Source organism: Mesorhizobium liriopis (assembly GCF_024053505.1).
Classification (GTDB): Bacteria; Pseudomonadota; Alphaproteobacteria; order Rhizobiales; family Rhizobiaceae; genus Mesorhizobium_B; species Mesorhizobium_B liriopis.
On record NZ_JAMXQS010000001.1, the window covers coordinates 338,172 to 451,422 of the forward strand.

Genomic DNA, 113,251 nt, shown 5'->3' on the forward strand with positions numbered 1-113,251 from the left:
ATCTCGTGATGCACGGCTCGTCCTCCGTGCCGCAGGATTTGCAGGATATCATCAACGAGTTCGGGGGCGAGATGCCTCAGACCTGGGGCGTGCCGGTGGAAGAGATCGTGCGCGGCATCAAGCACGGCGTGCGCAAGATCAACATCGACACCGACAACCGCATGGCGATGACGGGCGCCATCCGGAAGGTGCTCACCGAAAACAAGCAGGAATTCGATCCGCGCAAGTATCTCAAGCCCGCCATGGACGCGATGCGCAAGCTCTGCACCCAGCGCTTCGAGGAGTTCGGCACGGCGGGCCAGGCGTCCAAGATCAAGGTGATCCCGCTCGGCGAGATGGCGAAAGCCTACAAGACCGGCAAGCTCGACCCGAAGATCGACCCGAGCGCCCGCGCAGCATGAGCCGCCCGCTCGTTATTTCGCCATCGGTCCTCTCCTCCGACTTTTCCCGCCTCGGCGACGAGATCGAGGCGGTGGTCGCGGCCGGCGCCGACTGGGTGCATCTCGACGTGATGGATGGGCATTTCGTGCCCAACATCACCTTCGGCCCGCCGGTGGTGAAGGCCGTACGCGACCGCACGAAGGCCGTGTTCGACTGCCACCTGATGATCGCGCCAGCTGATCCCTACATTTCCGCATTCGCTGAAGCGGGTGCGGATATCATCACGATCCACGCCGAAGCCGGCCCGCATCTCGACCGCTCGCTGCAGGCGATCCGCAATGCCGGCTGTAGGGCGGGCGTGGCGCTGAATCCGGCAACGCCGGTCTCGGCCATCGAAAACGTGCTCGACCGGCTCGACATGGTACTGGTCATGACGGTCAATCCCGGCTTCGGCGGGCAGGCCTTCATTGAGGCCATGGTCGACAAGGTCGCCCGCACTAAGGCGCTGATCGCCGGCCGGCCGATCGACATCGAAGTGGATGGCGGCATCACGCCCGAAACCGCTGGGCGCATCGTGAAGGCGGGGGCGAATGCGCTTGTCGCGGGCTCGGCTATTTTCAAAGGCGGGCAGGACGCTTATGCGAGCAATATCACGGCCATCCGCCGTGCTGCTGAAGAAGAGTTGGGACTGAGCGTCTAGTGCCTGAAATTGCGTTTGATGATGTCGAAGCCGTTCTGTTCGATCTGGACGGCACACTGGTCGATTCCGCGCCCGACCTGCGCGCAGCGCTGAATGAGCTTCTGGCCCACGACAATCTCGGCCCGGTCCCGCTCGACGCGGTGAAGACCTTCATCGGACATGGCGTGCGCAAGCTGGTCGAACGCGCCTACGCCTTCTGCGGCCATCCGCTCGACGGGCCGCAGCTCGACGCAGCCCACGAGCGGATGCTGCCGATCTACGGCCAGCATCTGACGAACCTCACCGTCGCCATGCCCGGCGCGCTCGACGCGATGGAGGCGCTGCACAAAGTGGGCAAGAAGCTGGCCGTCGTCACCAACAAGCCTGCGACACATACGGGCGCGGTGCTCGACGCCTATGGCTTCACCCCGCTGCTCGACTTCTGGATCGGCGGCGATGGCGAGGTGGCGAAGAAGCCCGCGCCGGACATGCTGCTCTTCGCGCTGGAAAAGCTTGGCATCGCGCCTGCTCATGCCGTCATGATCGGCGACAGCGGCGCCGATGTCATCTCGGCCCATGCAGGCAACATCCGCGCGATAATCGTCGAAGGGGGCTACACGCCCGATCCGCACAAGCTCGACGCGGACGCTGTGATCCCGACGATGGACGCGCTTCCCGCTCTGCTCGGGCTCGCGCCGGTCTCAGCCTGAACCTCAACAACTCCCCGGCGTTTGCGCGCCATGGGGAGGTTGCCATGGGCGACAGCTTCGCCACGCGCCGTCGGCGGATGGTCGATACCCAGATCGCTTCGCGCGGCGTCAGCGACCCGCGCGTGCTCGAGGCCATGCGTACCGTGCCGCGCGAGCGCTTCTTGGCGAAAGCGGCGGCTGAGCTTGCTTATGAGGACCGGCCGCTGTCCATCGCCGAGGGGCAGACCATCTCGCAGCCTTTTATTGTCGCCTACATGATCGAAGCGGCCAGCCTCAGGCCCGATGCGCGGGTTCTGGAAGTCGGCGCCGGCTCAGGCTATGCGGCTGCCGTGATGAGCCGGCTGGCATCTCACGTCTACGCCATCGAGCGTTATCCGGCACTCGCGGAAGGCGCTCGCAGAAACCTGGCGGCTCTGGGCTATGCCAATGTCGAAATTCGCGCCGGCGATGGCACGCTCGGCTGGCCCGAGGCCGCGCCTTTTGACGCCGTCATCGTCTCGGCGGGCGGGCCGCAAGTGCCTGACCCGCTCAAGCACCAACTCGCCATCGGTGGCGTGCTCATCCTGCCGGTCGGCGGCGAACGCCACAGCCAGCGGCTCACGCGCGTGACGCGAACCGGCGAAGATCGCTTCACGGAAGAAGACCTCTGCAGCGTGGCCTTCGTGCCTCTGATCGGAAAGGAGGGCTGGCGCGAAGACTGAGCCTTATGTCCCGAACCCGGCGGGTGCCGGCAGTTCGTGGATCGTCACGCTCGGGCACACCTCCTGCGCGATCGAGCAAAGGTGGCGGTGATGGGTGAGGTAGATGACCTGTCCCACCTCGGCCATGCCGGCAAACAGCCTGAATGCTTCCTCCGCTCGAAAATCGTCGAAGGTTTCCATGATGTCGTCGGCGATGAACGGCACCGGCGAGCGGGCGCGCGCGAACTCGAAATAGCCAGCCACGCGCAGCGCGAGGTAAAGCTGGAAGCGAGTGCCCTTGGACATGTCCTGGGCGAGCTTCGAGGCGCCATCGGCGGTGATGCCGATCAGGATCTCCGCATCTTTTTCCGGCTGCGTGCCGAGCCGCGCATAAGCGCCCCGGCTGATCGTGCGGAAGGCTTCCGATGCGCGGTCCATCATGCTCGAGCGATGCCGATCGCGATAAGCGCGCAGCGCCTGGTCGGCTGCGGCGATCCCCATCTTGAGCCGCAGATATTGCAACGCGCCATCCTCGATTTCGAGCAGAACCGTGCGCCGCTGTTCCTCGATCTTCGCGACCGCATCGTCGCCACCCACGGCCTCGATCCGGTCGCTTGCCTTGGCATGGGCCGCGTAGAGCTCGCGCACCCGCGCATCCTCGATCTCGAAGCGGGCTTCGGCCTCGGAAAGCTCGGCCTGCAACTGAACCGGATCGGCATCCGCCAGGGCCGCCACGCTGGAAGCCAGGTCGGGAAGTCCGAGCCCCGAAACGACCTCCCGCTCGGTTCGCTGCCGCTCGGCTTCGAGTGAGTTGCGCCGCTCGATCTCGCGCAGGCGCGCATCCACCTCGGCCAGCGAGCCGACGCCGAAGAAGCGCAGCATCTCGCTTGCGCGGCGCTCATGCAGGCTCAGGCGCTCGCTCAAGCTGCGGGTTTCCGCGATGGCCCGCGCCCGCTCGGCTTCCTTGCGCGTCCGTGCCTCGACCGCATTCTCCGCGCCGCGCACCCGCGCGCCGATCATCTCATAGGCCGGCATCGGATCACCGGGCGGTGCTTCGAGTTCGAGCGCCTCCGAGAGGTTCGCGACGCGCCGTCCGAAGACCTCGCGATCCGAGTCCATCTTGGCGATGCGGTCTGCAAGACTTTCCCGCTCACTGAGCAATGGTGCCAGCCGATCCAGCGCGGCGAGGGTTGCCCGCGTTGCGGCCGGCGTCAGCTCGGCATCGAGCCACGTCCCATCGAGCGCCGCGATCCACGCCGCTTGCCAGCGCGCCTGCTCGGCCTCCAACTCGGCCTTCCGGCGATTGCGCGTCTCAGCATCGCGCGCGCGCGCATCGCGATCATTCACCAGCGCCCGTATCTCGGCGCTCTTCTCGAGCAAGCTTTGGGCGCGAAACAACAACGGATCGAGGGCCAATCCGCTGCCATCGAACCCCGCCGCTCCAAGCGCGTCGCGCAGCTGCTTCTCCGCCTCGGCGCTCTCCTTTTCCGCGCTTCGCATTTCGCTCTCGGCCTGCCGCAGCGCGTTCCAAGCTTCGAGCACCCGCTCGCGCCTGCCCAACCAGGCCTCGCGATCACCGAGCGACCACGCGGCAGGCAGAAACGGCATGGCGGCTGCGATCTCTTCAGCCAGCGTCGAAATTTTCTCCGCGGCACGCGCGGATAAGTCCCGAGCCCGCTTCTCGCCTGCTTCCGCCACAGCGAGATTCCGCGCCATGGCCTGCGCGCGAATGACCTCGTTCGCCTGCGCAAGCTTGAGCGCGGTCAGCCGATCGTCCTCTTGCAATGCCGCTTCGAACGCTTTCGCGGAAGCTTCATCCAGCGCCTTGCGGTGCCGAGCCCACGCCGCGTCACGCGCGCGCCGCGCTGCGGCAGCTTCTGCCTCATCGAGTAAGCCGGCTGCCCGGTCGGCATCGCGTTCGGCTTCCAGCCTCAGCCGCTCAGTTTCGAAACGCTCCGTGTCGGCGTTGTGCCGCGCTTCCTCAGCCTCCGCCTGCTTGCCTCGCGCGCGCCACTCTTCCAGTCGGCTGGGCGAGGGCACGGTGAGCCCGGCGACCTCCGCCGCGCTGCCCGACCAAGGCGGCAGAGCCAGCAGCCGCTCCTCGACCACCGCTTGCTGGCTCTCGTGTGCCCGCGTTGCTGCCCGCACCCGCGCCGGATGTTCGCCACGCCGCCATTGATCGAGCGCGGCCCTCAGCCCGGCATGGTCGATCCCGTCGCCCACTGCCACACCGTCAACGGCTTCCAGCACAGCGTTGGCCGCATGGAGACGCTCGTCGGCCAGCTTCGCTTCCTCATTCGCGCTTTTCTGCGATTGCGCCAGCGTCGCCGCATCATCGATCAGCGCGCGCAACCTGTCCTGCGTCGCAGCAGGCAGGATCAGCACTGTCGCATCGGTCTCGCTCGACTGGCCGAGTTCGCTCAGCAGAGCGCCGATCCTGCGCTCCAGCTCCTCCAGCGTATTGCGCCGGTTGGGCAGGTCGTCGCTCGCGGTCACGAAGCGCGAGGCGCCGTTCATCAGCCGCCGAAAATCCTCGGCTCGGTCGAGCGCCGCCTGATCCGGCTCCAGCGCATCGATCTCGTGCGCGAGCCGTGCCAGAAGCGCGCTGCTGGCTTCTTCTTTCACGCGCAGTTCGATCTCTTCGCGCATCAGCGTGGGAAGCTCGGTTCTCCACGCCTGCGGCGGTTCGGGCAGCGTGGATAAGCCCGCCAGTTCCTCGCCGATCTCATCCAGCCGCCGCTTGCGAGGAAGCGCGTCGAGGCGGCGGCGGAGCGTTTCGATCCGTACCCGCAATGCAGCCGCTTCCTCGCGGACGGTCTCATAAGCCGTGCGGCTGGTTTCCTTCTCGGCCACCAATTGAGCGTAGTGGCTGGCAAGGGTGTCGATGGCCTCGCGGGCATCCTTCAGTTCGCCAAGCTTCGCCTTCATGGTCGCGAGCGCGCCCGAACGCGCGCGGAATTTATAGAAATTGTCGGCCTCGGCCTGAAGCGCGGAAAGCGTGTGCCCGAGCTCCGACAGGCCCGCGCTCGCCGAGAAAAGTAGCTGCCCGAGATCGCCCTTGCTTTCGAGAATACCGTCGCCGCCCTTTTCGAGCGTGTCGTCGTCGAGCGAGAACATGGTGCGATAGCCGTCGCGCCCGATGCCGCCGAGTGCCCCCTGCAACCCCGTTTCTGCGACCGGCTGGCCGCTGGGGCCGAGCAGGCTGTTCTGATTGCGCTTCACGCGCGAGAATTCGTGTGCGGCCCCGTCCCATTCGAGCACGCCACCGATCTGCATCGACTTGTACTCGTGCAGAAAGTCATAGCGCGAGCGCGCCTCGATGCCGAACATCAAATCGAGAAAGGCCGAGAAGGCGGTCGTCTTCCCCGCCTCGTTCGGCCCGTAGATGATATGGAAGTCCGGTGCGCCCTCGGGCTTCTGGCCGAAGTCGAGCGCAAAATCCGTGAAGCGCCCGTAGCGGGTGAGGTCGAGGCGGGAAAGGCGCATCAGGCGTCGGTGTTGTCCAGCACGCGTGGACGCCCGTCGAGGCGGGCCAGCACATCCTCCGCGCCCTCGCTGACGAGGGCCGCGATGAGCCGTCGATGCTCCGCTTCGTCCTGCCCCAGGATGTGGCGGCATTCCTGCGGCAGCTGTGCGCGCAACTCGTCGGCGATGAGCAGTGCCTGCCGTTCGAGTTCAGGTGACTGCGCGATCTCTTCGCTCAGCAAACGGCGCAGCTCGATCAGCGGATCGCCCGCTGCTTGCGCGAACGCCTCAGCGACCGCCGGAACCGTGTCGATCTCGACTTTGTCGATCCACCCCTTGCCGACAAGTGCTGCGCGCTGATCCGCTTCCGTGCGCAGGATGTCGGCATCGCGCCGCATGGCCCAGGCGAGCGGCGTCGCACCCTGCAGGCTCAACCGCGCCACCATGTGCTCCGAAGCGGTCCGCTCTCGTGCCTGTTCGAGCGCAGCCGTGATGCGCATCGGGATCTCGGCCCAGTCTGAAACGCCGGAGAGATCGACAGGCACGCGCACGAATTCCGCGACGCTGGTCAGCCGCTCTTCGACCGTCACCGTGCCATCGTCACCGACGGTCACCAGCGAAGCCGTTTTCGGCCCGCTCTCATTGATGTCACGCCCCTGCGGCATGCCGGGCATCACCACCGTGCGCTTGGCTTTGGGCACCGAGCGCTTGTGCACGTGACCGAGAGCCCAATAGTGGAAACCGGATTCCGCAAGATCGTTGAGCGAGCAGGGCGCATAGGCGTCGTGGCCGGGCGAGCCGGCGAGGCTCGTATGCATCAGCCCGAGATTGATCGCACCCGAAACCGGTGGCTTGTAGCGCGGCAAGAGGCTTTCCGGCGCGTGTGCCTGCGCGAAGCTCAGGCCATGCACGGCGATCTCCAGCCCATTGGGCGTGGTGATCGACACGGTTTCAGCGCGCCCGCCGAACACCTTGGCCGATGGCGGCAAAGTCAGCTCGCGCGTGATGCGCGACAGCGCGTCATGGTTGCCGCGCACGATGAAGCATTTGATGCCCGCCTCGTGGAGCCGCCGCATCTCGCCCGCCAGAAATCGCGCGGTCTTCATCGATGTCTGGTCGCCGTCATAGAGATCGCCGGACAAGAGCAGCGCATCGACCTGCTCGGCGAGGCAGAGATCGACCACGGCCGACAGCGCACGGCGCGTGGCATTGCCGATCAGCTCGGCCAGTTCGGGGTTGCGCAGGGCCAGCGTCCGCAGCGGCGAATCGAGATGGATGTCGGCAGTGTGCACGAAACGGAAGGGCATGGCGGCCGATGTCGCTCTTTTGTTCTCCTTCGACTTACGCCCGAGCAGGGCTCGGATGCAATCGCGAGAGTTCGATCGGCGCCCTCAAGCGCCGCCATTACACAGCAAATCCGCGAGCTTGTGGCTTACCGCGTTGCCTTCTCGCGTCCGTAAAGCAGCATGAAGCCGATCAGGATGACCCCGAAAATGATCTGCCGCTGTGCTGGCGCGACGCTGAGAATCGTCAGAAACGAGGTGAGCAGCGTCAGAAAGAACGCGCCCGCCGCCGTGCCGACATAGTTGCCCTTGCCGCCAGCAAGCGATGTGCCGCCCAGCACCACGGCGATCACGCCCGGCAGGATATATTGCTCGCCCGACCCCAGGAAGATGTTGCCCGTATAGCCGAGCAGCACCGCGCCTGCGAGGCCGGCGAATGCCCCACAGGCGACATAAGCCAGAATGCGCGTCCAGCCGACCGAGATGCCGGCCAGCCGCGCCGCGAAGTCGTTCGAGCCGACCGCATAAAGGTTGATGCCGAAGCGCGTGTAGCGCAGCCCCGCCTCGATCAGCACGATGATCAGGAGCCACAGGAAGAGCACGCCGGGAAGGCCGAACAAAAAAGGCCGCGTCACGAAGGCGGCCCAGCTCGGCGCGGTCGAACCGGATGACTGGCCCTGCGTCACCACGATCAAAAGGCCCGTGATGACACCCGCCATGCCGAGCGTCATCACCAGCGGCGGGATGCGCAACACGGTAATGCCGAGCCCATTGAGCAGGCCGACGAACCCGCCCGCTGCGAGTGCCGCGAGCAGGGCAGGGGCGATGCCGCCATCCTGGCCGTTCATGGTGTTGCCAGCCAGAAGGGCTGCCAGCGTCATGGTCGCACCGACGGAAAGGTCGATGCCTTCGCGTCCCGACAGGATCACGATGCCTTGTCCCGCCGCGACGAGCGCCAGGATCGCCGCCACGTTCAGCTGGCCCGCGATCTGACCCAGCGAAGCGAAGCCCGGTGCGATGGACTGGCCCGCGACGAGCAGAACCACACAGCCGAACAGGGTGGCGATGGCCGGCGTGCCGGCGGCGAACGCAAAAGCGCGCTGGAATGCGCCTTCGCGATGATTGCCGGTGACGTCGCTCATTTCTGCCGCCTCGAAGCGAACACGCCGGCGGCAAGGGCTGCGAGAATGATGCCGCCCTGCACAATCGCCTGATAGATGTAGTCGATGCCGGAAAAGAAGATGATGTTGTTGATGAGCGCCAGAATGGCCGCGCCGATGATGGAGCCCGTGACGCTGCCCCAGCCGCCGGCAAGGGCTGTGCCGCCAAGCACCACGGCACTCACCGAACCGAGCGTGAAGGCCTGACCCATCAGCGGGTCGCCGGCGCCTGCGACGCCCAGAATGCAGAGCGCGGCGACCGCCGACATGAAGCCCGCAATGGCATGCGCACCCATCACGATCCGGCGCACCGGCAAGCCCGTCTGAAACGCCGCCTGCCGGTTGCCGCCCGTCGCCAACAGATGCTTCTGATAACGCGTGGTGGCGACGAAGGCAGCCACCAGGATCAGCGCGACCAGCAGGTAGATCGGTAGCGTCAGCCCGAAGAAGCCTTCCGAATAGACGGTGAAATATTCCGTCGGCAGGCTGCCACCCGCCTGTGGCAGCACAACGAGGGCTGCACCGCCATAGATGATCGAGGTGGCGAAGGTCGTCACGATGGCCTGCAGGCGAAAGGCGCTGATCAGAAAGCCGTTGAGCGCGCCGCACAGCGTGCCGAGCAGAAGACCGGCCACCATGCCGAGCACCATCGCGCCGGGCCCGCCGCCGAGTGCTGTGATCAGCACCACGACGACCACATTGACGAGGCTGACGATGGCGCCGAGCGAGAGATCGATCGAGCCGCCGAAGATCACATAGGTCTGCCCCACCGCGATCAGCATCCAGGGCAGCATCGTGGTGATGATGTTGCCGAGCGCATAAGCCGAGAAGAAACGCGGCTGGATCAGGATATTGATGCCGATGAAGACGACCAGAAGCACGGCCGAGAGCAGCCATGGCTTGCGCCAGAAGGAGCGGCTGCGGCGCGTCCGGTTGCGCGAGGGGATGTCGAGAACGGCGTCAGACATGAGCGGGCTGCTGCTCGGCGTGCGCTGGCGCGGTTTTGAGCGAAGCTTCGTTGAGCGCGAACTCACTTAGATCCTCGCGGGAAATCTCGGCCACCACATGCCCGGTATTGAAGACGAGAACCCTGTCGGCGTGGTCGATCAGTTCCATGTCCTCGGACGAGTAAAGGATCACCGCCATGCCGCCCGCGCAAAGCTCGTCGATCAGCGCGAACAGATCCTGCTTGGCGCGCACGTCGATGCCCTTGGTCGGGTCGTCCAGAAGAAGCACGGTCGGACCCGTTGCGAGGCCACGTCCCACCACGACCTTCTGCTGGTTGCCGCCTGACAGTGTTTCGATGGCATCCGACAGCCGCCCGAATTTCAGCTTGAGCTGGTCGATCACGGGCCGGACCTGCGCGCGCAGCTTGCCGCGTTCAGCTATCGGCTTGCTGCTTTTCGACAGGATGCCGACGATCAGGTTCTCGATGATGGGCCGTCCACGCAAGGCGCCCGCGCGGCCACGATCGCCCGAGACATAGACTAGCCCTTGCTTGAGCGCGGCCGCCGGTGTCGAGCCACCGAGCTGCTTTCCGGCGATCACGATCTCGCCGCCGCGCCGCGTGATGCCCCCATAAAGCGCCAGCAGCGTGTCCGACTGGCCCTGGCCGTGAAGTCCGCCGAGCCCGAGAATTTCGCCTTCGCGCAATTCGAGGCTGATGCCTTGGGCCTTGCCGCCAGAAAGGCGTGCCACGGACAGCACCGGTTTTCCCGGCTGGCGATGGCTTTGCCGCGCTTCGATCATCTGCTGGAGCGCCGAGCCCACCATCAGGTTCACCAGCTCGTCGCGGCTGGTCTCGCTCACCGGGCGACGGTCGATGAAGCGCCCGTTGCGCATGATGGTGACAGTGTCGCCGATGGCGAATATCTCCTCCATGCGGTGCGAGATGAAGATCATCGACGTGCCCTGGTGCTTCAACGCGCGCACGAGGGCGAAAAAGTCGGCCACCTGCGCGCGGTCGAGCGAAGAGGTGGACTCGTCGAAGATGATGATCTTCGGCTCGCGCGACAGCGCCTTGATGATTTCCACGATCTGCTGCTGATCGATCGACAGATCGCCGACCAGCGTGTCCGGATCGAGATGCGCGGCAAGCTTCCCGAGCCGTCCGATCAGCATCTCGAAGCGGGCGTAACGCGCCTTGCGGTCGATGCGCCCGCCTGCCTTTCCCGGCTCCTGGCCGAGAAAGATATTGTCGACGACGCTCAGCGTCGGGACCAGGCCGGTTTCCTGATAAACGGTGGCGATGCCCGCTGCCTGCGCTTCGAGCGGCGTCCTGAAGGCGACGGATCGGCCTTCGAGCACCACCGATCCACCATCCGCCGGCACGGCGCCCGCGATGATCTTGCAAAGCGTGCTCTTGCCGCAGCCATTGCTGCCCAGGATCACATGAACTTCGCCGCGCTCGAGCCGGAGTTCCCCCCGTTCGAGCGCGACGACCGCGCCATAGCGCTTGGCCACATCGCTGGCTTCGAGAACAGCTGCCAAGGCGCGGTCCTTACGTTTGAGCAGGATTTACTGGAAGAACAGCGTCTTCAGCTCGTCCGGCGACACCGTGAAGGAAATCACGTCCGTGTCGGGCTTGGGCTCCAGGTCCTTCACCGCCTTTTCCAGATTGGCGTTGCTCACGAGATAGGTGTCGACATAGAGCGAGTTGCCGTTCGGGCCTTTCAGGACGCCGTCCTTCAGCTTGTTGCCTTCGAGCATGAGCACGGCCACGTTGAGCGCCGTCGCCATCACGCCGGGCGGGTTGGCGGACACGGCTGCGTTCCACTTGCCGTCTACCCACTGCTTGACGAAGCTCTTGCGCAGGTCGCCGGTGGTGGGCAGGTTGGTCTTGTTGGCGGCGGAAAGTGCCTTCCACACGCCGTCGGCCTGGCCGTCCTGCGTCCAGATGCCGGCGAGGTTCGGATAGGTGGCCAGCAGCGTCTGCGTCACCTGCTGCGACTTGGCATTGTCCCAGTCGGCATTGGCTTCGTTGACGACCTTGATATCGGGATACTTCTCGACGACGCTCTTGAAGCCCTCGACGCGAGCCTGGTTGGCAGGGTGGCCGGCGATGCCGTTGATGGCCACGATCTCGCCTTTGCCGCCAAGCGTATCGACCAGCCACTGGGTGGAGAGCGACGCGAACTGCTTCTGGTCGATGCCGACGAAGATCGCGTCCTTGGACGTTACCTCACCATCCACCGCGAAGACCGGAATGCCGGCGGCCTTGGCCTGGGCGAAGGTCGGGTTGAAGGCGGTGGGGCTGTTGGGGTTGATGATGATCGCATTGACGCCCTGGCCGATGAAGTTGCGAATGTCGGCGATCTGGCCGTTCACATCCACGTTCTTGCTCTGCACCACCACATTGACGGTGACGCCCTTGTCGGCCCAGGCCTTGGCGGCGGCTTCCGCCTCCTGGATCATCTGCGTGCGCCATTCGGAGCCCACCCAGCCATTGCTGAGCGCGATCGTGTAAGTTTTGTCCTGCGCATGTGCCGCGGTTGCGAGCAACGCACCGGCCAAGGCTGCAAGCCCGGCCTTCATCCAATTCTTCATGGTGTTCCTCCCGGTTGCTGGCCGCACGAGGCTTCGTAGCCCATGCGGCGGGCCGTGCATCGCGAATCGCGGCCTCCTTGCCACGTTTCCCTGCATCTCCCTGGACGGAAGTCTTTGACGGTTAAAACCAGACTCGCAAGTCCTTATGCGAATTTTCCGTCAGTATTTGCCAGTAGCCAAAGCTGATCGTTCCATGGAGCGTCGCCAAGCGCCACGTTGCAAACACGATTCGGGCGCTATGCGCCTTGAGACCGGCAGCAGTGGAGTGAGTGCGATGCGTCAGGAAATGGTGACCCTCGAAGCCAGGGGCATCGCGGTTACAGTCAACCCGCGCCTCGGCATGATCGAGGAGGTCAAGGTTTCGCGTGACGGTCGCACGGTGGCGCCGCTGCACAAGGCGCCCTGGCGCAACGAGGCCAATGCGCTGCCAAAGGATGCCGCGCCGCATCTCGCGCAACTGGCCGGCGACTTCTTCTGCGCGCCCTTCGGCGATGCATCCGCAGACAACGCGCCTGCCCATGGCTGGTCCGCCAACAGCGAATGGGACCTGCTCGGCACCAAGCGCGTGGACGGCAAGACATTTGCCATGTTCAAGCTCGTGCGCCGGGTGAGGGGGGCCGAACTCACCAAGATGATCCGCCTCGAGGACGACCATCCCTTCGTCTATCAGCGCCACGTCTTCGAGGGCGGCGAGGGGACATTGGCGGCTGCCAACCACGCGATGGTTGCGCTTCCCAATGGCGGTCATCTGCGGTTTTCGCCCAAGCGCTGGTGGGAAACGCCGGCAACCGGGCTTGAACCCGATCCCGCACGCGGCCGCTCGCATCTGCGCTATCCGGCGCAGAGCGACGACCCGTCGCGCTTCCCCTTGGCCGATGGCCGCGAGGCCGACCTGACGCGCTATCCCTTCAGCGAGCGGCACGAGGACTTCGCGGTCGGCATCGAGGCGGAAGGCTCGAGGCTCGGCTGGTCTTCCGTCTGGCGCGAGCAGGAGGGTGATCTGTTCCTGAGCCTGCGTAATCCGAGGCAGATCCCGATGACCATGCTCTGGTTCTCGAATGGCGGTCGCGACTACGCCCCCTGGAACAGCCGGCATCACGGTGTGCTCGGCGTGGAAGAAGGCCTCAACCGCGCGCTTCTGGGCAGCTCTGCCCTTTCCGACCCGCACCCGCTCGACACCGCCGGCGTGCCCACCGGCATCGAGCTCGACCCCACCGGCATGGTCGAGATGCGGCATGTGATCGGCGTTCTGCCATGGACATGGCAGGTCGAGGCGATCGAGCCGGGTGAGGGGACGGTGCGAATCCGGACGGCGGATGGAGAAACGAGAACCGTGCCGTGCGATGTGAGTTTTCTGGGGCTGGATGGGTGAGGTTGAGCCTCCAAACTTGATTGCGGGTGACGTCGAGCAACGGGCAGCTCTTTCACAAACACTCGGACCATCAGCCATCCGATGTGGAATCCCACAACTCTCGCCCTATTTCCGCTCGTCCTGCCTCTCACCCCATCAGGTTCCATGCTCCATCGCGGCCTGCCGTCAGCCCTTCCAGACGCCGTCCGAGCCTATATGGCGGCACTGCCTCCCGGCGATCTTGTCGCCTTCCCGCTTTCATCGCTGGACCGCTCCGGCGTCGTCGCCTGGAAAGTCTCGCTCTTCCTCCAAGATCAGTCGATGCCCGGCAACATGCCGTCCGGCTATGGCTATGGTCTCGATGACGACCAGGCCCTGATCGGTGCGTTCGGCGAATTGGCCGAGTCCATTCTCCCCACGATCCGCGCGCTGAAAGAACCGCTCCATTTCGGGTCCTACAACGACCTCAGGCACGAGCGCGGCGCAAAGGGCGTGGCCGATCCTTTGACGCTCTGCCTGCCGGCCGGCAGCCCCGTTTCCCGCGACACGCCGCTCGCCTGGACCACGACCACGCGTCTGCGCACTGGCGAGCCGGTTCTGGTTCCCGTCGATATCGCCGGCAACGATGTGTTCGAACTACCTGACGGGTATCAGACCTTCACCACGCTCATCACCAACGGCTTCGGCGCCGGGCCCGATTTCGATTGGGCGGTGGGCCATGGCATTCTCGAACTGCTCCAGCGCGACGGCAACGGGCTGCTTTTCCGCGCGCTCGATCAGGGCTGCGTGCTCGACTTCGAACCGGACGAGCTCGCCCCCGAAACGCGAAATCTGCTCGACCATCTCGACCGGGTCGGCATCGAAGTCCTGCCGAAATTTGCCACCGACGAGTTCGGTCTCGCGAACCTCTACGTCGTCGGCTACGACCGCGATGGTTTCGGGCCCGCGTCGCCGATCATGCTGTCTGCCTGCGGCGAGGCCTGCGATCCCGACCGGAATGTTGCGCTTCGCAAGGCCCTGCTCGAATTCTGCTCCGCGCGCGTGCGCAAGGCTTACGCGCATGGCGCGAACGGCGAGGCCGAGAAGGTTGCGCCGACCGGGTTCATCGAAGCCTGGCTCAAGGCCGCGATGCCCAGCCTCGAAGGCGGCGAAAACCGCGCGCTTGATGCGATGGTCGCCTGGGCGCAGATGACGCCTGCCGAACTCCGAAGCGAGCTCGAACCGACAGTCTTCTCGCGCCGCGCCACCAAACGGTTCGCCGAGCTTCCCGAGGCCGACTTCTCCAACACGCGCGAGCGTGGCCGCTTCGCCCGCGATCGGCTGGAAGCGGCAGGTTTCGATGTGCTCGCGCTCGATTGTGCGCCGGAGGGTTCCGGCATCGGCGTTGCCCGCGCCATCGTACCGGGGCTCGAGGTGGAAACGATGAGCTATCATCGCATCGGCGAGCGCAACACGCGCAAGCTGATCGAACGCGACAGCCCACTGATCCGGTTCGGCGCCGAAACTGAAACGCTGCGCCCCGTCCGCCTGACCCCTGAAGCGCTCGATCGTCTCGGCGGTCGCCAGCCTCTGCTCGACACCGCCGCCGTGGACCGCGCGGTGGGGGCGCTTTATCCGCTCTATCGCGAGCCCGAGGCGCATCACGTCGCCTATGCGCTGAAGCATGAATAGCTGATCACGGCATTGCGACGAGGAAGCTGCTTGCCAGACGGACAGAACTGAAGCACCTCTTCGCTGAAGCCGCGCGGGTCAGCTTGTCGAGGCACAGAAAAGACATCCTTCTCGCCGAGACGAAGCCACCGTGCCGCACTTCATTTCGCCCGAGCTTCTGCACAACCTGCTCCAGACCTATGGGCTCTGGGTGCTGTTCGGCATCGTCATGCTCGAAAGTGCGGGCCTGCCGCTGCCCGGCGAAACCGCGCTCGTGGCGACTTCGCTCTATGCCAGCTCGACACAGAACATCGCTATCCTTGCCATCATCCTGGTTGCCGCGTCCGCCGCGATCATCGGCGACAATCTCGGCTATCTGGTCGGGCGCACGGCAGGGCTGAGGCTTGTGGAGAAGCACGGCTCCGCCATCGGGCTCACGCCGGAACGCCTGAAGGTCGGACAATATCTGTTCCGCCACCATGGGGGGAAGGTCGTGTTCTTCGGCCGGTTCATCGCACTGTTGCGTGCGCTTGCTGCCGTCCTGGCCGGCATCAACCGCATGCCCTGGCCGCATTTCCTGCTCATGAACGCGCTGGGTGGACTGACATGGGCGACGCTGCTGGGTGGCGGTGCTTATCTGCTGGGCGAGCAGGTCAAGCATTTCGCGGGCTCGGCCGCTCTGGTTCTGCTCGGCGTTGCGATCATCATCCTCGTCGCCGGCTTCATCTTTGCGAAGCATCACGAGCGCGAACTGATCCTGCGCGCCACGGCGGACATGCCCGCCGAATAACTACTGCCCCGTCAGCCCGCCGCCCAGGCTTCGCGCGTAAAGCCGCTGGAGCGACAGGAACAGCACTGCGACCGGCAGGATGGTAAGCAGGATCGCCGCCTGCTGCAGGCTCTGCTCCTGTTCGTTGTCGAACACGCCGCGGATCAGGTGGATGCCGATGGGTGCGGTCTGCAACTCCGGTGATGAGCGTGTGACGGTGAGCGTCCAGACCACCTCGTTCCAGTGATAAACGAAGACGAACACGCCGAGAACGGTCAGTGCGGGCCTGAGCAGCGGCAGCGCTATGGAGCGGAAGATGCGGAACTCGCCGGCCCCATCCATGCGCGCGGCATCGAGCATTTCGTCGGGGATCGAGACCGCGAATTGCCGCATCAGGAAGATGCCGTACCATGAGATCGTGAAGGGCAGCACCAGCGCCCAATAGGTACCGAGAAGCCCGCGCCCGCCTTGACCAAGGAAATCGTTGCCACCCGCCAGCGGCCAGTAGCGCAGGATAAAGAAAAGCGGGATCACGAGCAGGAAGAACGGAAAAAGCTGCGCGCCCACCACGAAGCGCAGCATCAACGCGCGACCCCTGAACTCGTACTTCGCCAGCGCATAGCCCGCCATGGCGCTCGTCGCCAGTTGGGCCGCGGTAATCAGAACCGTCACCACCACGCTGTTGAGGATCCAGCGCGCGAGCGGATAGGCCTCGAACACCGTGACGAAGTTCTGCCATTGCGGGACGGCCGGGAAGTAGACCGGTGGCCGCGCGAGCCGCTCCGTCGGGCTGCGCAGCGCGCCGAGCGTGAGATCGACGAACGGCACCAGCATCACCAGCGCACCGAGCGCCAAGAGCCCATATTTCAGTGCGGATCGGCGGGACTGTTTCAACGCCAAGCGTCCAACCCTCCGCGCCGCATCACGCGAAACTGCACGAGCAGAACCGCCATCACCACCGCCAACAGGAGATAGGCCGCGGCCGATGCCATGCCGAGCCGCAGATTTTCGAAGGCGAGGCGATAGACATGCAAGGCCGCGACATTGGTGCTGTTGGCCGGCCCGCCATCGGTCAGCACCAGCATCAGAGCGAAATAGCCGATGCCCTTCACCAGATTGGTCATCAGGACGAGCAGCATGGTCGGCCGGATCAGCGGCAGCGTGATGTGCCACAAAACCTCCCATCGGTTCGCTCCATCGAGGGATGCCGCTTCCTCGACCTCTTCATCTACCGCGTCGAGTCCGGCCGAGATCAGCATCATGTCCTGGCCGAGATGAAACCAGATGAAGACGAGAATGATCGCCGACATCGCCCAGGCGGGATCGGCCAGCCATGCGGGGCCTGCAATGCCGATGGCCGAAAGCGTTCGGTTCACCAGCCCATAGGGGTCGGCGAGCAGGAACTGCCACACATAGGCGACGGCTACGATATTGGTCACCATCGGCAGCCAGAAGGCCGAGCGCCAAAGCGGTTTCCAGCGGCTGCGCCGAAACGCGACGGCGAGCGCCAAGGCAAGCGGCACGCCGATGATGATCGTGGCACCCACGAAGCGCGCGGTGTTCCAGAGGCTTTCGTAGAACAGCGGATCGCGGGTCAGCAGGTAGCGGTAATTCGCGATGCCCACGAAGCGCGGTGCTTTCAGTGAGTCCCACACGGCGAAACTCAGGGCCAAGGAAACGAGCAGGGGCACCACGAAGAAGACCGTGCCCAAAACGATGGAGGGCGCGAGAAACAGATAAGGCGCCAGCCGGCGCTCTCTCGTCATGCGGTCCAAGCTCGGTGGCGAGCAGAAAAACGGAGCAAGAACCGACCTCGAACTTCCACGGGCAAAAGAATATGGACTGCGACCGGAAAGCGTCCAGTGAGCGCCGCTAACCCCGCACATACAGTGTGACCGTTGGCTCACATGCAGCATAAAAGATGAGGTGGCTACGAGGGTTAGGCCAGCAAGTCTTGCTCCCAACATTTGTTGGTTGTAGTCAAAGCCGATACTTGCACCCTGATGCAGGTGGAAGGGGCCGAGAGCGTCCTTGATGCAGCCAGGTGACAATCCGAAGCCGGCTAAGGCGGAGAAATCGATTTGGCCAAGCTTCCGCGCCTGAAAACGGCGTCAATCGCACGCGCGGGCATTCTCGCCTATGACGTTGCGATATCCGTCGCGGCGTTCCTTGCTGCCTTTACCCTTGCCTATGGCTATCCGTGGCGCGTGCCGGCAGTCGATCAGAAGGCGACAGCCTTCGGTCTGATCTGTGTGGTCTGCTTCTATTCCTTCGCCGTGCCGCGCGGCTCGTGGCGCCACGTGTCGATCCCCGAACTGAAGACCTTGATCAAGGCCTCGCTGCTTTCGGTGCTGATTTATACGGTGGGCGCATTTTTGGTTTCGCGCGGCGACAATATCCCGCGCAGCGTGCCGCCGCTCACCATCATCTTCATGCTATCCGGCATGGCGGCCGCCCGGCTCACTTACCGCATGATGACGGATGGCAGCTCCGTGCGGGGGCTCTGGCGCTTCCGCCGCCCGCTGCAGTCCGACCGTTCGGTGATCATCTGCGGCATGACGGATGCGGCGGAAGCCTTCATCCGCTCCTCGCAGCGCGTCAGCCGCGCGCCGGTCCGCGTGGTGGGTATCCTCGACGACGGCGACAGCCACCGTGCCAGCACCATCCAGGGCGTGCGCGTGCTCGGCCGCGTCAGCGAGCTTGAAACCATTCTCGCCCAGCTGCGCTTTCGCGGCACCGATGTGAAGGAACTGGTGATCGCCGACCAGTCCTCGGGCCGCCAATGGCTGCGCGACACGTTCGAGGCCGGCACGCGCGCAGGGCTGAAGGTCTCGCGCATCCCACTGATCGCCGAAACCTCGTCGGTGACCAGCGCGACCCTTCTCGAGCCGCGCCCCATCGAGATCGGCGATCTGCTCGGCCGTGCGGAAGTAAAGACCGACATGGACAGCGTCGCTGCCCTCATCCAGGGACGCGTGGTGCTTGTCACGGGCGCAGGCGGTTCGATCGGTTCGGAACTCTGCCGGCAGATCGTCGCCATCGACCCGGCCGAACTGATCGTCATCGACAACTCCGAATACAACATCTATCGGCTCGACAACGAACTGCGCCAGTTCGCGCCCAAGCTGAAGCTCAACACGCAGGTCGCCGATGTGCGCGACCGCAACCGCATCAACGCGCTGATGGCGAGCGTGAAGCCGGAGATCGTCTTCCACGCGGCGGCCCTCAAGCATGTGCCCTTGATGGAGGCCAACCCGCTCGAAGGCCTGAAAACCAACGTGCTTGGCACCCGCAACGTGGCCGACGCCGCGCTCGAACACGGTGTGGCGACCTTCGTGATGATCTCGACCGACAAGGCGGTGAACCCGGCGAACATCATGGGCGCGACCAAGCGCGCGGCCGAAGCCTATTGCCAGGCGCTGGACGTCACCTCCACCAGCACCCGCTTCAAGACCGTGCGCTTCGGCAACGTCCTGAGCTCCGCCGGCTCCGTGGTGCCGCGCTTCCAGGAACAGATCGCGGCCGGCGGCCCGGTGACGGTGACGCACCCGAAGATCGTGCGTTTCTTCATGACCATCCCCGAAGCCGTCCGCCTGGTGCTCCACGCCTCGGCGCAAGGGCTTAAGAACCCGGAAACACGGGGGCGCATCATGGTGCTCGACATGGGTAAGCCGGTGTCGATCGTCGATCTGGCCGAACGCATGATCGAGCTGGCCGGCTTTCGGCCACGGGTCGATATCGACATCGTCTTCACCGGCTTGCGTCCCGGCGAAAAGCTCTATGAGGAGCTGTTCGACCCCACGGAAATCCAGTCCGGCCGCACGCAGGAAGGCTTCGTCATCGCCGCGCCGCGCGTGATCGACAAGGCTCTTCTCCACCGCACCTTGAACGAGATGGAGGCGACCGTCGCCCGCGAGGATGCGGCGCGCGGCATCGAACTTCTGTCGCATATCGTGCCGGAATACGAAGCAAAGCCTTCGTCGGTGGTGGAAGACGACGAGGATGCGCTGTCGTCCGACACGATCAACTGATCGGCGCCGATTTTCCCCGCGGCACGGAAGCGACGATCACTACCGTGGTAAAGATGAAGAAGGCATCCAGAATGTCGTGCTTGAACATGATCTGGGTCAGTCCGCAAAGCACGTAGGTTCCGACAAGCACCAGGGCGGCGAACAGCCGCTTGCGATAGCCGAAATCGCGAGGACCGCGCGTCACCGCGATGATCGGCGATGCGAGCATGGCGACAAGCGCGGTCAGCCCGAGCACACCGCCATCGATAGCCGCCGAGAAGAAGCCGTTATGAAGGTGGGAATAAAAGATCACCTTCTCGGAGTTCGGCGGATAGTGCGCGATCACCACGGCCATACGATTCTGGATGCCGTGGCCCCAGATGGGTGAGGTCTGGAATGCGTCGGCTGCGGCCAGATACATGCGCACCCGCTGGCCGGGGCTCGATGTATAGTCGCCATGCTGAAGGTCGGCGAAAGCGGTGACGGTCGATTTGAACAGCGCCAGAACGGCCGGCGTGACGAGTACTGCCGCGGCTGCCAGAACGATCACCAGCGCTGCCAGAGCCGGCAGGCGCCGAAGCGGCGGAACCCAGCGACGCGGCGCATAGATGAGAAGCAAAGCGAGGATCGGCAGCGACGCGAGCCATACCCCGCGCGTCAGCGAGAGCACCACGCAAAGCAGCCCACCAGCAAGCCCCGCCACCGCAAGCCAGCGACGCGGCGCGACAGGCGAGCTGATATTGAGCGCAGCGATGCCACCCATCGCAAGACCCAAAATGGCATAAACGGCCGGGTTTCCCGCCAGCGCCTCGGGCCGTTCGCCGAGCCATGTCTGGTAGAGCCCGACGCCAGCGCCGGCGATGGCACCGAACCCTGCGGCCGCAATGGTGAAATCGAGATAATCGACAGGCTCGCGGCCCGCGCGAAAGCGAGGGAGCTGGGTCCAGACCGCGAGAAACGGCAGCATCTGTCCCGCGATCGGCCACATCTTCGAAGACCTCTCGCCCAGGAGCCCGGTAACGACCATAAGCGTCCAGAACGCCGTGAAGCTCGCCACCACGATCCAGTCCGTCGGTTCGAAGGCGAGCGGAAAACGCTTGAGGCTGAGGCTGACGATGCCCCAGAAGAAGAAGACGGCGAGCAGCGCTGTGATGGCGCTGCCGCCCGCCAGTGGCAGCAGGCCCATCAGCAGCACGCCGATCGCCGTGTTTCGCGCGAAGGGTGAAGCGGGCAGGGCCGGAAAGATGCCGCTATCGCCGAACAGGAAGCTCCGCGTGGCGAAGCGCTCAAACCTTGACATGGTCGCCCTGTCCACGGCCGAGCACCGTCTTGATGATGATGCGGAGATCGCCGAAGAACGTGCGCGTCCGCGCATAGTCCGCATCGGTTTCCGCGAGCCGGAGGGGCGTGCGCATGTCCACCCCGTTGATCTGTGCAAGACCCGTAATGCCAGGGCGCAGGGCCAGAACGCCGCGTCGGCGACGCTCCTCGATCACCTCGTTCTGGCTGGGCAGACAGGGGCGTGGGCCGACGAAGCTCATTTCACCCTTGGCGACGTTCCAGAGCTGCGGCAGCTCGTCGAGCTTGAAACGGCGCAGGCTGGCGCCCAGCCGCGTGACCGTGTCGGCGCTGGTTTCGTGCGTCGGCCGATTGGGTGTCCCCTGCCGCATGGTGCGCAGCTTGAAGCAGGTGAAGGGCCGTCCCTCGCGGCCGATACGCGTTTGGCGGAAAATCCCGGGCCCGTCCGAGTCTCGACGAACCAGCCAAACGAGAACCAACAGAACCGGTGACAGGATGACGAGCGCCACACTCGACACGACCAAATCGAACAGGCGCTTCAAATCGAACGGATCCTTTGGCTGGCCGGTAACACGAGATGTCGGCTTGGCTTTACTGTAGCGGGGAAAGTTAAACCGGAAGTGATCGAAGCCACGGCCTAACGGACTTCAGGAGATGCTTGGCTTATCTGCTTGGCCGTCTCGGTGAGTCCTCTCACGGAATCCGGTTCGGCCTGCCATTCCAATCCCTCGAGTGCGCCGACATCGGCGCTTTGCGCGGCGAAAATGGCCGCGTTGGGGCGAAACGCCGAAACCACGGCCCAAGGGAACGGCAGAAGGTTCGGGCGTCGCCGGTAACCGTTCCGCAAGGCGCTGACGATTGCGGCGAACGATGATGGTGCACGGTCGGCGGCCAGGTAGAGCGGTTCCAGTCTCGGCGCTTCCAGCAGAGCATCGAGCGCACTCGTCACGCCAAAGAGCCCGATCAGCGGCCGGTGCCCGGGCATTCCCCGTAATGGCAGCGGCCAGCGCGAGTCAGCCAGATGCGCGAGCTTAGCCAGCATCCCGCCCATGCCGGGACCATAAACCGAGGGAAGCCGCAGGCTGGTGCCGCGCCCCGTTCCAGCGAAAGCTTTGGTCACGGCCTTCTCTCCGGCGAGCTTTGATTGCCCGTAGAGGCCGGTCGGGGAGGGAGCCATGCCGGTCGTGAACCTGCCGCTCCAGCCGGCGTCGGCCGCCGCACGGAGAGAGGAAAGAAAGACGAAGCGGCAATGGGGAAGATTTGCCGCGGCACGCGCCAGCCGTCCCGTCAGCTCGCCATTGACCTGCATGAAGGTTTCGGGATCGGCGCCCTCGTCATTGTTGAGCGCCGCACAATGAATCACGGCCCGCGCGCCCTCGAATGCGTGGCGGAACTCTGGCTCGCGTGCGTCGAAGCGGGGAAGGGGGCGCCAGTCCATCGCGGCAAGCGCGCCAGTCGGCGGCTTGCGCACCAGGAGCCGCACCGGCTCCCCGCGCGCAACCAGATGGCGCACGATCGCGCCGCCGATGAAACCGTTTGCTCCGGTGACGATCGTGGTCAAACGCTCTTCCCTCGACAGGCGGCACCGCTGCGCCGATAAGGACGCCTGTTCCTCAATCGATCCGTTCCCTTTGCCACAGTTCCCACCCCCGAGGCTCGCTTTCGTCGTCACCGAAGACTGGTTCTTCGTGTCGCATTTCCTGCCCATGATCCGGGCAGCCACCGAGGCGGGATTCGAGCCGCTGGTGATCGCCCGCGTGCGTGAACATCGCGGCGCAATCGAGGCAATGGGCGCACGCGTCGTGCCGCTCGAAGCCGAGCGGCGCAGCCTCGATCCCTTCAAGGCAGCCGCGACCTTCTGGCGCCTCGCGCGCATCCTGCGGCGCGAGCGTGTATCCGCCGTTCACTGCATCGCGCTGCGTGGCATTCTCAACGGCGGCGTGGCAGCCATGCTGGCTGGCGTCTCGCGCCGTGTCTTCGCCGTCACCGGTGGCGGGTTTCTCAGCGCCCATGCCAGCCGGCGCGCAAAGCTCAGCGCGCGTGTCTTGCGCTTCGCTATCCGGCATCTCTTCCGGACACGCACCACGCGCTACCTCTTCGAGAACGAGGACGACCCGCGCAGCTTCGGCCTCGATCAGAGCGAGCCGGATGTCTGGGTCGTCGGCGGCGCGGGCGTCGATCCCGATTATTTTCAGCCCGTTCCGCTTCCGCCCACGCCGCCTTTGCGCGTCGCGGTGGTCGCGCGGATGCTGTGGTCGAAGGGGGTGGACCTCGCAGTGGAAGCCGTTCGGCTGGCGCGAGCAGCAGGCGCTGCGGTCGAGCTGTCACTCTACGGCCTGCCCGATCCGTCCAACCCGCAATCTGTGCCGCGCGCGACCTTGGAAGATTGGTCGAAGCGTGACGGCATCACATGGCATGGGCGGACGAGCGATGTGCGCGAGGTCTGGGCCGTGCATCATATCGCCTGCCTGCCCTCGCGCGGCGGCGAGGGCCTGCCGCGCAGCATTCTCGAGGCCGCCGCCTGCGGCCGCGCCGTTCTCACCACCGACGTGCCCGGCTGCCGCTCGTTCGTCCGCGATGAAGTGGATGGCTTCGTCGTGCCACCCGACAATGCGGAGGCGCTCGCCGAAAAGCTCGTGGCACTGGCACGCGACCCTGTGCGCGTCGCCGCGATGGGGACCAACGCACGCGCTCGCGTGCTCGACGGCTATCGCGAAAAGGATGTGGTGGAGACGGTCGCCGCGCTCTACCGCACACTCGCGTGATGGCGCACCTCGCTTCCGAAATCCGCCATGATTCGAGTGCCTTGGCGAATTCCGCGCGGTTATCAGGTTCAAATCTGCGCCGAAGCGTGCCTTGATGCGATCGACACCGTTTTCCGTTTAGGGATTGCCCGCCTTTGTTCGTATCCTTCTTTCCCCAGCCGAAGCTGTTCTTCTCTTCGGCAGCGGCGTGGAGCCTCGTGCTCGTGCTTCTCTGGTTCTTCGGCGGTGAGCAGGCGGGCGCCCTGATCGGGTTGCCGCCCGCGGATCCCAGTGCGCCGCCGACCATCGGCATCACGGTGTTCTGGTCCAAGCCGTTTCTCTGGTTCTACATCTATTTTTGGCTGGGCGTTTTCTTCTTCTACGCGTTCTGGCGCCTTTATTGTCCGCATCCGTGGCAGGATTGGTCGATCCTCGTTGCCGCGCTCATCCTGTTTCTCATCTACTTCAACGTTCAGGTGAGCGTCGCCGTCAACAACTGGTATGGTCCCTTCTGGGACTACATCCAGGGCGTGATGTCGAAGACGCAGACTTCGACGGTCGAGGAGTTCTACGACCGCGCCAGTTCATTCGCGTGGCTCGCTCTGCTCGGCATGAATGTCGCCGTCATCAACGCCTTCATCGTCAGCCACTGGATCTTCCGCTGGCGCAACGCGATGAACGATTACTACATGAGCCACTGGCCCAAGCTGCGCCACATCGAAGGTGCGTCCCAGCGCGTGCAGGAAGACACGATGCGCTTCTCGCAGATCATGGAAGGTCTGGGCTCAAGCTTCGTCGATTCGATCATGACCCTGATCGCGTTCCTGCCCGTCCTGATCGCGCTTCAGCAGCACATCACCGAACTGCCGATCGTCGGTGCCATCGGCCAGCCACTCGTTGTCGCGGCCCTCTTCTGGTGCGCGCTTGGAACGGTGTCGCTCATTCTCGCCGGCATCAAGCTGCCGGGCCTGCAATTCCGCAACCAGCGGGTGGAAGCCGCCTACCGCAAGGAACTCGTTTATGGCGAGGACCATGCCGACCGCGCCCAGCCCGCCACCGTGCGCGAGCTCTTCGACAATGTCCGGCACAACTACTTCCGGCTCTACTTCCACTACGTCTATTTCAACATCGTCCGCTACACCTACCTCCAGGCGAACGGCATTTTCTCGCTCCTGATCCTCGGCCCCTCCATCGTCGCCGGGCGCATCAGCCTCGGCCTGATGAACCAGGTTTCGATGGCCTTCAGCCAGGTGACGAGCTCGTTCCAGTTCCTCGTGAACTCGTGGTCGACCATCGTGGAGCTGTTGTCGGTCCATAAACGTCTGCGCGCGTTCGAGGCCGCGATCACGGGCGAGGAACTTCCCGAGATCGACCAGCGCTACCTTGCGCGCGAAGACGCTGGCGTTCCGCCACAGGAGCAGCCGGCTTCGTAGAGACGGCATGAGGCGGCAGGCCCAAAAACCCTGCCGCCTCTTCCCCTTGCGGTAAAATTACCGCATAGGCGCGGGCGAGAGATTTCCGAACAGGGATGGGCGCGTGTCGCGCCCAAAGGCATGAGCAACGATACTTTCATTCGCGAAGTGAACGAGGAGATCCGCCAGGAGCGCGCCAAGGCGCTCTGGACGCGTTTTGGCCCCGTGGCCATCGCGCTGGCCGTCCTCGTCGTGCTCGGCACCGCGGCCTGGGTCGCCTATGAGCACTTCGCGAACCAGCGCGCCAATGCGTCCGGCGACCGCTTCTCGCAGGCCCTGACGCTCGCCAACACGAACAAGCCCGACGAGGCGCTGGCGGCCTTCAAGGCGCTCGAGGAAGACGGCTACGGTAATTATCCCGTGCTGGCCCGTTTGCGCTCGGCCACCGTGCTTGCGCAGAAGGCGGATTTCGCGGGTGCCGTGGCGGCTTTCGATGCGGTTGCCGCCGACACCGCCGTGCCGCAGGTGCTTCAGGACGCTGCCCGCCTGCGTGCCGCTCTTCTGCTTGTCGATCACGGCTCTTATGCGGATGTCGCGTCGCGTGCCGAAGCGCTTTCGACGGACGACAATCCCTTTCGCCATTCGGCACGCGAGGCGTTGGGCCTTTCCGCCTGGAAGGAAAACCGTGCGGCCGACGCACTCAAGCTTTTCGATCAGATCAAGGACGACCAGCAGGCCCCGAACGGCGCGCGTCAGCGCGCAACCATGATGGGTGACCTTATCCGCTCGTCCGGCAGCGCTAGCTAAGAGTGATGACTTTTCGCGCTGCCATCGTCGGCCGGCCCAATGTCGGCAAGTCCACGCTTTTCAACCGGCTTGCGGGGCGCAAGCTGGCGCTTGTGGACGACACGCCCGGCGTGACGCGTGACCGCCGCCTGCATGACGCCAAGCTCTACGACATCCATTTCGAGGTGATCGATACGGCAGGCTTCGAGGAGTCCGGCCCCGAAACGCTGGCCGGCCGCATGCGCACGCAGACCGAGATCGCGCTGCGCGAGGCCGATCTCATCTTCTTCGTGATCGATGCCCGCGCCGGTGTTCTGCCGGACGATCGCGCCTTTGCCGATGTGGTGCGCCGCTCGAACAAGCCGGTCGTGCTCATTGCCAACAAGAGCGAATCCCGCGCGGCTGACGCCGGCTATCTTGAAGCGTGGGAACTGGGCCTTGGCGACCCCGTGCCGATTTCCGCCGAGCACGGCCAGGGCATGCCGGACCTGCGCGAGGCCGTGGTCGAGGCACTCGGCGAAGAGCGTGTCTTCGGCGACGAGGATGAGGACGAGACGCCCGCCCTTTCGGCGCCTCTGATCGGCGAGGACATCGCCGACCCGGACGCGGAAGAGCCAGCCTACGACGACACCAAGCCGATGCGCATCGCGATTGTCGGCCGCCCGAATGCCGGCAAGTCCACACTTATCAATGCGCTGATCGGCGAGGATCGTCTGCTGACCGGTCCCGAAGCCGGCATCACGCGAGACTCGATCTCCGTCGACTGGGAATGGCGCGGTCGCCGCATCAAGCTGTGGGACACGGCTGGCATGCGCCGCAAGGCGCGCGTGCAGGAAAAGCTTGAAAAGCTGTCCGTTGCCGACGGCCTGCGCGCCATCCGCTTCGCCGAGGTCGTGGTCGTCGTGCTCGATGCGACCATTCCCTTCGAGAAGCAGGACTTGCAGATCGCCGACCTGATCATCCGCGAGGGCCGCGCGCCGGTCATCGCCTTCAGCAAGTGGGACCTGATCGAAGACCGTCAGGCGACGCTCGCCCATCTACGCGAAGCGACCGACCGGCTTTTGCCGCAGGTGCGCGGCATCCGCGCGGTGCCGATTTCGTCGGAAACGGGCAGGGGGCTCGATGCTCTGATGGAGTCGGTGATCTCGACCCACAAGGTCTGGAACCGCCGCGTGTCCACTGGCCGCCTCAACCGTTGGCTGGAAGGCATCATCGCCCACCATCCGCCACCGGCCGTGGCCGGGCGTCGCCTGAAGATCAAATATGTGACGCAGGCCAAGACCCGGCCGCCGGGCTTCGTCGTGTCCACCTCGCGCCCCGATGCGATGCCGCAGGCTTATCTGCGCTATCTGTCCAACAATCTGCGCGAAGCCTTCGACATGCCCGGCGTGCCGATCCGCATGATGCTGCGCGGCTCGGACAATCCCTTCGCGGGACGTGCGCGCAAGAAGGCTGACTGAATTTCCCAGTCGTCTTCGATATCCAACTCCTGATGGGATGATCTGTCCGTCTGGTTGATTGCCGGACGGCGGGATCATGTGCGCCCGCAGTTTCATCCGACCGCGCGCGATGCTCGCGTCGGCGCCGCGACGGTTCCCTCTCGCCGGTTCAACTTTCCGTCAGAAGCCGCCGCCGGCCCAGTCTGCCGCTTCCCTGCCACTTAGCCGTCAAACTCGTGCCACGACCGGCCCGTTAACGCCCCATCAAGGTTAATGGACCATTGTCAGGAGGCAGACGGGTTGAGTTTGCGTGCAGGAGAGAAACGTTGACGCGACGTTTGATGCCAGGCGCCGTGATCGGCTTTTTTCAGGGACGTTCCCTTGCCCCGCTGGTGGTGGGCCTGGGGTTCTGGGTCGGCTTTCCGACCAACATCGCGTTGCAGGATATGAGCAGCCTGATTTCGGGCACCGACGCCGCATCCGCGCGCTGGTCGAACTTCGTGCAGAAGGCGCAGGCCGGCTCGGTTCACGCTGCCGAGATGCCGTTCACCGACAAGGCTTCCGCGCAACAGCTTTCCGGCGCAGGGCTCGAAGCCCACGGCCTCGGCACCGTCGCCTTCAAGTCGGAGAAGGGCAAGCGCAACCCGATCCCGGATGAAGAGCGCGTTTCGCGCGACACCAAGCAGGGCCGCATCATGAAAGTGGCGCCCGTTGCGCCGCCGAAATCGTTCAACGCCGGTACCATCTTCGAGCGCACCAGCCAGTTGTTGCGTCCGGGCATCGACCCCGAACTCAAGATGGCCTTCGCCAAGCCCGACATTCAGGGCCGCGAAGTCCAGATCGCCTCGAACTTCCAGTTTGGTCGCGACAAGTCGGAGCCCGATCCGGCCGTGCCGACCTTTCTCGCAAGCCTCGTGACGAGCGAGAAGGCCGACGTTCTGGCAACGGCCTACGCCCCGGCCGAACCGAATTATGCCAAGGCCTCGCCCTTCGAGAGCCTGCTTCAGGAGGCCGATCCCAACAATGGCCGCTTCGTGCCGCCGCTGGAGCAGGGTGACCACGCCTGGATGGGCACCGCACTGCCAGCGGAAGTCTTTTCCGAGCCCGAACAGCTCTGCCTCGCCAACGCGGTCTATTTCGAAGCGCGCGGCGAAGACACGCGGGGGCAGGCGGCCGTTGCGCAGGTCGTGCTCAACCGCGTGCGTAACCCGTCCTATCCGAAGACGATCTGCGGCGTGGTCTACCAGAATCAGAACTGGAAGAATCGCTGTCAGTTCTCATTTGCCTGCGACGGCATCAAGGACCGCATCACCAACCAGACCGCCTTCGCCAAGGCCAAGGATGTCGCGCTGGCCGTGACGGCCGGCAAGGTCTTCATCCCCGAAGTCGGCTCATCCACCCACTATTACGCAGAATATGTCAGCCCTGGCTGGGCCCGCTCCATGGAGAAGATGAAGCAGATCGGCCGCCACATCTTCTACCGCACCTATGGCGGCGGCTGGAGCTGAGGAAACATTCCCGGCATTCTTCAGAATTCAGTGTAAGTCACTGTTTTAGAAGCGGGAATTGATCTCTTCGGCGCGCGCCTCTTCTGCTTGACGCGTAAGACACCCCCCTCTATGTTGCCGCCAACTCGACGGGCGGGCGCAAAATTGCCGTTTTTCGCGCGACGCGGGTTGCCAGGGGAGGGTTGCAGTGGTTGCACCATCGCAGCCGGAAGGCCGGAATTCCGCCACGCCACAGCTGAGCGAGGCCGAGCTGGAGCGCCGCAAGCGCGAGCTCGATGCCAAGCTGGCGGCACGGCGGCAGAAAGCCGACGTATCTGGGGAAAAGGCGGTTGGCGGCATGTCCGGAATGGGCTATGCGCTGCGCCTGTCCAGCGAGTTCATCGCGGCCATCGCGGTGGGCGCGGCGATCGGCTGGGTGATCGACTACTATGCGGGCTCCACGCCCTGGGGGTTGATCGTCTTCCTGCTTCTGGGCTTCGCCGCGGCCGTGCTGAACGTGCTTCGTTCCGCGGGCCAGGTGGCGCCCTCCAAGGTGCACGGCCCGGGCGACCGGGTTTGAGGCACCCAGAGACTGCAAAAGCCCAGCCGGCAACGGCTGGAAACTGAGAGCTAACAAGGGTCCGTAATGGCCAACGATCCGATTCATCAGTTTCATATCAACAGGATCGTGCCGATCGAGATCGGCGGGCTCGACTTCTCGTTCACCAATTCCGCGGCCTTCATGGTCGCCACTGCTGCACTCGCCGGCGGTTTCCTTTATCTCGCCACCGCCAAGCGCGCCGTTGTTCCCAGCCGTTCGCAGTCGGTCGCCGAGATGGCCTATGACTTCATCCGCAACATGCTCACCGACGCGGCGGGCAAGGGCGGCATGCGCTTCTTCCCGCTCGTGTTCTCGCTGTTCCTGTTCGTGCTGACCGCCAACCTGATCGGCATGTTCCCTTACTTCTTCACGGTCACCAGCCAGCTGATCGTTACCGTCGCTCTGGCCCTTCTCGTGATCGGTACCGTGGTGGTCTATGGCTTCATGGCTCACGGGCTGGGCTTCCTGAAGCTCTTTGTGCCCTCGGGCGTGCCGGGCCTTCTGGTGCCCCTGATCGTGCTGATCGAGGTCATCTCGTTTCTGTCGCGCCCGATCAGCCTGTCCATTCGTTTGTTCGCCAACATGCTGGCGGGCCACATCACGCTCAAGGTCTTCGCAGGCTTCGTGACCTCCATGAGCGCGCTGGGTGCGGTCGGCGTCGCCGGCGCGCTGCTGCCGCTCCTGATGGTGGTCGCCATCACCGCGCTCGAATTCCTGGTCGCCTTCCTGCAGGCCTATGTCTTCGCGGTTCTGACCTGCATGTATCTCAACGACGCCGTGCACCCCGGCGGCCACTAAAGGCCGTCGCTCAAGGGCGCACCGTTTCCACCCAACCCAACACCACACGTTCCATTCCAAGGAGTTTCACTATGGACGCAGAAGCAGCAAAGTTCCTCGGCGCTGGTCTCGCCTGCCTCGGCATGGCCGGCACGGCTCTGGGCCTCGGCAACATTTTCGGCAGCTATCTCTCGGGCGCGCTGCGTAACCCGTCGGCTGCTGACGGTCAGTTCGGTCGCCTCGTGTTCGGCTTCGCCGTGACCGAAGCTCTGGGCATCTTCTCGCTGCTCGTCGCCCTGCTGCTCCTCTTCGTCGTCTAAGGATAACGGCCGCTAACGCGGTCCCTGCACGAAAAGGCACAAGCGATGTTCATCACACCGGGCTACGCCCAGGAAGCGGAAACTCATCTCGACGCGACACACGCCGAGACGAATGCCGCGCATGAGGGGGCGCCCGCCGTCTTCCCGCCCTTCGACAGCACGTTCTATCCGTCCCAGATTCTCTGGCTCGTGATCACCTTCGGGCTGTTCTATCTCTTCATGAAGCGGGTCATCATGCCCCGCCTGGGAGGGATCATCGAAGATCGCGAGAGGCGGATCGCAAGCGATCTCGAAACGGCCAATCGCATGAGGGCCGAATCGGACGCAGCCGTCGCGGCTTACGAGCGTGATCTGGCGGAAGCGCGTGCCAAGGCGAATGCCATCGGCCAGGAGGCGCGCGACGCCGCCAAGGCCAGTGCGGAAGCCGAGCGCAAGCGCGTGGAAGCAGGCCTCGACGCCCGTCTTTCCGAGGCGCAGTCGCGCATCGACCAGCTCAAGGCTTCGGCCATGGGCGAAGTCGGCTCGATTGCCACCGAAACGGCGGACGCCATCCTGCGCCGCCTTTCGGCCCGCGACATCGACCGCGCCGCCGTGGAAGCGGCGGTTGCAACCTCACGAGGCTGATCCATGGCGCTCGACGCAACATTCTGGGCAACAATCGGCCTCGTCATCTTTCTGGCGATCATCGCCTACCTGAAGGTGCCGGGCATGCTCGCCGCCCAGCTCGACCAGCGCGCCGAACGCGTGCGGGGCGATCTGGACGAGGCACGCCGGCTCCGCGAGGAAGCCGAAGGCCTTCGCACCGAATACGCCAAGCGCAAGGCGCAGGCCGAAAAGGACGCCGCCGATCTGGTCGCCGCTGCCAAGCGCGAGGCCGATCAGCTCGTGGCGGAAGCCCGCGCCAAGTCGGAAGACTATGTCGCCCGGCGCACCGCTCTTGCCGAGCAGAAGATCGGCCAGGCCGAGCGTGACGCGGTGAACGAGGTCCGCGCGGCAGCTGTCGACATCGCGGTGGAAGCGGCCCGCAAGGTTCTCGCCGCCCAGGCCGACGAGCAGACCAATGCGGCTCAGTTCCAGAGCTCGGTCAACGAAGTCCGCGCCAAGCTCAACTGAGCGGAAGCCATCGGCGCTACGAAATCAGGCGGGCCCTCGGGTCCGCCTTTTTCTTTTGGCGGTTTGATGCGCCTGTGAGAGTCCCGCGCCAAGCGCCCTCGTGGTTCGACAGGTTCACCATGAGGGTTGACAGGCGTCGTGATGGCCCATGGGAAATCTGTAGGTTCTGCCCGCTCGCAGCAACGAGGAGTGCCTTAGGCATTCATATGAGGCCAACCCACCCAAAGCGCCCTCATGGCGAGCCTGTCGAACCGCCAGGGCGCTTGGCGCCTAAATGGTCAGTTGGCCCAGGCTGCTTGATGCTCAGCCCTTTACAAGTCTTTCAGTGACCCGAAGCTCATCCGGTGAAGGCGTCCCACAGGGCCATGCTCCGTGATCGCCGTTCGGTGCGCCGCGGTGCCATAGCCGGCATGCCCTTCGAACCCGTAGCGATCGTCATGCCGCCCGCAGCATTCCATCATGCGGTCGCGTGTGACCTTGGCCACGATGGACGCTGCCGCGATCGACTGCGAGCGACGGTCGCCTCCGATAAGTGGCGTTCCCTGGCAGGATAGGCTCTTGGGCACGTCGCGTCCGTCCACGAGTGCCAGAAGCGGCGTGATGCTCAGCCCGTCCAGTGCCCGGCACATCGCTTCGAGACTGGCTTGAAGGATGTTGATCCGGTCAATGCCTTCGGCACCGACCGAGGCAACGGAGACGGAAAGCGCGCTTCCGAGGATTTCGCCGAACAGCGCCTCGCGCCTCTTTGGCGACAAGCGCTTCGAATCATCCAGCCCATCCGGCAAGCAATCCGGATCGAGGATCACCGCCGCTGCGACCACGGGCCCAGCGAGCGGCCCGCGACCGACTTCATCGAGCCCGGCAATCGGCCAGAGCCCACGGGCGAGTGCCGCACGTTCTTCCGAGAAATCAGGCTTGAGAGAAAGAGGGCGCGGAGAACCGGAAAGCAAGCGAGTCATTTTGCGGCGAAGCTCGCACCGCTTCCGGTTCTCCGCAAGACCTTGCCTTCGCCTTGGGGCAGGAGAGGGCAAGGCCACCAACCTCCGGTCGGGGAGGACCGGAACGCTGGTCTGTGCCGGGGTGGAGTACCGGCGCGATGGTCAGAACAGCGAAAGCTGGTTCGCTGAGGATGCGGAAACCTTCTTCTTGGGAACTGTCGGCGCGGCCGGCGTCGCCTTGAACAGGTCGGTGCGCAGCTGGCGGCGTTCGGTGTTGAGCCCCAGCCGACGCGCGGCCATCTCGAAGCGGCGGCCGATCTGCCAGGCATAGGGGCCGACGCCGGTCATGCGCGTGTTCGAGTCCGCATCATAATCCTTGCCGCCGCGCATGGAGCGGATCAGCGACACGACGTGGCGGTACTTGTCGGGATAGTGGCGCAGAAGCCAGTCCTGAAAGAGGGGTGCCACCTCCAGCGGCAGGCGCAACAGCACATAGCCCGCCTCACGCGCGCCGGCGGTGTGAGCCGATTCGAGCAGGCGTTCGATCTCGTTGTCGTTGAGACCGGGAATGACGGGGGCTGCCATCACCGACACCGGAATGCCCGCATCGCTCAGCTCGCGCATCATCGCGAGACGGCGGGCGGGAGCCGCCGCGCGCGGCTCCATCGCGCGCGACAGCGTACGGTCGAGCGTGGTCAAGGAGATGGCGACCTTTGCGAGCCCCTTGGCCGCCATGCGCGAAAGGATGTCGATGTCGCGCGTGACCAGCGAGCCCTTGGTAACGATCGCCAGCGGATGGTCGAACGCTTCCAGCACTTCGAGCAATTCGCGCATGATGCGCTGCTGCTTCTCGATCGGCTGGTATGGGTCGGTGTTGGTGCCGATCGCAATCGAGCGCGCGGTGTAGCCCGGCTTGCTCAATTCCTTTTCGAGCAGCTTCGCCGCACCGTCCTTGGCAAACAGCTTGGTCTCGAAATCGAGACCCGGCGACATGCCGACATAGGCGTGCGTCGGCCGCGCGAAACAGTAGGAACAGCCGTGTTCGCAGCCGCGATAAGGGTTGATCGAGCGGTCAAAGGAAATGTCGGGCGAATCGTTGCGCGTGATGATCGTGCGCGGCGTTTCCGTCTGCACCTCGGTCTTGAAGGCAGGCAGTTCTTCGAGCGACTGCCAGCCATCGTCGAAGGCCTCGCGCTGGAGCATTTCGAAGCGGCCGGAATCGTTCGTGGCAGCCGCGCGGCCACGACGGCGGGCATGGTCGATCAGCAGACCCTTGGCGGCCTCGGCCGTTTCCCCGAAGGCGTCGCGCCTTTCGCGCACGATCTGAACCATCTCCGAACTCCACAAATGCCGGGTTGGCGATTCGCTGTCTGATGATTGGTAGCGGGTGAATGAGAACAAAGCAAGAACTTGTGATTTCGCATTGCAACAGATGGCGCAGTTGTGCGGTTTCCGCTAAGCCGATGGGTGATGATATCGGTGGTGATCCAGGCCAGTGAAGGCGACGAGGAGCGGCTGGCGCGCACGCTGGCGTCGCTCGTGGGCGGGGCCGTGGAGGGCACCGTGCGCGAGGCGGTCGTCGTACTCGGCACCGACGCATCCGGCCCCTTCAAGGTCGCCGACCACGCGGGGTGCCGTATAGCCAAGACGCTGGCCGAGGCCATCGCCGTCGCCAAAGGGGAATGGCTCCTGATGCTCGAACCGGGCGCGCGCCTGCTCGAAGGCTGGAGCGAGAGCGTGATGCTTCATGCCGCCGAGGCCGACCGGCCCGCGCGGCTCTCACGCGATGCCTCGGTGCGGCCGTCGTTCATGGCGCGGCTGCGGGCGAGGCGGCGGCCCTTCGCCCATGGCCTGCTGATCAGGCGGAAAGACGCGTCGGCGCTTTATGGGGCTAACATCGACGCTGTCCGCTTGAGGCCTCGAACTCTCCGGATTGGCGCTCGAATGATCCCGGCTTCCTAAGCCGAACGGCCCTCGCGCCGCAGATGCTCGTCGAGACGCGGCATGATCTCCACGAAGTTGCAGGGCTTGTGCCGGTAGTCGAGCTGCGCCTTGAGAATGCCGTCCCACGCATCGCGGCAGGCGCCGGGCGAACCGGGCAGGACGAAGACGAAAGTGGCGTTCATCACACCGGCCGTCGCCCGGCTCTGGATCGTGGACGTACCGATCTTGTCGAACGAAATCTGGTGGAAGATCGCGGAAAACCCGTCCATGCGCTTCTCGAACAGCGGTTCGAGCGCGTCGGGCGTCACGTCGCGGCCTGTGAAGCCAGTGCCGCCGGTGGTGATGACGACATCGATGGTGGGGTCCTGTGCCCATGCCGAGACCTGGGTTCCGATCGCCTCGCGATCATCCGGCACGATGGTGCGTCCGCCGAGCCTGTGTCCTGCTTCCTCCAACCGTGCCACGAGCGTATCGCCCGACCTGTCGTCGGCGAGCGTTCGCGTATCGGACACGGCGAGAACGGCGATGGAAAGAGGAATGAACTGGCGTTCGATGCTCATCGGGCAAACTCCGTCGTGGTCGCCTGAACGAACCAATCGGGCTCGCGCCGGGCAATCTCGGCTGCTGCGGCTTCGGCTTCATCCAGCGACGAAAAAATGCCGAACGAGGTCGCGCCCGAACCCGACATGCGGACGAATTCCGCGCCCACTGAGCGAAGCGCGTCCTGCGCCACACCGATGGTGGGCGCGAAGGCGAGGGCGGGCGGTTCGAGGTCGTTGCGGGTTTCGCGCAGCCAGCCGATGAGGCCTGCCCGGTCGCGCACCTGAAGCTTCGGCAAAGGCGGGTTCTCGCGGGTCGCGAGCGCCTTGAAGATCGCGGGCGTCGAGACACCGACACCGGGATTGACCAACACGAGCGCCAATACTGGCAGGCCATCGAACCCTTCCAGTTCTTCGCCCACACCGCGCGCAATCGCAGGGTTAGCGCTCAGGCACATCGGCACATCCGCGCCAAGCTTCAAGGCGAGCGAAGGCCAATCGCACTCCGCCGGCGGAAGCCGCCGCAAGGCACGCAGAACGGCCGCCGCATCGCTCGACCCGCCGCCGATGCCTGAAGCCACGGGGAGGTTCTTTTCGAGATGGATGGAAAGGGAGCGCCCGTCACCCGTGGCCTCGCGAAACAGATCTCGCGCGCGAAGCACGAGGTTTCCGCCATCGATGGGCACATTCGCCGCATAGCGGCCTGAAACCCGGAAACTGTCTTTGTCGGAAGGTGAAACCGAAATCCGATCGCCCGCTTGGCAGAACACCACGAGGCTTTCGAGCAGGTGGTAGCCGTCCGCGCGCTGACCGGTCACATGCAGCGCGAGGTTGATCTTGGCGGGAGCATGCTCGGCGAGCGCTTGCGCGCTCAATCGCGGGCGAGCCTGTATTCGCCGGTCTTGGGGTCCTTCACCAGCGTGCCATGCGTGCCGTTGCGCGCCTGGGCTTCGGCCCGGCGAACGCGCGCGGTCACCCGCTCGGCCTCGCGCACGAAGGTGCGGTAGCCCCAATAGGCGACGATACCCACAAGCGCGAAGAAGATCAGTTGCGGCATGAGAGCCATTCCTCGGTTACATCACTAGTCTACGACCGAGTTTCAGGTTTTTCAAAGGCCGAAACGCGCCCAAAGCGCGCGATCTTCCGCCGCGCGCAACAGCCCTGCGCCGACATCGCCAAGACCGTCATCGCCCCGGATGCCGAATACCCCCAACCGGCGCGAAAACAGCGAGCGCGGCGGCGAAACGAGCCGCAGCCTAGTCTTTTTGCCATAGCGCTCACGTAAGGTGCCGCGAATGTCGCCGAGGCGATCCACGAGGCCGAGCTGCAAGCCGCGTTTCCCCGTCCAGAACAGGCCGGTGAAAAGGTCAGGACTGCCGTCGAGCCGATCGCCGCGCCGGTCCTTCACGAGGTCGATGAAGGTCTGGTGCACTTCGAGCTGCAGCGCTTTCAGCCGCTCGACATCCTCTTCCTTCTCGGGCTGGAACGGGTCGAGCACCGCCTTGTTGGCGCCCGCCGTATGGACGCGGCGCTCGACGCCGATCTTTCGCATCATCTCGGTGAAGCCGAAGGACGCCGAAACGACGCCGATCGAGCCCACGATGGAGGAGGGGTCGGCCACGATCTCGTCGCCTGCCAGCGCGATCATGTAGCCACCGGAGGCCGCCACATCCTCCACGAACACGATCACGCGCTTGTTCTTGTCCTCGGCGAGGTCGCGGATGCGCTGATAGATCAACCGCGACTGGACCGGCGAGCCGCCCGGCGAGTTGATGGCAATGGCCACCGCCGGCGCATCCTTAAACGAGAACGCCTTCTCCAGAACGCCTGCGACACTGGCAAGCGAAAGCGACTGCCGCAGCTGTCCTCCGCCCGCCATGATCGTGCCTTGCAGCCTCACCACGGGAATGACCGTACCATCAGATCGCATGGAGGCGGGCAGCAGGCGGCGGAAAAAGCGTTTCAAGCGAGAACTCCTTGGGTCTCGCGGATGTAGGCACTGGAATCCGGTCCGCAATGGACGCGAATCAATCGCCGAAGAGCGAGGCGCGTCCATTGTTGAGCGCATCCGCGCGCGCACCGAATGCGTGGCTTGAATCCTCGTGGAGGAAAAGCGGCGGCTGCAGCGAGAGCGCGGCACGCGACCCGCGCCACGCCCGCACCACGATGCGGATGGCCGCTTGGTCGGGACGCGGATGGATCGGCACGATCGCCGCGCCGCCATAGCGGCCACGCAGAGTTTCGAGGATCACAGGCAGGGAAACCGGCCGCGCAATGATGCCGAGCCCGCCGCGCGGGCGCGTGACGGCTGCGGCACTCCTGATCCAGCGTGCCCACAGATCGGGCTCCATCACATGCGCATCGCGACGCAAAGTATCGGGGCTGGGCCGGTCCTGCGCCTCGTTGAATGGTGGGTTCATCAACACGAAATCGAAACCGTTGTCCGTGAGCCCCGAAGCCCCGCGCGCATGGCCGGCCAGCGCCACATCAGCCACCAAGAGGCCGGCGCGGGCGCGCAGATGGGCGTTGCGCTCGTGTGCCAATGTTCGCTCGGCGAAATCCGCCATTTCAGGGGAGCGCTCGACCAGAAGCACATTGGCACCCTTGCACCGCGAGGCCACCGCCAGCCCGGCCGCACCCGCGCCCGCGCCGAAATCCGCCAGCCGTCCCGCGAAATTCGTCGGCACGGAGGCAGCCAGCATCATCGCATCCGTGCCCGCCCTGTGCCCGCGCAGAGCCGGCTGGACGATCCAGAAATCGCCGCGATGAAACGCGTCGAGCGTGGAATCCTGTTCGATCAAGCCTGGCGCATCTCGTTGCCGATGCCGGCATCCTGCAATAGGCGTCGGGCGGCGGGCTCGTCGTCCTCGGCCACCAGAATGCGCCGCGCGATGATGCCGAGGGAACCCTCCATGATGCTCATATTCTGGTCGGCTAGAAGGCAGTCGATGCCCGCATCGCGTAGAAGAGACTGCGCGAAGGAGAGGACCACCGGATCATTGGTGCGGATAAGCTCGATCATGGCCAGCAAAATCGCAGGTCGGCGCTTCTAAGTAAACGCACCGTGTCAGGGTTGAGCCTTCGTGTCGCCTTGCGGGCGCGGGGCTTAAATGCGAAAGGCGCTCGCAACGGAAGGAAGCCGATTTGGCCGTAAGGTCGGATCACGCGCGTCACAGGAGAGGTCCGTCTTGGGCGTTGTTCTCAATCTCGATCAGCCAAAGCGCGACGGCGCCAACGCGTCCATTGCAGCCCTCGTCGATCTGACGGCGCCCGACATGGAGCGGGTCAATAAGCTGATCCTGTCCAAGGCGGGTTCAGATGTCGAACTGATCCCCGAGATCGCCAACCACCTGATCTCGTCCGGCGGCAAGCGCCTGCGCCCGATGGTGACGCTCGCCGCCGCCAAGATGTTCGGCTACGAGGGCGAGAACCATGTGAAGCTCGCGACATCCGTCGAGTTCATGCACACGGCCACGCTGTTGCATGACGATGTGGTCGATGAAAGCGACCTGCGCCGGGGCCGCAAGACCGCCCGCATGATCTGGGGCAACCAGGCCAGCGTGCTCGTCGGCGATTTCCTGCTCGGCCAAGCCTTCCGCATGATGGTCGATGTCGGCTCGCTCGACGCGCTCGACATTCTCTCGACCGCCGCCAGTGTCATCGCCGAGGGCGAGGTGATGCAGTTGGCCGCCGCCAAAAACCTGGAGACCACCGAGGACGAGCACTTCGCCGTGATCAAGGCGAAGACGGCGGCATTGTTTTCTGCCGCAGCCGAGGTCGGTCCGGTGATCGCCAACGCGTCGCGCAACGACCGAGCGGCCCTGCGTTCCTATGGCATGAATCTCGGTCTCGCCTTCCAGCTCATCGATGATGCGCTCGATTATGGCGGGTCATCCGCAGATCTCGGCAAGAACACCGGTGACGATTTCCGCGAAGGCAAGGTGACGCTGCCGGTGATCCTCGCATTCCGGCGCGGCACGGGCGCCGAGCGCGAGTTCTGGCGCAGCGCCATCGAGGGTGCTGCCACCGACGATGCCGCACTCGAGCGCGCCATGGGGCTGATGAAGAAGCACGGCGCCATCGCGGACACGATCGGTCGCGCCAGGCATTTCGGCGGCATCGCGCGCGACGCGCTGGCACCGCTGGAGGAAACGCCCCACAAGGCTGCCCTTCTCGACGTGATCGATTTCTGCATCAGCCGCGTGGTCTGAAGGTCTGGTCGTGTAGGCTTCGGGCAAGCTTCCGTAAGCCAAACTTGATCATCGGCAACCTTGCCGGCCAACCGCAAAAAGGCCAAGGTTCCGGGCACAAGAGCAATTCCAGCAAAAGTGCAAAGCGGTTTTGCGTTTGGAATTGCGTGAGAAATAGCAAGACAAAGCTCTTTTGGCGCAGGCGGAAAACTGCGCCCGTCCCGAATGAATCGGGACGGTTCGAGGAAGGAACCGGCATGAAGTTGGGCAGGTCCTGGAAGGCCGCATGGGCGGCCGGCACGGTGCTGATGGCGGCTACGCTGCCGCTCAGCGCGCAGGAACAGAACGCGGCGGGAGACGCGAAGGCGACGATCCGCGCAAGCTCCTTTGCCGGGGCGTTTCTGGCCGGCCGCGTGGCCGAGGTCGACAACGACTACGGCAATGCCGTCGCCTACTATCAGCGCGCGCTTCTGCTCAGCCCCGACAACAGCGAGCTGCAGCAGAACCTGATGCTGACGCTGATCGCTGCCGGCCGCTTCGACGAGGCGCTGCCGCTGGCCGAGAAGCTCAAGACGCGGCCCGAGATCGAGCGCTTCTCGCGCCTCGCGCTCGCGGTCGACGCCATCAAGAAGAAGAAGTTCTTCGACGCCGAGAACTTCCTCAAGCTCGCGCTCGAATCCGATCTCGACCGCGTCGTCACCAAGGTGATGACCGCCTGGACGCAGGAAGGGGCCGGCAAAGGCAAGGAAGCGCTGGCGACCATCGATGCCATCAAGGGCCCCGACTGGTTCCGCGTCTTCACCAAGTACCACCGTGCGCTGATCGCGGATGCTTCGGGCCAGAAGAACGAGGCGCAGAAGGCCTATGCCGATCTGATGGAAGACGCGGATGCGGCGGCCACCGCGCCCGACACCTTCCTGCGCGCCGCCGAATCCTATGTCGGTTTCCTGTCGCGGCAGAACCGCAAGACGGACGCACTCGATGTGATCGCGCGCTCGGAGGAGGCCGCGCCCGGCCGCGTCTCCACCGCCTCGCTCAAGAAGAAGGTCGAGGCCGGCGAGAAGATACCCGCGACCGCTTCCAACGCGCAGGAAGGTGCCGCCGAAATCCTGCTCAACATGGCCTCCGCGTTGAACCGCAGCGGCGGCGAGCCCTTCGTGCGTCTTTACCTCAACTACACGCTTGCCCTGCACCCGGGCCTCGACGAGGCGCTGATCCAGCTCGCTTCGGTCGATGAACAGCAGAAGAACGCGGAAGGCGCCATCAAGCTCTATGAGCGCGTGCCCGACGACTCGGCCCTCAAGCGAGCCGCCGAACTCCAGCTCGGCCTTAACCTCGCCGACCTCAAGCGCTATGACGAGGCGATCAAGCACCTGTCGATCCTGCGCGAGTCCGATCCCGACGACATGCGCACTTACCTCGCGCTCGGCGGTGTCTATGCCGCGCGTGAGGATTACCGCTCGGCGGCGAATGTCTACGATCAGGCCGCGGAGCGTTTGAAGAACCCGGAAGCCGGCGACTGGAACGTTTTTTACCAACGCGGCATCGCCTATGAGCGCCTCAAGGAATGGCCGAAGGCCGAGCCGAACTTCTTCAAGGCGCTCGAGCTCAACCCTGACCAGCCGCAGGTTCTGAACTATCTCGGCTATTCGTGGGTCGATATGAACATGAACCTCGATCGCGGTCTCGATATGATCCGCAAGGCGGTCGAGCTGCGGCCGAGCGACGGCTATATCGTGGACAGCCTGGGCTGGGCCTATTACCGCCTGGGCCGCTATCCGGAAGCGGTGACCGAGTTGGAACGCGCTGTCTCGCTCAAGCCCGATGATCCGGTGCTCAACGACCATCTCGGCGACGGCTACTGGCGCGTGGGCCGCAAGCTGGAAGCGACCTTCCAGTGGGCCCATGCGCGCGATCTCAAGCCCGAGCCGGACCTGCTCACCAGCGTGTTGAAGAAGCTCAAGGAGGGGCTGCCCGACGAGCCGAAGCCGGCGACCTCGCAGGCCACGCCGCAGCCTGCGCAACCGGCGCCCCAGCCCGAGCCGGACAAGCGCACGGAAGCCGCGCCTGCCGCACCGGTAGCGACCGAAGCGTCAGCCGAACCCGGCGCAGTGCCGGCCGTCGTGCCCGCGTCCTATACCGTGAAGGCCGGTCAGTCGCTGTGGTCCATCGCCAATGAGGCATTGGGCGACGGCAACCGCTATCGCGAGATCCTCGACCTCAACCCCGCTCTGCGCGGCAACCCCGCGCGCATCCGTGCGGGCCAGGAACTGGTTTTGCCCGCAGGCCAGTAAGTCTGCCGGACAACTTGACCGGCAAAGACCCCTTCTTTAGGGCTCGGGCACTTTTCCCGAGCCCGGAAGCCGCATCTTGTCCCGTCCCGCTCACCTCGACCCGACCCGGTCCTTCCAGGGCCTGATCCTCACGCTGCACGACTTCTGGGCCGCCCAGGGCTGCGCGATCCTGCAGCCTTACGACATGGAAGTGGGCGCCGGCACGTTCCATCCGGCCACGACCCTGCGCGCGCTCGGCCCCAAGCCCTGGCGCGCGGCCTATGTTCAGCCCTCGCGCCGCCCCAAGGATGGCCGTTACGGCGAAAACCCCAACCGGCTTCAGCATTATTACCAGTATCAGGTGATCCTGAAGCCGAACCCATCCAACCTTCAGGAACTCTATCTCGGCTCGCTCGCCGCCATCGGCATCGATCCGCTTCTGCACGATATCCGTTTCGTGGAAGACGATTGGGAAAGCCCGACGCTCGGCGCCTGGGGCCTCGGCTGGGAATGCTGGTGCGACGGCATGGAAGTGTCGCAGTTCACCTATTTCCAGCAGGTCTGCGGCATCGAATGCGCGCCGGTTTCGGGCGAGTTGACCTATGGCCTCGAGCGCCTCGCCATGTATGTGCAGAACGTGGACAACGTCTACGACCTCAACTTCAACGGCGGGGAAGGGGACGAGAAGGTTTCCTATGGCGACGTCTTCCTCCAGGCCGAGCAAGAATATTCGCGGCACAATTTCGAATATGCCGACACCGCGATCCTGTTCCGCCATTTTGAGGACGCCGAAAAGGAATGCCGCGCGCTCTTGGCGTCCGGCACGCGCGGCGAGGGCCAGCGCCATCTCGTGGTGCTGCCGGCCTATGACCAGGCCATCAAGGCCAGCCACGCCTTCAACCTCCTCGACGCGCGCGGCGTGATCTCCGTCACCGAGCGCCAAAGCTACATCCTGCGCGTGCGCAACCTCGCCAAGGCCTGCGGCGAGGCGTTCCTGCTGACGGATGCGGGCGGGTTCGTGGCCCAGGCGGCCTGAACCGGTTTTGTCCGCCTCCTTTCAGAGCCTGACCGAGCGCCTCACGCGCTTGTTGTGGATCGTCTTCGCCATCGATGTCGTCGCGCTCGTCTTCGACCTCTGGGAGCGGATCATCGCGTTTCAGATGCGCAACGGTGCCGTGGGCGACGCCATCACCGCGGCGGCATCCGCCAGCGACAACCGGCAGATGGTCATCGGCTATCTGCAACTCGGCTTCTTCATCACCACGGCCGTGATCGCCGCCGTCTGGATCAGGCGCGCGAACATGAATGCGCGCCTCTTGGGCGCGCGAGAAATGCGTTTCACGCCGAACTGGTCGATCGGCTGGTACTTCGTCCCCATCGCCAATCTTTTCATGCCCTACCAGTCGATGGCCGAAACCTGGCGCGCCAGCAGCGGCCGACCGGATTGGAAAAACGAGCCGGTGCCCGATTTCCTCAAATACTGGTGGGCGCTTTGGCTGGCCGCCAATATCGTCGGCCAGATCGCGGCTCAGCTTTATATGAAGGTTTCCGACCCCGAGAGCCTCATCCTCGGCAACACCGCCTATCTCGTTGCCGATGGCATCAGCGCGGTTCTCGATCTGGTCTTTCTCCAACTCGTCCAGCAACTCAGCGAACGCCAAGCGCAGACGGCTCCACGAAAGCACTCTTGAGCCTGGGGTGACACGGCTAAGGCCGCTTGCTAGACGCGACGCACGCCCGGTTTCCACCGCACGGACATCCTTTATGCCTGACCTTCTTCTCGAACTCCGCAGCGAAGAAATCCCCGCCCGCATGCAGCGCAAGGCGGCAGGCGATTTGCGCAAGCTCGTCACCGACGCGCTGGTGGAAGCGGGTCTCACTTACGAAGGGGCGCAGGAATACTGGACGCCGCGTCGTCTGGCCCTCGACATTCGGGGCGTGTCCGCCCGCTCGCGCGATGTGCGCGAGGAGGTGAAGGGCCCGAGCACCAAGGCGCCCGAGGCTGCGATCCAGGGCTTCCTGCGCAAGGCCGGCTTGTCGTCCGTCGCCGAGGCCCATGTCCATTCCGACCCAAAAAAGGGTGATTTCTTCGTCGCCCACACTGTCAAGCCGGGCAGGGGCGCCGAAGAGATCATCGCGAGCGCCATGCCCGGCATCATCCGCGATTTTCCATGGCCCAAATCCATGCGCTGGGGCGGCGCTTCCGCCAAGCCCGGCTCGCTGCGCTGGGTGCGTCCGCTGCAATCCATCATATGCACCTTCGGCCCTGAAACCGAAGAGCCCGTGGTCGTGGATTTCGAAGTGAGCGGCATCCGCTCGGGCAACAAGACGGTCGGCCACCGCTTCCACGCGCCGGAAGAGATCACGGTCAAGCGCTTCGAGGATTATGCCGCCAAGCTCGAAGCCGCCAAGGTCGTGCTCGATGCCGAGCGCCGCAAGGAAATCATCCGCACGGACGCCGCCAACCTCGCTTTCGCCAACGGCACCGAACTGGTCGCCGACGAAGCGCTGCTCGAGGAAGTCTCGGGCCTCGTCGAATGGCCCGTCGTGCTGCTCGGCGCGTTCGAGGAGGATTTCCTCCAGATCCCGGCCGAGGTCATCCGCTTGACCATCCGCGCCAACCAGAAATGCTTCGTCACCCGGCCGGCGGGCGCCTCGGACACGCTCGCGCCGCGCTTCGTCTTGACGTCGAACATCGAAGCCAAGGATGGCGGCGAAGAGATCGCACGCGGCAACGGCAAGGTCGTCCGCGCCCGCCTGTCCGACGCGCTCTATTTCTGGAAGACCGACCAGGCCGATCTTCCCGATCTCGCCCAGCTCGAAGCTTCCGCAGAGAAGTTCAAGCTCGACCTCCAGAAGCCGCTCGACCAGCGCATGGCCCGGCTCGACCACCTGAATGTCACCTTCCACGCCAAGCTCGGTACGCAAGGTGAGCGCGTTTCCCGCATCATGCGCCTCGCGCGCGAGCTCGCGCCGTTGGTCGGCGCCGACCCCGATCTGACCGAACGCGCGGCTGTGCTCGCCAAGGCTGACCTGCAGACCGAAGTCGTCGGCGAGTTTCCCGAACTCCAGGGCGCCATGGGCCGCAAATACGCCGCGCTGCAGGGCGAGCAGGCATCCGTCGCCCAAGCGGTCGAAGACCACTACAAGCCCCAAGGCCCCAGCGACCGCGTGCCGAGCGATCCGGTTTCGATTGCCGTGGCATTGGCGGACAAGCTCGACACGCTGGTCGGATTCTGGGCGATCGACGAGAAGCCGACGGGGAGTAAGGATCCCTATGCGCTGCGGCGTGCGGCTTTGGGTGTTCTGCGTATCGCGATCGAAAACAACATCGATCTTCCTTTGAATGGCTTGATCGAGGAGCATCTGGAGAAGTTCGGGCTCACTGATATCGCCAATCGCAATTCCGTTGCGAGCAGTCTGAGCCGCTTCCTGGAAGAGCGATTGGAAGTGGTGTTGCGAGATCGTGGTGTCGCCGCCGATCGTTTGGCCGCTGTTCTCGATCTAACGGGGCTGGTCCAGGGCCATCCTGTTCTCCGTGTCGTCAGACGCGTGCAGGCTCTTCATGAGCTGTTGAATGCTGAGGTGGGCACGAACCTGCTCGCCGGCACCAAGCGCGCCGCGAACATTCTCGCCGCCGAAGAAAAGAAGGGCACCGCCATTGCCGAGGCGGTAGATCCGAGCCTTTTCCGAGACGAAACCGAAGGCAAGCTCTTCGAGGCTATGAATCGATCCGAGAGGGAAGCCGCGCAAGCGATTCAGGCGGAAGACTTTTCGCTCGCCATGCGCGCGCTTTCCACTTTGCGCGAACCCGTTGATTCATTCTTCGAACGTGTTCTCGTGAATGATGAAGACGCCGCCGTGCGCGCCAACCGTCTGGCGCTCCTCGCCCGCATCCGCGCCGCAACGGGCGCGGTGGCCGACTTCTCCAAGATCGCCGGATAAGGATGGGCGCGCCCGCGCAAAGCCTCCCCACGCGCATCCTTCCCGTAGAGGATGCGATGGACGAGGCAGTGCGCGTTCTCGCCGGCGGCGAACCCGTCGCGGTGCCGACCGAAACCGTCTACGGCCTCGCCGCCGATGCCACCAATGGCGATGCCCTCGCGCGTATCTTCGAGGCCAAGAACCGCCCGCGCTTCAACCCGCTCATCGCGCATATCTCAAGCATGGCGATGGCCGAAAACGTCGGCGTGTTCGACCTGCTTTCGCGCCAACTCGCAGAAAAGTTCTGGCCCGGCCCACTGACGCTCGTCGTGCCGGTGCGCGAAAACAACCTTCACCCGCTCTGCCTCGCCGGCCTGTCCACTGTCGGCCTGCGCATGCCGCAAGGCTTCGCGCGCGAGCTGATCGAGCGCTTCGGCCGCCCGCTCGCAGCCCCCAGCGCCAACCCCTCCGGCGCTTTAAGCCCCACCACGGCCAAGGTGGCTTACGATGGCCTGCGGGGCCGCATCCCGCTCGTAGTCGATGGCGGTCCCGGCACGGTCGGCGTCGAGTCCACGATCCTGAAAGTCGAGGAGGGCGCCATCCGTCTCCTGCGCCCGGGCGGCCTATCCGTGGAGGAGATCGAAGCCGCAACAGGCGTCTCCGTCCAGCGCGCCGCGCCGAATGCGGCCATCGAAGCCCCCGGCATGATGCTCTCGCACTACGCCCCCAACGCCGCGATGCGCCTCGATGCGACCGAAGCCCGCGCCAACGAAACCCTGCTCGGCTTCGCAGGCACGCCCGGTGCGGCACTCGATCTCTCGCCCGGCGGCAACCTGCGCGAAGCCGCGCGCAACCTCTTTTCCTTTCTCAAGAGGCTCGATGAGGAGGGGGCATCCACCATCGCCGTGGCCCCCATTCCGATGGCGGGCTTGGGCGAAGCCATCAACGACCGTCTTGCCCGCGCAGCGGCCCCAAGGTCCTAATCTAAAGGTTTCGTTTCAGTAGAAGTGACGTGCTCTTAAGCATAGAAGCGATGGAACAAATTTAACCGACTTTCTTAAGCGGGTCGGGAAAGACAGCCTCTAAGGTGCATCCCATAGAGATCGGGAAAACCGGTCCGGAGACGGTGAAAGCCGCTCTCAGGAGCAACAGGAAGGCGATATCCATGAACACCAAGCAGGCTCTCCAGCCCAATGTTCTGGCGCGTACCATGCGCCTCGACCCGTTCTGCCTGCCGCAGGCGATGCACTACACTCAGCGCGACCGCTTCGGCGAGGTGACCTTCACGCTGGACAAGCGCGGCGCCACGATCCGCCGCCAGCTTCAGCTGAGCAATCTGCCGGCCACCGTCGCACTTCCCGCCAACGCGTTCCGCGGCGTGGCAGCAAGCGCGGTCGAAGACGATCTTGGCAATGTCACGGTGACGCTGCAGCTTCTCCACGCCGACCCGATGCTGTCGGTGCCGCTCCTGATCGCCCATGATCTCGACGATGTCGCCGCCGACTGGCGCGGCTGGGCCGATGCCTATCGCCTGCCGATGCTCCTGATCGAAGCCGATGGCGAAGCCCGCACGCTGGAAGAATCGCTGGGCGCCGTCGCCCGCTCCTCCGCGACGCCCCGACGCCAGGGCCGTGCCACTCATGCGCGTCGCCCACGTTTTCTCGCCCGCCGCAAGGTCGGTTCGCTCGGCGTCCGGCTGGTGGTGCAGGGCCAGCCGATCATTTCGGCCGACTAGGGATTGCTCACCAGTCAGCCTGCGCGGTGCTGATTGGCGAACATTCCTAAATCAGCGGCTTCACCCCCGCCCACAGCCCTGCGCCGACGAGGCCGAGAAAGATCAGCCAGCCGACCTGGTTGTTCGAGCGGAACAGGCGCATGCATTGCTCGGGATCGTCGATATCGAGGGCCGCGATCTGCCGGAAGAGATGGATCGCGGCGGCCAGCAGGCCCGCCATCGCCGGCAGCGGCGCGCCGACCATCGCGAAGCTCGATGCGAACAGGATCAGCATCCCGGCATAGAGGCCCGAGAGCCACGACTTCGTGTCGTCGCCGAAGAGCCGCGCCGTGGAACGCACGCCCACCAGCGCATCGTCTTCCTTGTCCTGATGCGCGTAGATCGTGTCATAACCGATCGTCCACATGATGGCGCCGACATAAAGCAGCACGGCGGGCGCCGCGAGCGTCCCATGCAGGGCCGCCCAGCCCATCAGCGCGCCCCATGAAAAGGCAAGCCCGAGAACGAGTTGCGGCCAGTCCGTGATTCGCTTCATGAAGGGGTAGGCCGCGACCACCAGCAGCGAAGAGAGCCCTAAGAGGATCGCAAAGCGGTTGAACTGCACCAGCACCGCGAGCCCCACCAGTGCCTGCAGCACGAGACAGCTCCAAGCCCGCTTGGTCGAAACCTTTCCCGAAGGCAGCGGGCGCGAGCGTGTACGCTCGACCGATGCATCGATCTTGCGATCCACGATGTCGTTATAGGTGCACCCCGCGCCGCGCATCGCGATGGCACCAACCAGAAACAGCACGAGATGCCAAAGGTTGGGCAACAGGTCGAGCACCGGCTCGCCCGGCTTCGGATAAGCGACCGCCGCGAGCGCGGCCGACCACCAGCACGGCCAAAGCAGCAACTGCCACCCGATCGGCCGGTCCCAACGTGCCAACTGCGCGTAGGGCCATGCCGCCCGCGGCAGCAGCCGGTAAACCCAATGCCCGCTCGGCGCATCCGCCACGCGTCCCTGCGCGGCGGTGGACTGGATGGTGTCGCTCATATGCTGGCAGTGGCAGGGCGTGGGAGCAGGGTCAAGCGGAACAGTTGCCTCGTACAGGCTGTACGATTATACGTACGCTTAAGGAGATCGCAAATGAGCAAGCACGTCTCGGCATCCGACCTGCGCACCAATCTCGCGCGCTATCTCGATGAGGTGGAAGCGGATCGCACGGAAATCGTGGTCACCCGCCAGAACCACGAAGACGTGGTGATCATGACCCGCGCCGACTGGGAAAGCCTCAACGAGACGCTTCATCTCCTGAGCACGCCGGCCAATGCGCGAGCGCTTCGTGAATCGATCGCCGAGCTTGATGCCGGCCATGGCTTCGAGCGTGCACTGACTGAGGAATGAGGATCGTCTACTCGTCGCATGCCTGGGACGACTATCTTCACTGGCAGCAGACCGACGGCAAGATGCGGGATCGCATCAACGAGCTCGTCAAGGATGCAATGCGGCATCCCTTCAGCGGCATCGGCAAGCCCGAGCCGCTGAAGAAGGGCCTGAGCGACTGGTGGTCGCGTCGCATCGATCGCGAGCACCGGCTGGTTTACCGCGTGACAGGCAATGGCGCGGATCAGGCTATCGAAATCGCGGCCTGCCGCTTCCATTACGGCGATTGACCAGCGCGCGCCGGTCGCCTACCGCGCAGGGCGCGACAGAAGCGGGAATGCGGCATGAATGTTTTGTTGATCGGCTCGGGTGGGCGCGAGCATGCGCTGGCGTGGAAGCTCGCGCAATCGCCGCGGCTCTCGAAGCTCTTCGCGGCACCTGGCAATCCGGGCATCGCGCAACAGGCCGAATGCGTGGCGCTGGATGTAACCGACCACGCAGCGGTCGCCGCCTTCTGCAAGGAAAACAGCGTCGAACTGGTCGTCGTCGGCCCTGAAGCGCCACTGGTGGCCGGTCTGGCGAACGGCCTGCGCGAGAAGGGCATCGCCGTGTTCGGACCATCCGCCAGTGCTGCCCGTCTCGAAGGCTCCAAGGGCTTCACCAAGGATTTCTGCTCGCGCTTCGATATCCCGACCGCAGCCTATGAACGATTCTCCCAGCTCGATGCCGCGCTGAGCTACCTGCGCGAGCGTGGTGTGCCGATCGTCATCAAGGCGGACGGGTTGGCCGCCGGCAAGGGTGTGACGGTCGCGACGACGGTCGAAGAGGCCCAAGCCGCGCTGCGCGATTGCTTGCGCGAGCCGGGTGCGGAAGTGGTGATCGAGGATTTCCTCGAAGGCGAGGAAGCTAGCCTCTTCTGCCTGTGCGATGGCACGCGCGCGATGCCCTTCGGCACGGCGCAGGACCATAAGCGCGTGGGCGAGGGCGACACCGGCCCCAACACCGGCGGCATGGGGGCCTATTCGCCGGCCCCCGTCATGGATGCCGCGACGCTTGAGCGCGCCATGCGCGAGATCATCGAGCCGACAATGGCCGGCATGAGGGAGATCGGCGCGCCGTTCTCGGGCGTGCTGTTCGCTGGCCTGATGATCACGGCCAAGGGGCCGGAACTGATCGAATACAATGTCCGCTTCGGCGATCCCGAATGCCAGACACTGATGATGCGGCTGGACGACGACCTCCTGCCGCTGCTGCTGGCATCGGCGCGCGGCGATCTTGGAGAAGCCGAGCCGAAGTGGAAGGACGATGCGGCACTGGTGGTCGTGATGGCGGCTGAGGGATATCCGGGCGAGCCGAAGAAGGGCACCGCCATCGACGGTGTCGAAGCGGCCGAGGCAACCGGCGCCACGGTGTTCCACGCCGGCACAGCGTTGCGCGATGGAACGCTGGTCGCAACCGGTGGCCGTGTGCTCGGGGTCACGGCGACGGGGACGAGCGTGACTGAGGCGAAGGCTAACGCCTATGCGGCTGTCGATCGGATCGACTGGCCTGAAGGGTTCTGCCGGCGGGATATCGGATGGCGAGCGGTGGAACGGGAAATGGCTGGCTGACGCATTGAGAAGGCGGTCACGTCTGACGACAACTCCTTTCTTCCCCATTCTTCATTCTCAGGCTTGACCCGGGAACCCGTACCGCGAGGATGCCGTCCCAAGGAACGCCGAACCGGCGCCACCAATCCGGAGGAGCACCCATGTACCGGGCACCCGTCGAGGAAATGGTCTTCACCCTGCGCCACGTCGCCTGCGCCGGCGATGAGGCCCTCGACCCCGACCTTCTCAACGCCGTGCTCGAGGAAGCCGCCCGCTTCGCCTCCAACGAAATGGCCCCGCTCGCCGAATCCGGTGACCGCCAGGGTCTCAAGCTCCAAAGCGGCACGGTCACCATGCCCGATGGCTGGAAGGAGCTTTACGCGCATTGGCGCGAAGGCGGCTGGGCGGGGGTGATGGCGCCCGACCAATGGGGCGGGCAGGGATTGCCCGTCACCGTCGCCATGGCCGTTCACGAAATGTGGAACAGCGCCTCCATGAGCTTCGGCCTTTGCCCGATGCTGACCAGCGGCGCGGTGGAAGCGCTCGCGCACCATGCGTCGCCCGAACTGCAGGACCGCTATCTCCCCAAACTCATTTCCGGTGAGTGGACCGGCACCATGAACCTGACCGAGCCGCAGGCCGGTTCCGATGTGGGTGCCCTGACGACCCGCGCGGTGGATCGAGGTGATGGCACCTATCGCATCTTCGGCCAGAAGATCTTCATCACCTTCGGCGAGCACGACCTGACGGACAACATCATTCACCTCGTCCTCGCCCGCATCGAAGGCGCGCCGGCGGGCACGAAAGGCATCTCGCTTTTCCTGGTGCCCAAGATTCTGGTGAATGAGGACGGCTCACTCGGGAGCCGAAACGATCTCGTTTGTGCCGGCATCGAGCACAAGCTCGGCATCCATGCTTCACCCACCTGCACCATGGTCTATGGCGACAAGGGCGAGGGCGCGGTCGGCTGGCTGGTCGGTGAAGCCAATCGCGGACTGAATGCCATGTTCACGATGATGAACAATGCCCGTTTGGCTGTCGGCATTCAGGGCGTGGCGCTGGCGGAGGCCGCCACGCAGAAGGCGCTGGCCTATGCCGGCGAGCGTCGCCAGGGCCGTTCCGCACGGCACGAGGGCAGCGGCATGGCGCCGATCCTCCACCACCCCGATATCCAGCGCACGCTTCTCACCATGAAGGCGCTGACCGCTGCTTCCCGCGCGATCTGCTACCTCTGTGCGCAGGCCCTCGCGGAAGCCGAAGGCACAGAGAACAAACCTTTCTGGGCAGAGCGCGGCGCACTGCTGACCCCCGTTGCCAAGGCCTTCTCCACCGATATCGGCGTCGAGGTTTCCTCGCTGGGCCTGGGCGTCCATGGCGGCATGGGCTTCATCGAGGAAACGGGTGCCGCGCGCTTTTACCGCGATGCGCGCATCGCGCCGATCTATGAAGGCACCAACGGCATCCAGGCCATCGACCTGGTCGCGCGCAAGCTGCCGCTCGGACAGGGCGAGCACGTGCACGGCTTCATCGCCGATTTGCGCGAAGTCGTGGAGGCCGTCCGCACCTCCAACCGCCCAGGCTTCGGCGCCACGGCGGAGAAGCTCGGTGCCGCGCTGGACGCTTTGACCGAAGCGACGCGCTTTCTGCAATCTGCCGAACCCGACTCGGCACTCGCCGGCGCCACGCCCTATCTTCGTCTGTTCGGCCTCGCCACTGGCGGCGTGCTTCTCGCCAAGGGCGCGCTGGCGGATGAAGGCGAATCCAGAACGGCCCTTTGCCGCTTCTTCGCGGAAAACCTGATCGGCCAAGCCACGGCCTTGAAAGACGAAGTCATCGGCGGCGCGGAAAGCCTCGCCCGCGCGGCCGACCTTCTTCTGGCTTCGTGAGCACGACAATGAGCGAGCACATCGAAATCACCCGCGCGAACGGCATCCAGACGATCCGGATGAACCGCCCCGACAAGAAGAACGCCATCACCCGCGCGATGTATGACGCCATGGCGCAGGCCCTGCGCGACGGCGAGGCGGACGACGCAACGCGCGTTCACGTCTTTTTCGGCGTGCCCGGCGCGTTTTCGGCTGGCAACGATCTCGCGGATTTTCTGGCTGTCGCCACTGGCGGCGAGGTCGGCCGCGAGGTCTGGGCCTTTCTCGAAGCACTGGCCTCGACCGACAAGCCGGTTCTGTCCGGCGTCGACGGCATCGCGGTCGGCATCGGCACCACGCTCAACCTCCATTGCGACCTGACCTTCGCCACCGCGCGCACCGTCTTGCGCACGCCCTTCGTCGATCTGGGCCTCGTGCCTGAAGCCGCATCGAGCCTGCTCGTGCCGAACCTTATCGGCCACCAGCGCGCCTTTGCGCTTTTGTGCATGGGTAAGGGGATGACGGCAGATGAAGCTATGGCTTCGGGTCTGATCGCGAAGGTCGTGGAAGAAGATGCGCTGGAAGCTGCAGTCCTTGACGCCGCCACCCGTCTCGCCGCCAAGCCGCGCGAAGCACTGCGAATCTCGCGCGCGCTGCTGAGACCGTCACGCGATGCGGTGACTGGGCGGATCAAAGAGGAAGGGCGGTTGTTCGCCGAGCGGCTTCGGTCTGATGAGGCGCGGCAGGCCTTTCAGGCGTTCATGGCGCGGAAGGGGTGACCTCTCCACCGGCAAAGCTTCCGCCGCTTCGAGCGAAAGCTCTCACGGATAAAGCCGCTCCGTCGCCCACCGGTCGCCATCCTTCTTGAACACCACCCGGTCATGCAACCGAAACGGCCGGTCGTGCCAGAACTCGATTGTCTCCGGCACCAGCCGAAATCCCGACCAATAGGTTGGCCGCGGCACAGTGTCCTCTCCGAACCGCTCTGTCTGCGCGACCACCGCCTCTTCCAGCTCCTCGCGCGATCCCAACGCCCGCGATTGCTTCGAAGCCCATGCCCCGATCTGGCTGCCGCGCGGCCGTGTCGCGAAATAGGCATCCGCCTCGTCGTCCGATACCACCTCCACATGGCCCCGCACGCGCACCGAGCGGCGCAGCGATTTCCAGTGAAAGCACATCGCAGCCTTCATCGAGGCAAGGATCTCGCGGCCCTTGGCGCTTTCGAAGTTCGTGAAAATCGTGAAGCCGCGCTCGTCGAAGCCGTTCATCAGCACCATGCGCACATCCGGCAGCCCGTCCGCATCGACGCTCGCCAGCGCCACCGCATGCGGGTCGTTGATCTCGCTTGCCTTGGCGTCCTCCAGCCATTCACGAAACAGCGAAAACGGCTCATCACGCTTCGTGAAGTCACTTTCGGTTAAGGTTGCTGCGCTCATAGTTTTACTCGTATATGGGAAAGCCAATGGGACATCGCCGATTGACCGACCTCGCGCAAGCGCCGCTCAGCCGCAACCGGATTGCCACGCCCCGTCTGATGCTTCTTTCGGGGTGCTTCGTGGCCGTTGCCGCCTTAACGGGCTGCGCGTCGAAAGGTGCCGATCTGAAAACGGCGGAAGTCGATCGCACGCTCTACACGAGCGAGGTGAAGCCAGACGCGAAGGCGTCCGAGCCCGAGCGCATTTCCGACGAGGCGACCATCCGCAATGCCGTGTCGGCTGCCGATGTCCAGACGCAGGGCACGCAGGAGCTGGCCTGGGCGAATTCCGAGACCGGCTCGCGCGGGGCCATCACGGCCATGGCCGAGCACCAGAACGGCGACCAACTCTGCCGCCGCTTCACCACGTCGCGCGAAAGCTATGACGGGGTTGCCCTTTATCAGGGCGAAGCCTGCAAGCAGCAGTCGGGCGATTGGCGGCTGCAGAACTTCAAGCCGTTGTAAGAGTTGAGGATTTCGCGAGTCCCCATCTGGAACTCGCCTTTCCGAGGTCGCATATAGAACGGGACCACACCGTTCCGAGGCAAATGAACCCATGAGCGACCCGTACCAGGTGCTGGGCGTCAACAAGGACGCCTCGGCCAAAGACATCAAATCGGCCTTCCGCAAGCTGGCCAAGAAATACCATCCGGACCAGAACCCCGACGATCCCAAGGCCAAGGACCGCTTCTCCGCCGTCAACCAGGCCTATGAGATCCTGGGCGAGGACGACAAGCGCAAGGCCTATGACCGCGGCGAGATCGACGCCGAGGGGAAGCCGCGCTTCCAGGGCTTCAACGGCGCCGATGGCGACCCGTTCGCGGGCTTCCGCCAGCGCGGTGGTGGCGCGGGCGATGGTCCCGGCGGCATGCGCTGGGAGTTCTCTTCGAACCGTCCCGGCGCGGGCGCGGGTGCGGCCGATTTTGACGCGGACATCTTTTCCGACATTTTCGGCCAGGCCTTCGGTGGCGGCCGTCAGGCCGGTGCCGGCATGCGCCGCCCGCCCGCCAAGGGCGCGGACTTGTCCGCCGCACTCGACATCTCGGTCGAAGATGTGGCAACCGCCGCGCGCGTCAACGCGCTGTTCCCGAACGGCAAGCAGTTGGCCGTCAAGCTTCCCGCCTTCGTCGAGGACGGCCAGACCATCCGCCTGAAGGGGCAGGGCGAGGAGGGCCCCGGCGGCGCGGGTGATGCCATGATCCAGCTGCGCATTCGTCCCCATCCGCGCTTCCGCCTCGAAGGCCGCGACGTGCATGTGGATGTGCCGGTGCCGCTCAAGGATGCCGTGTTGGGCGGCAAGGTTTCGGTCGAGACGCCCACCGGTCGTCTCGCCGTTTCGGTGCCCGCATGGTCCAGCTCCGACAAGGTCCTGCGCCTCAAGGGCAAGGGTCTGCCCGTGAAGACGGGCGGCCATGCCGATCTCTACGCGCATCTGCGCATCATGCTGCCCGAAGGCGGTGATGCTGCGCTGGAACAGTTCTTGAGAACCACGGCGTAAGCATCTCCAAAGCTTGAAGCTCTTGGGGGCCTATGCGATAGGGCCGTAAAGAGTATATCAAAGTTTAGGGATGGAAGCGCATGGCAGCGGGCGAAGCGACCGGCACAGGGCTGATGGCAGGCAAGAAGGGCTTGATCCTGGGCGTCGCCAATAATCGCTCGATCGCCTACGGCATCGCCAAGGCCGCGCGCGACCACGGTGCCGAGATCGCGCTGACTTATCAGGGCGAAGCCTTCAAGAAGCGCGTCGAACCGCTCGCCAACGAGCTCGGCGCGCATCTCGCCGGCTATTGCGACGTCACCGATCCGGCAAGCCTCGACGCCGTGTTCGACGGCGTCAAGGAGAAGTGGGGCAAGCTCGACTTCCTCGTCCATGCCATCGCCTTTTCCGACAAGGACGAGCTTGACGGCCGCTACCTCGACACCACGCGCGACAACTTCCTGCGCACGATGGATATCTCGGTCTATTCCTTCACCACCATCGCCAAGCGCGCCGAGCCGCTGATGACCGATGGCGGCTCGCTTTTGACGCTCACTTACTACGGCGCCGAGAAGGTGATGCCGCACTACAATGTCATGGGTGTCGCCAAGGCCGCGCTCGAGGCTTCCGTGCGCTATCTCGCGGTTGATCTCGGCGGCAGCCGCATCCGCGTCAACGCGATCTCGGCAGGCCCCATCAAGACGCTGGCCGCAAGCGGCATCGGCGACTTCCGCTACATCCTCAAGTGGAACGAGTACAATTCGCCGCTCAAGCGCACCGTGACACCGGAAGAGGTCGGCGATTCCGCACTCTATTTCCTGTCCGACCTGTCGCGCGGTGTCACGGGCGAGGTGCACCATGTCGATTCGGGCTACCACGTGGTCGGCATGAAGGCTGTGGACGCGCCCGACATCTCCACCGTCAAGGACTGATCCACACATGTCGCTGAGTGATGCGGAGGCGATCGGACGCCTCCCGCTCATCTATTTCGTGCGCCATGGCGAAACCGCCTGGAATGCCGAAGGCCGCCTTCAGGGTCAGTCTGATATCGACATTTCGCCGGTTGGCCGAAGCCAAGCCGATCGCAACGGCCGTGAGCTCAAATCGCTGATCGGCTCGGCCGAAGGTTTCGATTTCGTCGCAAGCCCCATGCGCCGCACGCGCGAAACCATGGAGCGCCTGCGCGCGGCCATGGACCTCGACCCGCACGCCTACCGCACCGACCAGCGTCTGGTGGAACTTTCCTTCGGCGACTGGCAGGGCTTCAGCTACGAAGACCTCGAAAAGCGTGATCCCGGCATCACGGCCGAACGCGCCGCCGACAAATGGCGCTTCGTGCCGCCGGGCGAGGGGGCCGAAAGCTATGCGCTCCTGCTCGAACGCGTGCGCCCAGCCATCCTCGGTTTCCGCGAACCTACCATCTGCGTCACCCATGGCGGCATCATCCGCACGCTGTTCGTGATGTCCGGCATGCTGACACCGGACGAGGCCTCAGTGGTCGATACCCCGCAGAACAAGATCCTGCGCCTGGAAGGCGGCAAGCTCGCCTGGTTCTGAGAAAATCGTTCCGTGAAGCACCGGCTTGGCGCAACAGCCTTTTGTTGACCCGCTCGCAACAGCCGGTTTAGACGCTCTCAGCCCGCCGCGTCAGAAGTTCTCGCCCGCCCCATGTCCCACAACACGTTCGGCCATTTGTTCCGTGTCACCACCTGGGGTGAGAGCCATGGGCCGGCGCTCGGCTGCGTGGTCGATGGCTGCCCGCCCGGCATCCGCTTCCGCCGCGAGGATATCCAGCACGATCTCGACCGCCGCCGCCCTGGCCAGTCACGCTTCGTGACGCAGCGCCGCGAGCCCGACGAAGTGAAGATCCTGTCCGGTGTGCTGGAAGAAGAGGACGGCACGCTGGTCACCACCGGCACTCCCGTTTCCATGCTGATCGAGAACGTCGATCAGCGCTCCAAGGATTATGGCGAGATCGCCCGCCAATACCGCCCCGGTCATGCCGACTACGCCTATGAAGCCAAGTACGGATTGCGCGACCATCGCGGCGGCGGGCGCTCCTCCGCGCGCGAGACCGCGGCACGCGTGGCCGCCGGTGCCCTGGCCCGCAAAGTCATCCCTGATGTCACGATCCGCGCCGCACTCGTCTCGATGGGCACGAAGCAGATCGACCGCGCGAACTGGGATTGGGATTTCACCGAGCACGCCGATAACCCGTTCTTCACGCCCGACCCGCAATCCGTTCCCCTCTTCGCCGACTATCTCGATGGCATCCGCAAAAACGGCTCTTCCGTGGGTGCCGTGATCGAGGTCGTGGCAGACGGCGTACCAGCCGGCTGGGGCGCCCCGCTTTACGCCAAGCTCGACGCGGAGATCGCCGGCGCGCTCATGTCCATCAACGCCGTGAAAGGCGTCGAGATCGGTTTGGGCTTCGAAGCCGCGCGGATCACCGGCGAAGAGAACGCCGACGAAATGCGCGCCGGCAACGAAGGCACGCCGCGTTTCCTCTCCAACAAGGCCGGCGGCGTGCTCGGCGGCATCTCGACCGGCCAGCCCATCGTCGCGCGCTTCGCGGTGAAGCCGACCTCTTCGATTCTCACACCGCGCCAGTCGGTCGACAAGGACGGCCAGGAGGTCGATGTGATGACCAAGGGCCGCCACGACCCTTGCGTCGGCATCCGCGCCGTGCCCATCGGCGAAGCCATGCTCGCCTGCGTGCTTGCCGACCATTTCCTTCGCCATCGCGGCCAGACCGGCCGCTCGTAAAGCTTACGGAACAGCGCTCATGTCCTTCGATCAGAAACGCGTCGCAGAAGCCATCCGCGCCTTCGAGCGCGGCGAGATCGTGGTGGTGACCGACGATGACGGGCGCGAGAACGAGGGCGACCTGATCGTCGCGGCCGTCCACTGCACGCCCGAAAAGATGGCCTTCATCGTGCGCCACACCAGCGGCATCGTCTGCACGCCCATGCCGCGCGCCGAAGCCAAGCGCCTGAATCTGTCCGCCATGGTCGCCGAAAACGATTCGGCCCACACCACGGCCTTCACCGTTTCCGTCGATTTCAAGCACGGCACCACAACCGGCATCTCGGCCGACGACCGCACGCTGACGGTCCGCAACCTCGCTAATGCCAATGCCGGTGCATCCGATTTCGTGCGCCCCGGCCACATCTTCCCGTTGGTCGCCCGCGAGGGCGGTGTGCTGATGCGCTCGGGCCATACGGAAGCGGCGGTCGATCTCTGCAAGCTCGCCGGCCTGCCGCCCATCGGCGTGATTTGCGAACTGGTCAACGATGACGGCACCGTCACACGTGGGCCGCAGGTGGCCGATTTCGCCCAGAAGCACGGCCTCAAGCAGGTTTCCGTCGCCGACCTCATCGCATGGCGCCAGCGTCAGGAAACGCTGGTCGAGCGCGTTGCCACCTTCGATGTCGAGACGCCCGCCGGCCGTGCCAAGGCGCACGCCTACACGCTGCCCTGGGACCCGATGCAGCATCTCGCGATCGTCTTCGGCGACATTCGAGACGGCGAAGAGGTACCGGTGCGGCTCCATCTCGAAAACGTGGTGCAGGATGTGTTCGGCGCGACATCTTCGCTCGAAGGCGTGCTCGCACGCATGGGCGAGAAGAAGCGCGGCGTGGTCATCTACCTGCGCGAAGGCTCGGTCGGCGTCGGTGCGTCCGACACCGCGCGCAACCGGAGCGAGGCGCATGCCGAGGCGCGCAACCGCGAAAACGAATGGCGCGAGATCGGCCTGGGCGCGCAGATCCTCAAGGATCTCGGCATTTCGTCCATCGAACTCATCGCCACCCGTGAGCGTCATTATGTCGGCCTCGAAGGCTTCGGCATCCGCATCGCCCGCACTGTTGCGTCGTAAGGCGTCCGCCTGATGCTGGTCGCAGCATCCATGCCGTCTATATGAGCCGCTCATGGTGACGCGCCTCTACACGCACTCGTCCTATCGGGACCACGTCAACCCGCCCGGCCACCCCGAGCGGCCCGACCGCGTGCGGGTGGTCGAAGACGCGCTGTCTGACGACGCATTCGACGATCTCGACCGCCACCACGCGCCGGAAGGCACCGTCGAGCAGGTGACGCTCGCGCACCCGCTCCGCTATGTCGAGGCCATCCGCGATGCCGTGCCCACGAGCGGCATTCACCGCATCGATGGCGATACGACGCTCAGCGCCGGCAGCTGGGATGCCGCGATCCTGGGTGTGGGTGCTGCCTGCGCCGGCGTGGACGACGTCTTCGCGTCCCGCGCTCAAAACGTCTTCATCGCCTCGCGCCCGCCCGGCCACCATGCCGAAAAAGAAACGGCGATGGGCTTCTGCCTCTTCAACAACGCCGCCATCGCCGCGCGCCACGCGCAGAAGGTCCACGGCGCCGAGCGCGTCGCCATCATCGACTGGGACGTGCACCACGGCAACGGCACGCAGGACATCTTCTGGGATGATCCGAGTGTCGTTTACTGCTCGACCCATCAGATGCCGCTTTATCCCGGCACCGGCGCGCTCAGCGAAACAGGAGCAGGCAACATCGTCAACGCGCCGCTCGCGCCCGGCGACGGCGGCAGCGCGTTTCGCGACGCCTTCGCCACTCGCATCCTGCCGGCGCTCGAGAACTTCCGGCCCGATCTTGTGATCGTCTCGGCCGGCTTCGACGCGCATTACCGCGACCCGCTCGGCGGGCTCGAATTCGTCGAGGACGATTTCGACTGGGCCACCGGCAAGCTGCTCGACATTGCCGCGCGCCATTCGGGCGACCGGCTCGTCAGCCTGCTTGAAGGCGGCTATGATCTGGAAGGGCTCGCGCGCTCGGCGGCAGCGCATGTGGCCCGTCTCATGAAAGGTTAGTCTGTGGCGGCTGAACAGCAGAATGCGGATGTGAAGACCATGAGCTTCGAGCAGGCGCTCGAGGCTCTGGAGCGCATCGTGGACGATCTCGAGCGTGGCGACGTGCCGCTCGACGAATCCATCCGCATCTACGAGCGCGGCGAAGCGCTGAAAGCCCACTGCGACCGCCTGCTCAAAAGCGCCGAGGACAAGGTCGAGAAGATCAGGCTGTCGCGCGAAGGCAGGCCGGTCGGCACCGAACCTCTCGATCCGGAGTAGAAATCCCCAGCCAATCCGGCGCATTGAGGACGGGCTGAGCAACCGCGTTCAGCTCTCGGTGACGTGTTTCATCGCCGCCACTGCGCCGCATTTACTTTGCAGTGATCACGCCATATCTCGATCTAAATCCTTTTATCCGACCAACGAGCCCGCGCGACCCTTGAGCGATCATCCGCAAACGCCTCTGCTGGACACGGTCAACGTTCCCGCAGACCTCAAGCGCATTCCCGAAGACAAGCTGCCGCAGCTCGCAAGCGAACTGCGTTCCGAGATGATCGATGCCGTTTCGCGGACAGGTGGGCATCTGGGTGCGGGGCTCGGCGTGGTCGAACTGACCGTTGCGCTCCATTACGTCTTCGACACGCCCGACGACCGCCTGATCTGGGATGTCGGTCACCAGGCCTACCCGCACAAGATCCTGACCGGCCGCCGCGACCGCATCCGCACGCTGCGTCAGGAAGGCGGCCTGTCCGGCTTCACCAAGCGTGCCGAGAGCCCATACGACCCGTTCGGCGCCGCACATTCCTCGACGTCCATCTCGGCTGGCCTCGGCATGGCCGTGGCGCGCGACCTCAAGGGCGCGAAGAACAACGTCATCGCCGTGATCGGCGATGGTGCGATGTCCGCCGGCATGGCCTTCGAGGCGATGAATAATGCGGGCGCCATCGATGCGCGGCTCGTCGTCATCCTCAACGACAACGACATGTCCATCGCCCCGCCCACGGGCGCGATGAGCGCCTATCTGGCGCGTCTCGTTTCGGGCAAGACCTATCGTTCGCTCCGCGAGAACGCCAAGCAGCTCGCCCGCAAGCTTCCGAAGTTTCTGCAGGAGAAGGGCCGCCGCGCCGAAGAATTCGCGCGCGGGTTCTGGACGGGCGGCACGCTCTTCGAGGAACTCGGCTTTTATTATGTCGGCCCGATCGACGGCCACAATCTCGAGCATCTTCTGCCCGTGCTCAAGAACGTGCGCGACAACAGCGAAGGCCCGGTGCTGATCCATGTGGTGACGCAGAAGGGCAAGGGCTATGCGCCGGCCGAAGCCGCCGCCGACAAGTATCACGGCGTCAACAAGTTCGACGTCATAACCGGCACCCAGGCTTCCGCACCCGCCAATGCACCCAGCTACACCAAGGTCTTCGCCGAAAGCCTGGTGCAGGAGGCCGAGCACGACGACCGCATCGTGGCGATCACCGCCGCCATGCCGTCCGGAACGGGTTTGGACATCTTCGGCAAGGCGTTCCCCGAGCGCACCTTCGATGTCGGCATCGCCGAACAGCATGCGGTGACCTTCGCCGCTGGCCTCGCCACCGAAGGCCTGAAACCCTTTTGCGCGATCTATTCGACCTTCCTCCAGCGTGGCTATGACCAGCTCGTCCACGATGTCGCGATCCAGGGCCTGCCCGTGCGCTTCGCCATCGATCGCGCCGGCTATGTCGGCGCCGATGGCCCGACCCACTGCGGTGCCTTCGACACCGCCTATCTCACCTGCCTGCCGGGCATGGTCGTGATGGCCGCCGCCGACGAGGCGGAGCTGCGCCATATGGTTCGCACGGCGGCCGAATATGATGCGGGCCCGATCTCCTTCCGCTATCCGCGCGGCAATGGTGTCGGCGTCGATATGCCCGAGCGCGGCGAAGTGCTGCCCATCGGCAAGGGCCGTGTGCTGCGCGAGGGCAGCAAGATCGCACTCCTCTCCTTCGGCACGCGGCTCGCCGATTGCATGCTGGCCGCCGAGGAACTGGCGGCCGCCGGCCTTTCCACCACGGTCGCCGACGCCCGCTTCGCCAAGCCTCTGGACGAAGAGCTGATCGCGCGCCTCGCTGCCGAGCACGAGGTTCTGGTCACGGTCGAGGAGGGTTCGGTCGGCGGCTTCGGTTCGCAGGTCCTGCACTATCTCTCAGGCGCCGGCCTGCTCGATCACGGCCTCAAGGTCCGCGCGCTGGTGCTGACGGACGCCTATACCGATCAGGCCAAGCCCGAAAAGATGATCGCCGATGCCGGTCTCGATACGGCGGGCATCGTGCGCACGGTCCATGCTGCGCTCGGCACCACCGCTCGCGCCGTGCGCGCCTGAGCTTCGTCATCCGATGCGGCTGGACGAGGCGCTGGTCGCGCGCAAGCTTTTTCCCTCACGCTCCCGCGCCCGGGACGCCGTCTTGCGGGGCACGGTGAGCGTCGGCGGCGCGGTCTGCCGCAAGCCCGCGCAGGACATCGCTGAAGCCGACACGCTTACTGTCGATGATCCGGCCCGCGCCTATGTCTCCCGCGCGGCCCTCAAGCTTATCGCCGGCCTCGACGCGTTCGGCTTCGATCCCGTCGGCTGCCACGCCCTCGACATCGGCGCCTCCACCGGCGGCTTCACGCAAGTGCTGCTCGAACGAAACGCGGCCCATGTCGTCGCGCTCGATGTCGGCCATGGCCAACTGGTTGAAGCCCTGCGCAACGACCGCCGCGTCTCGGTCCTCGAAGGTTTGAACGCACGCGACCTCTCCGAAACCCATCTCGGTTCCCGGCGCCCTGATGCGCTCGTCTCCGATGTTTCTTTCATCTCCCTGACGCTCGCTCTGCCGCCCGCTCTCGCGCTCGCCGCGACCGGCGCATGGGGCGTCTTCCTCGTGAAGCCGCAATTCGAAGCCGGCCGCGAGGCCATCGGCAAAGGCGGCATCCTGCGCGACCCCTCCGCAGGGGAGGGCGTCGCCCAGCGCATCCGCGATTGGCTCGACACCCAGCCCGGCTGGCGCACGACGGGCCTCGTCCCCGCACCGATCGAAGGCGGCGACGGCAATCAGGAATATCTGCTCGGCGGAAGGAAAGACCAATGAGCGAAACCCTTACCATCGAGCGCCTTGCGGCTGGCGGCGATGGCCTCGCCCATCGCGGCGGCAAGCCCGTCCACGTGCCGTTCACGCTGCCCGGTGAGGAGGCCGAGGTGCGCTTCGATGCCGACGGCGCGCATCTGCTTTCGCTTCTGCGCGCCTCACCCCAGCGCGTCGAGCCGCCCTGCCGGCATTTCGGCACCTGCGGCAGCTGCGCGCTCCAGCACATGGAAGACGAAGCCTATCGCGCCTGGAAACGCGAGCGCGTCGTTCATGTCCTCGAAAGTGCCGGCATAGCCGCGGAAGTCGCCCCGCTGATCCCTTGCGCCCCACGCTCCCGCCGTCGCGTGGCGCTTACCGCGCGGCTGGTCGCGGCCGGCGCGCTGCTCGGCTTCAACCGCGTCCGCTCGCACGAGATCGTCGATCTGGAAGAGAACTGGATCGCGCTGCCGCTGATCGTCGATGCGCTTCCCATGCTGCGCCGTTTGGTCGAAACCATCGCCAAGACGCCGAAATCGTTCCGCCTCCTCGTCACTGCCACAGCATCCGGCCTCGATGTTTCAGCCGAAGAGTCCGGCAAATTGAGCGAAAGCGAGCGCCGCGCGGCTTCCGACTTCGCCGTGCGCAACGGCTTGGCGCGCCTTTCGGTGGATGGCGAGATCATCGTCGAGCCGCGCAAGCCTGTGGTCATGATGGGTGAGGCCGCCGTCAATGTTCCGCCCGGCGCCTTCGTTCAGGCTGTTGCCGAGACCGAAGACGCGATGGTTGCGCTCGTGCTCGATCACGTCAAGAAATCGAAGCACGTCGCCGACCTCTTCGCCGGCTGCGGCGCTTTCACCTTCCGCTTGGCTCGGAATGCCCGCGTCCATGCCGTGGAAAGCGACGCGGCTGCCATCGGTGCCCTCGACCGTGCCGCCCGCGCCACGCCTGGCCTCAAGCCCATCACCCCCGAGCGCCGCGATCTCTTTCGCCGCCCGCTGACCGCCAAGGAATTGAACACCTTCGACGCGGTCGTCTTCGACCCGCCGCGCGCCGGTGCAGAGTTTCAGTCCCGCGAGCTCGCGAAATCCACCGTTCCGCGCGTCGCCGCGGTCTCGTGCAACCCCACGACGCTCGCCCGCGATCTCTCGATCCTCGTCGCCGGCGGCTACCGCGTCACCCGCGTCGTTCCCCTCGACCAGTTCCTCTGGTCGAGCCACGTCGAAGCCGTCGCATTGCTGGAAAAGCCGAAGAGCCGGCGCTAGGCTTGAAACGAGCACTTCTTGAGCATAACTTGCCCGACACGCGATCAATCCCTGCTCAAGAGGCGTGCCGTGTCGTTAGCCCTGACAGTTTCCCGTTATGAATCCAGCGACGCTACGCATCTGTCGGCACGGCGCGTCGCCGAGCTTTTGGGCGTCACGCTTTCCGAACTGTCGAGCCTGATCGGCGTCGCTCGTAACACGCTGACTGCAGCGTCCGGCGCGCGCAAGGTCGATGCGGCCTTGAGTCCGGTGGTTCGCATTCTTGCCATGGCAGAGGAGATGGCAGGCGACGAGCGGCGCGCGGCCATCTGGTTCAAGCACCAACCACTGCCCGGCTGGGCCGGCAAATCGGCGCTTGATCTCGTGCGCGATGGTAAGTCCGACAAGGTATTGAATTATCTCGAGGCCGTACGCTCCGGCGTTTATGCCTGACGCAGCCTTGACGCTCTGGCGCGCCTTCGTGCCGCGCTGGGCTCATCTTCCCCTGTCAGGTGAAGGCGCGGCGCGCTTCGGTGGGCGCTGGAACCCTGTCGGCGCCCCGACGATCTACGCAGCCCGCGAGCTTTCCACCGCATGGGCTGAGTACAATCAGGGATTCGTCCAGCACCCAGCATTGATCGCGCAGCTCGAGCTGCGCGGCGCGAAACTCGCCGATCTGACCGATGTCGCTGCGCTCGAACACTTCGGCCTCGACGAGAGCATCCACCACACCGAATGGCGCGCCACCATTGATGCGGATGAGGTACCGCCCACCTATACCCTGCGTGATAAGCTGCTGAACGACGGCTGGGACGGGGTGATCTACCCGTCCTTCATGTCGCGCGGCGGCACATGCGTCGCGCTCTGGCGCTGGAACGAGGCGAACGCCCCCGAACTTTCCGTCATCGACCCCGAGGGCCGCCTGCCGACGACGCCTGCTTCCTGGGTCTAGACTTTCGTCCCGCCCACGGTCATCGCGTCCATCCGCAGATGCGGTTGGCCGACGCCCACCGGCACGCCTTGGCCGGCTTTGCCGCACATGCCGATGCCGGTGTCGAGCTTGGAGTCGTTGCCGATCATCGACACGCGATGCATCGCGTCTGGCCCATTGCCGATCAGCATGGCGCCCTTGATGGGTTGGGTCACCACCCCGTTCTCGATCATATAGGCCTCGGTGCAGCCGAACACGAATTTGCCGCTGGTGATATCCACCTGTCCGCCGCCGAACGACACGGCATAGATGCCGTTCTTGACCGACGCGATGATCTCTTCCGGCGTCTTGTCGCCCGAGGTCATGAACGTGTTGGTCATGCGCGGCATCGGCTGGTGCGCGTAGGATTCGCGACGGCCATTGCCGGTCGCCTTTACGCCCATCAGCCGCGCGTTCTGGCGGTCCTGCATGTAGCCGACCAGCTTGCCATCCTCGATCAGCACGTTGCGTGCCGAAGGCGTGCCCTCGTCGTCCACAGTCAGCGAGCCGCGTCGCTCGTGGATCGTGCCGTCATCGACCACGGTGACGCCCTTGGACGCGACCTGCTGTCCCATCAGCCCGGCGAAGGCCGAGGTCTTCTTGCGGTTGAAGTCGCCTTCGAGCCCATGGCCCACCGCCTCGTGCAGCATCACGCCCGGCCAGCCGGAAGACAGCACGATATCGAACGTGCCGGCCGGTGCCGGTGCCGCCTCGAGATTGACCAGTGCTTGGCGCAAGGCCTCGCGCGCGGCATCCTTCCAGTTCTCTTCGGCCACGAACTCACCGAAGCCCTTGCGCCCGCCCATGCCATAGGAGCCGGTTTCCTGACGGTCGCCGTCACCCACCACGACCGAAACATTGACGCGTACGAGGGGTCGGATGTCGCGCACCGTCGTGCCGTCGCCGCGCATGATCTCCACATGCTGCCAGGAGGCCGCAAGCGAGGCCGTCACCTGCCGCACGCGCGGATCGCTCTCGCGGCAGAATGCATCGATCTCTTCCAAGAGCCGCGCCTTCGCGCCGAAAGACGGCTCGCCGATCGGGTTCTCGTCGCCATAGAGATGCCTGTTCGTGCCCTGCGGGCCGGCCGCCAGCGTGCCGGAATAACCGGCCTTGACGGTCGAGACGGCATCCGAAGCGCGCAAGAGGGCCGCTTCCGACAATTCGCTCGAATGCGCGAAGCCCGTCGCCTCGCCCGCCACCGCGCGCAGGCCGAAGCCCTGATCGGTCGAAAAATTGGCCGTCTTCAACCGGCCATTGTCGAACATCAGCGCTTCGCTCTCGCTGTATTCCAGAAAGAGCTCGCCATCGTCCGAGCCCTTGATCGTGTCTGCCACGATCTGGCGGACCGTCTCTTCCGAGACGTCGAACTGCTCGATAAGTGATTTCATGAAGGGATCCGCCGCGAAGAATTCTGGTGTGCCAGCGATGTAGGGAGCTGGCACCACGACTGCAACGCGTGCCTTACCTCGGCAGCGCGGCGAAGCCTTCCTTGAAGCCGTTCAGCGCGACGGGAATGCCGATGCCTTCCTCGGGCGTCTGGAACACGATGAAGGTGGCCGACTTGCCATTGGAGAAGGTGTCGATCAGCTGCTTCTCGAGGATCACCTCGGCATAGCATCCATCGCCGAAGCAGCGCACGAAATAGGCCCGGCCGATATCCTTGCCGTCCACGTTGAGGCCGAGGCCGTTGGGCAGGAGCACGCCGAGCGGGGCGAGCACGCGCAGGATCTCGGCCTTGTTGTCGGCGGTGCGCAGCACCACCACGGAAAGGCCGACCTCCGGCCGGTCCTCGGCCACCACGTTCTGCATCATCGCGCACTGCTCGGAGGAGGCGCCAGCCGGCGTGTCGCAGATGATCGACCACGCGCCATGCGTCGCGCGTACCTGTCCGGCTTGCGGCTGGCCCTGCGGGGCGGGGGCAGGGGCCGCCGGCGCCGGCTGCTGAGCGCGCGGCTGCTGCGCCGGTGCGGGCTGTTGCGCCAGTGCCGCCCCCACGGAGACCGGGCTCGCGGACACGAGTGCGCCCACCATCGCGAGCTTCAGGAAAAGACGGACCGGACGCATCGGCACTCCAAATTCATCGAGGGCCGACACGGCCCGGAACTTCATCAGTGCCTTCGCGAATCGCCGGAAGGCCCAGGAGGCGCAACATAAGGGGGAGAGCGAAGCGGATGCCAGCGCCTCTGCCGCGCACATGTTATTTTTCGCTTAAATCCGACTGAATTGCGACCGCCGCAGCCTCTGCCTATCGGCTTGTCGCGGCCGGCTGCCATAAAATGGCTGCAAAATGCCGCATCGGCGGCAAAGCTGAATTCTTGCCCTCCATAAAAGAGTATGGTTTGAACCGCGATGAGGGGACGGAGACTGGAGGAGGTCGTCCGTCCTGCTTGCGATTTGACCGGCCCTTGCCGGCCGGGAGCGGAGATTTCGAGCGGAATGCGGAAACTTTCAGCCAAACTGGGCATGGCCTCGCTGTTTGCGAGCCTCGCTCTCGGTTCAGCCTATGCCGCGCAGCCCACGCCTTGGCAGACCACGTTCCAGCCGGCCGCGACGCCGATCATGGAGCAGATCACGTGGTTCGAGAAATACACGCTGTGGTTCATCATCCCGGTGACACTTCTCGTTCTCGTTCTGCTCGCTTACTGCATCTTCCGCTTCCGTGAGAGCGCGAACCCCATTCCTTCGCGCACCAGCCACAACACGGCCATCGAAGTGATCTGGACCGTCGGGCCGGTGGTGATCCTGCTCTTCCTCGCGGTGCCGTCCTTCCAGCTTCTCACCGCGCAGTACACGCCGCCGAACGAGCCCACCATGACGCTGAAGGCCACCGGCAACCAGTGGAACTGGGACTACGAATATCAGGTCGGCGATGCGCCGCTTTCCTTCAACTCCGCCCCGCTTCTGCAGGATGCAGACCGCCAGGCACTGGGCAAGCAGGATCTTGGCGCCTATCCGCGCCTTTTGGCCGTGGATAACGAGATCGTCGTGCCGGTGAACACCACCGTGCGCCTGCTCGTTACCGCCAGCGACGTGATCCACGCCTTCGCTATGCCGGCCTTCGGCGTAAAGGTCGATGCCGTGCCGGGCCGCGTCAACGAGACCTGGTTCTCGGCTGAAAAGGAAGGCCTCTATTACGGCCAGTGCTCCGAGCTTTGCGGCAAGGACCATGCCTATATGCCGATCGCCATCCGCGTGGTGACGCAACCCCAATATGACACGTGGCTCGCCGCCGCGAAGACCGATCTGCCCGGCGCGAACCGCGCTCTGATGGCGCAGACCGACACCGGCAACAAGCTGGCCGCGGCCGAGTAAGGATCAAAGGTCGACCCCAATGGCAGACGCAGTCATCCACTCCCACGACGACCACGGCCACAAGCCGCTGGGCTTCTTCACGCGCTGGTTCCTGTCCACCAACCACAAGGACATCGGCACCCTCTATCTGATCTTCGCCATCATGGCGGGCATTGTCGGCGGCTTCCTGTCGGTGATGATGCGCTGGGAGCTTCAGGAACCCGGCATCCAGATTTTCCATGGCCTTGCCTCCATGGTCTATGGCGTAGAGGGCGATGCGGCGATCGACGCCGGCAAGTCGATGTACAACGCCTTCACGACCGCTCACGGTCTGATCATGATCTTCTTCATGGTCATGCCCGCCCTGATCGGCGGGTTCGCCAACTGGATGGTGCCGATCATGATCGGTGCGCCGGACATGGCGTTTCCGCGCATGAACAACATCTCCTTCTGGCTGCTCCCGCCCGCCTTCCTGCTGCTCATCCTGTCGGCCTTCATGCCGTCAGCTCCGGGCGCGCATGGCGTGGGCGGCGGCTGGACGATCTACCCGCCGCTTTCGACGTCCGGCCAGCCGGGCCCTGCGATGGATCTCGCGATCCTGTCGCTGCACGTGGCGGGTGCCTCGTCGATCCTGGGCGCCATCAACTTCATCACCACCATCTTCAACATGCGCGCACCGGGCATGACGCTGCACAAGATGCCGCTCTTCGCCTGGTCGGTGCTGATCACCGCTTTCCTTCTGCTGCTCTCGCTGCCCGTTCTGGCCGGCGGCATCACCATGCTACTCACCGACCGCAATTTCGGCACGACCTTCTTCGCACCCGAAGGCGGCGGCGATCCGATCCTGTTCCAGCATCTGTTCTGGTTCTTCGGTCACCCGGAAGTCTACATCCTGATCCTGCCGGGCTTCGGCATCGTCAGCCACATCGTCTCGACCTTCTCGCGCAAGCCCATCTTCGGCTATCTCGGCATGGCCTATGCCATGGTCGCCATCGGCGTGGTCGGCTTCGTGGTCTGGGCGCACCACATGTACACGACCGGCCTCTCGCTCAACACGCAGCGCTACTTCGTGTTCGCCACCATGGTTATCGCGGTGCCGACGGGCGTGAAGATCTTCTCCTGGATCGCCACAATGTGGGGCGGTTCGATCTCGATGAAGACGCCGATGCTGTGGGCGATCGGGTTCATCTTCCTGTTCACCGTGGGCGGCGTCACCGGCGTGCAGCTGGCCAATGCCGGCCTCGACCGCTCCTTCCACGACACTTATTACGTGGTCGCGCACTTCCACTACGTGCTGTCGCTCGGTGCCGTCTTCGCGATCTTCGCGGGCTGGTACTACTGGTTCCCGAAGATGACCGGCTACATGTATTCGCCGCTAATCGCGCGCATCCACTTCTGGCTGATGTTCATCGGCGTGAACCTCGTGTTCTTCCCGCAGCACTTCCTCGGCCTCGCCGGCATGCCGCGCCGCTACATCGACTATCCGGACGCATTCCATGGCTGGAACATGGTGTCGTCCTACGGCTCCTACCTTTCGGCCATCTCGGTGCTGATCTTCCTGTTCGGCGTGTTCGAGGCCTTCGCCAAGAAGCGCATCGCGGGTGCCAATCCGTGGGGTGAGGGTGCGACGACGCTGGAATGGCAGTTGTCCTCGCCGCCGCCCTTCCACCAGTGGGAAGAGCTGCCGCGCATTCGCTGAGGCGCGGACAATTTGGACAATATGCGACGCCGCCCGTTTTCCCTAAAGGGCGGCCTTGCAAGCTTGAAGTAACAGGGCAGGCATCGCTCATGGCGCTTATCGACAACAGGATGGAAGACAGCCTGCCTCGCCTTTCCGAGGCGACGGCCGGTGACTTCTTTGCCCTGATGAAGCCGCGCGTGATGTCGCTCGTGGTGTTCACCGCTTTTGTCGGCTTCGCCGCTGCCCCCGGCTCGCACAACCCTGTGCTGGGCATGATTGCGATCCTCGCCATCGCGGTTGGCGCGGGCGCGTCCGGTGCACTCAACATGTGGTACGATGCCGATATCGACCGCGTAATGACCCGCACCGCTTCCCGGCCTTTGCCGTCCGGCCGCATCCTGCCCGGCGAGGCGCTCGGCTTCGGCATCGTGATGTCGGCCTTTTCCGTTTTTACGCTCGGCCTGCTGGTCAACTGGCTCGCCGGCGCGCTGCTCGCCTTCACGATCTTCTTCTATGCCGTGATCTATACGATGTGGCTCAAGCGCTCGACGCCGCAGAACATCGTGATCGGCGGTGCCGCCGGTGCCTTCCCGCCCATGATCGGCTGGGCCGCAGCCACCAATTCAATCGGCTGGGAAAGCGTGATCCTGTTCATGATCACCTTCCTCTGGACGCCGCCGCATTTCTGGGCGCTCGCGCTCTTCAAGGCCGGCGAATACGGCAAGGCCGGCATTCCGATGATGCCGAACGTGCGTGGTCTTGCGTCCACCCGCCGCCAGATCTTCGCCTATTCGCTTCTTCTCGCGCCCATCGGCATGCTGCCCTGGCTGATGGACTACCGCTCGGTCGTGTATGGCGCAGGCGCGACGGCATTGGGCGCAGGCTTCGTCTGGTATGCCTGGACGGTGCTGCGCATGACGGATGAAGACCAGGCGATGAAGCCCGCCAAGGCGCTGTTCGGCTTCTCGCTCATCTACCTCTTTGCGATCTTCGCGCTCTATCTCGTTGATATCGCGCTGATGCATGCTGGCATCGTTGGTTAAGGCGATGGACGAAGAGCGCATCGTGCTTTCCGAGCGCCAGAAAAAGGCGCAGCGCTCGCGCTCGATCGCCATCGGGCTGGCGCTCGCGGCTTTCGTCGTGCTCGTTTATTTCGGCAGTGTGCTGAAATTCGGCGCGGCCCTTTTCAACCGGCCGATCTGAGGAGAGGCGCGATGGCAGAAGGGAACGCGAAGAAGAGCAATGCCAACCGGACGGTCGCACTGTCCTGCGTGGCGTTCTTCGGCGCCATGGTCGGCGCGGCTTACGCTGCTGTGCCCCTCTACTCGCTGTTCTGTCAGGTCACTGGCTATGGCGGCACGACGCAGCGTGTCGAACAGGCCTCGGATGTCATCCTCGACCAGCCCATCACCGTGCGCTTCGACGCCAACACCAACAATCTGCCCTGGGATTTCGAGCCCGTTCAGCGCTCGATGACCATGAAGATCGGCGAAACGGTGCAGGCCCACTACAAGGCGACCAACGGAACGGGCAGGACGCTGCGCGGCACGGCGAGCTTCAACGTCGTGCCTGAACTCGCCGGCGCCTACTTCTCCAAGCTCGAATGCTTCTGCTTCACCGACACCACGCTCAAGCCCGGTGAAACCCTGGACATGCCCGTCGTGTTCTATGTCGACCCGGACATCGTGAACGCGCCCGAGCTCAAGAACATTCAAACGATCACGCTTTCATACACGTTCTTCCCGACGGAGGGGAAACCGGCTTCTACCGCGCAGGCGCCGGCACCTAAGGGAAACATCGGAGGTTGACATGGCAGACGCGCACGCCAAGCATCACGACTATCATCTCGTCAATCCCAGCCCCTGGCCGCTGCTTGCCTCGGTCGGCGCCTTCGTCATGGCGCTCGGCGGCGTGGCGTGGATGCAGTATCTGAAGGGCGGCTCGCTTCCCTTCTTCGGGCTCAACCTCGCCAATCCCTGGCTGTTCTTCATCGGCCTCGTCATCGTGCTCTACACCATGTTCGGCTGGTGGTCGGACACGATCAAGGAAGGCCGCGAAGGCTATCACACGCCGGTCGTGAGCCTGCATCTGCGCTACGGCATGATCATGTTCATCGCCTCCGAAGTGATGTTCTTCGTGGCGTGGTTCTGGGCCTATTTCGATGCGAGCCTGTTTCCGGCCGAAGTGCATCAGGTGGTGCGCACCGAATATACCGGCGGCGTCTGGCCCCCGAAGAGCATCGAGGTCCTCGATCCCTTCCACCTGCCGCTCTACAACACGATCATCCTGCTCTTGTCGGGCACAACCGTCACCTGGGCGCACCACGCGCTTCTCCATGACGACCGCAAGGGCCTGATCTCGGGCCTCGTGCTGACGGTGGGCCTCGGCGTGCTGTTCTCCTTCGTGCAGGCCTACGAGTACATGCACGCGCCTTTCGCGTTCAAGGACTCGATCTACGGCGCGACCTTCTTCATGGCGACCGGTTTTCACGGCTTCCACGTCTTCGTGGGCACCATCTTCCTGCTCGTCTGCCTCGTTCGCGCGATGCGCGGTGGCATGAGCAAGGAAAAGCATTTCGGCTTTGAGGCTGCTGCCTGGTACTGGCACTTCGTGGACGTGGTGTGGCTCTTCCTCTTCGCCTCGATCTATATCTGGGGCTCCGTCGGCGCGACCATCGCCGAGGGCCACTAACCGTGAGCGAACCGGGCGGCGGCGTGAAAGCCGATGCCGCCTATCCGCCCGTCGAACCGATTTCGGCAGGCCTGCGCGGGCGCTGTCCGCGCTGTGGCAAGGGCCGGCTCTTCGCCGGCTTTTTGCGTCTGGACAAACAGTGCGAGCGTTGCGGCCTCGACTACTCTTTCGCCGATTCCGGCGATGGCCCGGCCGTCTTCGCCATGCTCGTCGTCGGTTTCATCGTGGTGGGCCTGGCACTCTGGGCAGAGGTGAACTACGCGCCCCCGCTCTGGCTGCATTTCGTGCTCTGGGTGCCGCTCGCCGCCATTCTCTGTCTCGGCTCCCTGCGCTTGATGAAGGGTGTGCTCGTCACGCTCCAATACAGCAACAGCGCCGCCGAAGGCCGCTGGGACAGGCCTGAGTGAGCACCACGGAGCTGACCGGAGCGGAGGCACGGCACCCGCGTCGCTGGCTCGTGCTCCTCGTGTCCACCCTTGCCTTCGCGATCCTCGTCGCGCTGGGCACGTGGCAGGTCGAGCGATTGCAGTGGAAGGAGGCGCTGCTCGCGTCGATCGCCGAACGCACCGCCGCCGCGCCTCAGCCGCTCGCCGCCATCGAAGCACGCTTCCGCGACACCGGCGATGTCGAATATTGGCCGGTTTCCGTGACCGGCACCTTCGACCACACCAGGGAGCGCCACTTCTTCGCGACGTGGCAGGGTCAGACCGGCTATTACGTCTACACGCCGCTGATGCTCGAGGATGGCCGGGCCGTTTTCGTCAATCGCGGCTTCGTGCCGTTCGAGCTCAAGGAAAGCGCGAAGCGTCAGCAGGGGTTGATTCCCGGCCGTGTCACGATCACGGGCCTCGCGCGCAATCCGCTGGCGGAAAAGCCGTCATCGCTCGTGCCCGACAACGATCTGGCCAAGAACATCTTCTACTGGAAGGACCGGGACCGCATGGTGGAAAGTGCGGGCTTGCCGACCGGCGATCGCCTCGTGCCTTTCTTTATCGACGCCGGTCCCGGAGCTGCGCCCGGCGGCTGGCCGGTGGGCGGCGTCACCATCGTCGATCTGCCCAACAACCACCTGCAATATGCCGTCACATGGTATGGCCTTGCCGCCGCATTGCTGGGCGTTGTGGTCGTCTGGTTGCTTCGCGCGCGTCGCGCACCTTGACAGGGCAGGGGCCGGACCCTCATTTCCGGGCCGACATGACAGTGCTCTCCCTTATCGCCGACGCGATCCTGCCCGAGGCCGCCAAGCCGCCGCTCACACTGCGCCTGTGCGAGCCGCGCGGCTTCTGCGCGGGCGTCGATCGCGCCATCCAGATCGTCGTGCTCGCGCTGAAAAAGCACGGCGCGCCCGTCTATGTGCGCCACGAGATCGTGCACAACCGCTTCGTGGTGGAAGGCCTGCGCCAGCAGGGCGCGGTCTTCATCGAGGAACTGCACGAAATCCCCGACGAGCACCGCGACCGCCCCGTCGTCTTTTCCGCCCATGGCGTGCCGAAATCGGTGCCCGAGGATGCCGAAGCGCGCAACCTGTTCTTCCTGGACGCGACCTGCCCCTTGGTGTCCAAGGTTCACAAGCAGGCCATGCGCCACGAGCGCCTGGGCCGCCACGTGCTTCTGATCGGCCACAAGGGCCATCCTGAAGTCATCGGCACCATGGGGCAGCTGCCGCCCGGCGCCGTCTCGTTGATCGAGACCGAAGAGGATGTTGCAGCCCTCGATGCCGGCACCGGCGAGAATCTCGGCTTCGTCACCCAGACCACGCTCTCGGTCGATGACACCGCCGGCATCGTCGCAGCCCTTCAGGCGCGTTTTCCGCTCATCCAGGCGCCCTCAAGCGACTCGATCTGCTACGCCACCACCAACCGGCAGGATGCGGTCAAGGAAACGGCGCCGGGCACCGATCTCTTCCTCACCGTAGGCGCACCCAACTCCTCGAATTCCAAACGTTTGGTGGAAGTCGCGAGCCGGGCAGGCGCCAGGCAATCGCTTCTCGTCCAGCGTGCCGCAGAGATTCCGTGGGACGACCTCGGGGAACTGCGGACAGTCGGTCTTTCTGCCGGTGCCTCCGCGCCTGAAGTCGTGGTCGACGAGATCGTGCAGGCCTTTCGCGACCGCTACGATGTCACGCTCGACCTTGCGGTTATCCGCGTCGAGACCGAGAATTTCCCGGTGCTGCGTGCGCTTCGCGACGTGCCGCTCGAAAAGGCCGATATGGCATTCGTCAACGGTGATGCCTGATGGCCGTTTATACCGATGTGGGCGAGGGTGAGCTCGCCGCATTCCTCGACGCCTATGAGATCGGCGGCCTGCTCTCTTACAAAGGCATCGCTGAAGGCACCGAGAACTCGAACTTCCTGCTTCACACGGAAGGCGGCTCCTTCATCCTGACGCTCTACGAGAAGCGCGTCGAAACGAGCGATCTGCCTTTCTTTCTTGGCTTGATGGAGCATCTGGCCGCGCGCGGCATCGCCTGCCCGCAACCGGTGCGCCGCCGCGATGGCGCGATGACCGGCCCGCTCGCCGGGCGCACGGCGGCCCTCGTCACCTTCCTCGAAGGCATCTGGATGCGCCGCCCGAACGTCGCGCATTGCCGCGAAGTGGGTGTCGCACTCGCCTCCCTTCACCTTGCCGGCGCCGACTTCGCCGGCCACCGCCCCAACGCGCTCGCCGTGCCCGGCTGGCAGACGCTGTGGGAGAACTCGCGCGAGCGCGCCGATGAGGTCGAGCCGGGCCTGGGCGCGGAAGTCGAAAGCGATTTCGCGGCCGTTGCCGCGCACTGGCCGAAAGAGCTGCCCGGCGGCGTCATCCATGCCGACCTCTTTCCCGACAACGTCTTCTTTCTCGGCGAGAAGTTGTCGGGCCTGATCGATTTCTATTTCGCGTGCAACGATTTCTACGCCTACGACCTTGCCACCTGCCTGAACGCTTGGTGCTTCGAAAAGGACTTTTCCTTCAACATCACCAAGGGCGCGGCCCTGCTTGCCGGCTACCAGTCGGTACGCCCGCTCTCGACGGCAGAAGCGCAGGCGCTGCCGATCCTCGCGCGCGGCTCGGCGCTGCGCTTCATGCTCACGCGGCTTTACGACTGGCTGACGATCCCCGACGGGCCACTCGTCAAGAAGCGCGATCCGATGGAATATGTGCGCCGCCTGCGCTTCCATCGGCAGGTCTCCACGCCGGCGGATTACGGATTGCAGTGAAACAGATCGATGTCTTCACCGATGGCGCCTGTTCAGGCAATCCCGGCCCGGGCGGCTGGGGCGCCATCCTGCGCTGGAACGGCAAGGAAAAGGAAATGTCGGGCGGCGAGGCCCAGACCACCAACAACCGCATGGAACTTCTCGCCGCCATCAACGCGCTTCAGGCGCTGAAAGAGCCGTGTACCGTCGATCTCTACACCGACAGCAACTATGTTCGCGACGGCATCGGCAAATGGATTTTCGGCTGGAAGAAGAACGGCTGGAGGACCGCCGACAAGAAGCCGGTCAAGAATGCCGAACTCTGGCAGGCGCTCGACGAACAGCGCATGCGCCACAAAGTGACGTGGCACTGGGTCAAGGGCCATGCCGGGCACCCCGAGAACGAGCGGGCAGATGAGCTGGCGCGGGCGGGCATGGCGCCGTTCAAGAAGAAGGGCGTGGCGGCGGCCTAGGGGCTGCTTCTCAGAACGCTGTTGTCAGAACGCTGTTGCGGAAGGGGTGAAGCAATGGCCGCGTCGCCCCCACCTGTATCGCTCCTCACAGGGGGAGGAGGTGAGCGCGGCGGCCGTACCCTCAGACCAGGCGTCAAGTCTTGAGGTCAGGAACACCGATGACGGCCTCCCTCCCCCTTGTGGGGAGGGATGCGGGGTGGGGGTAACTTCACCGCCCGAACAACGCTTCAGCAGTAGTCACCCTCACAACTGCTCCAAAATCCGCGCAGCGCCTGAAATCTCGGCCTGTCCCGGCGCGTCGCCGCTATTCAGCTCCTTCACCACGCCATCCTCGATGATCATCGAGAAGCGCTGCGAGCGAACGCCCATCCCGGCCTTCGCCAGATCGACGTCCAGCCCCAGCGCCCTTACAAACTCGCCATTCCCGTCCGCCAGGAATTCGATCTTGCCTTCCGCGCCCGCAAATCGCGCCCAGGCTGCCATCACGTGGTGGTCATTCACGGCCACCACCACGACCCGTTCCACGCCCCGCGCACCGATGGCGTCGCGGTTCTCGACAAAGCCGGGCAGGTGGTTGTTGGAACAGGTCGGCGTGAACGCGCCCGGCACGCCGAACAGCACCGAGCGGCCGGAAGCGAAGAGCTCTTTCGTGCTCACATCCTTCGCGCCATCGGCTGATGCGAGCTTGAGCTGAACGTCGGGAATGGTGTCGCCGGGGGCGATGGTCATGGCGTGCTCCGGAAGATTGATCCGCGGGGCAGTTAGGGCAGGGGCGCGAAAAGGGAAAGGCTCAAGGCAGCGTGACGGTGCCCGACACAGCTCGGTCCCCAGCTTTCAGCGTGTAGGGCAGGGCCAACGTCTTTTTGTCTTTCGGTTCGGCCGCCACACGCACCGCGAACCGCCAGCCATCCGGGCTCTTCGCACTCGTGAAATCCTCGAAGGTGAATTGGCCGAGCCCGTCCAGAAACAGCTCCGGCTTTTCCGCGCCATCCGTCAGCGTCGCGGTGAAGACGATGCGGTTTCCCTCGCGCTCCCCTTTCACGATGCCGAACGCGGCCGAAGCCGCCATAGGCAGGGCCTTGAACGCGGCTTCCACGGCCGCCTTGTCCTCCGCATCGTCCCGCTGGTCCGAAGACAGCGCAAAACTCGCCTGCACCGGCACGCAGATCGTCTGGCAGATACCGAGAAACGCATCCGCCTGAAGCCGCCACGGCTTCGCTGTGTCCGCGATCCTGAACGTCACCGGCAGTGAAACCGAAGCGCCATAGCCGGCCCATGGCCCATACCCGTCATCATGCCGCTCGGGCGCCGGGAACGCGATTTCCGCCCCGCCCACATTCTCGCTCTTCGAAACGTCCAGGCTCGGGGGCACGCCGGCCTCCCCGGGGTCGCGCCAATAGGTCTTCCAGCCCGGCTTCAGATCGATCTCGAGAATGCCGCGCAAGCTCCCGTCATCGGCAGCGGGACCGGCCGTGATCAGCCGCACGCTTCCGCCTTCCGACTCGACCCAGTCCGTGGAAGCCGCTCGCGCGGGAAGCGCAAAGAGTGATGCGCAAAGCAGCACAAATGTAAGCGATTTTATTGGCAAAACGTGCTGGACAATCCGTTTGCCGGTTCCAGGTGAATTGACGACACGCGCCGAAAACAGTCTTTTCAAGTGCTTGGGAAAGAGATTACCATGACGGGCATGGATATTCTGCGCCGCAAAGCCGAGGCCGAGCCGGGATTTCTGGACGGTCATTTCCTGATCGCCATGCCGTCCATGCAGGACGACCGCTTCGCGCGCGCCGTTATCTATGTCTGCGCCCATTCGGAAGAAGGCGCGATGGGACTGATCATCAACCAGCCCCAGGCCATGCTCTTTCCCGACCTGCTCGTGCAACTCGGCATCGTCGATGAGGACGCAGCCATCCGCCTGCCGTCCAGGGCGCGCGACATCGTGGTGCGCAATGGCGGCCCGGTGGACCGTTCGCGCGGCTTCGTTCTGCATTCGGGCGACTATCAGGTGGATTCCTCCCTGGCCGTGTCCGACGATGTCTGCCTCACCGCCACCATCGACATGCTGCGCGCCATCTCCACCGGCAACGGCCCGCGCCATGCGCTGATGGCGCTCGGCTATGCTGGATGGGGTGCCGGCCAGCTCGAAACCGAGATCGCGTCGAATGGATGGCTGACTGCACCCGCCAGCCTCGACATGCTGTTCGGCAACGACCTCGACGAGACTTACGTGCGCATTCTCGCCTCGATCGGCGTGGACATCGCGCATCTCAGCAGCGCCGCCGGTCACGCCTAACTCTGCGGCTGGGCCGCGCGGAACTGCTCGCGCAACAGCTTCTGCACCGCATCCGCCGTCATCGGCGCGCCGAACAAGAAGCTCTGCACATATTCACAGCCCATCTGGCGCAGCTGAAGCGCGTCACTTTCGTCGCTGACCCCTTCCGCCACCACCGACAGCCCCAGCTCGTGCGCCATGCTCACCATGCTTTTCAGCAGCACCGTGCGCTTGGGCGAGTTGTCGTCCACGAAGCTCTTATCGATCTTGATCGTGTCGAACGGGAAGCGCGTGAGATAGGAGAGCGACGAGTAGCCCGTGCCGAAGTCGTCGAGTGAAAGCCCGATGCCGAGGCCCTTGAGCTTCTTGAGGACATGCGCGGTCTGCTCGGGATTGTCCATCACCAGCGATTCCGTCAGCTCAAGCCGGAAGCAGCGCGGCTTGATCCCTGCGCGCGCCACCACCGAGCGCACATCGCTGACGAGATCGCGGCGGATCAGCTGGCGGCTCGACAGGTTCACCGACACGAAGAGCGGATGCGACCCGAACTGGTCCTGCCAGAGCGAAAGGTCGTCCGCCGCCCGCTGCATGGCAAACAGCCCGAGCTGCACGATCAGCCCGCAATTCTCGGCGATCGGAATGAAGTCCGAAGGCGGGATCTGCCCGCGGCGCGGATGCTCCCAGCGCATCAGCGCCTCGAAGCCAGCCAGACTGCGATCTTCCAGCCGCACGATCGGCTGATAGGCCAGCGTCAGCTCGCGCCGTTCCAGTGCGCGGCGAAGGTCGGATTCGATCTGCAGGCGATCCGTCCCGCCGGTGCGGAAGGCCGGGCGGAAGGGCTCGATGCGGTCGCCGCCAAAGCGCTTGGCCTGATGCATCGCGAGCTCGGCATCCTTCACCATGTCCTCGGCGAGCGCATCGTTTCCCGTCCAGGAAACGAGGCCGACGGAGGCCGTCAGCACGATCTCGCGCTTGGCGAAATTGATCGGCGCGCTGATCGCCTGCTTGATGGCGTCGGCCACGGCCGCGATGCGTGCCGGATCCTGCTCGGAAATCAGCATCAGGGCGAACTGGTCGCCGGCAAAGCGCGAAAGCGAGTCGCTCGGCTTCAAGAGGCGATGCAGGCGGCGCGCCAGCGTCAACAGGATCGTGTCGCCGGCCGAGATCCCGAGACCCGTATTCACCTGCTTGAAACGGTCGATGTCGATCACGAACACCGATGGCCTGATCTTGTGCTCGGTCTTGGCGATGGCCACCATCGCTTCCAGCCGGTTCATGAACAGTTCGCGATTGGGCAGGCCGGTCAGGTTGTCGTGCACGGCGTCGTGCAGGAGCCGCTCTTCCGACTTCTTGTGTTCGGTCACGTCGATCATGGTGCCGACGCATCGCATCACCTCGCCGTCCGAGCCGACCACAGGCCGGGCGCGAAGCGCGAACCAGTGATAATGCCCGTCCGCCCCGCGCAGGCGGAAGTTCTGGCTGATCTGCCCGCGCCGGTGTTCGAGCACCATGTCGAGCGTGGTGCGGAAGGTATCGCGGTCGTCGGCATGCAGGATCGGCAACCAGTTGCGCGCCGCTCCACCCAGCGTGCCGGGTTGCAGGCCCAGCTGCGAGGCGACGTCGGGCCGCGTGACCACCCGGTCGCGCAACACGTCCCAGTCCCACACCACGTCGCCCGCGCCCAGCACAGCCAACGCCTGCCGCTCCATGTCGGAAAACATGCCATGGTGGAGGGCACCGCCCGCGAAAGCGTGCTGCATCACGGTGAAGCCGATCAGGAGGATGATCAGGATCAGCCCGCCGCCGATGGCCGGCTGCACGATATCGTTGTCGAGCATGCCGGTGACCGCCATCCAGCCGCCCACCATCCAGACCAGCACCATGACCCAGCTCGGGATCAGCATCACGGCCCGGTCGTAGTTCTGGATGCCGAGATAGACGATCAGCCCGATGCCGATCACGGCTGTCGCCGCAAACGATATGCGCGCCACGCCCGCCGCCACTGGCGGATCGACCACGGCGACGCCAGCGAGCGCCAGGAGCCCCAGCACCCAGCCGATGGCCGCGTAAGAGAAGTGCCCGTGCCAGCGGTTGAGGTTGAGATAGGTGAACAGGAACACCACGAAGGTCGCGGCCAGCCCCACTTCCGTGCTCGCCCGCCAGATCTGCTCATTGCCGGGCGAGATTTCGATCAGCTTGCTCAGGAAACCGAAATCGACCGAGATATAGGCCAGCACCGCCCATGAAAGCGCGGCCGTCGCCGGGAACATCGACGTGCCCTTGACCACGAAAAGGATCGTCAGGAACAGCGCGAGCAGGCCCGCAATGCCGATCACGATGCCGCGGAACAGCGTGTAGGAGTTGATCGAATCCTTGTAGGCCTCGGGCTCCCATAGATAAACCTGCGGCAGGCGCGGGGAGGCGAGCTCGGCGACGAATGTCACCACGGCACCCGGATCGAGCGTCACGCGGAACACGTCGGCATCCGGGCTGTCCTGCCGGTCGAGCGCGAAGCCTTCGCTCGGCGTGATGGCCGCGATACGCGTCGAGCCGAGATCCGGCCAGACGAAACCCGAATCCACCAGACGAAAATGCGGCGCCACGATCAGCCGGTCGAGCTGCTCGTCGGTCGTGTTGGCGAGCGCGAAGACGGCCCAGTCGCCGCTCGCGCGCGCGTCCTTGGCCTCCACCTCGATACGCCGCACCACCCCATCCGCGCCGGGCGCGGTCGAGACCTGGAAACTGTCGCCCTTGTTGCGCTGGATTTCGACGGCGGCCGACAGGTCGAGCGCGCGGTCGTCACGCGCGATCGCGATGGGCTCGAGCGCATGCGCTGCGAGCGTCGGAAAAAGCAGCAGGAAGGCCGCAGCCAAAAGGCGCACAGCGGCAAGCGTGTCTCGCACCGTTTACTCAGCCTTTCCTTGTCGAGGCGTCGGAGGGGGAGTCTCCCGCGATCAGCGAGAACAGGATATGATCGTGCCAGGCTCCGTTGATCCTGAGAAAGGATCGAAGCAGCCCTTCGCGCTGGAATCCGGCTTTTTCAAGCACACGCGCCGAACGGTTGTTGGTGGGGATGCAGGCGGCCTCCAGCCGGTGCAGGCGTAACCGTTCGAAGCTGTACTGCGCCACCAGCCGAACCGCATCCACCATGAAGCCTTGCCCTGCGAAGCGTTCGCCCACCCAATAGCCGATATGGGCCGATTGGGATACGCCATGGCGGATGTTTCCGAGCGTGATCCCGCCGATCAGGTGCCCCGCTTTCCGATCGAAGATCAGAAAAGCGAGCGCGGTGCCGTCTGCCTGATCCTGCCGGTAGCGCCGCAGGCGTTGCCGCCAACTCGCGCGCTCCAGCTCGTCGGGTGCCCAGCGCGGCTCCCAGGGTTCGAGAAAGGCCCGGCTGTCGCGCCGCAGGCTCGCCCACTGCCGGTAGTCGCTCGTTCGTGGCGGGCGCAGGACCACGCGGTCACCGACGAGCTCGGGTTCCGGTCGGCTGAAGGAGGGCAGGCCCCACATGGCGCGTTGAGTGTCGCGACCTCAAACCGCGATGCGATGGAAAATGGGTTCGGGGCCGAGCTGTCCCGCGATCTCCTCGAAGCTCGCCAGCGTCTCGACGGGCCCGACGGCCGTCACGGTCGGACGCGACGAGAACAGGCGCGACGACAGGTCGGTCAGGCGATCCACCGTCAGCGCGCCCAACCGGTCCATCAGTTCCTCGCGGTCGATGGGGCGCCCGAACAAAAGCAGCTGACGCGCGATCTGCGAGGCCCGGCTCGACGCGCTCTCGGCCGACATGATGAGCCCCGCGCGATACTGCGCGCGTGCGCGGTCGAGTTCCTGCTGGTCGATGTGCTGGCCGGCTTTCTGAAGCTCGGTCATGATCATCGGCAGGAGCTTGGCCAGATCCTCACCGCCGGTCGCGGCATGGATGCCGAACAGGCCGGTATCCGAGAAGCCCCAGTGGAAGGCATAGATCGAGTAGCAGAGCCCGTGCTTCTCGCGCACTTCCTGGAACAGGCGCGAGGACATGCCGCCGCCGAGCACCATGGACAGCACCTGGCTCGCATAGAAATCGCGCACGTGATAGGCGCGGCCTTCGAAGCCGAGCACCACCTGCGCGTCCATCAGGTCGCGCGCTTCGCGATAGTCGCCGCCGGTATAAACGGATTGCGGCGCCGGAACGCTGGTGGCGGTGGGGCGGAAGCTGCCGAGGCGCTTTTCCACCTGGCGCACGAAGCTGTAGTGATCGACCTTGCCCGCCGCGACCACCACCATGCGGTCCGCGCCGTACTGGCGTTCCATGAAGCGGTGGATGTCCTTCGAAGTGAACGACTTCACCGTTTCCGGCGTGCCGAGGATCGAGCGGCCGATGGTCTGTTTCAGATAGGCGGTTTCGGTGAAGCGGTCGAAAACGATGTCGTCGGGCGTGTCGTGCGCGGCGCCGATTTCCTGCAGGATCACATGCTGCTCGCGGCGCAGCTCTTCGGGGTCGAAGCGGCTTTCGGTGAGAATGTCGGCGAGAAGGTCGATGCCGAGTTCGAGGTCTTCATAAAGCACGCGGGCGAAGAAGGAGGTCGTCTCGACGCTTGTCGCCGCGTTGATCTCGCCGCCCACATTCTCGATCTCGGCGGCAATCTCGAAAGCCGTGCGCCGCTTGGTGCCCTTGAAGGCCATATGCTCGAGCAGGTGGGCCATGCCATGCTCTTCGTCCCGCTCGTCGCGGGCGCCCGATTTGACCCAGACCCCGAGGGCAACCGTATCGACGGAGGGGAAATTTTCGGTGGCAACCGTCAGGCCGTTCGACAGACGGCTAACCTCTACACCCATACGGACTAAACTCCCTGACGCACCGCACGGGCGCGATTTGCGATATATTCTTCCACACTTTTGGGCTCGGAGGGAAGCCTCGCGAATTTTTCCGGCCGATCCAGGAGATCGGCCAGCCATGCCGGCAGCGGCGGGCGCATGCCGGACGCTTCGGCCACCGCATCGGGGAACTTGGCCGGATGCGCGGTGGCGAGCACGACCATCGGCGTGTCACGATCGGCGAAGCGCTCGGCCACCCGCACGCCCGTCGCCGTATGCGGATCGAGCAGATATTCGCTGTGGCGCAGCGTGTCGGCGATGGTCGCAGCCGTCTCCGCCATCGGCGACGCGCCCGCGTCGAACTCGGCGCGGATGGCGGCCAGCGCCTTCTCTTCAACCGTGAAGGCCCCGCTCTGCTTCAAGCCCGCCATGGCGGTGCGCACCGCGCTCGCATCACGGCCGTAGGCCTCGAACAGCAGCCGTTCGAAGTTGGACGAGATCTGGATGTCCATGGATGGCGAGGAAGTCGCGACCACGCCCTCCATCGAGTAACGGCCCGTCGCCAGCGTGCGCGCGAGAATGTCGTTGTCGTTGGTGGCGATCACCAGGCGCTCGACCGGCAGACCCATCTTCTTTGCCGCGTAGCCTGCGAAGATGTCGCCGAAATTGCCTGTCGGCACCGTGAACGAGACCGGCCGATCCGGTGCGCCCAGCGAAAGGGCCGACGAGAAGTAATACACGATCTGGGCCATGATCCGTGCCCAGTTGATCGAGTTGACGCCCGACAGGCTCACGCGGTCGCGGAAACCGAGATCGTTGAACAGCGCCTTCACGAGGTTCTGGCAGTCGTCGAAATTGCCGTCCACCGCCAGCGCATGCACGTTCGGCGCCGTCGATGTCGTCATCTGATGCTGCTGCACCGCCGAAACGCGTCCATACGGAAACAGGATGAAGATATCGACGCGTTCGCGGCCCGCGAAGGCCTCGATGGCAGCGCCCCCGGTGTCGCCGGACGTCGCGCCCACGATCGTCGCGCGCGCGCCGCGTTCGTTGAGAACATGGTCCATCAGCCGCCCGAGCAGCTGCATCGCCACATCCTTGAAGGCGAGCGTCGGCCCATGGAAGAGTTCGAGCAGGAACCGGTTGTCGCCGATCTGCGTGATCGGGCACACCGCGCGATGGCGGAAGGTGCCATAGGCCTCGCGCACGATGCGCACGAAATCCGCGCTTGCGATCTCGCCGCCGAGGAAAGGCGTCAAGAGCCGCACCGCGAGGTCGGGATAGGAGAGGCCACGCATGGCGCGGATCTCGGCTGCGCTGAACTGCGGCCACTCGGCCGGCACATAGAGCCCGCCATCACGTGCGAGGCCGGCCAGCAGCACGTCCGAAAAGCCGAGAACGGGAGCCTCGCCGCGCGTGCTCACATATTGCATGAACTGAACTCCAGCCTGGGCGCCACTGAATGGCTTAGTGGATGGCGCAGTGCGGTGGGTCGCATTTTTGCCGCCGCGTTGCTATAGGGCAGACGCTTCATCAGGGGGAAGTGCCTGTATGGTGTTTCAGCTTTTTCAGTCGGCGACCGCACTTCGCCGGACCGCCATTCTTTGTTCGCTCGGGGCCATGGGCGCCTTGAGCGCTTGCCAGAATACTTCCGGGGCGCAGACCGCGACCGACACCACCAGCGGCAAGCCGAAAGTCAGTCAGACCGAGCTTCGCGCCTTCTGCCCGCCGGTCGTTCTGCGCGAAGGCACCAGCTTCTTCAATTCCTACGCCAAGGGCGGCGAGGGCGACGGCACCAAGCTGCGCTATCAGGTTTCCATCAACGATGTGACCCGCTCCTGTGTTCACAACGGCGATCAGGTCACGATGACGATCGCGGTCGCCGGCCGCGTCGTGCCGGGCCCGGTCCGCGCGGCGGGTGCGGCCACCGTGCCGATTCGCGTGGCCGTCACCGCCGACGATCAGGTGCTCTACTCGCAGCTTTTCCAGCACGCGATCGAGGTGCCCGGCGGCGTATCCGCCACCCAGTTCACCTTCACCGACCCGAACGCCACCTTCACCGCGCCCGACATCGCGCGCGTCAAAGCATTCGTGGGCTTCGACGAGGGCGAACCGAAGAAGACGGCGGCCGCCGAGTAATCGCGTCCTTACGCCGGCTCCGACCACTCGCCCAGCGCCGCCAGCGTGCGGGGCAGGGCGCTCATGCGGCTGATCACGGTTTCCGCGCCCGCTTCGGTCAGCGCGTCCGCCAGCCCCGGATAGGTCGCCTCGCCGCCGGTGAAACCGACCGCGCGCATGCCGGCCTCGCGGGCGGCGATGATGCCGGCCGGCGTCGTGTCCACGACGACGCAGGCTTCGGGCGTTGCCGCAGCCGCCGCCTGCAAAAGCAGATCCTTGTAGGATTTCGGATTGGCCGGATCGAAAACATCGATGCGGCCCGCGAAGATCTGATCCAGCCCCGCCGCCTTAAGGATTTTCTCCGTCCGCTTGCGATCGTGCAGCGAAACCGCGTCGAACGGCGCGCCGAGATGCGCGAGCGTCGAGCGCACGCCGTCCACCCCGCGCATTTCGCGGATGCGCTGCTCAACCGCCGTATCCGCAGCGCCGATCAGCGAGGCCTGCAACGGAAGCGGCGACCGCTCTTCGAGCTTCAGGAGAATATCCTTGAACGGAAGCCCTCGATAATCCTCGATCAGTTCGTCGGGCGAGATCTCCACGCCCACGACGCGCAGCACTTCGGCTTGCGCCTCGGCGACGAGCCTGAGCGAGTCCACGATGACGCCTTCCAGCGCGAAGATGACCAATTGGGTTCGCATAAGACCTCGATCGCTGCGATGTTGATTAAATTTTTACCCTGTCCGGTAACCATGGCGCTCTGTGAAGTCACGCGTAGCGTTCAGGGTTCCCGATGCAGCTCCAGCCCCGTATCCTCGATGCCGTCGAGCACGTCCAGCTCACGGCGCCCGTTCAGCGCCCCGTTCAGCACAAGGCGCCCTGGCTCGACACGATCATAAAGGGCGACTGTGTCGCGGCGTTGAACAAGCTGCCCGACCACTCGGTGGATATGATCTTCGCCGACCCGCCCTACAACCTCCAGCTCGGCGGCGATCTGCATCGGCCAGACCAGTCCAAGGTCGATGCGGTGGACGACGCGTGGGACCAGTTCGAAAGCTTCGAAGCCTATGACGCCTTCACCCGCGCCTGGATGATGGCCGTGCGCCGTGTCCTGAAACCCAACGGCACGATCTGGGTGATCGGCTCCTATCACAACATCTTCCGCGTCGGCGCGAAGCTCCAGGATCTCGGCTTCTGGATCCTCAACGACGTCGTGTGGCGCAAGACCAACCCAATGCCGAACTTCCGCGGCCGCCGTTTCCAGAATGCGCATGAGACCATGATCTGGGCGAGCCGCAGCCAGGAGTCGAAGGGCTACACCTTCAACTACGAGGCGATGAAGGCCGCCAACGACGACACGCAAATGCGCTCGGACTGGCTCTTCCCGATCTGCACCGGCCACGAGCGGTTGAAGAACGAGGACGGCGGCAAGCTGCATCCGACCCAGAAGCCCGAAGCGCTGCTCGCGCGCATCATCATGTCCTCGACCAAGCCCGGGGATGTCGTGCTCGACCCCTTCTTCGGCTCGGGCACGACGGGAGCGGTCGCCAAGCGTCTTAACCGCCACTTCGTCGGCATCGAGCGCGAGCAGGAATATATCGACGCCGCCCATGCCCGCATCGAGGCCGTCAAGCCGCTGGATATCGAGGATGCCACGCCCATGGGCGGCAAGCGCGCCGAGCCCCGCGTCGCCTTCGCCACGCTGCTCGACAGCAATCTGATCACCGCCGGCACCATGCTCTACGACGCCCGCCGCCGCTTCTCGGCTCGGGTGAGGGCCGACGGCACGCTCGCGGTCGGCAACCACGCCGGCTCGATCCACCGCGTGGCAGCCGAACTGCAAGGCTTCGAATCCTGCAACGGCTGGACCTTCTGGCACTACGAGCGCAATGGCGGGCTGACGCAGATCGATGAGCTGCGGAAGATCGCACGCCTCGGCATGCAGCGGGCCGGTGGGTGAGAGGCAGCGGCCGAGGGTAGGCAGGAGTTTGTGAGTTCCAGAAAGACCTGAGCGGCGGCCAAGTCATCCCCACCCTGTGTTCCTCCCCCAAAGGGGGAGGGAGCTCACCAGCGTCGCAAGCCACCTCCGCGCCAGATGCCAAGCTTTAGAATGGAGCTCAACGACGACGTCCCCCTCCCACTTGTGGGGAGGGGTAAGGGGTGGGGGTGACCTTTCCACCCGCACGCCCATCACCGCATTCCTAGTGCAAGACTAAACCCGCACCCCCAACCCGCGTAGATCCTCTTCCAGCTTCGCAGCCCCTTCGAACAGCACCGCCTGCCACCCCGCAGCCCGCGCCGCTTCCACATTCTTCAAACTATCGTCGATGAAGAGGCTCGCCGCCGGCTCCAGCCCGAAGTTCCGCGCGTGAACCTCGTAAATCTCGCGATCCGGCTTGATCAGCCCGATCTCGCCCGAAACCGTCACGCCGCGCGGCCATGCCAGAAACGGAAACCGTGCCTGCGCTTCCTTGAACGTGTCCTTGGCCCAGTTGGTCAGCATGGTCACGTCATAGCCCTTGTCGATCAGGCGCTTCATGAGAGCGACGCTGTCTTCATAGGCATGCGGCACCATCTCGTGCCAGTAGCGGCGGAAGTTGCGGATGTTCTCCTCATGGCCCGGATGCGTCTTGATCGCCAAGGCCTCGGCATCCTCCCATGAGCGCCCGCGATCCTGTTCCACATTCCAGTCATGCGTGCAGACATTCTCGAAGAACCAGTTGCGCTCCGTCTCGTCGGGAATGAAGCGGCTGAACACGAGATGCGGGTCGTAGTGGATCAGCACCTTGCCGATGTCGAACACGATGTGGCGGATTTCCGTCATGGCTTGCCTTTGGCTTTGGGTGGAAACGCGGTGGGAATAGCGCATCGGATGGCTTTTCGCATCACCGTCGGCAGCGCTTCGCCCTCCCATTCGGCGGCCTGCGACCACCACGAGCCCGGTGGCGCCTTCGCGGTCTCGACGCCGTCCGTGCGATAGACCTTGAGCGTCAGTCCGAAATGCGTGAAGCCGTGCTCGGCCGTGCCGACCTCGCGCCAGCGCGCGTGAAAGGGCGCCGCCCGTTCCGTCGTGTCGCCATCCTGCCGCGCGTTCCAGTCGCTGTTGGGTACCTCCGCCATGCCGGCGAGCAGCCCCGTGCCCGCCCGCTTGCGCAACAGGATCGCCCCGTCGCGCCGCACCGCCACGAAGGCCGCACCCACACGCGTCGGCTTCTCGGCCTTCGGTGCCTTGACGGGATAAAGGTCCTGCTCACCCCGCTGCCGCGCCAGACACGGCTCCCGCCAGGGACAAAACATGCAGGCCGGCCGGCGTGGCGTGCACACCGTCGCGCCCAGATCCATCATCGCCTGCGCGAAATCGCCGGGCCGAACGGGCGGCACCATCGCCGCCACCGCCTCGCGAATGGCGTTCTTGGCCTTGGCCGGCGGCACGGGCAGGGCCAGCATCCGCGCCATCACCCGCTCCACATTGCCGTCCACCACCGCTGCCGGCTGGCCGAACGCGATGGCTGCGACCGATGCCGCCGTGTAAGCGCCCAGCCCCGGCAGCTTGCGCAATTCCGCTTCCGTTTGCGGAAACGCGCCCAGCTCCGCCACCACCTTCGCGCAGGCCACCAGATTGCGCGCCCGCGAATAGTAGCCGAGGCCCGCCCAGGCCTTCATGATGTCGTCGGCTTCAGCTGCGGCCAGCGCTTCGATCGTGGGCCAAAGTGACGTGAACCGCGCGAAGAACGGTTTCACAGCCTCCACCATGGTCTGCTGCAGCATGATCTCGGAGAGCCAGACGCGGTAGGGATCGGGCACGGCGCCGCTCTTCAGCGCTGCAGGGCTCACCCGCCAGGGCAGGGTGCGGGCGCTTGTGTCGTACCAATCGAGAAGGGCTTCCGCGAGCGGATGGGTCGGCTCCGCGCTGGCGACAAGGTGATTCTGCATCAGAAGCGTCGCGCCACTCGCTCATCTTCCTTTGAAGGTTTAAGATCGGGCATGGCTGCCGATTTCCCTTTTCGTGACCGTGGTCCCCGCGCCGTGCCGCTCGCCGACTTGTCCGCCGGCGTGCTCGACCCGGTCCTGCGCAAGCGCGCCGGCTTGAGCGTCGCCCTGGTTCAGGCCTGGGAGGAGATCGTCGGTCCTCATGTAAGCCGCCGCTCGCGTCCCGAAAAGATACAATGGCCCAAACGCGTGCGCGACAGCGGTCGCAACGAGCCTGCCACGCTGGTGATCGCCTGCGAAGGCTCCGCCGCCCTCGAGCTTCAGCATGAGACGACCGAGATCATCGCCCGCGTCAACCGCTTCATCGGCTCCTACGCCATCGGCCGCATCAAGCTGATCCAGAAACCGATCTATCGCATGGAGCGCGAAAAGCCCGCGCCTCTGCGCCCCCTGAGTCTGGCGGAGAGCAAGCGGCTCGCTTCCACGGTCGCGGCGGTCGAGAACCCCGATCTACGCGCCGCGCTCGAACGGCTCGGGGCGTCGGTGATGGCCAAGCGCCGCTGAACACAGCGTCTCGGCCATATTTCATGCCAACTTCTCTGCATTGGTGCAGAAGGCCCTTGTTTCTTTGTCCGCCTGAAGGTGATTCGCCGATGTCCGCCCGTTTTTCCCGCCGCTCGATGCTGTCCACGATCGCGCTCGCGCCCGCTGCCGTCTGGCTCGCCTCCTGCTCGGAATCGGACGCGCAGACCGCGAACAATGGCGAGGCCACGACGACGGCACCCGCCGCCACGCCTGCGGTTCCGGCGGCCAACGCACCGGAAGCATCAGGCACCGTCGACATGAACAAGCTGCTCGAAGCCGGTCAGCTTCCCGACCAGCAGCTCGGCAAGGCCGACGCACCCGTCACCATCGTCGAATACGCCTCGATGACCTGCCCGCACTGTGCGCATTTCGCCGAAACCACGCTGCCGACCATCAAGCAGAAATATATCGACAGCGGCAAGGCGCGCCTGATCATGCGCGAATTCGCCTTCGACCCGCGCGCCGAAGCGGGCTTCATGCTGGCGCGCTGCTCGGGCGACAAATATTTCCCCATGATCGACGTGCTGTTCCGCCAGCAAGCCCAGTGGGCGGGCGGCGACAATGCGCGCGACGCGCTTCTCCAGCTTTCCAAGCTTGCCGGCTTTACACAGGCCTCTTTCGAGTCCTGCTTGACCGACCAGAAGCTTCTGGACCAAATCAGGTCGGTGAAGGACCGTGCGGCCAATGATTTCGGGGTCGACTCCACGCCGACCTTCTTCATCAACGGCAAGGTATACAAAGGGGCGCTCACGGTTGAGCAGATGTCCGCCATCATCGATGGGCTGCTGGCCGCGTAACGAGCCTCAAACGAGGCGCGCGACGTGAAGTTCACGCGCCTCCGCATCCTCGGCTTCAAGTCCTTCGTGGAGCCGGCGGATTTCGTGATCGAAAAGGGGCTGACGGCCGTCGTCGGCCCCAATGGTTGCGGCAAGTCCAACCTGGTGGAAGCGCTCCGCTGGGTGATGGGCGAAAGCTCCTACAAGAACATGCGCGCGTCCGGCATGGACGACGTGATCTTCTCAGGGAGCGGCAACCGCCCCTCGCGCAACACGGCCGAAGTCACCCTTTTCCTCGACAATGCCGACCGCACGGCACCCGCCGCCTTCAACGGCGAGGACGAGCTGCAGGTCTCGCGCCGCATCGAGCGCCAGTCGGGCTCGACCTATCGCATCAATGGCCGCGAGGCCCGCGCGCGCGACGTGCAGCTGCTTTTCGCCGACCAGTCCACCGGCGCGCGCTCGCCCTCCATGGTGGGGCAGGGGCGCGTCAGCGAGCTGATCCAAGCCAAGCCGCAGGCCCGCCGCGCGCTACTCGAAGAAGCCGCAGGCATTTCCGGCCTCCATTCGCGCCGCCACGAGGCCGAGCTGCGCCTGAAGGCCGCCGAAACCAATCTCGAACGGCTGGACGATGTGGCTGGCGAACTCGAAGGCCAGATCGAAAGCCTGAAGCGCCAGGCGCGCCAGGCGGTGCGCTACAAGAACCTCGCGGCCGACATCAAGCGCGGCGAAGCGACCGTGCTCCATCTCCGCTGGCTTGCGGCCAAGGCCGCGCAGGACGAGGCACGCAAGGCCCTCGACCGCGCCACGCTGACGGTGGCCGAGCGCGCCAACGCCCAGACGCAGGCCGCGCGCGATCAGGCCGTCAACCTCCACGGCCTTCCCGCGCTCCGCGAAAAGGAAGCGGAAGAGGCGGCTGTCGTCGCACGTCTCAATATCCAGCGCATGAACCTCGACGAGGAAGCCGCTCGCATCTGCGCGCGCCAAACGGAGGTGGACCGGCTTCTGCGGGAGATCGCCGCCGATCTTGCGCGCGAAGAAGCCATCGCACGCGACAACCAGGACGTGATCGGCCGCCTCGACACGGAAGAAAAGAATCTCAGATCCTCGGACGAAGCAGCCGTTTCCCGTCTCGCCAGGGCCATCGAGGCGGAAGCCGCGGCGCGCGCCACGCTGGCGCTCAGCGAAGCCGCCATGGTTTCGCTCACCGCCGAGCACGCCCAAGCCACCGCCGAGCGCAACGCCGCCGAGCGCGCACTGGCGGAAGCCGACCAGCGCCTGTCCCGCGCCCGCGCCGAGCAGGACCGCATCGAGCGCGACGTGAACGACGTTGCCGCGAAGCTCGCCGCCTTGGTCGATCCCACTGCCATTCGCACCCAGCTTGAAGAGGCCGAGCGCCAGCTTCTCAAAGCGGAAGCCGATGCCGCCGCAACCGAGGCCCGCGTCGCTGAAGCTCGCGAAGCCGAAGCCGGCCTGCGCCCCGCGCTGACGGAGGCCAAGGCCACGCTGGCCCGCCTGGAAGGCGAGGCGCGCGTTATCCGCAAGCTGATCGAGCAGTTGGGCGGCGGCAAGAGCTTCCCTCCCGTGCTCGAAAGCATTCTCGTCGAGCGCGGCTTCGAGGCTGCCCTGGGCGCCGCGCTGGGCTCCGACCTCGACGCGCCGACCGATGCTGCCGCCAAGATCCATTGGGCCGGCAGCCAGCCGCACCCCTCCGACCCGGCACTTCCCGAGGGCACGACGCCGCTCAGCGAGCACGTGCGCGGCCCCCGCGCGCTGTCGCGTCGTCTCGCGCAGGTCGGCGTCGTGCCCGACCTCGCCACCGGCAAGCGGCTCCAAGCCGAACTCGCGCCCGGCCAGCGCCTCGTTTCCCGCGAAGGCGCCTTCTGGCGCTGGGACGGCCTCATGGCCGCCGCCGACGCGCCCAGCAGCGCCGCCCAGCGCCTCGCCCAGAAGAACCGCCTATTCGAACTCGAAACCGAGACCACGCAGGCCAAAGCCGAGCATGACCGCCAGAGCGCTTTGGCGGTGGAAGCCGAGCGCGAAACCCGCGCCGCGTCCGATGCGGCGGAAGCGGCTCGCGGGACGATGCGCGACCAGACCCAGGCACTCGCCACGCTGCGCGCCGCTCTCAAGCGCGCCGAGGAAGCCGCCGGCGGCCTGACCCTGCGCGCCGCAGCCCTCGACGAAGCGCTCACGCGCGCCAAGGCCACCGTAGCGCTCGAAGAAGACGCGCAAGCCGGCGCCCGCAACCGCCGCGACGCCGCGCCCGACCCGCGCGTGCTTCGCGAGCGCACTGATGCAGCCTACAGCACGGTCGCCCGCGACCGCAGCGCGCAAAGCAACGCCCAAGGCGAGATCGACCGCCTCAAGCGCGAGAAGGACGGCCGAGCCCGTCGCTTGCAGGCCATCGCCGGCGAGCGCCAATCCTGGCTATCCCGTGTCGAAACCGCCAGTCGCCAGCTTTCCGTTCTTTCCGAACGCAAGGCCCAGGCCGAGCGCGAGCAGGCGATGCTTGCGGAAGCCCCCGACGAACTCGCCGCCAGGCGCCGCACGCTCACCACGGAACTCGCCAGCGCCGAGGAAGCGCGAAACCGCGCCGCCGACAAGGTGGCCGAAGCCGAAACCCGCCAAACCAGTTTCGATCGTGCGGCGGCGAGTGCCGCGCAAAGCCTGTCCCAGGCCCGCGAAGAGCGCGCCCGCGCGGAAGAGCGCCTCAACGCCACCGATGCCCGCCGGGCCGAAGTCGAAGCGCGCATTACGGACGAACTCGGCGTCGAGCCCCACAAGGCCATCGAACTCGCCGGCCTCTCCGACAAAGATCCTTTGCCCGACCAGCCGGATGTCGAGCGCCGCATCGAACGGCTGAAATTTGAGCTCGAACGCCTCGGCGCGGTCAACCTGCGCGCGGAAGAAGAGGCGAGGGAACTCGGCGGCCGCTTCGACCTCATCGTGCGCGAGCGCGAGGATGTGATCGAAGCCGTGCGCAAGCTGCGCGGCGCCATCGGCGCGCTCAACCGCGAAGGCCGCGAGCGCTTGCTGGCCGCGTTTCAGCTCGTCAACACACAGTTCCAGCGCCTGTTCACCCATCTTTTCGGCGGCGGCACGGCGGAGCTTGTCCTGGTCGAGTCCGACGATCCGCTTCAGGCCGGTCTCGAGATCATGGCCCGCCCACCGGGCAAGAAGCCCCAGACCATGACGCTTCTGTCTGGCGGCGAACAGGCGCTCACCGCCATGTCGCTGATCTTCGCCGTGTTCCTCACGAACCCCGCACCCGTCTGCGTGCTGGACGAGGTGGACGCCCCGCTCGACGACCACAATGTCGAGCGCTTCTGCAACCTGCTCGACGAGATGTCGCGCACCACCGAAACGCGCTTCATCGTCATCACCCACAACCCGATCACCATGGCCCGCATGGATCGCCTCTTCGGCGTCACCATGGCCGAGCAGGGCGTCAGCCAGCTCGTTTCCGTCGATCTGCAAACGGCTGAGACGATCCGCGAAACGGCCTGACCGGGCGCGCCCCGTCACATGCATTTCCGGCGATGCGCCTTCAGCGCACTGCAACTGTTTCGCGCGCCCGTTTCGCGGCTGGCCATTAACCCATGTTGTTGCCTAACCGCATCATCCTGTTGAGAAATTCGTCGCGGTTCTTCTGACGGTCGTGCCCGCGCGCTATAAGCCTCTCCATGCGTAAGTTCGGAATTGTCGGCGCTGCCTGCCTCCTCGTCCCCCTCATAGGGACGAGCGGCTGTACGCGCACATCCGACGGCTCCATCGTGCCGGCCTACGGCGTCGGCATGGCTCCGAGCCCGATGGGCACCGTCCCCGTCTTCCGCCCCGCCGAGCCCGAACCGGCCACCACTGCTTACAATCGCTTCCCCGTCGCGCCGCCCCCTGCGCCCATGAGCGAGCCCCCCATGCGCCGCACCTATCGCGCTGCACCCCCGCCGCCCCCACGCGCCGAGCCTTATCTCTACACCTGCCACACCGAAAACGCCCAAACCCGCGTCCGCATGGCCTGCCAGTAGCGCTTTCACGCCTCCAGCCTCGGACAAGCCGCCCGCGCTAGTGTCAGGCTCTTCCTGTTGCAGACTCCCAAACTTCGAACCCGCCCGGCAAGCCGAGGCGGGTTTTCTTTGTGAACATGCCTTCGTCCAAAACTGAAAGGTCTGCTAAGCGACAGCGTTTGTGAAGTCTGAGGCGAGGGGTCGGAGTGGTGTTTAAGCTGGAATACGATCCGAACGCTGATGCTGCCTATCTCCGCTTCTCGCGAGAGACGATCATCGACAGTGAAGAGGTTTCGCCTGGCATCGTCCTTGACTTCGACGAAGCTGGCCTTCTGGTCGGCATGGAAGTCTTGGACGCCACGCGCAAGCTGTCCCCCACTGTATTGCAGATCGCTTGAAACAGAGCGTCTAGCGCCCTCGTGGTTCGACAGGCTCACCATGAGGGCTGTTGTTAAGGCTGCGCATAATCACCGAGGTCAACGAGCGCCGGCGCTCCATCAGCCCTCATGGTGAGCCTGTCGAACCACGAGGGCGCCAGGCGCTCGCGCATCGATCAATCCTAAACCGAAGCGGTGAAAAATCTGGCTGGGGCGCCAGGATTCGAACCTGGGAATGTCGGTACCAAAAACCGATGCCTTACCACTTGGCGACGCCCCAACGGCCGCGCTTTCCGCGGCAGAGGTGGGCGCCTTATAGGCAGGGTCGGGGCGGAGTGCAACGGGAATTGGATGCGGCTGAGAGGCTAATCTGCGTAGCATGAATCGGGCTGGTCGCGACCGCGTCGGCCTCGACCCGCAGGCCTGATACGGCCGGATCATAGCCATCGCCAAGACCGCTTCGAAATCGAACACGGCCCGCGCCGAACCGGCCCGATCAGTGCTCGCTCCACACCGCCAGCTCGTTCCCGGCCGGGTCGATGAAGTGGAAACGCCGGCCGCCGGGAAACGAAAAGATCTCGCGTGCGATCGTGCCGCCGGCATCCTGGACCAGACGCAGCGCGCGTTCGAGGTGGACGGCATAGATCACGGGGAGGGGTTTCTGCACCGCGCCGCTCGTGTCGCCGTCGAACCCGCCATCCAGTCCCTCGCTGAAGGCGCTGTAGCTCGGGCCGTAATCGGTGAAGGTCCACGAGAACGCCTCGCTGTAGAACGCCTTCACGCGATCGAATGTGCCGCCTGCGGCCGGCATTTCGAGGTAATCGAGCTTTCCGTTCTGTCGCATCGCGCCCTCCTTGTTCCCTTTATGTTCTGGGGCGAGTCCCGCTTTGCGGCAATGCGGAAAAAATATTGCAGATGCTAATCGATTTTGACTTCGCGCAACGTCCTTCTGGCGGTTGCGCTCGGAATTCGAGCCTGCAACACCATCCTCGAAACGGCAAACGAGGACCGGATCATGGCTGACAAGTGGGTCTACACCTTCGGCGACGGCGCGGCGGAAGGCCGGGCGGGAGACCGCAATCTGCTCGGCGGCAAGGGCGCGAACCTGGCCGAAATGTGCTCGCTCGGCCTGCCCGTACCACCCGGCTTCACGATCACCACCGAAGCCTGCAACCGCTATTATGCCAACGGCAAGAGCTATCCCGAAGGTCTCGAGCGCCAGGTCGACACGGCCCTCGAACACATCGCGAAGCTGACCGGCCGCCGCTTCGGCGACCCCGAAAAGCTGCTGCTCGTCTCCGTGCGTTCGGGTGCCCGCGCCTCCATGCCGGGCATGATGGATACGGTGCTCAATCTCGGCCTCAACGACGAAACCGTTCTCGCGCTTGCGAAGGACGCCGAGGACCCGCGCTTCGCCTGGGACAGCTACCGCCGCTTCATCGGCATGTATGCCAATGTCGTGCTCGATCTCGATCATGAGGAATTCGACGAGATTCTGGGCGACGAGAAAGCGCGCGCCGGCGTCGAGCTCGACACCGAATTGTCGGCGAAGGATCTCGAACGCGTGGCGTCGCTTTACAAGAAGAAGGTCGAGGAGGAGACCGGCGAGCCTTTCCCGCAATCCCCGCGCGACCAGCTCTGGGGTGCCATCGGGGCGGTGTTCTCGTCCTGGATGAACCACCGCGCCATCACCTATCGCCGCCTGCACGACATTCCTGAATCCTGGGGCACGGCGGTGAACGTCCAGGCCATGGTGTTCGGCAATATGGGCGAAACCTCGGCGACCGGCGTGGCCTTCACGCGCAATCCTTCGACCGGCGAAAAGGCGCTCTATGGCGAGTTCCTCGTCAATGCGCAGGGCGAGGACGTGGTGGCCGGCATCCGCACGCCGCAGAACATCACGGAAGTGGCGCGCATCGCGGCGGGGTCCGACAAGCCTTCGCTCGAAAAGCTGATGCCTGAAACCTATCGCTCCTTCATCGACATCGCGAACCGGCTCGAAAAGCATTATCGCGACATGCAGGATCTGGAATTCACGGTCGAGCGCGGCAAGCTCTGGATGCTGCAGACGCGTTCAGGCAAGCGCACCGCTCGCGCCGCCCTGCGTGCCGCCGTCGAAATGGCGGGTGAGGGGCTGATCACAGAGGATGAGGCGGTCGCGCGCATCGATCCAGCCTCGCTCGACCAGTTGTTGCATCCGACCATCGACCCCAAGGCCGAGCGCAACGTCGTCGCCACCGGCCTGCCGGCCTCGCCGGGGGCTGCCACCGGCGAGATCGTGTTTTCGTCCGATGCGGCGGAAGACGCCCGAGCGCAAGGCAAGAAGGTGATCCTCGTGCGCGCCGAAACCAGCCCCGAGGACATTCACGGCATGCATGCCTCGGAAGGCATCCTGACCACGCGCGGCGGCATGACGAGCCATGCGGCGGTGGTCGCGCGCGGCATGGGCAAGCCCTGCGTGTCGGGCGCGGGCGGCTTGCGCGTCGATGCACGCGCCGAGACGCTGACCGCTGCGGGCCAGATATTCCGCAAGGGCGACGTCATCACCATCGACGGCGGTTCGGGTCAGGTTCTGAAAGGTGCGGTCGCCATGGTGCAGCCCGAGCTTTCGGGCGATTTCGCCAAGATCATGGAATGGGCCGACAGCAAGCGCCGCATGAAGGTGCGTTCCAATGCCGAGACCCCGGCGGACGCGCGCGCCGCACGCTCCTTCGGCGCCGAAGGCATCGGGCTTTGCCGCACCGAGCACATGTTCTTCGATGCCACTCGCATCGTGGCCGTGCGCGAGATGATCCTGGCGGACACGGAGGAGGGGCGCCGCACGGCGCTCGCCAAGCTCCTGCCCATGCAGAAGTCCGACTTCGCCGAACTCTTCGAGATCATGGCGGGCCTGCCCGTCACGATCCGCCTGCTCGATCCGCCGCTGCACGAGTTCCTGCCGCATTCGGAAGAGGAAATCGCCGAGGTCGCGGCTGCCATGAACGTCGAGACCGATCGCCTGCGCGAGCGCGCCGATGCGCTGCATGAGTTCAACCCGATGCTCGGCCATCGCGGCTGCCGTCTGGCGGTGTCCTACCCGGAGATCGCCGAGATGCAGGCCCGCGCCATCTTCGAGGCGGCAACCGAAGCGGCACAAGCGAGCGGCAAGCCGATCGTGCCCGAGATCATGGTGCCGCTGGTGGGCCTCAAATCGGAGCTCGATTTCGTCAAGGCGCGCATCGATGCGGTGGCGCGCGAGGTGGCGGCCGAGACCGGCACCAGGCTCGACTATCTCGTCGGCACCATGATCGAACTGCCGCGCGCCGCCCTTCAGGCGGGCTCCATCGCGCATTCGGCCGAGTTCTTCTCCTTCGGCACCAACGACCTGACCCAGACCACCTTCGGTATCAGCCGCGACGACGCTTCGAGCTTCCTCGACGTTTACCGCCGCAAGGGCATCGTCGAGCAGGATCCGTTCGTCTCGCTCGACCAGGAAGGTGTGGGCGAACTCGTGCAGATCGCCGCCGAGCGCGGCCGCAAGACCCGCAAGGCCATCAAGCTCGGCATCTGCGGCGAACATGGCGGCGACCCGGCCTCGATCCACTTCTGCGAGGAGGTCGGCCTCGACTACGTCTCCTGCTCGCCCTTCCGCGTGCCGATCGCGCGGCTGGCGGCAGCGCAAGCCGCGATCAGGGCTGCGGAGCCGAAAAAGACGTCCGCGCCTGTTGTGGCGATGACGGCCTAGATCGGCTGAGGGTTGACGGGCTCGCCCGTCAACCCCGGCAAGATCTTCCGGTCCACCAGCGCGTGCAGCCGCTGCACATAGCCGTTACGCGCGGACGGCCCTGTCGTGTCGGAGGTCATCACGACCGTCACCCCGGCACTCGGGATCACATAGACCATCTGCCCGCCATAGCCCCAGGCATAGTGGACCGGACGCTCCGTGCCGGTGCGGGTGAACCAGCCATAGCCGTAACCCTCGCCGTTCCACGGCGAATATGTGCGAACCTGCCAGGACTGCGCGATCCACTCGGCCGGCACCACCTGCCTGCCTCCGGTCTTGCCGCCGTTGCGATAGAGTTCGCCGAACGCCAAGAGCGCGCGGGGTGAGAGCACCATGTCGTTGCCGCCGAAATAGATACCACGCGGATCGGTCGGCCATGCCGGGATAGAAATCTCGAGCGGCTCGCCCAGCCATTCGCGGGCCAGCGCCAGCGTCGATTTCTGCGACAGCCGTGTGAGTGCGGCCGAAAGCAGATGCGAGTTGCCGGTGGAATAAAGCATCCGCCCGCCCGGCTCGTCCACGAAAGGCTGGCTCAGGGCGAAGCGTACCCAGTCGCGGCTTTCGACCCAGCGGCCGTAATTGGGGCCCGACGTGCGCTCCAGACCCGCCTGCATCGAAAGCAGGTTGCCGACGGTGATGCGCGCCATTCGCGGGTCGGGATTCTCTGGGGTCGCGCGCGGAAAAAGCGGCGCGATGGGCTGGTCGGTGCCGCGCAGGACTTTTCGGTCGATGGCGATGCCGACCAGGGCCGAAAGCACCGACTTCGACGCCGATTTCACGTTCACGCCCCGATCCAGCGAGGGCCCGCGAAACACGTGCTCGATCACGGGCTGGCCGTTGCGCGCGACGATCATCGTGCGCAGCGCTTCGAGCCCTTGCGCCTCGCGAATGATATCGGCCTCGAAGCTGGCCGGGACCGAGGCTTGCGTCGCGCTTTGCGCCCCAACGCCACGCGAAAAGAGGAGCGCGGCCGATCCGGCAACGCTCCCCGCGATGAATTTCCGACGGCTGAGTGCGGTGTGTTCTGTCATGCGTGCAAAGTGAGAGGCTGATCGCCCATCCGCAATGCACGCCTTCTCACAATGTGATCAGCCGCAATGCCTAAACCTCGTCGCTCTTCTGGCTGACGGCTTCGATGCGCACGCGGTCCGGATAGAACGCGCCGTGGTCGCGGATGCTTTCCATCTCGTCGAACGGCGCCTCGTAAGCCCACATCGCATCCTCGCGCGCTTCGCCCACGGCTGTCGCGCGCCAGTAGGTGGCATCGCCTTTATAGGGGCAGTGGGTGCGGCTGTCGGTGCGTTCGAGATGTTCGAAATAGATGTCCTCGAAGGGAATGTAATAGACATCCCCGTAATCGCCTTCCCTCAAGACCAGCGCGCGCTTGGTCGAGGCCAGCATCGCGTCACTGAGGCTCACATTCACGGTGCCCTTGAAGGGCTCGACGGTGATGCGCTTGTTCGGGTTCTGTTTGAAGCCGGGTGACGGGTTGAGGCCAGTCGCCATGGTGTGTCTCCTCTTGAACTCGCGCATTCAACGGCCGGGCCGTTTCACCGTTCCCACTGGACACCGCGCCGACATCGCCCCGATAATTCTCCACGCAACGGGAGGAAACGATGCGCGGACTGATGCAGGAGTGGCCGCTTTTGTGCGGCAAGATTCTCGACCATGCGGCGCGCCAGCACGGCAGCCGCGCCATCGTCGGCCGCTCGGTCGAAGGCCCAATCACGGCAACCACTTACGCGCAGGTCCGGACTCGATCCCTGAAGCTCGCCTCGCGTCTGGCGCAAGACGGCTTCGCGAGCGGCGACCCGATCGCGACGCTTGCCTGGAACACCGCACGCCACCTGGAAGTCTGGTATGGCGCGATGGGCATCGGCGCTCTCTACCACACACTCAACCCGCGCCTGTTCCCGGACCAGCTCGCCTGGATCATGGGCGACGCCGAGGACAAGGCGCTGTTCGTGGACCTGTCCTTCGTCGCGCTCGCCGAAAAGCTCGTGCCGCAGGTGCCGAGCATTCGCCGCGTCGTGATCCTCACCGATCGCGAGCACATGCCCGAAACCACGCTGCCCGCTGCGGTTGCCTACGAGGATTATCTCGCGGAGGGCGAGGACGGTTTCCAGTGGGCCGAGCTCGATGAGAACCACGCCGCTGGCATGTGCTACACCTCTGGCACCACCGGCAATCCGAAGGGCGTGGTCTATTCCCATCGCTCCAACGTGCTGCACGCCATGATCGCCGCGATGCCCGACGCTATGGGCATTTCCTCGCGCGACGTGGTGCTGCCCGTGGTGCCGATGTTTCATGCCAATGCGTGGGGCCTGGCGCAAAGCGCGCCGATGGTCGGCGCCAAGCTCGTGATGCCGGGCGCCAAGCTCGATGGCGGCTCTCTTTACGAGCTGATGGAGCGCGAGCAGGTGACCTTTTCGGCGGCGGTGCCCACCATCTGGCTCATGCTGCTGCACCATCTCGAGGAAACCGGCAGGAAACTGCCGCATCTGCGCAAGGTCGTCATCGGCGGCGCGGCATGCCCGCGTGCGGTCACGGAGAAGTTCGAGAAGACATATGGCGTCGAGGTCATCCACGCCTGGGGCATGACGGAAATGTCGCCGCTCGGCTCGCTCTGCACGATGAAGCCGGAAACCGATGGGCTGGATGACGACGCGCTCTACGCGCTCAAATCCAAGCAGGGCCATGCGCCCTTCGGCGTCGAGATGAAGGTGACCGACGACGACGACCGCGAGCTGCCTTGGGACGGCAAGAGCTTCGGCCGGCTGAAGGTGCGCGGCCCCGCCGTCTCGAGCGCCTATTTCGGTGGTGCGGGCGCCGAGCAGTTCGAGGCGGATGGCTGGTTCGACACGGGCGATGTCGCGCATATCGACCCGCACGGCATCATGCAGATCACCGATCGCGCCAAGGATGTCATCAAATCGGGCGGCGAGTGGATTTCCACGATCGAGCTCGAAAATCTCGCGGTCGGCCACCCGGACGTCGCGGAAGCCGCCGTGATCGGCATCCACCACCCGCACTGGGACGAGCGGCCGCTGCTGATCGTGGTCCCCAAGCCCGGCTGCGCGCCAACCAAGGAGGCTGTGCTGGGCACGCTTGAAAACAAGGTCGCGCGCTGGTGGATGCCCGACGATGTGGTGTTCGTTAAGGAGATACCCCATACGGCTACGGGCAAGATCAGCAAGCGCGCGCTGCGCGAGCAGTTCAGGGACTATACGCTGCCAACCGCATGACCACCCGCTCCGCCATCGCCCGCGACCGTGATCTGCCGCGCCCCGTCAAGCACTCGGTGAGTGCCGGCATCGCGCGCCGCCTGGCCTGGTTCGCGGGCCTCGTCCTCGTCGTCTCGGGCGCACTGCATCGCTTCGGCTTTCTCCTCACCGAAGCCTTCGCCAATGTGCTGGCCGTGGTCGCCGGCATGGCCATCGCGGCCCTGCTGCTCGCGCTCTTCGCGTGGCGCCGGGTCTGGGTGAAGGGCGTTCGCGGGGCGGGCGATGTGGCACATGCGGTGATCGTCAGCCTTCTCGTGCTCCTGCCCTTCGGCTGGGCGGCAGCCGAAGCCATGACGCATCCGATGCTGAGCGACATCACCACCGACCTGGATGACCCGCCCGCCCTTGCGTCCCGCGCGGCTCTGCCCGAAGCCGTCAAGAGCGAGCAGCCGGAGGCCTATCCGGAAGTCGTCGGCCACCGCTACCCGCTGCCTGTCGAGCGCCTGTCCGAACTCGTGCGCACCATGATGGAAGAGCGCGGCTGGGTGCCGATCGAGCAGATCGACGCCACGGACGGCATCACGATGCGCGGGCTCGCGCATACGCTGGTGCTGGGCTTCCCGAGCGATGTGGTGATCCGCATCACCGACGAGGGCGAGACGAGCTATGTGGACATGCGCTCGCGTTCGCGTTTCGGCCGCGCCGATCTCGGCGACAACGCCGCGCGGATCGCGGAATTTCTTGCCGATCTCGACACCCGTGCGGCGTCGGTCACTGCCGTCCCGACGGTCGAGGACTAGGCGGCGCGAAGCACCGAACTGATGGTGAGAGGGCCATCGGACGAGATCAGTCCGCGCCCGGCCAGATCCTCGATATGCGCGAAAACGGAAAGCCCCGCCGCGCCATGGAGGCGCGGGTCGGTGCTGGCATAGATCGCCGAAACGATCTCGGGGATCGTCCGGTCTCCCTTCTGGACCCGCGCGAGGATCGCGCGTTCGCGCATCTTGCGGTGCGAGCGGATGCCGCGCACGAATTTCTGCGGGCTCCGCACCGGACCGCCATGGCCGGGAAGGTAGACATGGTCGTCGCGTGCCAGCAGCTTGTCGAGTGACGCCATGAACGGCGCCATCGCGCCATCCGGCGGGGCGACGATGGTCGTGGCCCAGGCCATCACATGGTCGGCCGAAAACAGAATGCCGGTGCCTTCCAGCGCGAAGCAGGCGTGGTTGGCGCAGTGACCGGGCGTGAGCACCGCGCGCAGAGCCCATCCATCGCCTTCGACCACTTCGCCGTCGCCTAGCGCGTGATCCGGCTGGAACTCGTTGTCCGCACTCGCATCGAGCGCGTTGGTTTCGTTCAGCGCGAGCGGGCGAAAGGCGCGATGCGGCCCCTCGGCGACGAGCAGCGCGCCGGTCTCGTCCTTCAGCCGGCGAGCAAGCGGCGAGTGGTCGCGATGGGTATGCGACACGAAGATGTGGCTGACGGGCCGCCCGGCAATCGCGCGAAGCAAGGCTTCGTAATGCCGCTCGTCGCCCTCCGGGCCGGGATCGATCACGGCGAGCGTGTCGGTGCCGATGAGGTAGCTGTTGGTGCCCGTGAAGGTGAACGGACTCTCATTGTTGGCAGTGAGCCGCAGCACGTTCCCGGCCACCGGAATGGCCGTGCCATGGGCCGGTTCGAAGTCGCGGTCGAAACTGAGCGATTCGGGTTTCTGAGACATGCGTCGAGCACTCGCGCAGCGGACGTCTCCGGGCAAGCCCAACAAAAAGGGGCCGCGAGGCCCCTCGATCGTCACGCGGCCTTCGCGGCGTCCGACTCGGCGAACTTACGGATCGCCTCGATGATCCGGTCCTGATCGGCATCGCTCAGGTAAGGATGCATCGGCAGGCAAAGAATGCGCTCCGGCAAGCCTTCCGACACCGGCAGCCCGCCGGGCGCGACGGGGAAGCGGCTATAGGCATCCTGATGGTGCAGCGGCTTCGGATAATAGATCACCGAAGGAATGCCCTGTTCGCCGAGCGAGATTTTCAGTGCGTCGCGGCCCGGCGTCTCGATGGCGAACTGCGCCCAGGCCGAACGGTGGTCGGCAGGCACCATCGGCACTTTCACCGCGCCCTTGAGCCCTTCGATATAGCGCTTGGCTATGCGGTCGCGCGCTTCCATCTCGTCTTCGAGGATCGAGAGCTTTTCGAGAAGGATCGCGGCCTGGATCGTGTCGAGGCGCGAGTTCAGGCCGACATGGACGTTGTCGTACTGCGTCTTGCCTTTGCCGTGGAAGGCGAACGAACGCAGGCGCTCCGCGAGCTCCGCATCGTTGGTGAACATCGCGCCGCCATCGCCGTAACAGCCGAGCGGCTTGGCGGGGTAGAAGCTGGTTGCGCCGACATTCCCGAACGCGCCGCACATGCGGTTGCCTGCCCGGCCGCCGATGCTCTGCGCGGCGTCTTCGATGATGAAGAGGTTTTCGCGCGCCGCGATCTTGGCAATCGCCGTGTAATCGGCGGCGAGCCCGAAGAGATCGACGGGAATGATGGCCTTGGGGGTCAGGCGTCCTTCGCTCTTCACCATCGCAATAGCGCGTTCGAGGCTTGCGACATCCATGTTGTAGCTGTCGGCATCGACATCGACGAAGACCGGCTCGGCATGCGCCAGTGCCACCACTTCCGCGGTTGCCGCGAAGGTGAAGGCCGCCACGAACACCGCGTCGCCGGGGCCGATGCCCGATGCCATCAAAGGCAGGAGAAGGGCGTCGGTGCCGTTGGCGCACGCAACCACGTGCTCGACTTCGACATACTCGCCGAGCTTCTTCTCGAACTCGCCGACCTGTGGGCCAAGAATGTATTTGCCGTCGGCCACGACCTGCGCCACGACCTGATTGAGCCTGTCGCCAAGCCGCTCGCGTTGCGCGCCGAGATCGATGAACTGCATGGGTCGAACCTGATGGAAACGTCTCTGTCGGCCTGAGCGCTTAACAGGAACGCCTATCCGGCAAAAGATGCGAGGCGCGATGGCATGGGCTGGCACCGTGATCGTGTCTCTCGTCGCCAACAAAGCGAAACCCGCGCCTTCGAGCGGGTTTGCGAGCGCCCGGCAGCAAAAGCGTTGCTGCCGGGAAACACAAAGTGATTGCTGAAAACGGGTCGCTCAGCTCAGTTCGCGCCGCCATGGCGGGTTGGCACCAGCGCGTGAAACGGTGACGGCGGCGGTCTTCACGCCAAGCGTCAGCGCGTCGCGCACCTGTTCCTCCGTCAGCGAGCGGATTGCCTCCTTGGACAAAAGGCCCGCGTCGTGTAGCGAGGCGAGCACGCCGGCATTGAACGTGTCGCCGGCGCCCACGGTATCCACGACCGTGACCGAAGGCGGTGTCACTGTGGTCGTGAAGTTCTTGGTGTAGGCCGTGGCGCCTTTCGCACCGCCGGTGACGATCACGAGGCTCGGGCCGCTTTCGAGCCAGCGCTTGGCGACCTCTTCCGCTTCGCCCGCCTCGCCGAACCAGAGCAGATCCTCGTCGGACAGTTTCACGATATCGGCCAGCGCCATCATGCGGCGCATCCGGTCGAGGTGCTTGGGCTTGTCGGGAATGAAGTTGGGGCGGATGTTGGGGTCGAACATCATCACGCGGCTCTGCGCCTCACGCGTCATCAGCGCCTCGAACGCGCCGCCGGACGGCTCGGGGATCAGGCTGATGGCACCAAACAGCATCGCCTGCGCCTCAGCGGGCAAGGCAGGCAGGTCGTCTTCCGAAAGCATGCGGCCGGCAGTGTTCTCGTCATAGAAGAGATAGGTCGCGTGGCCGCCGACGAGGCGCACGAAAGCGAGCGTGGTCGGGCGATCCGACAGCGGCGCGAACGTCGATTTCACCTGCGAGGCGGCGAGCGTCGCGCGCAGCATGTCGCCGAAGAAGTCCGTCGAAAGCCCGCACAGGAACTCGGTCGGCACGCCCAGGCGCCCGAGCGCGATGGCCGAGTTGAACACGGCGCCGCCCGCATAAGGCGCGAAGGCGGGCTCGCCGCCGGTGCTTTCGCGGGGCAGCATGTCGATCAGGGCTTCGCCGCAGCAGATGATCATCGAACAGGGGTCTCCTCTCAGAGCTTCGCCGTAATGGGAGGCGAGGGCGCTGACAATGCGGGCGCGTCAGATTCGCGTGGCGATGATGCCGGAACCGAACAGGAAGCGGTCGGCGAGCGGCAGGCTGGCGGCGCCCAGCGCGCGCGCATTGCTGCCGACCGTGCCTTCGAACACGGCCGGCAGTTCCAGCCCCTCGGCATCGATCCGGCTCAGCGCGCTTCGCACGGCCCCGACCAGACGGCCGCGCTCGAAGGGCGGCATCCAGCCATCGATCACGGCGGCTTCGAAGTCGATCACGGAGGACGCAGCGGCGATGGCATAGGCCAGGGCGGAGGCCGCCTGCTCCATCCAGATGTCCACGCTCGAACCGATGTCGTCCCAGTCGTCCGGGTTGGACCAGAGACGCGACCCGTCATGGCCCTGGGAGATCAGAAGCGCCTCGAGCGCTGCGAGCGACGCGACGTCGATCAGCTGGCGCGGGCCGTCGCGGCTTGGGACCGGCATGGAGCCCAGCGCGCCCGCATTGCCCGAGCGGCCGGCATAAAGGCTGTTGTTGAGAACGATGCCGCCGCCCGCGAAGGCGCCGAGATAGAAATAGATGAAGTCGCCGATCTCGCCGATGCCGTCGCGATTGCCGAACACCAGTTCCGCGCCGCAGGCGGCCGTCGCGTCGTTTTCCACATAAACGGGAAAGGGCAGGGAGGCCTGGATGTCTTCGCGGATCTGACGATGCCGCCACGCCTCCATGACCTCGCGCGGCGCGCCGGCGGCGTCCGCCCAGCTCCACAGCTCGAAGGGCATGGCGATGCCGAGGCCGGTGATGCGCTTGTCTTGCTCAGGGCTCAGCGAACTGCGCAGTTCGGCCACACCTTCGGAAACGAACTTCACGGTTTCGGTGGGTTCAGGATAGCGATAGGCGCGGCGCAACATGCCGCGCGGGTTGCCGAGGAAGTCGATCAGCACGAGTTCGGCGCTGCGCCGTCCGATCTTCACCCCGAACGAAAATGCGCCTTCCGGGTCGAGTGCCATCGGCACGGAAGGCTGACCGATCTTGCCGCGTTTGGGTTCGAGCCGGCGCAGCAAGCCATCTTCTTCCAGACCACGCATGATCACGGAAACGGTCTGCAACGAGAGTGCCGTCAAGCGCGCGATCTCGCTTTTCGAGCGACCGGGCTCGCGACGCAGAAGCGACAGCACGAGCCGCTCGTTCGCGTCGCGCATGCCGCTTTGATTGGTGCCGCGCGCGAGGCCGGATGACCCGTTCGCGCGTGAAGCCAGCGTCTCCACATCTTCCTCCCGCTGGAATGCGAAGCGGCAAATTGCGCCTAATCGGAGCGGACGTCAATATTAAATCAGAGTGATTTAGTTATTGACACGAGGGGCCGACTAAGATTTCTTGGAGGGGAGGCGGAGAGGACACCGCGCCGCCGGAGCGCTGGGCTGGAGGCCCGCGCGCCAACGACACCACCGGGAGGAATTCGTGACCAACAAGCTTTTGAAATCGAGCGTCTTCGCGTTCGCAGCGCTGTCGCTGTCGATGATCGCATCGGCCGCCTCCGCGCAGGACGCGGTCAGCGCGTGCCTGATCACCAAGACCGACACCAACCCCTTCTTCGTCAAGATGAAGGAAGGTGCCACGGCCAAGGCCAAGGAACTCGGCGTCACGCTGAAGTCCTATGCCGGCAAGATCGACGGCGACTCGGAAAGCCAGGTCGCGGCCATCGAGAGCTGCATCGCCGATGGCGCCAAGGGTATCCTGATCGCAGCCTCCGACACCGCCGGCATCGTGCCTTCGGTGAAGAAGGCGCGTGACGCCGGCCTGCTCGTGATCGCGCTCGACACGCCGCTTCAGCCTGTCGATGCCGCCGACGCGACATTCGCCACGGACAACCTGCTCGCCGGCAAGCTGATCGGCCAATGGGCGGCCGCCACCATGGGCGACAAGGCCAAGGACGCCAAGATCGGCTTCCTCGACCTCACCCCCTCGCAGCCTTCCGTGGACGTGCTGCGCGACCAGGGCTTCATGATGGGCTTCGGCATCGACACCAAGGACCCGAACAAGATCGGCGACGAGGACGATCCGCGCATCGTCGGCCATGACGTCACCAACGGCAACGAGGAAGGCGGCCGCAAGGCGATGGAGAACCTTCTCCAGAAGGACAATTCCATCAACGTCATTCACACCATCAACGAGCCGGCCGCTGTCGGCGCCTATCAGGCGCTCAAGGCCGTCGGCCTCGAAAGCCAGGTGCTGATCGTCTCGGTCGATGGCGGCTGCCCCGGCGTGAAATCGGTGCAGGAAGGCGTGATCGGCGCGACCTCGCAGCAGTACCCGCTGCAGATGGCGGCGCTCGGCGTCGAGGCCATCAAGAAGTTCGCCGACACGGGCGAGAAGCCCAAGCCGACCGAAGGCAAGGACTTCTTCGACACCGGTGTGGCGCTTGTCACCGACAAGCCGGTGCAGGGCGTCGAATCGATCGACGTGAAGACCGGCCTCGACAAGTGCTGGGGCTGAAATAACAGAGGGGCGGGCCGGTCGGCCTTGCGTGCCTGACCGGCCCATAAACCCGAAAGGGGCTGCCTGAGGAGGCGGCCCCTTTCACCCAACAGCCGGCTCCGGGAGGGAGAAATCATGGCTCAGGCGCAAGACTATGAACGGGTGATCGAAGGCAGCGACCGCTCGGTCGCGAGCTTCGAGCACGAGTCCGTGCCCTTCGTGAAGCGGGCGCAGCATTTCCTGCATTCCAACCCGGCCGCCGTGCCGCTGATCGTTTTGATCGCCTCGATCCTGATCTTCGGCCTCACGATCGGCGGACGCTTCTTCTCGTCCTATACCCTGACGCTGATCCTGCAGCAGATCGCCATCGTCGGCATGCTGGGCGCGGCGCAGACGCTGGTGATCCTGACCGCCGGCATCGACCTCTCCATCGGCGTGATCATGGTGATCTCGTCCGTGGTGATGGGCAATGTCGCCGTGTCCTATGGCCTGCCGGCACCCATCGCGGTTGTGGCCGGATTGGCGACGGGCTTCCTGTGCGGGCTGCTCAACGGCTTTCTCGTGGCGGTGGTGAAATTGCCGCCCTTCATCGTGACGCTGGGCACGTGGAACATCGTCATGGCGACGAATTTCATCTACTCGGCCAATGAAACGATCCGCGATGCCGATGTGGCGGCGACCGCCCCGCTTCTGCAACTGTTCGGCATCAATTTCCGCGTCGGCTCAGCGGTTCTGACGCTGGGCGTGCTCGCCATGGTGCTGCTCGTCGCCATTCTCTGGTACGTGCTCAACCACACTGCCTGGGGCCGCCACGTCTATGCAGTGGGCGACGACCCCGAGGCGGCGAAGCTTTCGGGCATCCAGACCAAGAAGGTTCTGATGGCCGTTTATGCCATCGCAGGGCTCATCGCGGGCTTCGCGGCCTGGGTTTCGATCGGCCGCAACGGCTCGGTTTCGCCTTCGGCCGCGGTCACCGACTACAATCTTCAGGCCATCACGGCCGCGGTCATCGGCGGCATCTCGCTCTTTGGCGGCCGCGGCTCGATCCTTGGCACCCTGTTCGGCGCGATGATCGTGGGCGTGGTCTCGATGGGCCTCAACATGCTCGGCGCCGATCCGCAGTGGAAGGTGCTTCTGACCGGCGTGCTGATCATCGGCGCGGTCGCGGTCGATCAGTGGATCAGAAAGGTTTCGGTGTAGCCATGAGCGCAGAACCCCTCCTTTCCGCCAAGGGCCTGGTCAAGCGCTACGGCCGCGTGACCGCCCTCGACCATGCCGACTTCGACCTCTATCCCGGCGAAATCCTTGCCGTGATCGGCGACAACGGCGCGGGCAAGAGCTCGCTCATCAAGGCCATTTCCGGCGCCGTGATGCCCGACGAAGGCGAGATCCGGCTCGAAGGCAAACCGGTCCTGTTCAAGTCGCCGATGGAGGCGCGCGAAGCGGGCATCGAGACGGTCTACCAGAACCTGGCGCTTTCCCCGGCGCTTTCGATCGCCGACAACATGTTTCTCGGTCGCGAGATCAGGAAGCCCGGCGTCATGGGCCAGTGGTTCCGCATGCTCGACCGGGCTGCCATGGAAAAGCGGGCGCGCGAGAAGCTGACCGAGCTCGGCCTGATGACGATCCAGAATATCGGGCAGGCGGTGGAAACGCTCTCGGGCGGCCAGCGCCAGGGCGTGGCAGTCGCGCGGGCTGCCGCCTTCGGCTCCAAGGTCGTGATCATGGACGAACCGACGGCCGCGCTCGGCGTCAAGGAAAGCCGGCGCGTGCTGGAACTGATCCTCGACGTGAAGCGGCGCGGCCTGCCGATCGTGCTCATCTCGCACAACATGCCGCACGTCTTCGAGGTGGCCGACCGCATCCACATCCATCGCCTCGGCCGCCGCCTCTGCGTCGTCGATCCGAAGCAGATCTCGATGTCGGACGCGGTGGCCCTGATGACGGGCGCCAAGAAGCCGCCGGAAGACGCGCTGGCGGCGTGATCGGCGGCATTCAGCCCAGCGATACAAAGCTTTCCTAACATTTGAAAGCCTAGACAGGTCGCCTATAGTCTTTGCGAGGGAGGGGGTGCGCATTCTCGCGCATCCGGCATTGGCTCGATCACAGAACGGGACATCATGAACGTCGCGATTGCTTCCGCAGCCCTCCAGCCTTCGAGGCTCACCCCCGGCACAGATGTGCTGGCCAACGAAATCCTGAGCTGTCTGCGCTATCGCTTCGGCAAGGATGCCACGGTCGCGAAGCCGCATGACTGGCTGGCCGCTGCCATCCGCGTTGTCCGTGACCGGGTGATCGATCGCTGGATCGAAAGCACCAAGGAAGCCTATGACGACAGCCGAAAGCGGGTTTACTACCTTTCGCTCGAATTCCTGATCGGCCGCCTGACGCGCGACGCCTTCTCCAATCTCGGCATGATGGAGGAGATGCGCGCCGCCCTTCACAAGCTCGGCGTGGACCTCGACGTGATCGCAGCGCTCGAACCCGACGCCGCGCTCGGCAATGGCGGTCTGGGGCGTCTCGCCGCCTGCTTCATGGAATCGATGGCGACCGTGGACGTGCCGGCGCATGGCTACGGCATCCGCTACGAGAACGGCATGTTCCGGCAGGAATTCTCGGAAGGCTGGCAGGTGGAGCTGCCGGAAACCTGGCTCGACTATGGTAATCCGTGGGAATTCGAACGTCGCGAGCGCTCCTTCGAGGTCGGCTTCGGCGGTCTGGTGGAATTCGCGGAAGGCGACGACGAGAAGCATGTCTGGAAGCCGATCGAGCGCGTGCTCGCCGTCGCCTACGACACGCCGGTGGTGGGCTGGCGCGGGGAGCGCGTGAACACGTTGCGGCTCTGGTCGGCGATGCCGATCGACCCGATCCGCCTCGACGCGTTCAATGCCGGCGACCATATCGGCGCGCTGCGCGACTTCACCAAGGCCGACACGCTGTCACGCGTGCTTTACCCCGCCGACGCGACGCCGGCGGGCCAGGAACTGAGGCTGCGGCAGGAATATTTCTTCTCGGCCGCCTCGCTGCAGGACATCGTGCAGCGCCACTTGAGCCAGTATGGCGATCTCTCGACGCTCGGCCAGAAGGCGGCGATCCATCTCAACGACACCCATCCGGCCATCGCCGTGGCCGAGCTGATGCGGCTTCTGATGGACGTGCATGGCTTTGCGCTGGAAAAGGCGTGGGACATCACGCGCGAGACCTTCGCCTACACGAACCACACGCTCTTGCCCGAGGCGCTGGAAAGCTGGCCCGTGCATCTGCTCGACCGCCTTCTGCCGCGCCATATGCAGATCGTCTATTCGGTCAACTCGCTGCTCTTGAAGGAAGCGCGCGACAAGGACACGTTCAGCGACGATTCCATCAAGCGCATTTCGCTGATCGACGAGACCGGCGAGCGCCGGGTGCGCATGGGCAATCTGGCCTTCGCCGGCTCGCACTCGATCAACGGCGTTTCAGCCCTTCATACCGACCTGATGAAGGAAACGGTGTTCGCCGATCTCCACCGGCTCTACCCCGACCGCATCAACAACAAGACCAACGGCATCACGCCGCGCCGCTGGCTCCTGCAGTCCAATCCGGGCCTGACTCAACTCGCGCGCGAAACGATCGGGGATGGTTTCCTCGACGACGTCACGCTGCTGCGCGACCTCGAGGATTACGCCAAGGACGGCGGCTTCCAGGAAAAGTTCACCGGCGTGAAACGGCGGAACAAGGAGCGGCTGGCGGCACTCGTGGTCGAGCGCCTCGGCGTGAAGGTCGATCCTTCGGCGATGTTCGACATCCAGATCAAGCGCATCCACGAATACAAGCGGCAGCTGCTGAACATCATCGAGGCTGTGGCGGTCTATGACCAGATCCGCTCCCACCCGGAAAAGGAGTGGGTGCCGCGCGTGAAGTTCTTCGGCGGCAAGGCGGCGCCGTCCTATGTGAACGCCAAGCTCATCATCAAGCTGGCGAACGACGTGGCGCGTGTGATCAACCGCGATCCCACCGTGCGCGGGCTGCTGAAGATCGTGTTCCTGCCGAACTACAATGTGAGCTTGGCCGAAGTGATGGTGCCGGCGGCCGACCTGTCCGAGCAGATCTCGACGGCCGGCATGGAGGCTTCCGGCACCGGCAACATGAAGTTCGCGCTGAACGGCGCGCTGACCATCGGCACGCTCGACGGCGCCAATGTCGAGATGCAGGAGCATGTCGGCGCGGACAATATCGTGATCTTCGGCCTCACCGCGGAAGAGGTCGCCGAGCGGCGGCGTGAGGGATATTCGCCGCGCGATGTGATCGCGCAGTCGCCCGAACTTTCGCAGGCGCTGTCCTCGATCTCGTCGGGCGTTTTCTCGCCGGACGACCCGGACCGCTATCGCGGCCTGATGGACGGCATCTACAACACCGACTGGTTCATGGTAGCTGCCGATTTCGA

General features: G+C 64.9%; 109 protein-coding genes and 1 tRNA gene (2 of these 110 only partly in view). 70 read left to right on the top strand and 40 right to left on the bottom strand.

Features of this window, described 5'->3' with window-relative positions; genetic code table 11:
* The 4 genes in view from fba to NGM99_RS01585 are tightly spaced (at most 44 nt apart) and all read left to right on the top strand, a layout consistent with a single transcriptional unit that may run on beyond the window.
* Nucleotides 1-401: the end of a class II fructose-bisphosphate aldolase gene (fba, locus tag NGM99_RS01570; RefSeq protein WP_252815287.1), read on the top strand. 682 nt of this gene lie to the left of the window's left edge; the window shows 401 of its 1,083 coding nt (coding positions 683-1,083); the start codon falls outside the window, past its left edge; the stop codon is at nt 399-401.
* Nucleotides 398-1,081 carry a ribulose-phosphate 3-epimerase gene (gene rpe, locus NGM99_RS01575; protein ID WP_252815288.1) on the top strand — a complete coding sequence of 228 codons (684 nt, stop codon included), beginning with the start codon at nt 398-400 and terminating at the stop codon, nt 1,079-1,081. Before fba ends, rpe begins: the two co-directional genes overlap by 4 nt.
* Nucleotides 1,081-1,770: an HAD-IA family hydrolase gene (locus NGM99_RS01580; protein ID WP_252815289.1), complete on the top strand. Its 690-nt coding sequence runs from the start codon at nt 1,081-1,083 to the stop codon at nt 1,768-1,770. The genes rpe and NGM99_RS01580 overlap by 1 nt, the downstream gene beginning before the upstream one ends.
* A gap of 44 nt (nt 1,771-1,814) precedes the next feature.
* A complete protein-coding gene (locus NGM99_RS01585) occupies nt 1,815-2,471 on the top strand; it encodes a protein-L-isoaspartate(D-aspartate) O-methyltransferase (RefSeq protein WP_252815290.1) in 657 nt (218 codons plus the stop codon).
* Between the two features lie 3 nt (nt 2,472-2,474).
* On the opposite strand, the gene NGM99_RS01590 is transcribed toward NGM99_RS01585, so the two are convergent.
* From NGM99_RS01590 to NGM99_RS01615, 6 genes are all read right to left on the bottom strand, one after another.
* Nucleotides 2,475-5,936, bottom strand: a complete 3,462-nt coding sequence (locus NGM99_RS01590) for an ATP-binding protein (protein WP_252815291.1) — start codon at nt 5,934-5,936, stop codon at nt 2,475-2,477.
* Nucleotides 5,936-7,222, bottom strand: a complete 1,287-nt coding sequence (locus NGM99_RS01595) for a metallophosphoesterase family protein (RefSeq protein WP_252815292.1) — start codon at nt 7,220-7,222, stop codon at nt 5,936-5,938. Before NGM99_RS01595 ends, NGM99_RS01590 begins: the two co-directional genes overlap by 1 nt.
* Nucleotides 7,223-7,347: 125 nt before the next feature.
* A complete protein-coding gene (locus tag NGM99_RS01600; RefSeq protein ID WP_252815293.1) occupies nt 7,348-8,340 on the bottom strand; it encodes an ABC transporter permease in 993 nt (330 codons plus the stop codon).
* On the bottom strand, nt 8,337-9,326 hold the full coding sequence (locus NGM99_RS01605; RefSeq protein ID WP_252815294.1) for an ABC transporter permease: 990 nt from the start codon (nt 9,324-9,326) through the stop codon (nt 8,337-8,339). Before NGM99_RS01605 ends, NGM99_RS01600 begins: the two co-directional genes overlap by 4 nt.
* The gene (locus NGM99_RS01610) at nt 9,319-10,848 is read right to left on the bottom strand and encodes a sugar ABC transporter ATP-binding protein (protein ID WP_252815295.1); all 1,530 of its coding nucleotides are present in this window, start codon (nt 10,846-10,848) and stop codon (nt 9,319-9,321) included. Before NGM99_RS01610 ends, NGM99_RS01605 begins: the two co-directional genes overlap by 8 nt.
* Nucleotides 10,849-10,875: 27 nt before the next feature.
* A complete protein-coding gene (locus tag NGM99_RS01615; protein ID WP_252815296.1) occupies nt 10,876-11,904 on the bottom strand; it encodes a substrate-binding domain-containing protein in 1,029 nt (342 codons plus the stop codon).
* Between the two features lie 274 nt (nt 11,905-12,178).
* Here NGM99_RS01615 and NGM99_RS01620 point away from each other — a divergent pair, with 274 nt between their 5' ends.
* The 3 genes from NGM99_RS01620 to NGM99_RS01630 all read left to right on the top strand — a co-directional run bounded on the left by NGM99_RS01620 (nt 12,179) and on the right by NGM99_RS01630 (nt 15,695).
* On the top strand, nt 12,179-13,276 hold the full coding sequence (locus tag NGM99_RS01620; RefSeq protein WP_252815297.1) for a hypothetical protein: 1,098 nt from the start codon (nt 12,179-12,181) through the stop codon (nt 13,274-13,276).
* 81 nt (nt 13,277-13,357) lie between these two features.
* A complete protein-coding gene (locus NGM99_RS01625) occupies nt 13,358-14,926 on the top strand; it encodes a YcaO-like family protein (RefSeq protein ID WP_252815298.1) in 1,569 nt (522 codons plus the stop codon).
* 130 nt (nt 14,927-15,056) lie between these two features.
* On the top strand, nt 15,057-15,695 hold the full coding sequence (locus NGM99_RS01630; protein WP_252815299.1) for a DedA family protein: 639 nt from the start codon (nt 15,057-15,059) through the stop codon (nt 15,693-15,695).
* On the opposite strand, the gene NGM99_RS01635 is transcribed toward NGM99_RS01630, so the two are convergent.
* Complete coding sequence (locus tag NGM99_RS01635) at nt 15,696-16,568, bottom strand: carbohydrate ABC transporter permease (protein ID WP_252815300.1); 873 nt, start codon at nt 16,566-16,568, stop codon at nt 15,696-15,698. It lies immediately after the preceding gene.
* Nucleotides 16,565-17,440 (bottom strand): carbohydrate ABC transporter permease, encoded by an 876-nt coding sequence (locus NGM99_RS01640; protein ID WP_252815301.1) that lies wholly within the window; start codon nt 17,438-17,440, stop codon nt 16,565-16,567. The genes NGM99_RS01635 and NGM99_RS01640 overlap by 4 nt, the downstream gene beginning before the upstream one ends.
* A 315-nt stretch (nt 17,441-17,755) precedes the next feature.
* On the opposite strand from NGM99_RS01640, the gene NGM99_RS01645 reads away from it, so the two are divergent.
* Nucleotides 17,756-19,705: a polysaccharide biosynthesis protein gene (locus NGM99_RS01645; protein ID WP_252815302.1), complete on the top strand. Its 1,950-nt coding sequence runs from the start codon at nt 17,756-17,758 to the stop codon at nt 19,703-19,705.
* On the opposite strand, the gene NGM99_RS01650 is transcribed toward NGM99_RS01645, so the two are convergent.
* The 3 genes from NGM99_RS01650 to NGM99_RS01660 form a co-directional block, all read right to left on the bottom strand.
* Entirely contained in the window at nt 19,698-20,984 is a 1,287-nt protein-coding gene (locus NGM99_RS01650; RefSeq protein WP_252815303.1) for an O-antigen ligase family protein, read from the bottom strand. The genes NGM99_RS01645 and NGM99_RS01650 overlap by 8 nt on opposite strands.
* Nucleotides 20,971-21,525: a sugar transferase gene (locus NGM99_RS01655; protein WP_252815304.1), complete on the bottom strand. Its 555-nt coding sequence runs from the start codon at nt 21,523-21,525 to the stop codon at nt 20,971-20,973. Before NGM99_RS01655 ends, NGM99_RS01650 begins: the two co-directional genes overlap by 14 nt.
* A gap of 95 nt (nt 21,526-21,620) precedes the next feature.
* Nucleotides 21,621-22,544, bottom strand: a complete 924-nt coding sequence (locus NGM99_RS01660) for an NAD-dependent epimerase/dehydratase family protein (RefSeq protein ID WP_252815305.1) — start codon at nt 22,542-22,544, stop codon at nt 21,621-21,623.
* On the opposite strand from NGM99_RS01660, the gene NGM99_RS01665 reads away from it, so the two are divergent.
* The 10 genes from NGM99_RS01665 (at nt 22,510) to NGM99_RS01710 (ending at nt 31,662) form a co-directional block, all read left to right on the top strand.
* Nucleotides 22,510-23,748: a glycosyltransferase family 4 protein gene (locus NGM99_RS01665; RefSeq protein ID WP_289852290.1), complete on the top strand. Its 1,239-nt coding sequence runs from the start codon at nt 22,510-22,512 to the stop codon at nt 23,746-23,748. The two genes, NGM99_RS01660 and NGM99_RS01665, sit on opposite strands and share 35 nt — an antisense overlap.
* Nucleotides 23,749-23,882: 134 nt before the next feature.
* Nucleotides 23,883-25,160 carry a peptide antibiotic transporter SbmA gene (gene sbmA, locus NGM99_RS01670; protein ID WP_252815306.1) on the top strand — a complete coding sequence of 426 codons (1,278 nt, stop codon included), beginning with the start codon at nt 23,883-23,885 and terminating at the stop codon, nt 25,158-25,160.
* A 120-nt stretch (nt 25,161-25,280) separates the two neighbouring features.
* On the top strand, nt 25,281-25,946 hold the full coding sequence (locus tag NGM99_RS01675; RefSeq protein ID WP_252815307.1) for a tetratricopeptide repeat protein: 666 nt from the start codon (nt 25,281-25,283) through the stop codon (nt 25,944-25,946).
* Between the two features lie 5 nt (nt 25,947-25,951).
* Nucleotides 25,952-27,385 (top strand): ribosome biogenesis GTPase Der, encoded by a 1,434-nt coding sequence (gene der / locus NGM99_RS01680; RefSeq protein ID WP_252815309.1) that lies wholly within the window; start codon nt 25,952-25,954, stop codon nt 27,383-27,385.
* Nucleotides 27,386-27,690: 305 nt separating this feature from the next.
* Entirely contained in the window at nt 27,691-28,872 is a 1,182-nt protein-coding gene (locus tag NGM99_RS01685; protein WP_435371363.1) for a cell wall hydrolase, read from the top strand.
* Between the two features lie 187 nt (nt 28,873-29,059).
* Nucleotides 29,060-29,431 (top strand): AtpZ/AtpI family protein, encoded by a 372-nt coding sequence (locus tag NGM99_RS01690; protein WP_252815310.1) that lies wholly within the window; start codon nt 29,060-29,062, stop codon nt 29,429-29,431.
* Between the two features lie 66 nt (nt 29,432-29,497).
* Nucleotides 29,498-30,250 (top strand): F0F1 ATP synthase subunit A, encoded by a 753-nt coding sequence (locus NGM99_RS01695; RefSeq protein WP_252815312.1) that lies wholly within the window; start codon nt 29,498-29,500, stop codon nt 30,248-30,250.
* A 71-nt stretch (nt 30,251-30,321) separates the two neighbouring features.
* Nucleotides 30,322-30,549, top strand: coding sequence for a F0F1 ATP synthase subunit C (locus tag NGM99_RS01700; protein WP_252815314.1), 228 nt, complete (start codon nt 30,322-30,324; stop codon nt 30,547-30,549).
* A 45-nt stretch (nt 30,550-30,594) separates the two neighbouring features.
* Nucleotides 30,595-31,173 carry a F0F1 ATP synthase subunit B gene (locus tag NGM99_RS01705; protein ID WP_252815316.1) on the top strand — a complete coding sequence of 193 codons (579 nt, stop codon included), beginning with the start codon at nt 30,595-30,597 and terminating at the stop codon, nt 31,171-31,173.
* 3 nt (nt 31,174-31,176) lie between these two features.
* Nucleotides 31,177-31,662 (top strand): F0F1 ATP synthase subunit B, encoded by a 486-nt coding sequence (locus tag NGM99_RS01710; RefSeq protein ID WP_252815318.1) that lies wholly within the window; start codon nt 31,177-31,179, stop codon nt 31,660-31,662.
* Nucleotides 31,663-31,973: 311 nt separating this feature from the next.
* On the opposite strand, the gene rnhB is transcribed toward NGM99_RS01710, so the two are convergent.
* Nucleotides 31,974-32,621, bottom strand: a complete 648-nt coding sequence (gene rnhB, locus NGM99_RS01715; RefSeq protein WP_252815320.1) for a ribonuclease HII — start codon at nt 32,619-32,621, stop codon at nt 31,974-31,976.
* 141 nt (nt 32,622-32,762) lie between these two features.
* Nucleotides 32,763-33,932 (bottom strand): PA0069 family radical SAM protein, encoded by a 1,170-nt coding sequence (locus tag NGM99_RS01720; protein ID WP_252815322.1) that lies wholly within the window; start codon nt 33,930-33,932, stop codon nt 32,763-32,765.
* Between the two features lie 150 nt (nt 33,933-34,082).
* On the opposite strand from NGM99_RS01720, the gene NGM99_RS01725 reads away from it, so the two are divergent.
* Entirely contained in the window at nt 34,083-34,562 is a 480-nt protein-coding gene (locus NGM99_RS01725; protein ID WP_252815324.1) for a glycosyltransferase family protein, read from the top strand.
* On the opposite strand, the gene moaB is transcribed toward NGM99_RS01725, so the two are convergent.
* The 6 genes from moaB to NGM99_RS01755 all read right to left on the bottom strand — a co-directional run bounded on the left by moaB (nt 34,559) and on the right by NGM99_RS01755 (nt 38,105).
* Nucleotides 34,559-35,104 (bottom strand): molybdenum cofactor biosynthesis protein B, encoded by a 546-nt coding sequence (moaB, locus tag NGM99_RS01730; protein WP_252815326.1) that lies wholly within the window; start codon nt 35,102-35,104, stop codon nt 34,559-34,561. The genes NGM99_RS01725 and moaB overlap by 4 nt on opposite strands.
* Nucleotides 35,101-35,958 carry a 4-(cytidine 5'-diphospho)-2-C-methyl-D-erythritol kinase gene (locus tag NGM99_RS01735; RefSeq protein WP_252815328.1) on the bottom strand — a complete coding sequence of 286 codons (858 nt, stop codon included), beginning with the start codon at nt 35,956-35,958 and terminating at the stop codon, nt 35,101-35,103. The genes moaB and NGM99_RS01735 overlap by 4 nt, the downstream gene beginning before the upstream one ends.
* The gene (locus tag NGM99_RS01740; protein WP_252815331.1) at nt 35,955-36,140 is read right to left on the bottom strand and encodes a hypothetical protein; all 186 of its coding nucleotides are present in this window, start codon (nt 36,138-36,140) and stop codon (nt 35,955-35,957) included. The genes NGM99_RS01735 and NGM99_RS01740 overlap by 4 nt, the downstream gene beginning before the upstream one ends.
* A gap of 51 nt (nt 36,141-36,191) precedes the next feature.
* On the bottom strand, nt 36,192-37,049 hold the full coding sequence (locus NGM99_RS01745) for a S49 family peptidase (RefSeq protein ID WP_252815333.1): 858 nt from the start codon (nt 37,047-37,049) through the stop codon (nt 36,192-36,194).
* Nucleotides 37,050-37,110: 61 nt separating this feature from the next.
* Nucleotides 37,111-37,884: a tRNA1(Val) (adenine(37)-N6)-methyltransferase gene (locus NGM99_RS01750; RefSeq protein WP_252815334.1), complete on the bottom strand. Its 774-nt coding sequence runs from the start codon at nt 37,882-37,884 to the stop codon at nt 37,111-37,113.
* Complete coding sequence (locus NGM99_RS01755; protein ID WP_252815335.1) at nt 37,881-38,105, bottom strand: putative signal transducing protein; 225 nt, start codon at nt 38,103-38,105, stop codon at nt 37,881-37,883. Before NGM99_RS01755 ends, NGM99_RS01750 begins: the two co-directional genes overlap by 4 nt.
* 166 nt (nt 38,106-38,271) lie before the next feature.
* On the opposite strand from NGM99_RS01755, the gene NGM99_RS01760 reads away from it, so the two are divergent.
* From NGM99_RS01760 to NGM99_RS01790, 7 genes are all read left to right on the top strand, one after another.
* A complete protein-coding gene (locus tag NGM99_RS01760) occupies nt 38,272-39,294 on the top strand; it encodes a polyprenyl synthetase family protein (RefSeq protein WP_252815336.1) in 1,023 nt (340 codons plus the stop codon).
* 236 nt (nt 39,295-39,530) lie between these two features.
* A complete protein-coding gene (locus NGM99_RS01765; RefSeq protein ID WP_252815337.1) occupies nt 39,531-41,567 on the top strand; it encodes a tetratricopeptide repeat protein in 2,037 nt (678 codons plus the stop codon).
* Nucleotides 41,568-41,640: 73 nt separating this feature from the next.
* Nucleotides 41,641-42,582 (top strand): glycine--tRNA ligase subunit alpha, encoded by a 942-nt coding sequence (locus NGM99_RS01770; RefSeq protein ID WP_252815823.1) that lies wholly within the window; start codon nt 41,641-41,643, stop codon nt 42,580-42,582.
* A gap of 7 nt (nt 42,583-42,589) precedes the next feature.
* The gene (locus tag NGM99_RS01775; RefSeq protein WP_252815338.1) at nt 42,590-43,237 is read left to right on the top strand and encodes a DUF4328 domain-containing protein; all 648 of its coding nucleotides are present in this window, start codon (nt 42,590-42,592) and stop codon (nt 43,235-43,237) included.
* A 73-nt stretch (nt 43,238-43,310) separates the two neighbouring features.
* The gene (gene glyS / locus NGM99_RS01780; protein ID WP_252815339.1) at nt 43,311-45,491 is read left to right on the top strand and encodes a glycine--tRNA ligase subunit beta; all 2,181 of its coding nucleotides are present in this window, start codon (nt 43,311-43,313) and stop codon (nt 45,489-45,491) included.
* Nucleotides 45,492-45,547: 56 nt separating this feature from the next.
* Nucleotides 45,548-46,453, top strand: a complete 906-nt coding sequence (locus NGM99_RS01785; RefSeq protein WP_252815340.1) for an L-threonylcarbamoyladenylate synthase — start codon at nt 45,548-45,550, stop codon at nt 46,451-46,453.
* A gap of 182 nt (nt 46,454-46,635) precedes the next feature.
* Nucleotides 46,636-47,205 carry a DUF6101 family protein gene (locus NGM99_RS01790; RefSeq protein WP_252815342.1) on the top strand — a complete coding sequence of 190 codons (570 nt, stop codon included), beginning with the start codon at nt 46,636-46,638 and terminating at the stop codon, nt 47,203-47,205.
* 46 nt (nt 47,206-47,251) lie between these two features.
* Here the strand turns inward: NGM99_RS01790 and ubiA are convergent, their stop codons facing one another.
* On the bottom strand, nt 47,252-48,238 hold the full coding sequence (gene ubiA, locus NGM99_RS01795; RefSeq protein WP_252815345.1) for a 4-hydroxybenzoate octaprenyltransferase: 987 nt from the start codon (nt 48,236-48,238) through the stop codon (nt 47,252-47,254).
* Nucleotides 48,239-48,331: 93 nt separating this feature from the next.
* Between ubiA and NGM99_RS01800 the strand changes: the two genes are divergently transcribed.
* The 5 genes from NGM99_RS01800 (at nt 48,332) to NGM99_RS01820 (ending at nt 52,801) form a co-directional block, all read left to right on the top strand.
* A complete protein-coding gene (locus tag NGM99_RS01800; protein ID WP_252815346.1) occupies nt 48,332-48,589 on the top strand; it encodes a type II toxin-antitoxin system Phd/YefM family antitoxin in 258 nt (85 codons plus the stop codon).
* Complete coding sequence (locus tag NGM99_RS01805) at nt 48,586-48,858, top strand: Txe/YoeB family addiction module toxin (protein ID WP_252815348.1); 273 nt, start codon at nt 48,586-48,588, stop codon at nt 48,856-48,858. The genes NGM99_RS01800 and NGM99_RS01805 overlap by 4 nt, the downstream gene beginning before the upstream one ends.
* A gap of 54 nt (nt 48,859-48,912) precedes the next feature.
* Entirely contained in the window at nt 48,913-50,178 is a 1,266-nt protein-coding gene (purD, locus tag NGM99_RS01810) for a phosphoribosylamine--glycine ligase (protein ID WP_252815350.1), read from the top strand.
* A 140-nt stretch (nt 50,179-50,318) separates the two neighbouring features.
* Nucleotides 50,319-52,043 carry an acyl-CoA dehydrogenase family protein gene (locus NGM99_RS01815; RefSeq protein WP_252815351.1) on the top strand — a complete coding sequence of 575 codons (1,725 nt, stop codon included), beginning with the start codon at nt 50,319-50,321 and terminating at the stop codon, nt 52,041-52,043.
* 8 nt (nt 52,044-52,051) lie between these two features.
* Nucleotides 52,052-52,801 (top strand): crotonase/enoyl-CoA hydratase family protein, encoded by a 750-nt coding sequence (locus NGM99_RS01820; protein WP_252815353.1) that lies wholly within the window; start codon nt 52,052-52,054, stop codon nt 52,799-52,801.
* Nucleotides 52,802-52,843: 42 nt separating this feature from the next.
* Here NGM99_RS01820 and pdxH read toward each other — a convergent pair whose 3' ends face one another.
* The gene (gene pdxH / locus NGM99_RS01825) at nt 52,844-53,458 is read right to left on the bottom strand and encodes a pyridoxamine 5'-phosphate oxidase (RefSeq protein ID WP_252815355.1); all 615 of its coding nucleotides are present in this window, start codon (nt 53,456-53,458) and stop codon (nt 52,844-52,846) included.
* Nucleotides 53,459-53,484: 26 nt separating this feature from the next.
* On the opposite strand from pdxH, the gene NGM99_RS01830 reads away from it, so the two are divergent.
* The 13 genes from NGM99_RS01830 (at nt 53,485) to NGM99_RS01890 (ending at nt 65,078) form a co-directional block, all read left to right on the top strand.
* Nucleotides 53,485-53,961, top strand: a complete 477-nt coding sequence (locus NGM99_RS01830; protein ID WP_252815357.1) for an RT0821/Lpp0805 family surface protein — start codon at nt 53,485-53,487, stop codon at nt 53,959-53,961.
* Between the two features lie 91 nt (nt 53,962-54,052).
* Entirely contained in the window at nt 54,053-54,994 is a 942-nt protein-coding gene (locus NGM99_RS01835) for a DnaJ C-terminal domain-containing protein (RefSeq protein WP_252815359.1), read from the top strand.
* Between the two features lie 80 nt (nt 54,995-55,074).
* Entirely contained in the window at nt 55,075-55,905 is an 831-nt protein-coding gene (gene fabI / locus NGM99_RS01840; RefSeq protein ID WP_252815361.1) for an enoyl-ACP reductase FabI, read from the top strand.
* A 7-nt stretch (nt 55,906-55,912) separates the two neighbouring features.
* Complete coding sequence (locus NGM99_RS01845; protein ID WP_252815363.1) at nt 55,913-56,530, top strand: histidine phosphatase family protein; 618 nt, start codon at nt 55,913-55,915, stop codon at nt 56,528-56,530.
* 111 nt (nt 56,531-56,641) lie between these two features.
* Entirely contained in the window at nt 56,642-57,739 is a 1,098-nt protein-coding gene (gene aroC, locus NGM99_RS01850) for a chorismate synthase (protein WP_252815365.1), read from the top strand.
* A gap of 19 nt (nt 57,740-57,758) precedes the next feature.
* Nucleotides 57,759-58,850: a 3,4-dihydroxy-2-butanone-4-phosphate synthase gene (ribB, locus tag NGM99_RS01855; RefSeq protein ID WP_252815367.1), complete on the top strand. Its 1,092-nt coding sequence runs from the start codon at nt 57,759-57,761 to the stop codon at nt 58,848-58,850.
* A gap of 52 nt (nt 58,851-58,902) precedes the next feature.
* Nucleotides 58,903-59,829 carry a histone deacetylase family protein gene (locus NGM99_RS01860; RefSeq protein ID WP_252815369.1) on the top strand — a complete coding sequence of 309 codons (927 nt, stop codon included), beginning with the start codon at nt 58,903-58,905 and terminating at the stop codon, nt 59,827-59,829.
* A gap of 3 nt (nt 59,830-59,832) precedes the next feature.
* Nucleotides 59,833-60,087, top strand: coding sequence for an exodeoxyribonuclease VII small subunit (locus NGM99_RS01865; protein WP_353937360.1), 255 nt, complete (start codon nt 59,833-59,835; stop codon nt 60,085-60,087).
* Nucleotides 60,088-60,247: 160 nt separating this feature from the next.
* Nucleotides 60,248-62,161 (top strand): 1-deoxy-D-xylulose-5-phosphate synthase, encoded by a 1,914-nt coding sequence (gene dxs, locus NGM99_RS01870; RefSeq protein WP_252815371.1) that lies wholly within the window; start codon nt 60,248-60,250, stop codon nt 62,159-62,161.
* 13 nt (nt 62,162-62,174) lie between these two features.
* The gene (locus tag NGM99_RS01875; protein WP_252815373.1) at nt 62,175-62,909 is read left to right on the top strand and encodes a TlyA family RNA methyltransferase; all 735 of its coding nucleotides are present in this window, start codon (nt 62,175-62,177) and stop codon (nt 62,907-62,909) included.
* Nucleotides 62,906-64,147: a class I SAM-dependent RNA methyltransferase gene (locus tag NGM99_RS01880; RefSeq protein WP_252815375.1), complete on the top strand. Its 1,242-nt coding sequence runs from the start codon at nt 62,906-62,908 to the stop codon at nt 64,145-64,147. The genes NGM99_RS01875 and NGM99_RS01880 overlap by 4 nt, the downstream gene beginning before the upstream one ends.
* A gap of 69 nt (nt 64,148-64,216) precedes the next feature.
* Nucleotides 64,217-64,579 (top strand): antitoxin Xre/MbcA/ParS toxin-binding domain-containing protein, encoded by a 363-nt coding sequence (locus NGM99_RS01885; protein ID WP_252815377.1) that lies wholly within the window; start codon nt 64,217-64,219, stop codon nt 64,577-64,579.
* A complete protein-coding gene (locus tag NGM99_RS01890; protein ID WP_435371375.1) occupies nt 64,545-65,078 on the top strand; it encodes an RES family NAD+ phosphorylase in 534 nt (177 codons plus the stop codon). The genes NGM99_RS01885 and NGM99_RS01890 overlap by 35 nt, the downstream gene beginning before the upstream one ends.
* Here NGM99_RS01890 and tldD read toward each other — a convergent pair.
* Together tldD and NGM99_RS01900 are read right to left on the bottom strand one after the other, a co-directional pair.
* Nucleotides 65,075-66,487 (bottom strand): metalloprotease TldD, encoded by a 1,413-nt coding sequence (gene tldD, locus NGM99_RS01895; RefSeq protein WP_252815381.1) that lies wholly within the window; start codon nt 66,485-66,487, stop codon nt 65,075-65,077. The genes NGM99_RS01890 and tldD overlap by 4 nt on opposite strands.
* Nucleotides 66,488-66,560: 73 nt before the next feature.
* Nucleotides 66,561-67,130, bottom strand: a complete 570-nt coding sequence (locus tag NGM99_RS01900; protein ID WP_252815826.1) for an invasion associated locus B family protein — start codon at nt 67,128-67,130, stop codon at nt 66,561-66,563.
* A 405-nt stretch (nt 67,131-67,535) separates the two neighbouring features.
* Here NGM99_RS01900 and coxB point away from each other — a divergent pair, with 405 nt between their 5' ends.
* The 11 genes from coxB (at nt 67,536) to rnhA (ending at nt 76,411) form a co-directional block, all read left to right on the top strand.
* The gene (gene coxB / locus NGM99_RS01905) at nt 67,536-68,411 is read left to right on the top strand and encodes a cytochrome c oxidase subunit II (RefSeq protein WP_252815383.1); all 876 of its coding nucleotides are present in this window, start codon (nt 67,536-67,538) and stop codon (nt 68,409-68,411) included.
* Between the two features lie 19 nt (nt 68,412-68,430).
* The gene (ctaD, locus tag NGM99_RS01910) at nt 68,431-70,089 is read left to right on the top strand and encodes a cytochrome c oxidase subunit I (RefSeq protein ID WP_252815385.1); all 1,659 of its coding nucleotides are present in this window, start codon (nt 68,431-68,433) and stop codon (nt 70,087-70,089) included.
* Nucleotides 70,090-70,178: 89 nt separating this feature from the next.
* The gene (locus tag NGM99_RS01915) at nt 70,179-71,114 is read left to right on the top strand and encodes a heme o synthase (RefSeq protein WP_252815387.1); all 936 of its coding nucleotides are present in this window, start codon (nt 70,179-70,181) and stop codon (nt 71,112-71,114) included.
* Nucleotides 71,115-71,118: 4 nt separating this feature from the next.
* Nucleotides 71,119-71,274 carry a cytochrome c oxidase system small membrane protein gene (locus NGM99_RS01920; RefSeq protein ID WP_252815389.1) on the top strand — a complete coding sequence of 52 codons (156 nt, stop codon included), beginning with the start codon at nt 71,119-71,121 and terminating at the stop codon, nt 71,272-71,274.
* Between the two features lie 11 nt (nt 71,275-71,285).
* On the top strand, nt 71,286-71,879 hold the full coding sequence (locus tag NGM99_RS01925) for a cytochrome c oxidase assembly protein (protein WP_252815391.1): 594 nt from the start codon (nt 71,286-71,288) through the stop codon (nt 71,877-71,879).
* Nucleotide 71,880: 1 nt separating this feature from the next.
* Nucleotides 71,881-72,762, top strand: coding sequence for a cytochrome c oxidase subunit 3 (locus tag NGM99_RS01930; protein WP_252815393.1), 882 nt, complete (start codon nt 71,881-71,883; stop codon nt 72,760-72,762).
* Nucleotides 72,763-72,764: 2 nt separating this feature from the next.
* Entirely contained in the window at nt 72,765-73,169 is a 405-nt protein-coding gene (locus tag NGM99_RS01935) for a DUF983 domain-containing protein (protein ID WP_252815395.1), read from the top strand.
* A complete protein-coding gene (locus NGM99_RS01940) occupies nt 73,166-73,921 on the top strand; it encodes an SURF1 family protein (RefSeq protein WP_435371364.1) in 756 nt (251 codons plus the stop codon). Before NGM99_RS01935 ends, NGM99_RS01940 begins: the two co-directional genes overlap by 4 nt.
* A 35-nt stretch (nt 73,922-73,956) precedes the next feature.
* Nucleotides 73,957-74,997: a 4-hydroxy-3-methylbut-2-enyl diphosphate reductase gene (gene ispH, locus NGM99_RS01945; RefSeq protein ID WP_252815397.1), complete on the top strand. Its 1,041-nt coding sequence runs from the start codon at nt 73,957-73,959 to the stop codon at nt 74,995-74,997.
* Entirely contained in the window at nt 74,997-75,959 is a 963-nt protein-coding gene (locus tag NGM99_RS01950) for a homoserine kinase (protein ID WP_252815400.1), read from the top strand. Before ispH ends, NGM99_RS01950 begins: the two co-directional genes overlap by 1 nt.
* The gene (gene rnhA / locus NGM99_RS01955; protein ID WP_252815402.1) at nt 75,956-76,411 is read left to right on the top strand and encodes a ribonuclease HI; all 456 of its coding nucleotides are present in this window, start codon (nt 75,956-75,958) and stop codon (nt 76,409-76,411) included. Before NGM99_RS01950 ends, rnhA begins: the two co-directional genes overlap by 4 nt.
* Nucleotides 76,412-76,654: 243 nt before the next feature.
* Here the strand turns inward: rnhA and NGM99_RS01960 are convergent, their stop codons facing one another.
* A complete protein-coding gene (locus NGM99_RS01960) occupies nt 76,655-77,140 on the bottom strand; it encodes a peroxiredoxin (protein WP_252815404.1) in 486 nt (161 codons plus the stop codon).
* 61 nt (nt 77,141-77,201) lie between these two features.
* Nucleotides 77,202-77,897 (bottom strand): protein-disulfide reductase DsbD domain-containing protein, encoded by a 696-nt coding sequence (locus NGM99_RS01965; RefSeq protein ID WP_252815406.1) that lies wholly within the window; start codon nt 77,895-77,897, stop codon nt 77,202-77,204.
* A 201-nt stretch (nt 77,898-78,098) separates the two neighbouring features.
* Here NGM99_RS01965 and NGM99_RS01970 point away from each other — a divergent pair, with 201 nt between their 5' ends.
* Nucleotides 78,099-78,704, top strand: a complete 606-nt coding sequence (locus NGM99_RS01970; protein ID WP_252815830.1) for a YqgE/AlgH family protein — start codon at nt 78,099-78,101, stop codon at nt 78,702-78,704.
* On the opposite strand, the gene NGM99_RS01975 is transcribed toward NGM99_RS01970, so the two are convergent.
* From NGM99_RS01975 to thrC, 4 genes are read right to left on the bottom strand one after another with little or no spacing between them, the layout of a single operon-like run.
* Entirely contained in the window at nt 78,701-81,565 is a 2,865-nt protein-coding gene (locus tag NGM99_RS01975) for an EAL domain-containing protein (RefSeq protein ID WP_252815832.1), read from the bottom strand. The genes NGM99_RS01970 and NGM99_RS01975 overlap by 4 nt on opposite strands.
* Nucleotides 81,566-81,593: 28 nt before the next feature.
* Complete coding sequence (locus NGM99_RS01980) at nt 81,594-82,196, bottom strand: GNAT family N-acetyltransferase (RefSeq protein WP_252815409.1); 603 nt, start codon at nt 82,194-82,196, stop codon at nt 81,594-81,596.
* 21 nt (nt 82,197-82,217) lie between these two features.
* On the bottom strand, nt 82,218-83,507 hold the full coding sequence (locus NGM99_RS01985; protein ID WP_252815412.1) for a M16 family metallopeptidase: 1,290 nt from the start codon (nt 83,505-83,507) through the stop codon (nt 82,218-82,220).
* Between the two features lie 5 nt (nt 83,508-83,512).
* Complete coding sequence (gene thrC / locus NGM99_RS01990) at nt 83,513-84,919, bottom strand: threonine synthase (RefSeq protein WP_252815414.1); 1,407 nt, start codon at nt 84,917-84,919, stop codon at nt 83,513-83,515.
* 118 nt (nt 84,920-85,037) lie between these two features.
* Between thrC and NGM99_RS01995 the strand changes: the two genes are divergently transcribed.
* The gene (locus NGM99_RS01995; protein WP_252815416.1) at nt 85,038-85,625 is read left to right on the top strand and encodes a hypothetical protein; all 588 of its coding nucleotides are present in this window, start codon (nt 85,038-85,040) and stop codon (nt 85,623-85,625) included.
* A gap of 8 nt (nt 85,626-85,633) precedes the next feature.
* Here the strand turns inward: NGM99_RS01995 and NGM99_RS02000 are convergent, their stop codons facing one another.
* Nucleotides 85,634-86,302, bottom strand: a complete 669-nt coding sequence (locus tag NGM99_RS02000) for an HAD family hydrolase (RefSeq protein ID WP_252815418.1) — start codon at nt 86,300-86,302, stop codon at nt 85,634-85,636.
* A 92-nt stretch (nt 86,303-86,394) separates the two neighbouring features.
* Here NGM99_RS02000 and NGM99_RS02005 point away from each other — a divergent pair, with 92 nt between their 5' ends.
* Complete coding sequence (locus NGM99_RS02005; protein WP_252815420.1) at nt 86,395-87,561, top strand: site-specific DNA-methyltransferase; 1,167 nt, start codon at nt 86,395-86,397, stop codon at nt 87,559-87,561.
* Nucleotides 87,562-87,813: 252 nt separating this feature from the next.
* On the opposite strand, the gene NGM99_RS02010 is transcribed toward NGM99_RS02005, so the two are convergent.
* Both NGM99_RS02010 and mutY read right to left on the bottom strand, forming a co-directional pair.
* On the bottom strand, nt 87,814-88,425 hold the full coding sequence (locus NGM99_RS02010) for an HAD family hydrolase (RefSeq protein WP_252815421.1): 612 nt from the start codon (nt 88,423-88,425) through the stop codon (nt 87,814-87,816).
* Nucleotides 88,422-89,534, bottom strand: a complete 1,113-nt coding sequence (gene mutY, locus NGM99_RS02015; RefSeq protein ID WP_252815423.1) for an A/G-specific adenine glycosylase — start codon at nt 89,532-89,534, stop codon at nt 88,422-88,424. Before mutY ends, NGM99_RS02010 begins: the two co-directional genes overlap by 4 nt.
* 51 nt (nt 89,535-89,585) lie before the next feature.
* Here mutY and NGM99_RS02020 point away from each other — a divergent pair, with 51 nt between their 5' ends.
* The 5 genes from NGM99_RS02020 to NGM99_RS02040 all read left to right on the top strand — a co-directional run bounded on the left by NGM99_RS02020 (nt 89,586) and on the right by NGM99_RS02040 (nt 95,297).
* The gene (locus NGM99_RS02020) at nt 89,586-90,095 is read left to right on the top strand and encodes a DUF721 domain-containing protein (protein ID WP_252815425.1); all 510 of its coding nucleotides are present in this window, start codon (nt 89,586-89,588) and stop codon (nt 90,093-90,095) included.
* 89 nt (nt 90,096-90,184) lie between these two features.
* Entirely contained in the window at nt 90,185-90,913 is a 729-nt protein-coding gene (locus NGM99_RS02025; RefSeq protein WP_252815426.1) for a DsbA family protein, read from the top strand.
* 24 nt (nt 90,914-90,937) lie between these two features.
* A complete protein-coding gene (gene smc, locus NGM99_RS02030; RefSeq protein WP_252815428.1) occupies nt 90,938-94,402 on the top strand; it encodes a chromosome segregation protein SMC in 3,465 nt (1,154 codons plus the stop codon).
* Between the two features lie 176 nt (nt 94,403-94,578).
* Complete coding sequence (locus NGM99_RS02035) at nt 94,579-94,920, top strand: hypothetical protein (protein ID WP_252815429.1); 342 nt, start codon at nt 94,579-94,581, stop codon at nt 94,918-94,920.
* Nucleotides 94,921-95,108: 188 nt separating this feature from the next.
* Nucleotides 95,109-95,297 (top strand): DUF2283 domain-containing protein, encoded by a 189-nt coding sequence (locus NGM99_RS02040; protein WP_252815432.1) that lies wholly within the window; start codon nt 95,109-95,111, stop codon nt 95,295-95,297.
* A gap of 184 nt (nt 95,298-95,481) precedes the next feature.
* On the opposite strand, the gene NGM99_RS02045 is transcribed toward NGM99_RS02040, so the two are convergent.
* Nucleotides 95,482-95,556, bottom strand: a tRNA-Gln gene (locus NGM99_RS02045).
* 216 nt (nt 95,557-95,772) lie between these two features.
* Nucleotides 95,773-96,120 carry a VOC family protein gene (locus NGM99_RS02050; RefSeq protein ID WP_252815434.1) on the bottom strand — a complete coding sequence of 116 codons (348 nt, stop codon included), beginning with the start codon at nt 96,118-96,120 and terminating at the stop codon, nt 95,773-95,775.
* Between the two features lie 171 nt (nt 96,121-96,291).
* Between NGM99_RS02050 and ppdK the strand changes: the two genes are divergently transcribed.
* A complete protein-coding gene (ppdK, locus tag NGM99_RS02055; protein WP_252815436.1) occupies nt 96,292-99,000 on the top strand; it encodes a pyruvate, phosphate dikinase in 2,709 nt (902 codons plus the stop codon).
* Here the strand turns inward: ppdK and NGM99_RS02060 are convergent.
* Both NGM99_RS02060 and NGM99_RS02065 read right to left on the bottom strand, forming a co-directional pair.
* Entirely contained in the window at nt 98,997-100,070 is a 1,074-nt protein-coding gene (locus tag NGM99_RS02060) for a serine hydrolase domain-containing protein (protein ID WP_252815438.1), read from the bottom strand. The two genes, ppdK and NGM99_RS02060, sit on opposite strands and share 4 nt — an antisense overlap.
* Nucleotides 100,071-100,140: 70 nt before the next feature.
* Nucleotides 100,141-100,545 (bottom strand): DUF427 domain-containing protein, encoded by a 405-nt coding sequence (locus NGM99_RS02065; protein WP_252815441.1) that lies wholly within the window; start codon nt 100,543-100,545, stop codon nt 100,141-100,143.
* Nucleotides 100,546-100,655: 110 nt separating this feature from the next.
* On the opposite strand from NGM99_RS02065, the gene NGM99_RS02070 reads away from it, so the two are divergent.
* Together NGM99_RS02070 and NGM99_RS02075 are read left to right on the top strand one after the other, a co-directional pair.
* A complete protein-coding gene (locus NGM99_RS02070; protein WP_252815443.1) occupies nt 100,656-102,284 on the top strand; it encodes a long-chain-fatty-acid--CoA ligase in 1,629 nt (542 codons plus the stop codon).
* Nucleotides 102,281-103,063 carry a DUF1499 domain-containing protein gene (locus tag NGM99_RS02075; RefSeq protein ID WP_252815445.1) on the top strand — a complete coding sequence of 261 codons (783 nt, stop codon included), beginning with the start codon at nt 102,281-102,283 and terminating at the stop codon, nt 103,061-103,063. Before NGM99_RS02070 ends, NGM99_RS02075 begins: the two co-directional genes overlap by 4 nt.
* On the opposite strand, the gene NGM99_RS02080 is transcribed toward NGM99_RS02075, so the two are convergent.
* From NGM99_RS02080 to NGM99_RS02095, 4 genes are all read right to left on the bottom strand, one after another.
* Nucleotides 103,060-103,983 carry an MBL fold metallo-hydrolase gene (locus NGM99_RS02080; RefSeq protein ID WP_252815447.1) on the bottom strand — a complete coding sequence of 308 codons (924 nt, stop codon included), beginning with the start codon at nt 103,981-103,983 and terminating at the stop codon, nt 103,060-103,062. The genes NGM99_RS02075 and NGM99_RS02080 overlap by 4 nt on opposite strands.
* Nucleotides 103,984-104,054: 71 nt before the next feature.
* Nucleotides 104,055-105,191 (bottom strand): DegT/DnrJ/EryC1/StrS family aminotransferase, encoded by a 1,137-nt coding sequence (locus NGM99_RS02085; protein WP_252815449.1) that lies wholly within the window; start codon nt 105,189-105,191, stop codon nt 104,055-104,057.
* A 216-nt stretch (nt 105,192-105,407) separates the two neighbouring features.
* Nucleotides 105,408-106,331 (bottom strand): carbohydrate kinase family protein, encoded by a 924-nt coding sequence (locus NGM99_RS02090; protein WP_252815451.1) that lies wholly within the window; start codon nt 106,329-106,331, stop codon nt 105,408-105,410.
* Between the two features lie 66 nt (nt 106,332-106,397).
* Complete coding sequence (locus tag NGM99_RS02095) at nt 106,398-107,552, bottom strand: ROK family transcriptional regulator (protein ID WP_289852320.1); 1,155 nt, start codon at nt 107,550-107,552, stop codon at nt 106,398-106,400.
* Between the two features lie 316 nt (nt 107,553-107,868).
* Here NGM99_RS02095 and NGM99_RS02100 point away from each other — a divergent pair, with 316 nt between their 5' ends.
* From NGM99_RS02100 to NGM99_RS02115, 4 genes are all read left to right on the top strand, one after another.
* Entirely contained in the window at nt 107,869-108,846 is a 978-nt protein-coding gene (locus NGM99_RS02100; protein WP_435371376.1) for a sugar ABC transporter substrate-binding protein, read from the top strand.
* A 117-nt stretch (nt 108,847-108,963) separates the two neighbouring features.
* Nucleotides 108,964-110,028, top strand: a complete 1,065-nt coding sequence (locus NGM99_RS02105; RefSeq protein ID WP_252815455.1) for an ABC transporter permease — start codon at nt 108,964-108,966, stop codon at nt 110,026-110,028.
* A 2-nt stretch (nt 110,029-110,030) separates the two neighbouring features.
* Nucleotides 110,031-110,813 (top strand): ATP-binding cassette domain-containing protein, encoded by a 783-nt coding sequence (locus NGM99_RS02110; RefSeq protein WP_252815457.1) that lies wholly within the window; start codon nt 110,031-110,033, stop codon nt 110,811-110,813.
* Nucleotides 110,814-110,948: 135 nt separating this feature from the next.
* A protein-coding gene (locus NGM99_RS02115) for a glycogen/starch/alpha-glucan phosphorylase (protein WP_252815459.1) crosses the window boundary here: on the top strand, nt 110,949-113,251 show its 5' portion. It continues 166 nt past the right edge of the window; the window shows 2,303 of its 2,469 coding nt (coding positions 1-2,303); the start codon lies at nt 110,949-110,951; its stop codon lies beyond the right edge, outside the window.

What these genes read in the sequence shown, in the direction of transcription:
- NGM99_RS02100 (WP_435371376.1), top strand. Translation starts at nt 107,869, where the DNA reads ATGATCGCATCGGCCGCCTCCGCGCAGGACGCGGTCAGCGCGTGCCTG.
- NGM99_RS01845 (WP_252815363.1), top strand. Translation starts at nt 55,913, where the DNA reads ATGTCGCTGAGTGATGCGGAGGCGATCGGACGCCTCCCGCTCATCTAT.
- NGM99_RS01925 (WP_252815391.1), top strand. Translation starts at nt 71,286, where the DNA reads ATGGCAGAAGGGAACGCGAAGAAGAGCAATGCCAACCGGACGGTCGCA.
- NGM99_RS01920 (WP_252815389.1), top strand. Translation starts at nt 71,119, where the DNA reads ATGGACGAAGAGCGCATCGTGCTTTCCGAGCGCCAGAAAAAGGCGCAG.
- aroC (WP_252815365.1), top strand. Translation starts at nt 56,642, where the DNA reads ATGTCCCACAACACGTTCGGCCATTTGTTCCGTGTCACCACCTGGGGT.
- NGM99_RS01600 (WP_252815293.1), bottom strand. Translation starts at nt 8,340, where the DNA reads ATGAGCGACGTCACCGGCAATCATCGCGAAGGCGCATTCCAGCGCGCT.
- ispH (WP_252815397.1), top strand. Translation starts at nt 73,957, where the DNA reads ATGACAGTGCTCTCCCTTATCGCCGACGCGATCCTGCCCGAGGCCGCC.
- NGM99_RS01805 (WP_252815348.1), top strand. Translation starts at nt 48,586, where the DNA reads ATGAGGATCGTCTACTCGTCGCATGCCTGGGACGACTATCTTCACTGG.
- NGM99_RS02085 (WP_252815449.1), bottom strand. Translation starts at nt 105,191, where the DNA reads ATGCAGTTCATCGATCTCGGCGCGCAACGCGAGCGGCTTGGCGACAGG.
- purD (WP_252815350.1), top strand. Translation starts at nt 48,913, where the DNA reads ATGAATGTTTTGTTGATCGGCTCGGGTGGGCGCGAGCATGCGCTGGCG.
- NGM99_RS02105 (WP_252815455.1), top strand. Translation starts at nt 108,964, where the DNA reads ATGGCTCAGGCGCAAGACTATGAACGGGTGATCGAAGGCAGCGACCGC.
- NGM99_RS02005 (WP_252815420.1), top strand. Translation starts at nt 86,395, where the DNA reads ATGCAGCTCCAGCCCCGTATCCTCGATGCCGTCGAGCACGTCCAGCTC.
- mutY (WP_252815423.1), bottom strand. Translation starts at nt 89,534, where the DNA reads ATGCAGAATCACCTTGTCGCCAGCGCGGAGCCGACCCATCCGCTCGCG.
- NGM99_RS01815 (WP_252815351.1), top strand. Translation starts at nt 50,319, where the DNA reads ATGTACCGGGCACCCGTCGAGGAAATGGTCTTCACCCTGCGCCACGTC.
- NGM99_RS01880 (WP_252815375.1), top strand. Translation starts at nt 62,906, where the DNA reads ATGAGCGAAACCCTTACCATCGAGCGCCTTGCGGCTGGCGGCGATGGC.
- NGM99_RS02080 (WP_252815447.1), bottom strand. Translation starts at nt 103,983, where the DNA reads ATGTCTCAGAAACCCGAATCGCTCAGTTTCGACCGCGACTTCGAACCG.
- tldD (WP_252815381.1), bottom strand. Translation starts at nt 66,487, where the DNA reads ATGAAATCACTTATCGAGCAGTTCGACGTCTCGGAAGAGACGGTCCGC.
- NGM99_RS01800 (WP_252815346.1), top strand. Translation starts at nt 48,332, where the DNA reads ATGAGCAAGCACGTCTCGGCATCCGACCTGCGCACCAATCTCGCGCGC.
- fabI (WP_252815361.1), top strand. Translation starts at nt 55,075, where the DNA reads ATGGCAGCGGGCGAAGCGACCGGCACAGGGCTGATGGCAGGCAAGAAG.
- coxB (WP_252815383.1), top strand. Translation starts at nt 67,536, where the DNA reads ATGCGGAAACTTTCAGCCAAACTGGGCATGGCCTCGCTGTTTGCGAGC.
- NGM99_RS02035 (WP_252815429.1), top strand. Translation starts at nt 94,579, where the DNA reads ATGCGTAAGTTCGGAATTGTCGGCGCTGCCTGCCTCCTCGTCCCCCTC.
- NGM99_RS01900 (WP_252815826.1), bottom strand. Translation starts at nt 67,130, where the DNA reads ATGGTGGGCGCACTCGTGTCCGCGAGCCCGGTCTCCGTGGGGGCGGCA.
- NGM99_RS01700 (WP_252815314.1), top strand. Translation starts at nt 30,322, where the DNA reads ATGGACGCAGAAGCAGCAAAGTTCCTCGGCGCTGGTCTCGCCTGCCTC.
- NGM99_RS01640 (WP_252815301.1), bottom strand. Translation starts at nt 17,440, where the DNA reads ATGACGAGAGAGCGCCGGCTGGCGCCTTATCTGTTTCTCGCGCCCTCC.
- NGM99_RS01995 (WP_252815416.1), top strand. Translation starts at nt 85,038, where the DNA reads ATGGTGTTTCAGCTTTTTCAGTCGGCGACCGCACTTCGCCGGACCGCC.
- NGM99_RS01720 (WP_252815322.1), bottom strand. Translation starts at nt 33,932, where the DNA reads ATGGTTCAGATCGTGCGCGAAAGGCGCGACGCCTTCGGGGAAACGGCC.
- NGM99_RS01590 (WP_252815291.1), bottom strand. Translation starts at nt 5,936, where the DNA reads ATGCGCCTTTCCCGCCTCGACCTCACCCGCTACGGGCGCTTCACGGAT.
- NGM99_RS02065 (WP_252815441.1), bottom strand. Translation starts at nt 100,545, where the DNA reads ATGGCGACTGGCCTCAACCCGTCACCCGGCTTCAAACAGAACCCGAAC.
- NGM99_RS01615 (WP_252815296.1), bottom strand. Translation starts at nt 11,904, where the DNA reads ATGAAGAATTGGATGAAGGCCGGGCTTGCAGCCTTGGCCGGTGCGTTG.
- NGM99_RS01585 (WP_252815290.1), top strand. Translation starts at nt 1,815, where the DNA reads ATGGGCGACAGCTTCGCCACGCGCCGTCGGCGGATGGTCGATACCCAG.
- ctaD (WP_252815385.1), top strand. Translation starts at nt 68,431, where the DNA reads ATGGCAGACGCAGTCATCCACTCCCACGACGACCACGGCCACAAGCCG.
- NGM99_RS01665 (WP_289852290.1), top strand. Translation starts at nt 22,510, where the DNA reads ATGAAACCGTTTGCTCCGGTGACGATCGTGGTCAAACGCTCTTCCCTC.
- NGM99_RS01595 (WP_252815292.1), bottom strand. Translation starts at nt 7,222, where the DNA reads ATGCCCTTCCGTTTCGTGCACACTGCCGACATCCATCTCGATTCGCCG.
- rpe (WP_252815288.1), top strand. Translation starts at nt 398, where the DNA reads ATGAGCCGCCCGCTCGTTATTTCGCCATCGGTCCTCTCCTCCGACTTT.
- NGM99_RS01875 (WP_252815373.1), top strand. Translation starts at nt 62,175, where the DNA reads ATGCGGCTGGACGAGGCGCTGGTCGCGCGCAAGCTTTTTCCCTCACGC.
- NGM99_RS01625 (WP_252815298.1), top strand. Translation starts at nt 13,358, where the DNA reads ATGTGGAATCCCACAACTCTCGCCCTATTTCCGCTCGTCCTGCCTCTC.
- NGM99_RS01755 (WP_252815335.1), bottom strand. Translation starts at nt 38,105, where the DNA reads ATGATCGAGCTTATCCGCACCAATGATCCGGTGGTCCTCTCCTTCGCG.
- NGM99_RS01695 (WP_252815312.1), top strand. Translation starts at nt 29,498, where the DNA reads ATGGCCAACGATCCGATTCATCAGTTTCATATCAACAGGATCGTGCCG.
- NGM99_RS01765 (WP_252815337.1), top strand. Translation starts at nt 39,531, where the DNA reads ATGAAGTTGGGCAGGTCCTGGAAGGCCGCATGGGCGGCCGGCACGGTG.
- NGM99_RS01710 (WP_252815318.1), top strand. Translation starts at nt 31,177, where the DNA reads ATGGCGCTCGACGCAACATTCTGGGCAACAATCGGCCTCGTCATCTTT.
- NGM99_RS01705 (WP_252815316.1), top strand. Translation starts at nt 30,595, where the DNA reads ATGTTCATCACACCGGGCTACGCCCAGGAAGCGGAAACTCATCTCGAC.
- NGM99_RS01740 (WP_252815331.1), bottom strand. Translation starts at nt 36,140, where the DNA reads ATGCCGCAACTGATCTTCTTCGCGCTTGTGGGTATCGTCGCCTATTGG.
- NGM99_RS01980 (WP_252815409.1), bottom strand. Translation starts at nt 82,196, where the DNA reads ATGTGGGGCCTGCCCTCCTTCAGCCGACCGGAACCCGAGCTCGTCGGT.
- NGM99_RS01860 (WP_252815369.1), top strand. Translation starts at nt 58,903, where the DNA reads ATGGTGACGCGCCTCTACACGCACTCGTCCTATCGGGACCACGTCAAC.
- NGM99_RS01620 (WP_252815297.1), top strand. Translation starts at nt 12,179, where the DNA reads ATGCGTCAGGAAATGGTGACCCTCGAAGCCAGGGGCATCGCGGTTACA.
- NGM99_RS02075 (WP_252815445.1), top strand. Translation starts at nt 102,281, where the DNA reads ATGACCACCCGCTCCGCCATCGCCCGCGACCGTGATCTGCCGCGCCCC.
- rnhB (WP_252815320.1), bottom strand. Translation starts at nt 32,621, where the DNA reads ATGACTCGCTTGCTTTCCGGTTCTCCGCGCCCTCTTTCTCTCAAGCCT.
- ppdK (WP_252815436.1), top strand. Translation starts at nt 96,292, where the DNA reads ATGGCTGACAAGTGGGTCTACACCTTCGGCGACGGCGCGGCGGAAGGC.
- NGM99_RS01820 (WP_252815353.1), top strand. Translation starts at nt 52,052, where the DNA reads ATGAGCGAGCACATCGAAATCACCCGCGCGAACGGCATCCAGACGATC.
- NGM99_RS01985 (WP_252815412.1), bottom strand. Translation starts at nt 83,507, where the DNA reads ATGGGTGTAGAGGTTAGCCGTCTGTCGAACGGCCTGACGGTTGCCACC.
- NGM99_RS02095 (WP_289852320.1), bottom strand. Translation starts at nt 107,552, where the DNA reads ATGCGCGACGCGAACGAGCGGCTCGTGCTGTCGCTTCTGCGTCGCGAG.
- NGM99_RS01950 (WP_252815400.1), top strand. Translation starts at nt 74,997, where the DNA reads ATGGCCGTTTATACCGATGTGGGCGAGGGTGAGCTCGCCGCATTCCTC.
- NGM99_RS01915 (WP_252815387.1), top strand. Translation starts at nt 70,179, where the DNA reads ATGGCGCTTATCGACAACAGGATGGAAGACAGCCTGCCTCGCCTTTCC.
- NGM99_RS02020 (WP_252815425.1), top strand. Translation starts at nt 89,586, where the DNA reads ATGGCTGCCGATTTCCCTTTTCGTGACCGTGGTCCCCGCGCCGTGCCG.
- NGM99_RS02110 (WP_252815457.1), top strand. Translation starts at nt 110,031, where the DNA reads ATGAGCGCAGAACCCCTCCTTTCCGCCAAGGGCCTGGTCAAGCGCTAC.
- NGM99_RS01790 (WP_252815342.1), top strand. Translation starts at nt 46,636, where the DNA reads ATGAACACCAAGCAGGCTCTCCAGCCCAATGTTCTGGCGCGTACCATG.
- NGM99_RS01835 (WP_252815359.1), top strand. Translation starts at nt 54,053, where the DNA reads ATGAGCGACCCGTACCAGGTGCTGGGCGTCAACAAGGACGCCTCGGCC.
- moaB (WP_252815326.1), bottom strand. Translation starts at nt 35,104, where the DNA reads ATGAGCATCGAACGCCAGTTCATTCCTCTTTCCATCGCCGTTCTCGCC.
- NGM99_RS01605 (WP_252815294.1), bottom strand. Translation starts at nt 9,326, where the DNA reads ATGTCTGACGCCGTTCTCGACATCCCCTCGCGCAACCGGACGCGCCGC.
- NGM99_RS01960 (WP_252815404.1), bottom strand. Translation starts at nt 77,140, where the DNA reads ATGACCATCGCCCCCGGCGACACCATTCCCGACGTTCAGCTCAAGCTC.
- NGM99_RS02050 (WP_252815434.1), bottom strand. Translation starts at nt 96,120, where the DNA reads ATGCGACAGAACGGAAAGCTCGATTACCTCGAAATGCCGGCCGCAGGC.
- ubiA (WP_252815345.1), bottom strand. Translation starts at nt 48,238, where the DNA reads ATGAGCGACACCATCCAGTCCACCGCCGCGCAGGGACGCGTGGCGGAT.
- NGM99_RS01930 (WP_252815393.1), top strand. Translation starts at nt 71,881, where the DNA reads ATGGCAGACGCGCACGCCAAGCATCACGACTATCATCTCGTCAATCCC.
- NGM99_RS01675 (WP_252815307.1), top strand. Translation starts at nt 25,281, where the DNA reads ATGAGCAACGATACTTTCATTCGCGAAGTGAACGAGGAGATCCGCCAG.
- NGM99_RS02090 (WP_252815451.1), bottom strand. Translation starts at nt 106,331, where the DNA reads ATGATCATCTGCTGCGGCGAAGCCCTGATCGACATGCTGCCCCGCGAA.
- NGM99_RS02025 (WP_252815426.1), top strand. Translation starts at nt 90,185, where the DNA reads ATGTCCGCCCGTTTTTCCCGCCGCTCGATGCTGTCCACGATCGCGCTC.
- thrC (WP_252815414.1), bottom strand. Translation starts at nt 84,919, where the DNA reads ATGCAATATGTGAGCACGCGCGGCGAGGCTCCCGTTCTCGGCTTTTCG.
- der (WP_252815309.1), top strand. Translation starts at nt 25,952, where the DNA reads ATGACTTTTCGCGCTGCCATCGTCGGCCGGCCCAATGTCGGCAAGTCC.
- NGM99_RS01650 (WP_252815303.1), bottom strand. Translation starts at nt 20,984, where the DNA reads ATGTCAAGGTTTGAGCGCTTCGCCACGCGGAGCTTCCTGTTCGGCGAT.
- NGM99_RS02010 (WP_252815421.1), bottom strand. Translation starts at nt 88,425, where the DNA reads ATGACGGAAATCCGCCACATCGTGTTCGACATCGGCAAGGTGCTGATC.
- NGM99_RS02000 (WP_252815418.1), bottom strand. Translation starts at nt 86,302, where the DNA reads ATGCGAACCCAATTGGTCATCTTCGCGCTGGAAGGCGTCATCGTGGAC.
- ribB (WP_252815367.1), top strand. Translation starts at nt 57,759, where the DNA reads ATGTCCTTCGATCAGAAACGCGTCGCAGAAGCCATCCGCGCCTTCGAG.
- NGM99_RS02060 (WP_252815438.1), bottom strand. Translation starts at nt 100,070, where the DNA reads ATGACAGAACACACCGCACTCAGCCGTCGGAAATTCATCGCGGGGAGC.
- NGM99_RS01830 (WP_252815357.1), top strand. Translation starts at nt 53,485, where the DNA reads ATGGGACATCGCCGATTGACCGACCTCGCGCAAGCGCCGCTCAGCCGC.
- pdxH (WP_252815355.1), bottom strand. Translation starts at nt 53,458, where the DNA reads ATGAGCGCAGCAACCTTAACCGAAAGTGACTTCACGAAGCGTGATGAG.
- NGM99_RS02070 (WP_252815443.1), top strand. Translation starts at nt 100,656, where the DNA reads ATGCGCGGACTGATGCAGGAGTGGCCGCTTTTGTGCGGCAAGATTCTC.
- glyS (WP_252815339.1), top strand. Translation starts at nt 43,311, where the DNA reads ATGCCTGACCTTCTTCTCGAACTCCGCAGCGAAGAAATCCCCGCCCGC.
- NGM99_RS01970 (WP_252815830.1), top strand. Translation starts at nt 78,099, where the DNA reads ATGGATATTCTGCGCCGCAAAGCCGAGGCCGAGCCGGGATTTCTGGAC.
- NGM99_RS01785 (WP_252815340.1), top strand. Translation starts at nt 45,548, where the DNA reads ATGGACGAGGCAGTGCGCGTTCTCGCCGGCGGCGAACCCGTCGCGGTG.